Here is a 115343-nt window from a genome sequence, read left to right as displayed (position 1 = left end):
ACATTTTGTGTAAAAGCGAGATCATCTAGAATATCTGCTAAAGATCTTCTGATATAACCACTTTCGTCAATACTTCCAACAAGAAACTCTGCAATTTCTCGCTCTTCTTCGTCAAATCGATAGGTGTTCAATTGATTTACCAAATGTTGGTGGAATGATGTTCCAGATGCATAAGGAACATTTTTTTCTTCATCATCAGCACTATAATTATTAGAGCTTAAACGATAACTAGGTATTTCGTCATCACTAAGATATTCATCAACATTGATGTCTGTTTCTATTTTTTCTGTTCCGTAATCATCTTCACTGGAATTTTCATCACCAAAAGCATCCTCAAACTCATCAGCTTTTTCCTTGCCGCTATCTAATGCGGGGTTTTCCTCCATTTCTTGCTTTAAACGCTGTTCAAATGCTTGTGTAGGAAGCTGAATTAGCTTCATCAACTGAATTTGCTGAGGAGAAAGTTTTTGAGAAAGTTTAAAATTTAATTGTTGCTTTAGCATAAAAATGTCAATGTTCTTATACTCACAAAAATAAACAAAATACAGCGTACTTCTGTAGGTAATCGATGGTTAGTTTAGTGAAACTTTTTTATAAAATTCGCTAAAAGCAAAAGATTAAAAAAAAGATAGTTGAACTAATCCCGCATTGAGTGAGGGATCTTATTCATATTAGTTTTGAAAGTTTATCCAAAAAATATGTTTCAAAACTGTTTTATGCAACTTATCAATAAACGCGCCAAAATCGATTTATTACTTTATGAAGGAATTATTTTTTAAAGTAGTTATATAATCACTATGCTATGTTAAGGAATAAAAATTTTATTCTTTATGGCGTAAATTACAAGTCCAGTTCTATTTTTTAGATGTAATTTTTCAAATATAGAATCTCTATACCCTTCTATGGTTTTGGGGCTAAGACACATATCACTTGCTATTTCTTTATATGTTTTTTCCGTGCAAGCATGTTTAATGAATTCCATTTCACGCTCTTTTAATTGTACTTTGTTTTCTTTTTTAGGGTTGAGTGAACCTAATAATAAATTAGTAACATCTTTAGTGTGATAGAAACCGGTTTCTTGTACTTCTACCAGTGCATTTTCTAGAATACTCTTTTCGGTGTCTTTCAGTAAATATCCTTTGGCACCCGCTCGAAGCATTTTAAGAATGGTTTTTTCATCTTCTTCTACAGAAAGGGCTAGAACATTTACTTGCGGATATTCTTCTTTGAGAGCGATCGTAGTCTCAATACCGTTCATAATAGGCATATTGATGTCCATAAGAACAATATCCGGAATGTTCTTAGGATCTTTTAATCGAGTAAGTAGTTCTCTTCCATTTTTACACAGGTACAATATTTTGAATTTAGAAAATCCATTTACCAATCCTGCAAGTGCCTGTGATAATAGGATATGATCTTCTACAATTACTACTGAGTACTTCATGAGTGTATTTTTTGTGTGAATAGCCTTTTGGTGACTTTATATTATGTTAATCGACTTCCTCTTCTGTAACCATTTTTTTATAATGATATGTTAAGGTTATGGCGGTACCTTTTCCTTTAGCAGAATCCAAACTAACTTCTGCATTTATTAATTTTCCTCTATTCTGCATATTGCATAATCCAATACCAATATTTTGTCTGGATTTAAGATCTTTTTTATCAAAACCTACTCCGTCATCTTTTGCATTGATGATTAATTTATCCTTACTGTAACGAACATTTACATTTAGTTTAGAAGCTTTAGAATGTTTAATAGTATTGCTAAAAAACTCTTGTAATATTCTGAAAATGATAATTTCTGCTTTGTCATCTAAGGTTCTTACTTCTGTATTACTGCTTAGCGTAGCTTCAATAAATTGTAATCTATTAAATCGTTCTACTTCTAAGGCAATAGCTTCTGTAAGGCTCAGGCTTTTGATCGCATCTGGATTAATCAGTTTAGATAGCGCTCTTAGTTCCGTAAGACTCTTAGTAATCGTTTCTGTAACTTCCGGAAGCTTTTTCGGGTCTTCTTTAGCTACATCAACTTGTATTTTTGCTAGTGTGAGTAACTGACCAATATTATCATGCAGCTCCCAACTAATATTTCTAAGTGTCTCTTCTCGTATTTCTATCTGAGTTTCTGCAATAGCACGTTCGAACTTCTTTTCCGCTTCTTTCTGCTGTAGCAATAAACTGTTTTTTCTTCTCTGGAAAACCCAGAAAAGCGTAATAATAAGAATAACTAATATAATGAGTACTACAGTAGCTATTAATATTGCTGTTTCTTGTCGCTCCATATAAATCCAATAATAAAACAGGTATTCATGATTACTGTTAAAGTAATATTTACTAAAAGTAAAACTGTAGCATCAGTCAATTCGATGTAATAATTTCTTAGAATTCTGAAAGGCAGATTACCAACAAAATATATTAGTAATCCAAAGCTAATCCATATGAGCAGATTCTTTTTTGCGTTCAGAACCTGCTCAGAATTTAATATTTCAAAAAAGTAAAGCAAAATACTAATGACTAAAAATAACGCTCCCAGTATATATGGTAATCTTTGATATTCTTCAATATAATTCTCGAAAAAACCATTGATTATAAAAGAACTTAAATATATAATACTAAAATAAAGTGCTAACTTCTTGTTTTTATTATTTTTAAAATAGTACCGATATAATAACAAGAAAAATGTGAAGTTAACGGCATTATAGATATTGTGGATTATTGCGTTTACTCCTCCATCTAGTTTAATGTAAAGTCCTACCAATTCATTAAAAGCAACGTACCAAATGAAAAATATAAAATACCTTAGAAATTTCACGTTTTTATATTTGTAAAAGAAAATTGTTCCTACAATCGCCGTAAAAACTTCAAAACCAATACAAATTTTTATTAAGGTATTTATAAATTCGTTGCTTAGATTCATTGCTTTTTTTACTGTTCTTCTCCCATAGGAGGGGTTCCACTTACCTCATTTGCTATTAAACTATTTTCTTCTTCTAATAAGTTACTAAGATTTACATTAAAGAAACCAGCTTTTTGATACATTTTACCATCCTTTTTTCTAATACTATCAAATCCAATAATATCTTTTAATAGTTCGACATTGAATTTGTTGTCTAAGGTATATCCTAAATCAACAGCTCTTCCATCTATTTTTTTTCTTAGTGTCGGAGCAATGAAAAAGGTCTGTCGTTGTGCGTATTTTTTATTCTCTCTATCACGTACGTACTCTTTAGGGTATAGCGCAAAATAAAATCTAAATCCTGATGGTTTTACTCTAGCTTTACGTGATTTTATTTTAACATATCTAATATATTGTTGTAAATCATCAATGTCATAAAAGAGCGATCGTGTTGCTTTAAATGGTTTGTCCTCTCCATCTTGTCCTATTACTTGATTGATTAATTCTTCTCTTTCATCGTATAAATGGTAAATTTCTTTAGCAAATTCAGATTGTACGATATTGTTTGGTATTCTGCGCTTATCATCAGCTAATTCTCCAAGTTGCTCTTTTAAGTTACTGATAATACTATCTTTCTCCTTAATGCTTCTTTCTAAATTTGCTAATTCAGGAGCATTTGTTTGTCCTTCTTTACAAGAAATTACAAGAATTAATGCAAAGGCAATAATTACATACTGTTTAATGTGGTTGATTTGTTGTTTCATTTTTGATATAGGTTTATTAAGTATTTGTGTGATTTTGGTTTTAACCAAAATATGTATTAGCTAAAAACTTGGTTTAGCAAAGTTTTAAGAATTAAAAATACCATTTTAAATAGTTTAAAAAAATTTACGTACGATGCAATTGTATTTTAAATGGCGTAAAATGTTTAATTGCAGTTAGTTTCGATAGGTTTTCATGAAGTCATGATGTCAGCGGACTTTTTGAAAAAGGGGGAAACACCCCTTCGATAAAAAGGGGAATAACGGTTGTGTTTACACAAAAACTAGCCTTGAGACCTTTCACTTCGATTTCGCCCAGTGGTTGGAGAAAAAAAAGGTTTTTGTTGCCCAATGTCATTGATCTTGTCGAAAGGGTGGATGGATTTAGAGGACAGATACTTTTTGATGATGTTTCATTTTTTTATCTCACTACAAAATTGGTTTTGTTTTCGTATTGACCAAATTTTCAAAATATTGTACTAAACATTTTCGAAATATGTGACGAAATATTTTCGCCGTATAGAAGAGTTTTCTTATTAAAAAACATCAAAATTACTAAACTTTATAATACCAAAAATCATTGCTTAATAAAATGTTAAAATTTTGATTTTCCGAAAACGTTTTTCGTTAAAAAAAATGTTAAAAACACTTTCAGAAATTGTAAGGGAATTTTTCTTCTATTACTTATAAATAGCTATAAAGCAATCAGCTAAACTTTTCGAAAAGTAATTTTTTTACAACTAACATCTTAAACTAAAACCGCAATCATGAGAAAAATTTGTTTAGTACTTAGTGTGATCTTAGGTCTATTTTCTTGTACATCAGATGTAGACAATTTGGATTCAGAAATGAAATCAATCGAACTATCAGCAAAAACTAGTTCTGAAAACGTAAAGTTATTAACTGCCTGGACCGCTAACAGAAGCAGTCCGGTTCAGATCAATTACCAGCGAAAATTTAAGGTAAAGGTTAAAAATCTAGCATATCAAAAAGAAGTTGCAATCCATCATGCAACTTATAATGGGAATTGGGTAGATATACCGCTAACATTCGAACAAGCTATTGATAATGATGAAGAGATATGGGTGGGAGAGGTTACCCCTGATTATGAAATTTATAGTGATGAGTTCGTAGTGAAGTATACGGTGAATGGAGAAACGTATTGGGATAACAATAACGGTAAGAACTATAGTATGTTAGTAAATGTTGGAGGGTATCTGTCCCCAGAAATAAATGTAGAACTTAATAAAGATTTTACAAGATCTACTGGAGCATCATTTGCTATAAATGTTAATGCGAGACGTAATTATGGTGCTCCGGCAGCCGTGGAGGTGGTTTATACAACTGATAATTGGGTAACAAAAAATACTGTTCCCTTAACGTATCAAAGATATTTTAGAGTTGGGTATGCGCATTATATTATGAGCCCCAATCAATTTGATGTAGATGTTTATGACACATCTATTCGAGTGGCTGATAACGTTCAATCCATAGATTTTGCTATTATTTACAAAGTAGATGGACAGGAATACTGGGATAATAATTATGGGGATAATTACACTTTGAATAAGATTATATACTAACAATCAAATAATTAAGTAACCACAAATCACTAACAACAATGAAAAAATATTTTTATTTATTTATGAGTTTATTAGTGCTGTCCTGTAGCACAGAAGATGATTTTATCGAAAATCCCGAATCAGAAGTCACTAAGAATGAAATAGTTGCTAAAAACTCAAATCCAGTAAAATTGGTAAAAGCCTGGAAATCATTTGGTTCTTATCGGGGCTATACATCTTATTATCATAAATTCGCTGTAGAAGTAGCTAATTTGGCATATGATAAGAGTGTGTCTATTTACCACGAAAAGAAAGATGGGAGCTGGGATGAAATAGTTTTATCTTATAACACTACTATTGATAATCAAACGGAATTATGGACTGGTGAATATAGTCAAGGTGGTTATGGTATAACGGAGGAATATGATGATGAATTCGTAATAAAATATGTAGTAAACGGAAGTACCTACTGGGATAATAATTTTGGTGCTAATTATAGAATGGATAACCAAGAAGGTTATTTGTTTGCTAAATCCGATCTTAATGTAAGCGTAGACACCGATTTTGTATCACTATCCTATGCTCCTTATGATAATAAAAACACATTTAATATTACTGTGGACGTAAGAAATCTATCACCTGATAAGGAAGTCGGAGTAGTATATTCTTCAGATGGTTGGCAAACACAAAAATATGCACCATTAGCGTTTAGATCTACTTGGACTAATGGACCGTTCTATAGTATCCAAAGCCCGAATAATTATAATGTAGAGAGATGGCAAGGTTATGCTACACTAGACGCTTCAGAAGATCAGGTAGAATATGCAGTAGTCTATAGCGTAAATGGAGACGAATACTGGGATAATAATTATGGTAATAATTATACGGTAACTATAAATTCTTACAATTAAATAAAGACGTTTATTTAATGAATGAGTCCGCCTCGCATGTGTGTTTGTGCGGTGGACTTTTGTTTTTATAGTATTAACTCCATTTTGATGTTGCTTCGCAGATATGGTGAATCTTTTTCGAGATTAATTTCTGTAAAGCCATATTTTCTGTAAATATGTATGGCATTTTCTAAGATTCTGTTAGAGTATAAAATTAACTTAGTCCAGTGTTGGTCTCTAGCAAAATCTATACAGTATAACATTAATTGTTGCCCGATTCTTTGTCCTTGAAATTTTGGGGACACGGCCATTTTTCCTAATTCATAGATTCCTTCTTCGATTTTAATAAGCGAGAATGTACCTGCAATATCATCTTCTGACTTGGCAAAGAAAATATGACCACCTTTGTTGATAATTGTTTCCTCGCATCGTTCTAATAAGTCTACATCGTGTGGCTCTATCACAAAGTATTTTTCTAACCATTCCACGTTAAGGTCAGCAAAATTCTTAGCGTATTTAGAATCAAAAGGTATGATGGTGATGTTCTTTGTTGTTTCCATAAATTATTGATTATAGGTTTCTAATATTCTCTGATGTAATGATTTTTCTTTTAATTGATATTCTAAGTGATTGATGTGCTTTATAAGGCTAGTTGTACTACCTTCTGTAAGCCATTTTACCTGTTGATCCATGATTTCCCATAGAGGAATCATTTCTTTGTGCAAAGAGGATCCTTTTTTAGATAGTTTAAATATTTTTTTTCGTTTGTCGATAGGATCTGTTTTGTATGTAACAAGTTTTTTGTCAATCAATTTTTTCAATGCCTGTGTAATAGCAGGTTGTGTATAGTGTATTGCTTCTTGTATGTCTGTTGTGGTTGCAAATTTTTTATCAATAATTGTTTTAAAGATTGGGAAAAGATATGGGTCAAAATCAATATGGGCTGCATCATATACCAGTTGAATTTCTTTCATCATAAAATCGCTTAATCGTTTCAATCGCGACCCTAATCCTAATTCTCCAAACTCTCGTAGTTTATCTTTCATAAGTATTTATATAAGTACTTATATAAAAGTACATATTTTTTTTCAATTTTAGAACTACAAGCTGACTTTTTAGATCATATAGAGCGAAATTGTAATTGGGTTTTTTGTGAAGCTTGATATGTTCGTGGGGTTTAATCGAATACTAATCAAATATTTGCGAATACAGCTCTTTTGTTTACGAATACTATTTAGATGTATCTAAAGATACTATGCTGCTTTGAGTTCCGTTGTTAATAAATTACACTTTTTTTGAATATAACCGAACTCATTACTAAAAACTATAGCTTTTTTGTCTATAATTTTTTTAGAATTAATTAAACTCAAATCAATATTAAATTAACCACACATGATCTTTTTAACTCGATTAAAACTTTTAGCAGTATTGCTAATGTCTGCTTCTTTTGCAGCAGCGCAAGCCCCGGAAGGAGAATTAAAACGTTGGCACAAAATTACTTTATCTTTTGAAGGGCCTAACACTTCAGAGACGGCAAATCCAAATCCTTTTTCGGATTATAGATTAGATGTTACTTTTACTAATGGAAATCTTTCTTATGTAGTTCCTGGATTTTATGCAGGGTGTAATGATGCTGCAGATTCCAGTTGTGATTCAGGTACTATATGGCAAGTACATTTTACTCCAGGAAAAACAGGAAACTGGAATTGGTCGGCGGCTTTTACTTCTGGTAGCGATGTTGCTGTTAATGGCGGCGGTTCCAGCGCTGGATTTATGGATGGAGATGTGGGATCCTTTACCATAGAAGAATCTGATAAATCTGGAAGAGACTTTAGATCAAAAAATAAAGGAAAACTGCAATATGTAGGAGAGCATTATTTACAGCACTCAGGTACTGACCCTAAGAGCCCAAACGGTCCTTGGTTTGTGAAAGCTGGAGCAGATGCTCCGGAAAACACATTAGCGTATAACGATTTTGATAATACACCTAATCGTGGAGGTAGAAGAAAAGATTGGAATCCACATCAACAAGATTATGTTGCTGGTGATGCAAGTGGATATACTTGGAAGAATGGTCAAGGAACCGAGCTTCTAGGAGTAGTTAATTATCTTTCTACTAAAGGATTAAATGCTTTCTCTTTCCTCACACTAAGTCTTCACGGAGATGACGAAAATGTTTTTCCTCACTTGATAAAGGTTTCTGAAAATGTTTATAACGGATACAACGATGGTCAACAATGGAATCAAGGAGTACATAAAGATCGTTTTGATATCTCTAAAATGGCACAATGGGAGAAGGTATTTGAATACGCCGATAAAAAAGGAGTATTTCTACATTTTAAAACATTGGAAACTGAAAATGATAATATCATGGATGATAATACGAACGGGAGACAACGTAAACTCTATTATCGGGAGTTAATTGCCCGTTTTGGACATCATCTTGCATTGAATTGGAATATTACTGAAGAAACTACCTTACCAGATAGTGTGACAAAATCGATTGCTTCCTATATTAAAGATGTAGATCCATATGATAATCATATTGTATTACATACGTATCCTGGTCAGCAAGATCAACGATATGATCCACTATTAGGTGCTAATTCTGAACTTACAGGAGCATCTGTTCAGACTGATAAAAATAAAGTTCATGATGATGTAAGAAGATGGCTTGAGAAATCAAGAAATGCAGGAAAAAAATGGGTAGTTGCTAATGATGAGCAAGGAAGTGCAAATATCGGGGTTGATCAAGATGGTAAAGAAGATAAATTAGTACGTGACAAAGTATTATGGGGAGCTCTTATGGCCGGTGGTATGGGAGTTGAATATTATTATGGATATCAAACAGGAGAAACCGATTTAACCGCTCAAAATCATAGATCTAGAGATGTAAAATATTCTCATGCGAGTTACGCATTAAATTTCTTTGAATCTTATTTACAGGAATATTTGGTAGACATGGTATCCTCTGATGGTATTACATCTGCTAATGATTATGTATTGGCAAAACCTGGAGAAGTATATGCAATATATCTTCCAGATGGTGGATCTACAAACATTGATTTACCTTCTGGAACTTGGCAGGTACAATGGTATAACCCAAGATCTGGAGGGAGTTTAAGTGCCGCAACTGCTGTATCTAATACTATATCTGCGCCAGACACTAATGATTGGGTGGCTTTAGTTAAAGGAGAATCTGATGGGACAGATTGTACTAATACACAAAATGTAGTTGTTGCTCAAGATGCATATCTACAAGGAACTACTTTATTTAACTCGTCTGAATTAAGAGTAGAAAGCGGAAATAGAGTTTCTTATTTGCAGTTTGTAGTTCCAACACCTACAGAAACGATAACCGGAGTAAAGCTACAAATGTCTGTTAGCACTGATGGCGGTAATGGACTTATCGAAGTGTATAAAGGAACTACAAACAATTGGACAGAAAGTAATCTTTCTGATGGCAATAAACCAGGTGAAGGTGCTCTAATTGGCTCTTTAAATACAACATATAGTGAAGGTCAATCATACGAATGGAACTTATCTGGAATTAATGCGGGAGAAACTGTTTCGTTAGTGATTAGACAAACAGGAGGTAACGATGTTTCTTTTTCTTCAAAAGAAGGATCAAATGCACCAAAGCTTGTTTTAGAATTAGACTGCGCTGATGGTGACGGAGGCGGTGGAGATGGAAACAATACGTGTGCTGCTCTAGAAGAAAATGGAATCGTAGCAGTAGAGGCAGAGCATTTTGAAGGTCAGTCAAAAACTGACAAGAGGAAATGGTATTTCCAGGATGGAACTGTTGCTACTCCAACACCAGATCCTGATCCAAGTCATCACGCTTCGGCTAGTGGAGATGGATATATAGAAATTTTACCTGATACTAGAGTTACGCACGATGATCCTTTAGTAAATGGAGAAAGCTTTTCAAATACTCCAGGTGTCGTAGGTATTTTGGATTATAAAGTAAAATTCACCACTCCAGGAAGATATTTTGTATGGGTACGACTGTACTCCACAGGATCAGAAGATAATGGTATTCATGTCGGAATCGATGGAACTTGGCCTGCATCAGGACAAAGAATGCAGTGGTGCGCTGGTAAAAATGAATGGACATGGGAAAGTAAACAAAGAACTAATGCAAATCACTGTGGAGAAGCACAATTAATATATATTGATGTTCCTTCTGCTGGAGTACATACCATTTCTTTTTCTATGAGAGAAGATGGTGTGGAAATGGATAAGTTTGTGCTGTCTCAGACGTATACTAAACCAAATGGAGTAGGACCGGATGAGATCCTTGTTGATTGTGCACTTTCTGTGAATGAGTTTGATGTTAAGGAATTCAGTTTATATCCAAATCCTGCTCAAAATTTTATTAATGTAAAAGGATTAACCAAAGGAATGGCTTCAGTTTATGATATGACAGGAAGAGAAGTAATGTCTTCCATTACTATTTCGGAATCAGAAAATAATGCTATTGATATATCTGGAATCCCTTCTGGCGTTTATTTTATGGTGATTCGTAATAAAGGAAATCAAAATACATTGAAATTTATAAAAGAGTAAATTGATAAAACACATTTTTTAAATAATATTTAAAAGAGCCGAAAATAATCTAGGATTATTTTCGGCTCTTTTTCTAATAAGGATTGTATCTGATTTGTATATTTATTTCTAAAAACAAGAGTTACGAAATTTTAGCCATAGGGAATGTCTGTTTTATAACTCCTCTAGTATTATTTTTAAATTGAAAATCAATTTCTATTTGAGCGTAAAAGCGAACATTTATCCTTGAGAAATCTATAGGAATGTTCCGAGAAGGATATGGTAACTGAGTACTTGAGACTATAGCTATAGGAGCATTGATTGTTTTAGTTTCTGAATTATAAACATTTTCCTTATAAGTAGTAGATGTGGTACCTCGGTCATCTATAACTTCTTCTATTATCACGTATCGAATTTTTGCAGAAGATATCTTCTTTTCATTTTTAAGTATAATGATCTCTAAATTGAATTTTTCTTTATCGATATGAGTTCCTTTAAATCTAACTTCTTTAAGCAACCCAATACTATTTATTTTATATTGGCCATATCCAGCAATACCGATTCCAGCAAGCGCGGGTATCCAAAAATACTTTTTAAGAATATCACCAAAATATAATATCATAGTAATGATTATTATAAAAACTCCAATTATAAAATATAGATAGGGATCTATTTTATAAACCTTATCAAAATCATTAATAGTATATTCATAATTAGGATTAGTAAGAGAGACTATATTTTTATTTTGATGTTTTCCATCGAACGATTTGATGAGACTAACAATAAAAATATCTTTTAGGAGTAGGTTTTGGATTCTGGATTTTGATTCTTGATCAAATTCTACATCTAAATATAACCACCATATTATTTGCAGATTTCTTCCGTCATATGATGCAGGTAAATCTCCTAATTCAAATCTTCCTTTATAGTTGTAATTATTCTTTTTTTTCCAAGAACTATTTTGATCAACAATTAAAGATGATATCCTAGTTTTATTGCTGATTGCTTTACCTATGATTTGATATTGTAAACTGCATATAACACGATTAAACGTCATGTCTAATTGTGGATTAATGCGAATATCAAAACTGTTTACGGTGTTTGTTGAAAAACCATTATTGTTTTCAAATGAATAAAAAACATTTATATAATCTTTAATAGCCATAAAATTCTACTTTAAAACAATCGTATAAAAAATTTAATACTCCTCTAATATTATCTCCAAATTGCTTTAAAAGAATCTGCAAGACCTTTTTGTCTATTATAACTTCATTCTGTTCTAACGATGAGTATTGTGATATCCTTTTCTTTAAGATTTTTTCTAGTTTTTCTAGGGTTACTCCTTTGAAATGAAAAGTTTTGTATGTACGATTACAGAGATAAAGTTCGAGGTTTCGAAACCAATGCGTAGTAATCACATAAGAAGTATTAGCTTGTCTCCATAGTTGCAATCTCTTTCTCAAAGGGATATGATGTACACTATCAATGAATATGTTTAGGTTTCCTGGATTTGTAATGTTTCTATAACCATTACGATCTAAAAAGTATATTTTGGAATTAGATATTAATTGGTGTAGAGCTCTTAAATGAGTAGTTTTTCCTCGTCCCTTTTTTCCAACAAATTGTATGATAATTGGTTTGTTTTGGTTTAATGTGTTGGTCAATTCTTCAAAAGAATATTTAGGATCCATAACCTCTATTAATTCTTCATCATCAATACCTCCAAAAGGATTATGAAAATATTGAATGTTCTTATTTAGCACCAAATCATTGTAATTTATCTTCATTTATGATTTGCTTTTAGCCAATTACTTCTTAAATTCTTTATATAAAGCTATCGCTTTTAAGTAATTTTGAGCACCGGTTTTGGTCTGATCATATATAAAACCATCCAGCTCAGGATGATTTTTTTTGATCCAAGTTACCATCTCATTTTTCGTAAGATTCCAAAGCTTAAAATCAGAGTCCATTTCTATGTTTTTTATTTTAGAAATTTTTTGATTCTTTATTTCAATTACTTCTTTGGAAATTATGGGTTTCTCATTTAGAAATTTAATTCTAGTACATATTTTAGAAACTTTAATTGCTACTTTTTCATCAATCTCTTTAATTTCTAATAATTCATATTTTGGAGAGAAAACTGAATCCCACTGAAAGTGTTTGTAATAATCATCTTTAGAATAATTCATATGATAATCTCCTTCGCTAATGGTTATACTATCCCCAATAATTTTTGATAATTCAAAATAATTACTTTGATTTAATTGATCGTAATAATTTTGGACTATTTGCGTATTGCGATCTTTTGTTGAGCAACTGCCTAAAGAAAAAAAGCAAGCACATAAAATCACAAAGTTTAGTAATGTTTTCAGTTTTATCATATTGCAATTATTTCTCTAACCCTTTCTTCAATACATCTTGAATTCCTGATAAATGTTCACTAAACTGCATCATCTGAGCCAATACTTGTGCCATTTCATTTTTATCACCAAAGCCTTTTAACTTATTATTTTTGATAAAAGTTTCTTTGATAGTTTCCCAACGCGCAGCCTCTTCCTCTATAATGGTATTAGTTAGTTCTTTGTATTTAAGAAGGTTTGCTTCTGCAGCACTGGTTAACGTTTGTGATTCATTTTCATAATGTGATAGGAGTAAGGTTTGTAATTCTTTTTCATTCATAATCGGAACTACTTTGGCTACCAGTTTACTCATATCACGATAAGATCCTTGTAATTTAAAAGAAGGTTCTGTGCGATAAGAATCTTCCATTGCTGCAGATTGTATATATGCGGCATTTACTTGCATTACCGTATTACGTATAGTCACTACTTTTTCTAATACTGCCAGATAATCTTGTATTTCTTGCTTAGTGTGATTGCCTTTTAGCTCTATGCCTTCTTGAGTGCCAGATTCTACCATTTCAATTAGTCCATAAATATCTTCAAAATATTTACTGCTTAACTGGTGTAATACCGGGTTAGAAGTCAAAGCATTTTCTATCAAACTGAGTTTGAATAAATCTGCTGTATCCCCAATAATATCTCCTAAATTGTATATATCAGCTCTATTGGCTAACATATCCGGAATCTGAAACTTATCTCCACTTTCGGTATATGGATTTCCTGCCATAATTACACAGAATTTCTTACTACGCAGGTCATATGTTTTAGGATGTCCATTATAAATTCCTTCAATCTTACGAGTACCATCTGCTAGCGAAATAAATTTCTGTAAAAACTCTGGATTACAATGTTGAATATCATCTAGATAAAGCATTACATTATTCCCCATTTCAAAAGCTAAATTTAATTTTTTTAGTTCTTCGCGAGCAGCAGAATTAGTAGCAGCCATTGGATCGACTGAAGTAACTTCATGACCAATCGCTGGGCCATTGATTTTCATAAATACCAACCCTAAACGGTTAGCCATATATTCCATCAAAGTTGTTTTACCATATCCAGGTGGAGAGATCAGCAATAGCATCCCCATTCTGTCGGTACGTTTATTGTCTCCGACGCTTCCTAATTGTTTAGAAAGATTATCTCCAAATAAAGGCAGATAGACTTGATCAATTAGCTTATTACGTACAAAAGAAGATAAGACTCTTGGTTTAAATTCTTCGAGTTTAAGATCCTCTTTTAAGGATTCAGTTACGGCATGTTTTGCTTCTCGATATGCTGAGTATGCAGGAACTTCTATATCTGAAAATTCTAATAATCGAGTAATAAAATGATGATAATTAAATTCAAAATTAGTTTCATTGATAGTAGGATGACTCCCTTTCAATCCTTCAATGATTTGTGAAGGATTTACGTGAATTACTTCTGAAACTGATTCCTTTTTATATAATAAAACACATACAATTTCCTGCGCATATTCTATCTCTTTTGGATGATGTGCTTTCAGAAAAGCGGTTACCCATTGCAATGTTAAACGTATTAGATCTTTTTGACTCTTTCCAGCAGTAGGCTCTATAGATTTCTTAAACTTGCTAATTACTTTTTTCTTTTCCAATTCGGCAAGAAATAAATCGTGTAATTCATTTGCAGTTTGACTGATACAAAACACATCATCTGTTTGCAGTTCGGTAAAAAGGTAATTGCTAATGGTGTTACTATATTTTTTGCCAAAAAGCTTTTGCGTTTCCGCGAAAGTAGAAATCTCTTTTGCTAAATCAGAAAGTATTGTTTGATACTCCGTACTATCCGAGAAAATTTCTAAAACTTCTCCTGATGCTTTTATGGTATTATTCCAATATGTTTTCTTTTCTGTATCTAAACTACTCCAAAAGTATTGTGCATAGGATCTAGAGAGTGAGTCATAACGTAATAACCCAAGATCGTGATCTTTACTCACTAAAACCTTTAGAATTGTAGCAGCATCTACATCGTGAACTCCTTTTACATATCCTTCAGCATAGTTTTTACTACTTTCCGATTTTATGAGTTCTAGTAATTCTTCTTCTCCTAGATTTAATAATTCATCCTTTTTAGTATTGAATATTTTATACGCTAAATAGGCTGCACGATATATTTCTTGGTTTTCAGAAATTAGCTCTTGATCCCAGTATTTTTTAGATTTTAGTAATATTTCGTTTTCAATTTCCTGATAGAAATCGGTACCAGTAAGATGATATTGTAATGTATTGTCTTTGTATACAATAGTAAGATCTAATGGTTGTTTGTTTACACCAAACTTATGTTTTCCTAGTTTAATGATATTCTCACCATCTTCATAGAGATCTTGTTTGTCTTTTAACTTACGCGTAGCATCTTCTTTGGCTACTTTTAATGCAGTTTCAATAGTCTCAGCTTTACCAGCGTCGTCCAGTTCCATTAAATTCGCAATGATGTCTCTAAGCTTATTGATCATTAGATCAGATGCAAAATATCCATTGATATCAGCGACAGAATCAAAACTTAATGCCTTTTTAGTAACTCCTTTTAGTATTCTACTTGCAGCATTTTCTAAAGCAACGGCTTTTTTATTCCTTGCCTCGATCAAACTGTTTTTTCTGGCTTCAAAAGCATTGTATACTTCTTCACGCTTTTCTATAATTAGCGTAATAAACTCTTCGAAATCAGCAAATCTACCTTCCAGATCTTCTAACTGAACTGATACCTTGTTTAGTAATTCATCTGTTTTTTCTGGAGTATTGGCAATATCAAGGTAATTGATAATACTCTGGTCCACTAATTTCAGTTGTGCGGCAAATTCTGCATTCGCTTCTTTGCTACCCAGGGATTTTATTTTATTCTTAATTCCAGCTTTTAGCTGATTAATCGTTGCAAAAATCAAGGATATGTTATCAATAATCTTAGTAGAATGCGAAGTGTCTTCGATCTGTAGATTAGAAACTATGTCAATAAGCATTTCCAAATCTTTAGCAATTTGATTGACCTCTTCTTCTAATTTTTTGGCCTCAATTACTTTTTTGATTGCTTCTAGCTCTTGTTGTTTTTCTTCTACTCGAGCGTGATAGGGTAGTAGTGCCTTATCATCTAATAAGAATTGTACACAGCGTTGCGAAATTTTATCAGTTTGTTCAGCGATTTCGGTTTCTAGGTCGGTGATAAATTGTTTATCAATGTATCTGATGTCATTTAAACCAATAACTTCACCACGTAACGTTCTTAGTTGTGATAATACTTGTACAAAATCGTCAATAGATCTAAATGAACTACTTTTTATCTTGTTAAATATTTCTTTGGCAGTTTCTTTAGTTTCTTTGGTGACATTGGCAGCGGTTCTCCTTAGTTGTACTACCTTCTCAAACTCATCAATAGCTGCATTAGCAGCATTACTTATTTCCCCTAAGGGGACATCTAAGCGACATGTGTCTTCTTCTCTAATCCAATAATAGCTGTCAACAATGTCATTAGAAGATTTAGCCAGATCGTCATATAAACCATCATAATTATCTTCTTTATTAAGGAGTGTGATGAGCGCATGGCATTCTGCCATTGCCTTTACGATATCTTTGTTACCAATTTTATATAATAATGTATCTGTATGTTCTGAAGGAATCTCGTTTCCTTTTAAGAAAGGAGTTTGCCATATCTGAATGACATGATGTTTTGTTTGTTCATCTTCCGTCTTGAAATAACACAGTTCTCCACCTTCTAAAATGGTAAAACCATTACAAATAATTGGAGTTTTTACTTCTTGTTCAATAACATTATAGGACATTAATGTATATAGTCCTTTTTTACTTTCATAAAACACATATAAGAAGTCTTCGCCATTAGGAGAACTAATTTTTTCCTGAAATTTCACATCAGAAATCTCGTTGGTAAATAGTTTGACTTCACCAGATTGCAGATAGTATCCATTAGGATATATGATTCCTTGATCATCTGGTAAGAGAACACAGGCGTCTTTGATACACTCAATTTTTTTAACCTCTTGTACCTTATGATTATACACGAAATATCTTGGAGCTTCCTGAAACGGTTTTATTTCTAAAGCGATGAGGTTTCCTAAATTCGCATATCGATATTGACCATCATCAAGTGTTTGATCTACTTGTTCTACAGCTTCATTATAAATTCCTTTTCCGTCATCGGTATTATCTTCGATTTTTATGGTAAGATCACCACCTACAGTTTCTACAAAAACTTTATCTAATATAGAAATATGTGGATGTATTCCATAACGATGCATGTCACGCGTAACCTCCACCCATTCGAATTCATATTGTTTTGGAAATTTAAATTCGTGCTCACTTCGGTTATCTACATAGGTAAGTGTACCTTCGTTTATAAGCCATTTAAAGGTTTTGATGTCAGTGACACTTTCGCTGAGCTGAAACACCATGTGTAGGTAATTACCAACAATAGCAAACTTAGAAAAGATCGTATTTCTATAATATTTATATAGATTTGTGAAGTCATCAATGAAAACAGAATCGTTGATGAGGTCTAATTTTTTATTTATAAAATGATCATCGGCGTACGTATATATACTGAATACATCATCCAGTTTTATTTCCGTTCGTAATCCGAAATGAACATTATACCCAAAAAGACAAAAATCACCTATAGTTACAATATCTCGTGCAATACAATTATTCTCTGTATTGATACGATTATTGGCAATGAGTTTGGTTTCTACACTACCAAAAACTTCTTTTCTCGCATCATTAAGTTGTGTAAGACGGTTCTGGAGTTCACCCTTTTGTTTTTGCAAACGCTTTTGGATGATTTCATACGTTCCACCATCTAGTTGTATGTCGTTAGTGTTGGTTTCTTCCATAGTTGTTACTCTAGTTTTTAATCAGAGTTAAGATTAGTTTCTCTCCTTTTTTAAGAAAATTAATAACAGGCTATAATTAGACTTTAATATTTAACTTTCTTAATTTCAAATCCACCTAAACTGTTTCTAAGCATTATGGTACGCTCTCTTCTCTTTAAATAGATTAGTTCTTTGTACATTTTCGTTTCAGAATTTTGAAGTGCTTTTATTCTTTTTTTACAATAAAAATAGGCTTTGTTATCAGAATCATATAATTCTTTATACATTATTATTGCATTTGGTTTGCTTTCAATTACTTCATAATAATTTCCAATCAACCATTTAAAATCTTTATTTATGTTCGATGCATCAGTAAGTAATTCTAAAGCTTTTTTGTATTCTCCTTTTTTTATATAGCATCCTGCAATATTTGCGTCGTTTTTAAGATGTTTACGTTCTTGCTTTTTAACCAAAAGAAATCTTTCTAAAGCCAGATCTATTTGATTATTGTCATAAAGAATTTCCCCTATGATAGCTTGTATGTTAGTTATTTTATTCTGTTTAGATAAGAACTCATCATTTTGAATTAGTGAATCAGCATATTCAATACCCTTGGAGAGATCTTTATCTGATTGCTGATAGATTTTTTTGATTTTTGAATGTAACAGCAAAGCATTTTTATTTAAAGGATTAGTTATTTTTTTTTCTTGTTGAATCTTGAGATAATTTTCATTATTAGGGTGTTTTTCCAGCTCATGCGGAATTGTATTCCACAAAATGTTTGTCAACAATCCTTTGTATTGGATATAAGTTATAGAATCACCTAACGAAGCTTTGTTATACATTTCTCTTTTAGGAACTACGTGAACCTTTTGATTTGAATTTCCTGTTATTGTAAAAGAAAATCCTTTGGGATCATTTTTCTGTTCTGGTATAGGAGCGAAAGGGGTTTCTCCAGTACTACTTCCACCAGAACGCCCTGTGTTGTTTAAGTGTTTTTTGTTAATAATCATTCCTTTATGAAGCTCTTTTTTCGACATCACTCCGTCAATAACAAATAAAATTATTGATACAAAAATTAAATAAATAAACCCTTTCTTTATAGACATTTATAGATAGATTAATTTTATCTGATATACTGTTTTTTTAGTTACTTAATCTTCTCCATCCTAGAATTCGTAGGTTTTTATGAGTCATATGTAATGGTGACAGAATCTCCTACTTTACCCGTCTTAGAGAAATATAAGTCATGTTCACGTTTTGAAATCTCTTGTGTTTTTATATAATCCTTATTATTAACTATGTATTTATATTTGATATGAATATTCTCTACAGTAGGAGAGAATTCGTTATCAATCTTGTTTCTTGAAATTTTTTCTATTACCGCAGTTGTAGTTGTACCATTTTTTATCAATCTCTCTTTTTTATAATAAGTATTGAATGCTAAAATGCCTACTGCGATAAATAATACTACTATTAATCCTAAAAATTTTTTATTCATAATTTTTTCTTTTTTTTATTATCTAAAAGGTCCAAAACTAACTCCTGGATCATTCTGGAAATGCAGTATTATTCCCCAGAAAATGATAGCTACTAGGAACAAGCTAATAATTCCAATAATGATATTTCTTTTTTTTGTAGCCTTTTGTTGTTGATTTATTTTTAACCTAATTTCTTTTAGAATTTCTTCTGAAACTGGTTCCACTTTAATTCCTTTGCTATCTGCATCAGATTCTCCTGTGATATGACTAAAAGCTTCTCTCTTAACTCTTCGATTATTATTTTTCATCGAAATGTTCATTCCTGAAATTGCACTCATACGTTTTTCAAGTTTATAATTTATATTTCGATGATTTTTAGAATAACAACCAAGCTGTTGTTATGATGCCAATTGTAATAACTGCTATAATTTTGATAGTAGTTATTCGATTTTGCTTCTGAATCTTATTTCTAATTTCTGTTAGAATTTCTTCAGAAACAGGTTCTATTTTTATTCCATTACTTTCTTTATCAGAACTAGTCCATCCATCAAAAGCTTCTCGTTTATTTCTTCTACTATTATTTTTCAAGGAAGTTATCATTCCCTGAGCTCCTCCAAATCCCATATTAAACCGTATTTAAAAGTTAAACAAATCCCATCTAGTCAATCACTCGCTACCCCAAAGAGAGTTCAAGACTTTCAGGGATTGACTTTTATGGGTCTAAAAATGTACTTATGATTGTATTCATAAAGTTTTGTGGATTTCTAACCTCCTCTTTATCCGTCTTAGACGGATTCATCCTCCTCCTTGAAAAAGGAGGAGTGTTTTTCTGAATGTTATTTCAATTTCTTATCAGATAATCCTAATCCTTTTGCCAGATTAAACAGATTGCTAAAGAGATCATTTTCATCTTGACTCGTTGATTTCTGTTTTAGATCCATTAAGATATTGGCTATTGTAAGATTTTTTATATCCTCTGAAGAGACTCCGTATTTAGTAGCAAATTCTTTTACTTTCTCTAAAAGATTTCCTTTTACATCATCGCTTCCTAAAATTGCATCTTTTACGTCTTTTACAGTATCCGAATGTTTAACAAGTCTGTCAAATCCTTTTGCTTTGGTTACTTGTCCAATAATTTGATCAAAGAACATGGTTTCTCCACCAACGATATCAATGTTAGCAGCTTTTAATGCTTCTCCAATCACATCTGCCTGAGCATATGCAATTTCTTTTTGGATATTGATTTCGGCTAAGTCTACTTGTAATTCTTTATCTAATCGTAACTTGAATTCTTCGTGTTCTTTTCCTACACCATCCAGTTTTTTCATCGCTTCCGCTTTCTCTTCGATTCCAACAGCTTCTGCTAATGCAATTTCTTTATCTCCAATTGCTTTGGCAAGTGCTTTTTCTTTAATTACTTCAGCTTCTGCAACACCTTCTTCTTTTAAGGCTTCTGCTTTTGCAGAAATACCAGCAGCTTCTGCTTTCGCTTTTTTCTCAATAATTGATGCTTCTACAATTCCTTGACGTTCGTGTGCCTCTGCTTTTGCGTGCATTACCTGAGCCTCAGACATACCAATAGTAGCTTCTTCTTTTGCTTGTGCTTCTGCTAATGTTTTTCTTGCAGCTGCTTCTTTTTCGCTAGCTTCTTTATGTGCTAATGCTTCGATATTAATTTCTTCCGCTTTTTGTTTAGCAGCCTCTTTTTGAGCTTCGGCAGCTTTTATGGTAGAAATTAATGCTTCTTCTGCATTTGCTTCGGCAATTGTAATTTTTACTTGTTTCTCACGATCCGCAGTTTTAAAAGCTTCAATATCTTTCATATTTTCTTGCTCTTCTACCACACCTTTTTCTAGCGTAACACGATCACGAATTACATCCTGGATGTTTTTCTTCTCAACCTCTACTACTTTTTCTTTTTCTATCTGAGCAAGGGTTACGATACGTTCACGTTCTGTAGCTTCTAACATTCTGTCTTTTTCTACTCTTTCTGTTTCTACAGCATCGGTACGTTGCTTATTTTTCTCAGCAACAATGATCTGACGTTGCATATTTTCTTCAGCAACTTTTACTTTTTCTTCTGTAGAGATACGAGCTGTTTCAGATTTTAGTCTTTCTTCTTCAGATACTTTTAGTATTTCTGCTTCTTCCCGGGCTTTGATATTCGAAATCTCACGTCTTTGTTGCTCTTCTTTTTCTGCTAATTGCTTATCTAATTCTAAAATGGCTTCACGTGCTTCTACATCCTGCTTGCGAATTACCTTTTCCTCATCACGTTTAATAAGGTTAGCTTTCATATTTTGAGCAGCGGTTAATTCAGTAATCTTTTTGATACCTTCTGCATCTAATATATTATCCATTTTCAAAAATGAAACGGGTGTTTGTTCTAAGTAGTCAATAGCACAATCTTCCAGCGTGTATCCATTAAGATCTGTACCTATGATATTCACTATTTCATCTCTGAATTCACGTCTTGCCTCATATAACTCAGTAAACTGAAATTTCTTTCCAACAGTTTTTAAAGCTTCAGAAAATTTAGCTTCAAATAATTCTTCTAATGTTGATACTTCTGAAGCTCTTTCACAACCAATAGTCTGCGCTACTTTTTTGATAGAATCTACATCACTGTTTACTCTAACGAAGAAGGCAACCTTAATGTCTGCTCTCATATTGTCTTTACATACTAATCCATCACCTCCTAAACGTTCGATTTGAATTTTCTTAACAGATATGTCCATGATTTCTACTTTGTGAAATACAGGAACAACATATAATCCTTTGTCTGTTGCTACTTGTGTACCCTTGAATCCTGTTCTTACAAGTGCTTGTCCTTGGGGTATTTTTTTGTAGAACATTGCGATGATCGCAAAGTATACAATGATTAAGAATAGAATCAAGCCTATCCCGATGCCAATAAATGGTAAAATGCCTGTCATAATAGTTTAGTGTTTATTAGTTGTTATTAGTTTTACTTAAATAAGATTCTAAGGATTTAATCGTCATAGGATTGTACATAATAGAAATTTTTATCTTCTGACTGTTTAATAATTAAAATCTCTTGATGATAATCTATTTGTTCTCCATTTAGTGATTTTACATAGATTGACATTGGATTTCCGTCAGCTAATACTTCTGCCGAGCCCATTTTATCTTTGGAAACGGTGGATTGTATAATTCCTTTTCTACCTAGTAAATCAATTGGTGCATCTCCATCTTTATTTAAATTCTTAAAAAAACTTTTAAATGGAGTAGTAAAAACTTTGGTTATTAATAGAGATGGAATAATTCCTGCAAGGAAGAAAATGAATCCAAAGTTGCTATCATAACTATTAGTTAGCGTGGTGGTTATTGTCGTACAGAGCCACCAGATAAATATCCAACACGTAAATGTGAACATAAATGGTAACCCAACAAAGTTGAAGTAGATTAATAGGATTTGCCACCATTTTAATGGTTTTCTTCTTTTGCCAATAACATCTTCTTTATTAACTTCGGTGTTAGCTATGTCTTCAAAATCCAGATTTCCTCCTTCGATATTACTATCGGCATCCATATCCAGATCAACGTCTGCATCAACATCGACATCAATATCTACGTCTACATCTAGATCAAAATCAATCCCCGAAATCATGGTAAATAACCAATACAAGATTAATAAGAGCATAAGTATGGTTAGTACCATATTTACTTGCGAAAAAGCTATGTCCAATAATTCCTTCAATGTTTTAGTTGTTTAGTTAGTTACTAGTTATTTAGTTATCTCTTTTTTCAAAATTTTCCGTTTTGTAAATCTTAATTCTTCTAATAATCAAATAGATCAGAGAGGTAATAATAAATGTCCAAAAAAATCCTACAAATAAAATTTCCATATCTTATTATTTAAGTTTTACAGCCGTGCCATATGCCAGGATTTCTGATGCTCCTTGCATCACCATAGAGGTAGTAAGTCGCACATTAATAACTGCATCTGCTCCTAATCGTTGCGCATCCTGATTCATTCTTTGCATAGCCTGTTCTCTAGATTGTGCCTGTAATTTAGTATATTCTTCAATCTCTCCGCCAACTATATTTTTTAGCCCTGCAAAAACATCTCTACCAATATTTCTTGCTCTCACTGTACTTCCTCTTGCTATTCCTAAAATTTGAATTACTTCTTTATTAGGTATCGTTTCTGTCGTAGATGTTACCATGATTTATTAGTTTTTTTGTTAATAATTTGCTTAAGAGACTGAAAGTGTCTGATTATTAAACGGTTCTACTTCTTTTTTTCATTCAGTCCTAACTGCTCTTTTAGCTTTGCTAAATCATCTTCTGCATTCATTTCAGTCGTATTTGCAGCTTTATCAAGTTCATCATCAATAGATTTAGATGCATTTGCGATATCCCCATAGGCTTCTGCTAATGCTTCTTCTTGATTTACTTTGTCCTTCATACGCTCTAGCATAGAAACCGTACTGGAACTATCTATTTCTGCCATTTGTTTATTTACATTTTTAGTGGCCGCAGAAACTTTTACTCTTGCTTTGAGGGTTTTTAATTCATTTTCCCATTTGCTAATATTCTGTTTGATCTCCTCCACATTTTTTTCTAATTGAGATACAGAACCATCAAATTTTTCTGTTTCGACATTCCCACGAGTTACATGCTGAAGTGATTCTTCTTTTTTGATCAATGCTTCTTTAGCTAATCGATCCGCTTCTGCAGTGTCAAGATCACCGCTTTGTGCTTTTTTAAGAATTAGCATTGCTTTTTGTTGATAATCTTCCGCTTTTGCAGCAAATTCTTCAGTATCATTTTTAGACCTGATAGCTAGTGCTTTTACTTGCGCTAATGCTTCTAGGCTTTTTTCGAGATCAACTTTCATATCACGGATCCCCTGTTCTGTCATTTTAATAGGATCTTCCATTTTATCGATAGCAGAATTTGCCTCAGCTTCACCTATTTTAAATAGTCTTTTGAAAAAGTTCATAGTATTAATATTTTGAAAAATTTATAATTTGTTGCGAGTATTCACTCAATAATAGACCTAAAGAATTTAAGGTTCCTTCTAGTTCATTTAGGTCCAGGTTTTCTAATTGTAAGGTATCTCTAAAGATTACTTTTTCCCCGGTTTCATCAAGAACAAATGCTCCGTGAACTATATCTCGGTTTTTCTGAAGTAAACTGCGATATACTAGTTCATTTTTGTTTTTGATATTAAAAATATGTTGTTCTATAATTAAAATTGGTAATGCTACACCAAGAATTAGGTTTTTAATCCCTTCATTTTCTTTACTGATCATTATAATTCCATCTTTTCTGTTTTCGTGGGTTATGTAGAAATTAAGCTTCAGTAAATAATCTTTCACCTGTTGGAAATGATCTTGCATGTGATGGTTATTTTTTGATTGATTATTAGTAATTTATTTCTTGTTTCTGACCTTATATCAATATTACAAAAAGTGAGATAACTTTTCTACTATATCGACAGCTAAATTGGCAATATATTCTGCTACTGCTATCATGGGTATGTTGTTTTAGATTAATGAATTAGTTGTTTGCTAAAATTTTTAGTATTCTAAATGATTTCGCCCAAAATCAATATACTTTAGAAAAGTATTTCTACTAAAATTAGCATTTATTAAATATATTAGCTAATATTGTTAGTGTAAAAGTACAATAAATTTTTATAATTGCAAATAAAATTAGCAAAAATGTCATTTTTTGGAAAAAATATTAAAAAAATTAGAAGTGTTAAAAGTTTAAGTCAACAAGCTTTTGCGGAGCTTTTTGATCTTAAACGCGGTACATTAGGGGCTTACGAAGAGGGAAGGAGTGAGCCCAAAATAGATACCATTATAAAAATAGCTAATTATTTTAGCATAGAAATAGATAAATTACTAACCGGTGAACTAACCGTAAATGAACTATTAAAGTTTAAAGGAGATCTTACTACCTATGCACAAGATTTAAAACGTGAGCAATTTGCTTCGATTCCTTGTATTACCGAAAGTACATCTAGTGAGTATATATCTTTATATGATAAGACGAATTTCATAAAAGAATTGCCTACTATTCAGTTACCAGTAAATCCATCCAAAGAGTTTAGGGGGTATACTGTTCTGAACTTAGAAATGACCAATCATGATCAAGGGTTTTATCCTAAAGACATTGTTATCGGAGAGAAAGTGCCTTCTGATGTTATTAAAAAACTAAATAATGGAACATTGGTAGTTGCATTAACTGATGCAAAGTTAATTTTTAGAAGATTATATATCACTAAGAATAGCGTGGTGTTACGTGCAGATCATAAAAATATTGATGATGATGAATATCCTATTTCTGAAATTAAAGAAATGTGGAGGGTGCGATATGTATTTTGTAAACGTATTCCTGAATTTGCAGATGGAATGGAGGGGAAATTACAAATGATCGAGCAAGAATTACTTAGAATGAAAGAGAAGTTAGGTTAGTCTAATTCATACATTAAACAAATAATAAAGGAGCGAATAGCTCCTTTTTTTGTTTTACATTTTAAAAGTGAATTAAACCCAATTAGTCCTTTTTTTAACCTTTTTGGACAGAATGGACTATATCTTAAGGTCCTGTGAATATACATTTGTTTCATCATCAATCAAGAAACGAAAAGTTATGGGATTCAAAAAAATACTATTATTTATTTTGTTCATCGTAGTGAAAACTATGAGCGCACAGAACGGCATTACAGGGAATGTTACCGATCAAAACAATGAACCTTTGGTTTTTGCCAATGTGATTTTATACAAAGACAAAACTGAAACAGCAATTTTAGCGATGGCTACCAGTGAAAAAGGAACTTATTTTTTCGAAAATATTAAAGCAGGGACTTACCGAATCGAAGTATCAATGTTGGGATATGAAACAAAGGTTTCAGAAACGTTTAGCTTTAGCAATGATGCACAAGAACTATCTATGGATTTTGTATTACAATCCGAGCAGTTGGACGAAGTTTTAATTACGTATAAGAAACCAATTATTAAGCAAACTGCCGAGAAATTAATTGTAGATATCGAAAAATCCGAAATGATCAATACCAATCTACAAGATGTAATGAAGAAGGTACCTGGAGTAATTGTGACTAATGGTAATTTAAGTTATGGAGGGCAAGGAAACATACGAATACTCATTAATGGTAAAACAACGGATTATATGGATGTTTCGTCTCTGTTACGAGAAATGCCCGCAGATAATATAGCAAGAGTAGAACTTATACAGCAACCAGGAGCTGAATACGATGCGGAAGGTTCAGGTCCTATAGTTAATATCATTTTAAAGAAAAACGTGAAATTGGGAACTCACGGAAGTATAAAAAGTACAATTGGGTATGTTAATGACTTTACTTATGGAACCAGTGCGTCTGTTGCTAGCTACAAAAACAAACTGAATTGGCAAGCTAGTGCTGGATATAATAGATCTTCTTGGAGAGAAGATTTAATAATTTCCAGACAAGTATTGGATGAGACTTATAATCAAACATCAATTTCTCCATATGATCCAGAGACGTTTAGAATAAGTGGTGGTTTTGATTATTATGTCAATGATAAAAATACTATTGGTTTAAATGCAAATAGAATTCAGTCGCTTTCAGATCGAGTCACGAAAAATAATACAACCATTACTAATGGAGTTTCGTCAGTAGAATTGCTGACAGACAATAGTTATGATAGAGATAGAGTGACGTATACCTTTAATCCCTATTATGAGTACGATGATAAGAAGAATAAAGTAACACTAGATTTTAGCTACATCGATTATACCTTTGAAAATGAGAATAATTTATTCAAGACTGAAGTAAGTCCGGTTGAATACGATAATCAACGATATTTTCAAAATGCTGATTATGAAATTTTTACGTATCAAGGAGATTATAAAAGAACACAGAGTGATAATTTTAGTTGGGCGGCAGGAGCAAAATATTCAGAAGTAAATTCTGATAGTGATTTACAAGCGTTAACAGAGAATGATCAGGGTGAGTTTGTAAATAATGTAAATCAAAGTAATCAATTTTTGATAGATGAGAATATTCTAGCAATTTACTCAAAGTTTAATGCGAAATATAATAAATGGTCGTTCTCCGGAGGGCTACGTTGGGAAGAAAGTGATACAGAAGGTACTTCGGTTACACAGAATGAAACAAGATCAAGAAAGATTTCTAAATTGTTTCCCAGTCTAAGTTTAGGAAGGGAAATAATGGAAGAGTTAGGGGTCAATGTAGCTTATAGTTATCGAATTCAAAGACCTTCATATAGTTCTCTAAATTCCTTTGTATACTATTATGATCCTTTTACTTTTGAAGAAGGAAATCCAAACCTAAAACCTGCTTTCACTAATAGTTTTCGTTTTAACCTAACCTATGATGATCAGCCTTTTTTTAGTGTAAGTTATAGGCAAACGAAAGATGCATTATTCGAAATTATAACTCAGAATGATACTTCTGCAGAAACCTCTCGTTCTGTAATCAATCTTGCCGAAAATAATAATTTTACTGCTAGTCTATTTGGTCCATTAGATTTTATTAAAGGATTGGATGGATATACAGGAGTAATCGTGAATTATAATGAATATAAATCAGAACGATTAACTCCAGCTTTGGATGTATCGCAATGGAGTTTGACCTGGTATACAAGTGCAGAATATAAATTACCTTGGGGTATAAACTCAGAAATCTCAGGGTATTATTCTACTGGTGGATTAGAAGGACAAATAGAATATAAATGGATAGCGGGAATTGATGTTGCTGTAAGTAAGAAATTTATGAATGATCGCTTAAAGGTGAGTCTTGAATTTGAAGAAATTCTGAATAGAAAATTCTTAGGAACTATAAATTATGATAATGTAAATGCAACAATCGTAAATGATTGGCCACGACAAAATATTTTTCTTCAGTTGAATTATAATTTTGGATCTAAGTTTAGTAAAAAGAAAAAGAGGAATAATGTTTCTGAAGAGGAGCAGGATAGAATAGATGATAAAAACTAAAATAAAAGTATGAGAAATTTTGTAAAAAAGTTTAGTGTTATTGTGCTGATTGGTTACTTAATTACCAGTTGTACTTCTGTAGATAATGATTCAGTTGATAGTTATTTAGGTTTTGACATTCCAAAGGATTCTTTAGATGCTTTTATTACATCCAAAATGGCTGAATATAAAATTCCGGGGATTTCTATTGCTATCATTAATGAAGGAGAAGTTGTTTATTATAAAACACAAGGATACGCTAATGCAGAAGAAAAGTTACCAATAACAGAGCAAACTATTTTCGAAGGCGCTTCTATATCAAAACCCGTATTTGGTTTTTTTGTAATGACATTTGTAGAAGAGGGTGTTCTCGATTTGGATAAGCCATTATATCAGTACATGGAGTATCCGGATATTGCTTACGATGAACGTTATAAAAAAATAACGACACGTATGGCATTAAGTCATCAAACGGGTTTTCAGAATTGGCGAGAAGATGATAAGGATAATACGCTGAAAATTCAATTCGAACCAGGAACCGATTATTTCTATTCAGGAGAAGGGTATCAATATGTAACGCAAGTTTTAAAACATATTCTAAATGTAGATGATGCAGGTTTAGAGGCAGAATTTCAGAAAAGAATAGGAAAACCAATGGGCTTGGATCATACAGTTTACATTCAGAATGAGTATACCAGAAAACACAAGGCAGAACCTTATGATGAAGATAACAATCGGGTGGATTGGGAGAATAACTATTGGGTTAAGAAAGAAGATGGTATATTTTCAGCGCCAGCTTCTATACATTCCGAATCCATGGATTTTTCTAAATGGATGATTGCTGTAATGAATGAAGAAATTTTATCTGAGGATAGTTATGAAGAATTATTAAAACCACATTCTAAAGTGCCTTTTGATGATTTTGACGTGAGATATACATTGGGGTTTGCAAATTTAAAAGTGCCGTTTACGAATATATATAGTCATGGAGGTAATAACATCGGATTTACTAGTTGGTTTCTTTTAGACACGAAAAAAGATTGGGGATATGTGCTATTTACTAATTCTGAGTATGGTGAACAAATAGGGCAGGATATGTTTTTCTATTTATTAGCTGATCCGGGTAGTACAAAATTATATATGACTATAGGTGTCTTGTCGATTTTACTTATTCTTGTGATAGTATTTTTTGTAAAATGGGTTATAAGACGTGTAAGAAAACGTAAAAATTAACGGATTTAAAATATGGACACTAGATTAAATAAATCGGATTATATCTTAATTGCTATTATCTATGCGGTTTCTGCCATTTTTAATTGTATCGACTATTACCGTTCAGAAAATGTTCTTATAGAGTATCTTATAGATATACCATTGTCAGTTGTTCTTTCTTTTGTAATCATATTAATTTTCATGTACTGGCTAATTCCAAACTATATAGTAAAGGAGAAAAAATATGTTCAATTTGTTGTTTTTGGTCTTATTACTTTATGTTTTTTTGGAGCTATAGATTATTTGGTAGGATATTGGACAGGAAATGGGGATTGGAATAAATTTCCAAAGTGGTACGATTTTTTATTACAGAGTTTCTTTCGACTTTCCGAGGACGCTGGTTTTGTATTTGGTATTTTATTAGCCAAAAAGTTTTATGAAGGTCAAGCTCAGTTTTTTAATGTACAAAAACAGCAAAAGGAGAATGAGTTGAAGTTATTAAGGTCTCAGATAGACCCTCATTTTTTATTTAATAATCTCAATACATTAGATGCACTCATTGATGGCGATACTATAAAAGCCAAAGAATACATTAATCGTTTGTCGTTAATTTATCGTTATTTGATTCGAACTAAAGATGCTGAGGTGATGGAGCTTTCTGAGGAAATTGCCTTTGCGGAGAATTATATTTTTTTAATAGAAACCAGATTTGGTAATGATTATGATTTTCAGATTAAGAGAGAGATGTCGTTTACAGATAAGTTCATTCCTACCGGATCAATTCAGGCACTGCTAGAAAATGTTGTGAAACACAATAAAACTGAGCAAATGAATACTATTAGGGTAGTAGTTAGTATAGAGGAGGATTGGTTAACAGTAATGAATACTAAAACCAAAATTCAATCTAGAGAAGAATCTTTTGGAACGGGTTTAAAGAATTTGAGAGCACGTTACAAATTATTATCTGATCAAGAAGTACAGGTTATAAATACGGAATCAAAATTTAAAGTTTCTATTCCGATTTTGAAATTAAGCAATGAATCTTAAGGTTATGAATATTTTAATTTTAGAGGACGAAATTCCTGCATATCAAAAATTGACATCAAGTTTGAGTACTTTTTTTAAAGAGCAAATTACTCATGACTGGTCCCGTACTGTTGCAGATGGAACCACATTTCTGAATAATAACAAATATGATTTTATATTATCCGATATCCAATTATTAGATGGTACTTCGTTTGATTTGTTCGATACAGTAGAAGTGGAGTGTCCTATAGTTTTTTGTTCAGCACATGATGAATATTTGTTTCAGGCTTTTAACACCAATGGTGTGGCATATATTTTAAAACCATATTCACAGCATGATTTTAAGAAAGCTTTAGAAAAGTATCAATCCTTATTCAAACAAGGTGCTTATAATCCATTAGACCGTACTACAATTAATGTGCTAAAATCTGCAATACAGGAGGAGCAGGTGAAATACAAAAAACGTTTTGTAATTAAACGAGCAAAAGGAATACAGTTATTAAATGTTACTGATATAAGTCTGATCGCAGCATCCGGAGATTTTTGCATTGCTACAGATCTAAATGGAAAAACACATCCGGTTTTAGAAAAAATAGGAGTTATAACGGAACAGCTAAACCCTAAAAAATTCTTTAGAATTAATAGAAGTCAGATTCTTCATATTGAATATATCGAAACGATTGAAAATCATTTTAAAAATAGATTGCTTATAAAATTGAAAGGTGTAAAGGAAAAGGTAATGACAAGTTCTGCTACTACATCAGAGTTCCGGAAATGGATAGAAGAGTAGTTTTGTTATTGAAATTATAAATTTCTGCTAATTAGAGTATTCCTGATATATTTTTTTGATATCTTCAGAAATAATATGAGCGGTATCGCTTAATCATTATGAATATTACAACTTTATTTCAATGAATACAATTTTTGATGCAATCAGATCTGAAAACTTAGAAGCCGTAGAAGGCTTTCTTGATAAGGACAAAGATTTGATACATATAAAGGATCAAAGAGGCTCTACACCACTTTTACTTTCTACGTATTATGGGTTTATGGAGATTACGAAACTGATTCTTAGTTACAAACCTGATGTTAATGCAAAGGATGCTTCTGGAAATACCGCATTGATGGGTGTTTGTTTCAAAGGATATTATGAAATAGCAGAATTATTGATCGCATCAGGTGCTGATGTCAATATCAAGAGTTATAACGAAGCTACTGCATTGATTTTTGCAGCTAATTTTGGTCAGAAAGAGATTATGCAGTTACTTATAAAGAACGGTGCGGATGTTACTGCGCAAGACAATAATGGACAGACAGTAGCAATGCACGCGAAAAACCAAGGGATCGATTTTTCTGAACTATTGAATGTTAGCAAGTGAGTATAAATGACTCCATAGAAAATATAAAATCCGTAAATATACGTTCTACCGATATCAAAAGACGTTTATTAATGTCTTCGTTTACAGCAGATACTTTTCAATCTTTTCTTAAGGATAGTATTGGAGATGAAGTACTTATTATAAACACTAATATTGGTATGGAGGTTTATTACTATTCTAATACGGATTACAGTAATTTTATAAAAGAAAGTGCTCTTTTATATGTGCTAAAACAGATTGATACTACAAAACTGAAATTTAGAAATTCTGTTGACAAAGAAGAGGTGCAGAAAAATTTTACTGAGGCGATCATAACTTTTGCTCAGTATCCACAGTTATTTTTGGCGTATGCAAAGAAATTTATTCGTCTTAGAGATAAAAATACTCAGAGTCAATATGTAATGCCTATTTTGAACGCCTTTTTCGAAAATACAATGAAGTTATTGGCTGAAACAGGAAAGGTACCTCATTCGGAAAAAATTAAAAAAGCAAAAAATAAATCTCAGAAATTAGATGCTTATCAAAGTGTAATTGATGATCTAATTTCTGAGATTTTATTAAAGAAACATAGAAATTAAACTATGTTTTAGAATTCAGCATTTAATGGAGTTCTTGGATAAGGAATTACATCACGAATATTACCCATACCAGTAACGAATAATACCAATCTTTCAAAACCTAATCCGAAACCACTATGTTTACAAGTACCGAAACGTCGTGTATCCAGATACCACCATAATTCTTCTTCTGGTATGTTTAACGCGGCCATTTTTTCTTTAAGAACATCAAGTCGCTCTTCACGCTGAGAACCTCCTACAATCTCTCCAATACCTGGAAAAAGAATATCCATCGCTCTCACTGTTTTTCCATCTTCGTTAAGTCTCATGTAAAAAGACTTAATATCCGCGGGATAATCAAATAATATTACTGGACACTTAAAATGCTTTTCAACTAAAAAGCGTTCATGTTCACTTTGTAAATCAGCCCCCCATTCGTTAATCGGGAATTTAAATTTCTTTTTCTTATTTGGTTTAGAGTTTTTAAGTATTTCTATAGCTTCTGTATAGCTTACTCGTTTAAAGTTATTCTCTAAAACGAACTTTAGTTTATCTCTAAGTAGCATTTCTGCTCTTTCTGCCTGAGGTTTTTGTTTATCTTCCTGAACGAGTCTGTTTTCTAAAAACTCTAGATCATCCTGACAATTATCTAGAACAAACTGGATCACATACTTTATAAAATCTTCTGCAAGATCCATATTGCCATCTAGATCACAAAAAGCAACTTCTGGCTCTACCATCCAGAATTCGGCTAAGTGACGCGAAGTATTAGAGTTTTCTGCTCTAAATGTTGGGCCAAAAGTGTATACTTGACCTAATCCCATTGCATAGGTTTCTGCTTCCAATTGTCCAGAAACTGTTAAGTTGGTTTCACCACCAAAAAAATCTTTCTTATAATCTACCTCACCATGCTCATCTTTAGGAACGTTGTTAAGATCTAAATTTGTTACTTTAAAAGCTTCTCCAGCTCCTTCTGCATCACTTTTAGTAATTACAGGAGTATGTACATAATAAAAGTCATTTTTCTGGAAGTACTCGTGTATGGCGAATGACAATTTTGATCTCATGCGCATAATAGCTCCAAAAGTATTTGTGCGAACTCTTAAATGTGCTTGCTCTCTTAGTTTTTCTAAGCTATGACGTTTAGGAGAAAGGATTGTTAATTTTAATTCTTCTGGATCAGCTTCACCTTCTATTTCAACACTAGTAACTTTAATCTCTACTCTTTGTCCTTTTCCTTCACTTTCTGTAAGCGTACCAGTAATAGAAAGAGCTGCGCCAACACTTATTTTATTAGCAATAGCGGTATCAATAGTATTATCTTCAATGACACATTGAATATTTTTGATGGTAGACCCATCATTTATAGCTATGAAGCGGTCGTTACGAAAAGAACGAACCCATCCTTTTACTGTGATAGGCTGTAAAAGTTTATCACTCTGTAATGCCTCTATTACTTTGGTATGTTTCATCAGTTTAATTTTATTTGTTTTACATCGGTTCGATGATGTGGGCAAATTAGTATTATCTTTCTTATTATACTACCACTACTTTTAATTTAATCAATTCATTAGATTATACTCCTAACTTTCATTTTTTAATAGATGTAGGATATAAAATTTCAAGGTAGCAAAGATAATTTTTTAATCGAATTGATACATAATCTTGCTATTCAAAAAAACGAATTCTAGTGATAAATGTTTTATAAGTTTTTGTTTTAATAAAAACTGATGTTTCTAAAATAAACTAAAATTTGACGGTTTTTTCTAGAGTAATTCTATGTTAAAACCATAAAAAGAGGGTTTTTGAGGGAAAAAATCACTTTTTTTTAAGATAGTTTGTAAAATTCAAATAAAAATTCTTACAAAATTTTATATCATAAATATATGTTTATCAGTAATATGTATTTTTTTGTGTAATTTTTAGACTACAAAAAAAATGTTAAAACAATATTTATTTTAACAAAAGGGGGAAATCCCCCCCATGAAGGGGTTTCAAAATACAAAAAGGGAATGTATCTTGCATATGCAATTATGACGATTGTGTTTACGTTAAGTTTAGTTCGATAGGTTTTGGGGTAATCTATCTTACACGGAGTCTCGCTAGTTTACTGGCGAGACTTCTTTTTTTAAGTAAGTAAATAGCTTAAATTTTTATTGCTTTTCTTCTTCCTCGGTAAGTTCATCATCATCGTCACTTGCAATAATTTTTAATGCAGGCTCCTTCAATGTCTTTTTGTTCGCGATACTTCTTTCTAAAGAAAGTAATAATGATGGCAATAATAATAAATTAGCTAACATTGCAAATAATAACGTTGCAGAAACTAATCCACCTAAAGCTTTGGTTCCTCCAAAACTCGAAATCATAAATACTGAGAAACCAAAGAATAAAACAGTAGAAGTGTAAAACATGCTAACTCCGGTTTCTTTTAATGCGGCAAAAACCGATTTACGAATTCTCCAGTGATTAGATTTTAGTTCTTGTCGATATTTTGCTAAGAAATGTATAGTGTCATCTACAGAGATACCAAAAGCGATACTAAAAACTAATATCGTTGATGGTTTTATAGGAACTCCTAAGAATCCCATTAAGCCAGCAGTCATTAATAAAGGAAGTAGGTTAGGTATTAATGATATAACAATCATTTTAACTGATCTAAACATCCAAGCCATAAATAGTGCTATTAGTATAATAGCTAATCCTAAAGAGAATATAAGATTCCATACTAAATATGTTGTTCCTTTCTGGAAGATTAGTGCTTTGCCCGTAAAAGTTACTTCATAACGATCTTTAGGAAATAATTTCTCTAATTTTGGAGCGAGATTGGCTTCTATTCGTTCCATTTCTTCAGTGCCTACATCTTTCATAAATGTAGTTATTCTAGCGTACTGACCGGTAGAGTCCACATAACTATTCATAGCCCCAGCTTCGGATTCGAAACTTTTAGCATATGGCAGAATAAAATTTCGTTCCTGGCTTGTAGGTAGTTGGTAATATTTTGGATTTCCATTATAGTACGTTTGCTTAGCATATTTTACTAAGTTAACAATGGAAATAGGTTTAGATAGCTCTGGTGTTTCTTCAAGTAGTTCTTCTAATTGTTCCATTCTCCGCAACGTAGGTAGTTTCAGAACTCCTTGTTTACGCTTTGTGTCTATTAATATTTCTAATGGCATGATACCATCAAACTCATCTTCAAAAAACTGAATGTCTTTAAAAAAACCTGCTGATTTGGGCATGTCTTCTAATAAACTTCCAGAAACTTTTATTGTATAAATTCCAATAATACTTGCAATCAGTATAACAATAGAGGAGATGTAAATGGTTATTCTTTGGTTTTTAACAACGTGTTCCATCCAGTTAACCAAGGTTTCAACCCATCTTTTCCCTAAATGTTTTAGATGCCTTTCTTTGGGTTGAGGCATATAACTGTAGATAATTGTAATAACCAGTAAACAAAGAATAAATAGTGCTATAATATTTAATGCGGCTACAATACCAAACTCTTTTAGTAACTTACTTTCGGTTAAAGCAAATGTAGCAAAACCTGCAGCAGTGGTGACATTAGTCATTAATGTTGCATTTCCTACCTTAGTAATAACACGCTGAAGAGATTTTGCTTTATTACCGTGTTTTTTTATTTCCTGCTGATATTTGTTGATTAAAAAAATACAGTTCGGAATTCCAATGACGATTACTAGTGGCGGTATTATTGCTGTAAGAACCGTAATTTCATATTCTAAAAGTCCTAGTAATCCAAACGCCCACATTACCCCTATAATTACTGCAGTCATCGATATAAAAGTAGCTCTGAATGATCTAAAAAAGAAAAAGAAGATCAATGATGTAACCAGTAATGCTGCTAAAATGAATATCTGAATCTCGTCCATGATATTCTGAGAATTCATTGTTCTGATATATGGCATACCAGAGACTTTAACGTCCATACCGAATTTCTCTTCGAATTCTATAACTTTAGGGTTTAAAACATCTTCAATAAACTTTTTTCTTACAATTGTATTTACAATATCTTTATTAAGATAAATTGCACTTTGTATGGTGTTGGATTTATTGCTATAGATGAGTCCTTCGTAAAAGGGTAATTTGTTAAACAATTCATCCTGGTATTCAGCAACGTTCTTCTCGGTATAGATACTGTCTTTTATGAAGGATACAAGTTCGAATCTAGCGGGATTATTTTCTTTTTTCAGTGTTTTTAAATCACTAACAGAAATTACCAGATCGATCTCACTAAATTGTTTGAATGAATCGTTAAAATCATTCCAGGCTTTTAACTTTGTTGGAGTAAAAAGAGAGCTATCATTTACTGCCATTACAATAAGATTACCCTCATCTCCAAATTTATCTAGAAACTCTTGGTATTTTATATTTACTTCGTGATCATCAGGAAGAAGATTAGCTTCAGAAAAAGAAAAACGCATATTTTTCCACTGAAAGCCAAAAAAAACGGTTATACCGATAATAATTATGAATATTATTGCTCTATTACGGAGTATAATTCCAGCTAATGTATTCCAAAACCCGAAAGTTAATAACTTTGCCATTCTCTATTTTCCTGGTGCAAATGTAAGAATTTGAGTTTTTAATACTTAAAAAAAAATCAAAAGAAAATTAATAAATAAAAATGTGTTAAAGCTTTAGGTAAAAAGTGAATTTGAAGGCGATATTATCCTCAATCTTTGGTAGGTGATATGCTCCATAACGGTAAGCGAAACTTAGTCCAAAACCAGCAAAAAGTTTATTTATTTCGAATCCGGATTCCTGATAACCTTGTTGAAGAGAATTGAAATTAACGCCGAGGTGTTTATCGCTATTGCTTACATCTCCGATTGCATATCTAGTGATTAATACCATCTCTGGTTTAAGCCAACTAGCTATTTTAAAGGGTCTTAATCTATGTCTTATTTGTAAAGTAGCAAGTCGGTCACTAAAAAACTCACTAAAATACATAGTTTCGAAACTTCTGCGGCCTGCTACAGAAAACCTCTGAAAAACAGTTTCTTTGGTCGGAGCATTTGGATATGCGTGATACAAGTGTGTAAGTGGTACATCACCACTTGCGATATCCGCTTCTAATAATAAACTTGTGCTCGATTGGTTAAGACGGTTGATTATATATTCTGCTTTAATTCCTATTTTACTATAATTAAAATCACTATCAAATATCCCCTTGTACCCTTGAGTGTATTGGGCTGTGATTTTTGGATATCCATCTTGTATTTCTTTATAACCATTAGGTGTTTTTAGAAACTTACTGAATGGGCTCCATCTAAGGGCTATAGTAGATTCTGCAGTTTTATATTGTGAGAATAAATTACCATCATTAAAATACCGGTAACCACCAGTTTGATCAATGTTACTCACGGAAATCTGAGTTTCTGATAATAATTTAGGTAAAATCCTATGCTGTAAACTTGTGCTCCAGGTTCTGTGTTTGTAGTAGAAATCTATATTTACCAATCGTGGTTCGAATAAGGAGTATACGCGCCTATCTGTTAAATAAAAGAAACTACCAACTTCTTTAAGGTCATCCGTATAATTTACATTTAACCAAGATCCTGAATCCTTATTTAGTAAGACTCCACCACCTAGTCCGAATTTAAACTTACCATCTCTAAAGCCATAAACGAGATAACCTTCTGCGCGAAACCGTTTAGAAAACTTCTCATTTGTTAGTCCACCAAGTCCTAGACGTAATCCTTCAAAATTATTGTATTTTATAGGGTAAGTTAGGTCAAAATCGAAAAATCCAACAGGGTAGTATCCAATATTAAAACTCTGGATAACATCTATTCTTCGCTCTATGTTCTGTGCTTGAACAATACTGTCCACGATAGGAAAGGATTTTAAATCTTTTTCTGTAATGGCAGTTGTTCTGTACGTATTCCAGTATTCTTCACTTCGAGTAGTGGCTTCAGGAGCTATTTCAATCGCGGATTGTTGGAGTTTAATCTTAGAATCTGGTTTGATTGTATAATCAAAGAAATCCGTTTTAGAAATTAAGAAGTCGTTGTTGCCTGTAAAACTTTTCTGATCATTTCCTAATCTACCAACTGATATTTGGCCTCCAAATAAAGTAACTTTTTGTTTTCCGATACCAGGTCTGATAGTCACTTCCTGATTTCGCGGAAGCCATAACTTTTCTTCGGTATTGTATTCAAAATCATGGGTTACCATAACGTTAAGTTCTCCTCTTAATTCTGCAACTGCTTTCTGGATGGCTAATGTTTTCATATCTAGATATAAAACTCCTTCAAGACTTGCTATTTTTTTGGATCGCCTTGGTTGAAAGAGTATTACATACGCAGGTCTTTTGCCTTGCGTAGTGTCTAGTACTTTATAATAATAATTTTTAAGAGCTCTGTTAGATAAAGGACTGGCATATCGGTTATTAAAGATTACATAATTTTCCTGATATAACGAGTTAGATTGAATTTTGATTCCCAGTACATTATATACTGGTTTATTAAATCCGGTCATTCTAGAGGCAAGAACAGTTTCCTTTTCATCACGTCCTTTGTTAAACTGATGTTGGCTTACTTTTTCAGAAAGAAAAGAATGAGCATCGTTAAAGATACGTTCCATATCTGCTCTTGTAGTATCTGGAGTTTCGAATCTTGCCTGATTATCTTCAGTAATTTTAAACTTGTTATAACTTTTGTAGCTATAATTTTGTAAAGTTTTATTTGGGTTATTATCGTTTTTGTTGATAATAGCTTGTTTAATAATGTTAGAGGCAATACTTCCGGGAACATCTAGTCGTACCGTTTCTAAATTTTCTTGCTTAGGAGAAAGTTGAATCTCTACTTTTACGATATCTTCGGATTTAATAGAAAAGTTTTTCTTTTTATACCCGATATAACTTATCGTTAAATTAACAGGGTAACTATCACATCTTATTACAAACTCACCTTTTGAAGAAGTTAGTGCATAAGAGTTGTGATCTGTTTTTACCGTAGCAAAAGGTAGTGGTTGGTTGGTGCTTTGGTCAATTACCTTTCCGGTAATGCTAATTTGGGATAGTAAAACAAAATGGGTAAAAAATAGTAAACAGAAGAGTTTGTTTTGCATTATCCGAATTGATTCATAAAAATTGAAGGTAAACAGAAGTGTTTTTTTGTGTAAGAAAACACTTCTGTTTTAGGTGTTTAATATAAATTAGACTGTCATAATCTCTTTTTCTTTGACAGCCAGCATGTCGTCAATTTTCTTGATATACGTATCAGTTAATTTTTGGATATCTGCCTCGGTGTTTTTAGCCATATCTTCAGATAGTCCATCTTTTTCTAATTTTTTAATATCGTTATTGGCGTTTTTACGATCATTACGTACGCCAACTTTTGAGTCTTCAGCTTCAGCTTTCGCTTGTTTTACAAGGTCTCTACGGCGTTCTTCAGTCAATGGAGGCACACTTATGATTACACTTTCTCCATTATTCATAGGGTTAAAGCCAAGGTTAGCTGCTAAAATTGCTTTCTCGATTTCCTGAATTAAAGATTTCTCAAAAGGCTGTATCGTAATTGTTCTAGCGTCAGGTGTATTTACGTTTCCTACTTGATTTAATGGAGTAGGATTTCCGTAATATTCCACCATAACACCGCTAAGCATGGCAGGAGATGCTTTTCCTGCTCTAATTACAATTAATTGTTTTTCTAAATGAGCTATTGCGCCCTGCATAGATTCTTTAGTTGAATCCAGAATGAAATTTACTTCTTCGTTCATCTTAATATAGTTCTTTTGTTTATTAGTCGATCAAAAAACGAGCCACTATTCTTATAGGTTTACTTTTGTTCCAATAGATTCTCCCGAAATAACTTTTAATAAGTTCCCGGTTTTATTCATATCAAAAACTATAATTGGTAATTCATTTTCTTGACTTAAAGTAAATGCTGTTGTATCCATCACTTTAAGTCCTTTTCTTAAAACATCATCAAATGTAATGAAATCAAATTTAGTAGCTTGAGAATCTTTTTCTGGGTCTGCAGTATAGATTCCATCTACTCTTGTCCCTTTAAGGATTACATCTGCATTGATTTCTATGGCTCTTAATACAGCTGCAGAATCTGTTGTGAAATAAGGATTACCTGTTCCTCCTCCAAAAATCACTACTCTTCCTTTTTCTAAGTGTCTAATAGCTCTTCTTTTGATAAATGGTTCTGCTACTTCATTAATTTTTATGGCAGATTGAAGCCTTGTAGGTATATCGGCATCTTCTAATGCGCTTTGCAGTGCTAAGCCATTGATAACAGTTGCTAGCATTCCCATATGATCTGCTTGAACTCTATCCATACCTTTACTAGCGCCAGCAACACCTCTAAAAATATTACCACCACCTATAACTATAGCTACTTCTACGCCTTCATTAGTTATTTGTTTGATTTCATTAGCATATTCCGCTAATCTTTTTGGGTCAATACCATATTGACGCTCTCCCATCAGGGCTTCACCTGATAATTTTAGTAATATTCTATTGTATTTCATCATTTGCTTGAACTGTGGTGCAAATATAATGATATTCTTAATTTAGAAAATACTTTAATAACTAAAGGTAAATCTTTCTGAAATTAGATGAAAATGTTAAAAGTGTAGTGTTGGTATTGAAAAAGGGTTCTTTTCCCCTAATGCCCCTATTGATTGGCTTTGTATAATGTTATACGTTTGTAAAAGGAAAACAAAAATGGGGGAGATGAGGAATATTTTTGAATTAGTATTGAAATGTTTTTTATGAATTTACATGCTCACGAAAGTGTAATGTGTATTCTAGACTGATTGGGGAGTTAGTCTTTTTTGGGGTAGCATTTTGGAGGGGTCCAGAATGTTTAGAAAAGCGTTTTAAATACTAATAAAAGATATTTCGAAAAATGATGAAAAAAGCCGCTTCAATTGAAGCGGCTTTTTGTTTTTACTGAATAAATTGTGTCTTATCTAAAGATGTTAACCTAGGGTTACTCTTTCAAATCCAGTTACTTCAACATCTCCATATGATTTAACATACTTAGCAACATTGATTTTTTCATCTTTGATAAAATTTTGATCAAGAAGACATTGCTCCTGATCCAGTGTAGTGTTGTCAGAAATAAATCTTTCCATTTTTCCAGGAAGAATTCTATCCCATATTTGTTCTGGTTTACCTTCTGCTTTTAGTTCTGCTTTTGCATCTTCTTCTGCTTTTGCTAAAACTTCAGGAGTTAGTTGAGACATTGATATGTATTGAGGTACATTTTTCAATGTTTTACCTAAACGACCTAATTCTTCGTTATCTTTTTCGATTACAGCAATTCTAGCTTCAGTTTCTGAAGCTACATAAGCTGGATCAAAATCTTTATAAGAAAGCGTTGTAGCACCCATAGAAGCAATCTGCATAGCTAAATCTTTAGCTAATACATCAGACTTGTCTACTTTAGAAGAAAGTCCAACTAGAGCAGCGATTTTGTTTATATGAACGTATGAACCAACATAAGGAGCTTCTAATCTAGAAAATGCATTAATTTCTAATTTCTCACCAATAACACCAGTTTGTTCAACTAATTTTTCTGCAACAGTCATTCCTCCAAAATCTGAAGCCAAAAATTCTTCTTTAGAAGAATGATTTAATGCTGATTCTGCTAATTCATTTGCTAGCGCTACAAAACTTTCGTTTTTACCAACGAAATCTGTTTCACAACCTAGAACTATAGATACACCAACAGTGTTATCCGCATTGATTTTGGCAATAGCAGCTCCTTCAGATGAATCACGATCTGCTCTTTTAGCTGCAACTTTCTGTCCTTTCTTACGTAATACATCTATAGCCTTGTCGAAATCTCCTTCAGCTTCAACTAATGCTTTTTTGCAGTCCATCATTCCTGCACCTGTAGCTTTTCTTAATTTATTAACTTCTGCGGCGGTTATCTTAACCATATCTTTAAATATTTAATGTGTTTGTGTAAAAAAATAAGTCGTTTAGTTATGATTACTACGAAAGTAAAGAACTAAACGACTCATTAATTTTATATTAAAGTTAAGTTTTAAGAACTTATACTTTAACTTGTAATTTTAATGATTGAAAGCAATCAATGAATGTTTATTCTTCTTCTTGCTTAGCAGCTTCAGTTACTGCTGGTGCTTCTTCGGTTTTAGCAGGAGCCTCTACAACTGGTGCTGCAGGAGCTTCGGTTTTAGCGGGTGCCTTTTCAGCTTTAGCAGGTGCTTCTGCTTTTGGCGCCTCTTTAGAAGCTTTTCTTTCACTTAATCCTTCGATAATAGCATCACTAACGTATGTCATTACTTTGTCGATAGATTTAGAAGCATCATCATTTGCAGGGATAACATACTGTACCTGACGTGGGTCAGAGTTTGTATCTACCATTGCGAAAATAGGAATGTTTAATTTTTGAGCTTCTTTTACCGCGATGTGCTCACGAGTAATATCTACAACAAATAATGCACCAGGTAGACGAGTCATATCAGAGATAGAACCTAAGTTCTTTTCTAATTTAGCTCTTAAACGATCTACTTGTAAACGCTCTTTCTTAGATAAAGTGTTGAAAGTACCATCTTTTTTCATTCTATCAATAGCAGCCATTTTCTTTACAGCTTTACGGATAGTAACGAAATTAGTAAGCATTCCACCAGGCCATCTTTCTGTGATGTATGGTTGGTTAGCTTTTGCTGCTTTTTCAGCAACGATTTCTTTTGCTTGTTTCTTGGTAGCAACAAAAAGGATTTTTCTACCAGAAGCTGCTATTTTCTTTAAAGCTTCACTAGCTTCATCAATTTTTGCAGCTGTTTTATATAGGTTAATGATGTGAATGCCATTACGCTCCATATAAATATACGGTGCCATATTAGGATCCCATCTTCTTGTCAGGTGACCAAAATGTACACCTGCATCAAGTAAGTCTTTTACTTCGATATTGTTTGCCATTTTTGTAATAGTTTACGTTCTGTTGAATTAGCAATACCCAAGTGGCTATCGTTTTGATATGGCCTTGAATATTTAGATGCTAAACTAACTCCCTATAATAGGGGATAACAACAAATACTGTTTTAATAAATTAACGTTTAGAGAACTGGAATTTCTTACGAGCTTTCTTCTGTCCGAATTTCTTACGCTCTACCATTCTAGGATCTCTGGTCAATAAACCTTCTGGTTTAAGGACTGTTCTGTTCTCTTGATCTAACTCGCACATTGCTCTGGATATCGCAAGACGAATTGCTTCAGCTTGTCCTGTAATACCACCACCATATACATTTACATTTACATCGAACTTTTCCTCATTGTCGGTTAAGGCAAAAGGTTGGTTCACTTTGTATTGTAATGTAGCAGTAGGAAAGTAATCATTAAGATCTTTTTTGTTGATCGTAACTTTTCCAGAACCTTCTTTAAGGTAAACTCGAGCTACAGCCGTTTTTCTACGGCCAATTTTGTGAATAACTTCCATTACTTAAATTCTTTTAAGTTAATAGTTTTCGGTTGCTGAGCTTCTTGATTGTGAGTTGCTCCAGCATGTACCTTTAAATTACGGAATAAAGCTGCTCCTAATTTGTTTTTAGGTAACATTCCTTTTACCGCTTTTTCGATTAAACGCTCTGGGTTTTTGTCAAATAACTCCTGAGCAGTAAGACTCCTTTGCCCTCCAGGATAACCAGTATGACGGATATACGATTTATCTGTCCACTTTTTTCCTGTTAAGTTGATTTTTTCGGCGTTTGTAATAATTACATTATCACCGCAATCAACGTGTGGGGTAAAGTTAGGCTTATGCTTTCCTCTTAATAGTATTGCTACTACAGAAGATAGACGTCCTAAAGTCTGTCCTTCAGCATCTATATGTAACCATTCTTTAGAAACGGTTGCCTTATTGGCAGATACTGTCTTGTAACTTAATGTGTCCACACTAACTAATTTTACTAATTAAACATTCCTTTCCTATATAAAATAGGGGTGCAAATGTACAATTATATATTTATATAGCAAATAGGTAATTGATATTATTTCAAGAAGATGATTCATTGGTTTTCAGGTAGATCGATTATAGGATGTTTTTTTATTGTTCTAACTCTTAAAACTTCTCTTTGGTGTTAATTTTTTATTAAATAAGTGTGCGAACTGTGACAAAGATTCATAATTTGAGTCATTCATTTAAACATCAATCAACAAAACTAATCATCATGAAGTACACTCTACAAGTGTTAGGAGCCTTCTTTTTCACATTATTTATCAATGCACAAGATTCTACAGTTGTAAAAAAAAGAGTCTATACTACCAAACCTCTTAATGGGTCAGAAGTACCAACAATTAATGGCATAATAGAAGAGCCGAGTTGGGATTTGGTTGAATGGTCTGGTGATTTTATCGAGAATCAACCGGACGAGAATACTCCACCAAGTCAGCAGACTAAATTTAAAATACTATATGACCAGAAATATCTTTACATCGCATATCGCTGTTATGATACGGAACCAGATAAAATTGAAAAAAGATTATCTAGGAGAGATGGTTTTGCTGGGGATTGGGTAGAGATTAATTTGGACAGTTATCACGATAAGCGAACTGGATTCTCGTTTACAATAACCGCGGCAGGTGTAAAAGGAGACGAATTTATATCAGAGAATGGAAACAATTGGGATGGCAGTTGGAATCCCATTTGGTATACTGCTACTAATATTGATGATGAAGGATGGACTGCCGAGGTAAAAATTCCATTAAGTCAATTAAAGTTTGGTAAAAGTAAAGAACAAATTTGGGGTCTTCAGTTAACTCGAAGATTTTTTAGAAAAGAAGAAAGATCCGTATGGCAACGTGTTCCACAAGATGCGCCAGGATGGGTTAGTGAATTTGGAGAATTACATGGTTTGATCAATATCGAACCACAGAGACAACTAGAGATTCAGCCTTTTGGAGTTGTACAATATGATACTTTTCCTGAAGAAGATGGCAATCCTTTTAGAGATGGAGATAATTTTAAATTAAATGGAGGATTGGATGCCAAAATAGGTATCACTAATGATCTTACAATGGATTTAACAGTGAATCCTGATTTTGGACAGGTGGAAGCGGATCCCGCGGCTATCGCTTTGGATGGTTTTCAGATTTTTTTTAGAGAACAACGACCATTTTTTGTGGAGAATAAAAATATTTTTGACTATAGGTTTGCTAATGGGCAAGATAATGTGTTTTATTCCAGAAGAATAGGAAGAAGTCCTCAAGGTTCTATAGGATCAAGCCCAATCGTCACTGAATATATGGATAGACCTAATAACACTACTATTTTAGGAGCTGCTAAGTTTAGCGGTAAAACGAAAAATGGGTGGTCTATTGGTATTTTGGAAAGTGTTACAGAGAGAGAAATAGCTAAAATTGAAGACGCTGATGGAAATAGAAGAGAAACAATTGTAGAGCCACTAACAAACTATTTTGTAGGTAGAGTACAAAAAGATTTTAATGATCGCAACACATATATTGGAGGCATCTTTACAGCTGTTAATAGAAATTTGGGCGATATATTAAATATAGATTATGATAATCCGGATACTGATGAAACATCAGAATTGGTAGGGGTAAGAGAAAATAATTTAAACTTTTTGAGAAAATCTGCCTACACTGGAGGGCTAGATTTTAGACACAACTGGAAAGATAGAAAATACTTTATTGAGGGGAATATTGTAACGAGTCACGTAGAAGGATCTAAAGAAGCTATTGAGGCAACACAAAATGAGTTAACACACCTTTTTCAGAGAGTGGATGCGGATCATGTAGAAGTTGATCCTAACCGTACTTCGTTAACCGGTACAGGAGGTAAATTGATCGGAGGGAAAACCGGAGGTGGAAATTGGAGATATGAAGGTGGATTGTTTTGGCGTTCTCCTGAATTAGAATTAAACGACGTTGGTTTTCTGAGACAGGCAGATGAAATTAGACAGTTTGCCAATGTTCGTTATTTGTTCTTAAAGCCTACAAAATGGTATAGAAGAGGGAATATTAATTTTAATCAATTTTCTACATTTGATTTTGAAGGAAATTATAATAGGATACAGTATGGTCTTAGCGGATACATGAATTATAGTAATAATTGGTGGACAGAGGTAGAGTATATTCATAAACCTAGGATTTTTACGAATACGATTTTGCGTGGAGGACCACGTTTCCGGTTTTCAGAAGAAAACATAGGAGTATTATTTTTTGGTTCTGATCAAAGGAAGAAGTTCAGTTTCACAATGGGGCATGTAAATTCTCAGGCACAACAGAATAATTTTTCTTTTCAGCGATATGTGCTTAGGCTTAGGTATCAGCCTTTTAATGCATTTAGTATGTCTATAAACCCGGAATTCGAGAGAAACCCTAATAAAACTCAATATGTGACCGAAGTCGATTTCGCAGGAACACCAAGGTATATTACTGCCAGAATTGATCAGCAAACATTGAGCGCTAGTATTCGACTCAATTATAATATTAATCCTAATCTTACTATTCAATATTACGGCCAACCTTTTATTTCCAGAGGTACATATAAAGATTTTAATTATGTTAATAATTCTATAGCTTCGGATTTGGATGAAAGGGTGACTTTATTTGATGATGATCAAATTTCCTTTGCGGATGATGTGTATTCGGTAGATGAAGATGGTGGTGGAGTGGATTATACCTTTGATAATCCTGATTTTGCATTTGTACAGTTTAGATCCAATCTTGTATTAAGATGGGAGTATATTCCTGGGTCAGAAATTTTTCTAGTATGGTCACAAGGAGTTACTAGTTTTGGAGATCCAGGAGATCATTTGTTTAGAAGTTTAGATAATCAAATTTTGGATCAACAACCAGAGAATACGTTTTTAATCAAAGCAACATACAGATTTGTCTTGTAAAAATCCAAAAAAGGTGCTAAGAAAGTTTTTACAAAAGGTTTTTTTAAATGTATTTTGCAGCAATTAAGATTGTTGCTGTATGAAAAAAATTATAGGCTTTTTTATTTCTTTATGCATTATTGGGTGCACAACTTCTAAGATGGAGGAAAAAGAGGTGGTTTTAGATCAAAAACAAAAACCAGAAACGGAAAAGATAGACTCTTTGTCGTTTTTTCTTGATCATTATGAGAAATTTTTTGCAACTAATTTTAATATCTCAGAATGTCCTGGTGCAGCCATAGTGATTGTTAAGGATTCTACAGTAATTTACAAAAGAGGTTTTGGTGTAAAAGAAATTCATACAACGGATTCTGTGGATGTCAATACGGTTTTTAGGATTGCAAGTTTATCCAAAGGAGTAACTTCTGTTTTAGCCGGAAATCTGGTAGATAATAATGAATTGCAATGGGGGCAAAGTGTAAATAAATCTGTAAAATCTTTTGACCTTAAAGATAAAGCGCAGGCTAAAAGATTGAAAGTAAATCACCTTTTGTCTCATACGGCTGGATTATATAAATATACGAACTCTAAACTTATACATAAAGGTCTACCGTTAACGAGTATTATTTCTAACTTTAAGAGAAATGGAGTTGTTGCCAAAGAAGGAACGGATTATGAATATCAGAATGCTGTTTTTTCGGTAGTAGAGAAGGTGATGGAAAATGCAACAGAAAAATCCTTTGAAGCTTTGCTTAAAGAACGATTGTTCATACCAGCGGGAATGGAAAATGCTTCCAGTACCTTTGCAGATATTAAGCAAAATACTAATGTAGCTTTACCTCATAAATGGAATCATTATTCTAAAAAATATTCGTTAACAAATCTTCATAGAAACTATTATAATGTAGCTGCTGCAGGTGGTATAAATGCCTCTATTTCTGATATGGCAGAATACTTAAAAGTACTCCTAGGATACCGTCCTGATATAATTTCTAAAGAAAGCCTGACAGAAGTTTTTAACCCAATGATTTGTACGAGTCAAAAAGACACCTATGTTAATTTGTGGGATGGTGTTACAGATTCTTACTATGCGAAAGGTTGGAGAGTATTGGATTATAGAGATAGAACTATCATTTATCACGGTGGAAATGTGAATCAGTATAAAACACAATTAATGATAGATCCAGAAAATAAGATAGGAGTTTGTGTTTTATTTAATGGTCCTAACCCTTTTAATGGTCCTGTGATCCCCACTTTTTTAAATTACTATGACTTTTTTGCTGATGTTTCTAAAAGATGAATTAATATTTCCATAATGTAATATTGAAAATTATTTCAAGTTGTAACCTATAAATAAAATAAGCCCTGAAAACTCAGAGCTTATTTTTTTGTTATCTAATTTTAAAACTTTATTGCTTTAAAATTCTAGACACATAGGTCTTTGTATTTGTTTGTAGCTTTAAAATATAAGTTCCGCTTTGTAAATAAGAAAAATCTAATGTTTGGTTATCTGTTAGATTCTTTTGTTCGAAAACTTTATTTCCTAACATTCCGTAAAGTGAAGCGGTAATGTGCTCTCCGTTAATCGCTCCTAAGGATAAAACAAGTTGATCTTTTGTAGGAACTGGATACGCTTTAATTCCTGCAGTATCGAAATCCTCAATTCCTAGAGTAACATTAACATTAAGTATTATTTTGTTTCTAATTAATGCTAAATCAGGAACATTATTATTTGTAACTATACAGTCATAGGCTCCAACATCAAGAGAACTTGAATTTGAAATTGTAAAAGAGCGTTCAGTTGCACTTTCAATCTCTACGTTATTTTTACGCCATTGATATAGATTGTTAGGGTTTTGTGTAGTTTCTACAGATAGAGTGGTTTCCTCCCCTTCATTTAGTACAATGACTTCTTCTGTATCAATTTTTGACTGAGGGGAGTAATTAAAATAATCAATATTTGTATTATAGTTTTCTAATATGCCTTCTATATCAGAAAAAACTAAGTTGTTATTAGTTATAAAAAAACTTGAAATATTGGTAGAATTAATGGTAGGTAATGATCCTGATATTTTGTTACTGGAGAGATTAATTCTTCTTAGATTAGTTAATGAAGAAAGTGAAGAAGGGACGTTCCCAGATATTTCATTGCCTTGCAATAGCAAATCTTCTAAAGAAGGTAAAAGATTAAGAACATCAGGAATTATTCCAGTGATATTGGTGTATGAAGCGTCAAATACCTTTAGATTAGTTAGATTGTTTATAGTTTCTGGTATTTGCCAAAGGTTTAAGTTTGTCAAACCATTTAGTTGTAAATGCGTAAGGTTTGTTAAAGACCAAATTTCATTCGGTAAAGTTCCTGATATATCATTTTGCCCAATACTTAAACGGTATAAATTAGTTAAGTTACCTATGTCACTTGATATTGATCCTGTAAAATTGTTTGTATCAAGTAAAATACTATTAAGCATCTTTAACGACCATATTGAGTTCGGGATGTTACCTTCTAGTTCATTAATCGAAAGGTTTAGATTATTTAAATTAGCTAGGTTTCCGAAGGTGTCCGGAATACTTCCTGTTAATTTATTTCTAAATAAAGATAGAACATTGAGTTTAGTTAGGTTTCCTAAATCATCTGGTATTTCATTGTTTAAGTTATTAGAGTTCAACCAAAGCGATTCAAGGTTGATTAAATTTCCAATCTCAGGAGGTATACTTCCACTTAGTTCATTATTACTTAGGCTAAGTGCAGTTAATGAAGATAAACTTCCAATTTCAGCAGGTATATTTCCGTTTAATTCATTGTTGGTTATATCAAGTGTTGTTAATAAAAACAAATTTCCAATCTCCGGAGGTATATTTCCGTTTAGCTCATTTTCTCTTAAATTTAGTCTTATTAAATTAGGTAAATTTCCTATTGAAGATGGTATAGCTCCTGTTAAATTATTTTTTTGAAAATCTATAACTTTTAGATTTGATAAATTTCCTATTGAAGATGGTATTTCTCCAGATAAATTATTTCCAAAAAAATTTAAACTTTCCAATTTCGTTAAATTACCAATTTCAGAAGGAATAGGACCTGTTAAATTTTCTTCTGCTGCAATAAATAGATTTTTAAGTTCAGTTAAATCTTCTATTTCAGGAGGAATGGAACCATTCATTCCTTGACCAAATAATGAAATTTCGGATACCTTTCCGTTTTCGTCAAAAGTTAATCCGTTCCATGTTCTATAGTCTGTAGAAAGATCCCACGGATCAGACCAGTTGGCTCCATCTGTGGCGTTATATAGTGCTACAAGAGCATCTCTTTCAGGAATAGGTTCATTAACATCAAAAATTTGAATATTATCAATATAGACTTCAAAATCATCATTGATAAATGAAGCTATACTTATTTCAAAGTACCACTCTTCTGTAGTTGTTGGAGTTATTTCTTTATTAACCGTGTTCCATTCAAAATTTTGAGGGATAGAACTTGATGAATTATATGGGTCAAAATCAGCGGCGCCATATTTATAACTAATAACTTGTTGTCCAAACGATGAGCTCCCGGATTTTACTTTGTAATCGAAACTTAGTCTGTACATTTTTCCACTCTCCAAGATGTAACTAGAAGCTACAATTTTTGGTTTAGTGGCGCTTTCGATAAATAATGCACTACTATTTCCACTAGTAACTTCGACTTGGTTTTGAGTAATATTTCCTTCTTGTAGTGTCCAATTATTTAACTGTCCTGAAGTCCAGTTTTCAAGGTTTCCATTTTGGATTAAATTAGTTTGCGAATAGGAAAAAGTTGTGTGCGCCAAAAAGGCAAGGAGTAATAGTTTTTTCATTTTAGGGCTTTTTTTAATAGTCGGCAAAATTAATAAATTAGTTTTAGGTGTTTGTAATAATCTCAATTTTAATTGTTTGATACTATATTAGTTTAATTGCATAAAGAGCCAATTTGTTACTGTGATTATTCGTTTTTTTTTAGATTATGACAATTTTTCGCTGCAACTACCCGAAAATAAGCGCAAACAGAGATGTCCTTAGATCTTTGTATCGTTTTTTTTTGTGATACTAAAAATTCACAATAAACGGTTGTTAACTAAAACTCTAAAAATTATGAAAACCAATTTTTTTCTTCCCGCAATTTGTTTTGCACTATTTTTTACTTCTTGTAGCTCTGATGATGATGGGGGAGATCCTACAATAGTTTCTCTTGTTGGGACCTGGGAGCTTACTTCTGCTTCTGAAGCATTACCAGTTGATCTAGATATGGATGGAAATGCTTTTACTAATTTATTAGAAAAACTAGCTTGTTTTGAAGATACTATTACGGTAAGTAATGATAATATGTATAGTTAAGAAGTGACAGGGATTGATGTCAATGTGGAATTGGGTGTGCCGCTTGTAGTTACTGTTGATTGTACAGGTGTCATTCTGGATGAAACAGGAACATGGAGTCTTGATGGTAATGAATTAACATTTGCTGGCACAGGATTGGATTCAAAAACAGTAACTATAACACTAACGGATACAACACTTTCTTTTACAGATGAAGTAGAAGATTTAGGAGCGGTTGCATTGGTGTTTACAAGATAATAATTTAGAGTGTACTTAAATCAAAAAGCGCTTCTTTTTCGAAAAAGAAGCGCTTTTTGATTTATAAGATTTTAGAATAAATAGAGTTCTTAGGGCCTATTTGTCCTCTGTTTTTTGTGCCATAGATTCTTGTTGGCTCTTTTTGAGCAACAGATTTTTTTGATAACGTCCTTGTACAATGTCAACAATCACTAATACAATGATCACAAAATAAAATGTAGTTTTACTCATTGGGGTGATTGCATTCTCAAAAAGATGTAGATGTGCTAGATGACCACCTTCTGATAATAACATAATACCTACTATAAATAAAATAAAGAGACCTAATACTTCGTACATTCTGTTTTTCTGAAGGAAATCAGATACTTTATCTGCTAAAACGATCATTAAAACACCTCCAAATACGATAGCTATAGACATCAAAATTAATTGTGGTATATATTCCATGTGACTGGTAAGAGCCATAGCACTTAGGATAGAATCAAAAGAAAAAACTAAATTCATTATTACGATCCAAAAAATGATTTTATTGGTAGAACTTTTCTTGTTTTCTTTTTCAGCCGCTTCATGTTCATGAAGTAACATCATATGCCAGATCTCTTTTACAGCAGTATAAATGATAAATACACCTCCGGCAAGAACGATAATACTATGTACATTAAACTCAAATTCAATAATGCTATTATCGTGCAGACTAATAAAAGGATCCTGAAAAAACTGTATTAATGACATTAATACAAAAAGTAATACGATACGTAAGATAATAGCTAGTCCAACTCCCATCTTACGAACAAAGCTTTGCTTTTCGGCAGGTGCTTTTTTGGATTCTAAAGAAATATAAAGGAGATTATCAAAACCTAAAACAGCTTGTAATAATACCAACATTAATAGTGTAAATAGGCTGTCTAGTGTAAAAAGTTGTTCCATAAAATAAATATTGTTTAGTTAGTTATGTTTATATGTATAAAATTATTAGAAGTAGTTACACTTGTTTAATGTGCCTCCAGCCAATTATCTCCTAATCCCATGTCCACATCCAAAGGAACAGCTAAGGAGTAAGCGTTTTCCATTTCTGATTTTATAAGGGATTGTATCGATTCTAATTCGGTTTTGTATACATCAAAAACCAATTCATCATGGACCTGCAGTAGCATTTTGGTTTTGTAATTTCCTTCTTTTAGTTTCTTATGAATATTGATCATGGCAATTTTGATAATATCCGCAGCACTTCCTTGAATTGGTGCATTAACAGCATTTCGTTCTGCTGCTCCTCGAACTATTGCATTAGCAGAGTTGATATCTTTAAGGTATCTGCGTCTTCCTAAAACAGTTTGTACATATCCATTTTCTCTTGCAAAATCTACCTGTTCACTCATATAGTTTCTAAGCTTAGGGTAGGTTTTATAATAGGTGTCTATTAATTCTTTGGCTTCGCTACGAGAAAGATCTGTTTGGTTGCTTAATCCAAAGGCAGAAACACCATAGATGATTCCAAAGTTTACCGTTTTCGCATTGCTACGCTGTTCTCTTGTTACTTCTTCAAGCGGAACATTGAATACTTTTGCAGCAGTTGACGCGTGAATATCTTCTCCGCTTTTAAAAGCATTGATCATGGTTTCTTCTTCACTAAGTGCAGCAATGATTCTTAATTCTATCTGTGAATAATCGGCAGCTAGTAAGGTATATTCTTCATTTCTAGGTACAAATGCTTTTCTGACTTGTCTTCCACGTTCTGTTCTGATCGGAATATTCTGTAAATTGGGATTATTGGAACTTAAGCGACCCGTAGCGGCAACGGTTTGCATATAGTCTGTATGGACACGACCTGTGGATTGGTTTACCTGATTAGGTAACGCATCGACATAAGTACTCTTTAATTTTGATAACCCTCGAAAATCCAGTATATCTTGAATAATCTCGTGATCTTTTGCAAGATATGATAGTACATCTTCTGCTGTAGAATATTGCCCGGTTTTGGTTTTCTTTGGTTTATCTACTAATTTCATTTTTTCAAAAAGGATGACTCCTAATTGTTTTGGCGAAGCAATATTAAATTCTTCTCCAGCTTCAGTATATATTTTGGATTCTAAAGTTTTAATGTCATTATCTAATGTTGAAGAAAGCGATTGCAAAAATTCTTTATCTAGATTAATACCTTCTACTTCCATATCAGCAAGAACTCGTAACAAAGGAACTTCTATGTCTTCAAACAATGACAGAATATTAGCATCATTAAGTTCTGGAGCAAAATGTTCTTTTAGCTGGTACGTGATGTCAGCATCCTCGACAGCATATTCTGTTTGCTTTTCTGCCGGAACTTGTCTAAAGGATAGTTGATTTTTACCTTTTTTTCCAATTAACTCAGTAATAGAAACAGGTGTATAATTAAGGTAAGTTTCAGAAAGAACATCCATATTATGTCTCATATCAGGATTGATAAGATAATGAGCCAGCATCGTATCGAAAAGTTTCCCCTTTACTTCCATGTTATATTTGGCTAATACTTTGATATCATATTTTAAGTTCTGGCCAATTTTAATAATATTCTCAGCTTTAAAAAAGGGTCGTATTTGTTCAATTAGCTCTTGTGCTTCTTTTTGGTCTTCTGGAAATGGGATATAAAATCCTTTTCCAGCCTCCCAAGAAAATGCAATACCTACTAATTCTGCTGTTAATGGATCAAGACCGGTAGTCTCTGTGTCAAAACATACACTCTCTTGTTTTAGTAAATTTTGCAAGAATAATTTCATCGCCATTCCAGGAGCAACACTTTGATAAAAATGTTCTGTATTTGCAATTGTTTTTCTACTAGAAAAGGAGGTGGATGACGAACTGGATTCTTGATTATCTCCAAACAATGAGAACTGACCTGCTCCAGCTTGTCCTGCCTGTTTCTTAGAGGACGAGCTAGTAGTTGTGGGAGTTGAGGCAGCTTCTGAAGGAAAGAAGATTTTGGTAAATTGATCGGTTAGTCTTCTGAACTCTAATTCTTCAAAAATTCCTTGAACCTTTTTTGCATCAGGTTTTGAAATTTCATAATCTTCTGCATTAAAAGTTACATCACAATCAAGAATAATCGTGGCTAATTTTTTAGATAGAATCCCTAATTCTTGGTTAGCGGCTACTTTTTCTTTCATTTTGCCCTTCAGTTGATCGATGTTTTCAAAAAGACCTTCCATAGATCCATATGCAGCAATAAACTTTTTAGCAGTTTTATCTCCTACACCAGGTAGACCGGGAATATTATCTACTGCATCTCCCATCATTCCTAAATAGTCGATTACCTGTTCCGGACGCTCTACTTCAAATCTTTTTTGTACTTCGGGAATGCCCCAGATCTCAATACCATTACCCATTCGTGCGGGGCGATACATAAAAATATTTTCAGATACTAACTGCGCATAATCTTTATCAGGAGTAACCATGTATGTTTTATAGCCTTCTTTTTCAGCTTGTTTAGCAATAGTTCCTATTAAATCATCAGCCTCTACACCAGCTCTTTCTATAATAGGGATATGCATGGCTTTTAGGATTTCCTGTATTATTGGGACTGCAATTTTTATCGCCTCAGGAGTCTCATCTCTATTGGCTTTATACTCTGGAAATATTTCTAAACGGTCTTTACTCCCTTGTTTATCAAATGCAACTGCCAAATGATCTGGATTTTCTCTTTTGATAACGTCAAAAAGCGAGTTTACAAATCCCAAGACAGCCGAAGTGTCTTGTCCTTTAGAATTGATTCTAGGGTTTTTTATCAAAGCATAATATCCGCGAAAAATAAGCGCGAAAGCATCAAGAAGGAAAAGACGTTTTTGTGACATAGTGTGTATTCAGTTTTTAGAAATGCAATATAAAAAGAAGATTGATGAATATGGTTTCAAAATTATACTAAATAAGAAATGCCGTCAATGAATGACGGCATTTCGCCCCAAAATAAAATTGATAACAATGTTATCAATTGCTATAAATACGATAGTAATATTTTCTGAATAAAGTAGATTTTTTTTGTAAATCCCCATGATTAAATGGTCAAACGAAGGTACGAATAAAAAATTTACATACGAAAGAAAATTCTAAGATTTATAGTGTTGAGGGTCTCTAAGTGCGAGTAAATGCTGTATTTTCTTATAGATTGTTTGTAAACCGTTAATTTTTACTTAAATATGACTATGGTTGTAAAAAGGTGAGATAGTTTTGTTTCATCAAAAAATTGTTAGTTGTATGCGCTGGATCATCCCATTAATCCTTTATGTTTTAATAGAATTATATGCTTATCAGGTGATTAGAACCATTTCTAAAAATCAATGGGTTCAAATTGTGTACTTAATTTTCTCTTTGCTTATTATAGGCTATGTGATATACGTTTTTGCGAATTATGATAGGAGTGTGGGGCCTACCAAATATTCTCTTAGAGCTAGTGGTTTGTTATTGGTGACTTTGGTTCCTAAGTTGATTTTAGTATTGTTTATGTTTGGTGAAGATATTATAAGACTTTGTGTGGCAGGTTATACCTATATGACAAACACTTTTTTTGATGGAAATGCCACCCAATATTTACCGGATCGAAGAAAATTTATTAGCCAATTGGCTTTAGGTGTGGCGGCAATTCCTTTTGCTGGATTGGTTCATGGTATTTTTAGAGGGAAGTATAATTTTAAGGTGATTAATCATGTACTTTATTTTGAAGATCTTCCTAAAGCATTTGATGGATTTCGTTTGACACAGATTTCGGATATTCATTCAGGGAGTTTTGATGAAGTAGCTAAAATTGAATATGCTGTAGATTTAATAAATGAACAGCAAAGCGATTTATTAGTGTTTACTGGAGATATAGTGAATACAATGGCAAGTGAGATGGATGATTGGATTGATATTTTTAAAGGACTTAAAACACCTTTTTATGGTAAATACTCTATTCTAGGGAATCATGATTACGGCGAATATGTGACCTGGGATACCGAGGAAGAAAAGGATGCTAATTTTGAAGCGATTAAAGAAGTACATTCTAAAATTGATTTTAGGTTATTGCTTAACGAAAATGCCTTTGTGGAAAAAGATGGAGAGCGTATTGCTATTGTTGGTGTAGAGAACTGGGGTCATAATTTCAAAAAAGCAGGAGATTTGACGAAGGCATCAGAAGGTATCTCTAAGGAAGATTTTAAGATTTTACTAAGTCATGACCCTTCTCACTGGGAGTATGAAGTAAAAAAACACGAAGATCATTATCATCTTACGCTTAGTGGACATACACATGGATTTCAGTTTGGTATTGAAATTCCTGGATTTTTAAAATGGAGTCCAGTTCAATATGTATATAAGCAATGGGCTGGAATGTATAATGAAATGGGGCGTTATTTGAATGTCAACAGAGGTTTTGGTTTTCACGCATTTCCAGGAAGAGTAGGAATTTGGCCTGAAATTACAGTGATTGAATTGAGGAAAGGCGTCAAACCAGCTTAATTCATAGAAAATGTTATATTTACAATTATATATAGGCTTTGTTCGTTACTATGGCAGAGTAAGAAGATAAAATTTTTAAAACATGTCAAAGTTTGGAGAGTTAATAGGTATTGAAGTTCCGGTTCTTCTGGATTTTTATACTGAATGGAATGAACCATCTGTATCCATGCATCCCGTGTTGCGCGATGTAGCTGCTGCTCTTGGCGATAAAGCCAAAGTGATAAAGATAGATGTGGACAAAAATGAAGAATTAGCAACAGCACTTCGTATTAAAGGTCTTCCTACCTTAATGATTTACAAAGAAGGTGAGATGGTATGGAGGCAAAGTGGAGAGCAGGATGCTAATACCCTGATAGGTCTTATGAAAGAATATGTTTAATTAGAATGTAATGAAAAAATTGGTTATATCTTGTCGAAAACGTACCCTTTCTCTGTAAAGTATTTGAGTACCTTGGGTAATGCAAATTCTAGATTTTTTGAAGCTTTAATGCTGTCGTGAAAAACAATAATACTTCCGCTTTTTGAATTATTTATTACATTTTCGAAACATTGTTCTGGGGATGTGTTTTTATCCCAATCTTTTGATAAAACATCCCATAATATAATTTGATATCCACGCTTTCTTAATGCTGTTAATTTTGATTTGCTTAATTGTCCGTATGGAGGTCTAAAAAGTTTACCTTTTATTTCTGTGTGTTCACTTATTTTTTCTTCACATTCTTGAACGTTCTCTATATATTTAGAAAATGCACTTTTTCTGGCTTTTAGATGATTCATAGTGTGATTTCCGATGCGATGTCCTTCTGCAATGATTCTGCTAAAAACCTCAGGATGTTTTTTAATGTTTTCTCCGATCGAAAAGAAAGTAGCTTTTGCTTTAAATAAGTTTAATTGATCTAACACAAATTCTGTAACTTCAGGAATAGGTCCATCATCAAAGGTGAGATATATCTTTTTCTCTTTTCTAGCATAGAAATCCCAAATATAATTTGGGAATAATAGTTTAATACTGTCTGGTGTTTTGGCTGGTATTATTTTCAAACTAGCAATAAAAAATTGAGCCTCTTTTTTTAAAGAGGCTCACTGAATTTTATGAATTTGGTATACTGTCTAAAGAATCAATAGTTTGGGCACCTTCTAAAAGTTCTTTTCCAATTGAATTATTCTCATCTAATTCCTCTATTGTCATTGGTTGGTCTCTATCATACTCTTCATCTTCAGAATAGAGTCTTGTAAATAGTCTAAGATATCTATTAAACTCTTCTGCTTTTTCTTCGATCATATCTCTATCCTGATTAATAAGTAATAAATCTACAACACTTCTATAACGTTCTACATTACTTACAATTTCACTAGCATATTGATATTGATTTTCTAAAGTAAGACTTCCAAAATAAGTGAGTTGCTCCTGATATTTTTTAGCAATTTTATTCCATAATTCACGTGCCTTTTCTTTTTCTCCTACTTCATAGTATCCACTAACGTATGGTTCTAATAATGTGTAGTATTCATAATACTCGATAGGCATTTTTTCCATTCCCAGATCAAGAATTTCTTTAGCCTTTTCCTTTTTCCCTTCTGTAATAAGTGCTTCCACTAATCTAGCGAGATTACTTCTGTAGGTTATGGCATTTTTACGAGTTTCCGGATCGTGATAAATATTAGGATCTTCACTATTTCCCCAATTCCAACTTGTTACATTTTTATACATAACATCTGTATCAATACGTCCCATATCATATGGATTACTTTTGTCTATTGGGGTTCTGATTGGAACCAATTTATACGTTACACCATCTAATTGTAGGTAATCCTTCATCCATAAATAATCATCATCTCCAAAACTACCTCCAGTAAAATATATAGGCCTCTCCCAATTATTGTTAGCAATGATGTCCAACATTAGTAAGCGATTTTTGAAAAGTAAGTCTCCTTTTAAATGTATGTCTATATAGGGTACGATTAGATCTGCATCCTTTTGTGGCACAATCCCGCTTCTAAGAACAGCTTCTTTATCTACAGGGATTCTGATATGCTTAGTAGGGAATGTATTAACTTTTTTCCCGTTTTGTAGATCACCTTTGGTTCTCGGGTCGTCTGTTTCGATCCATCGCATCCAGTTTTTAATAAGCATAGTATCATTGGTAACTGGCTTGTAATAAATAGCGTCATTACTCCCAAATCGATAGAAATTATGAGTTAACTGAGATGGGATAGGTTTTCCATCATAAGCTGCACGTTTCATCTGATCAATATACCAGTCTGTTGCAAAAAGGCTAGTATTCACAGTTCTTACATCTGTTCTATATTCTTCTATATCCTGTGCATACCACAAGGCAAATGTGTCATTATCACCAATAGTAAAAAGAATAGCGTCTTTCTGACAAGATTGTAGATACATTTTTGCCATTGCTTGAGCAGTATATCTATTAGAACGATCATGGTCATCCCAATTCTGTGCAGCTAATAATACAGGTACTGCAAGCAGGCATATTGTAGTTATTATAGGCGCCAGTAGCTTTGGTTTCAGGGAGTTTTTGAGGATATCAAATAAGGCATAGACTCCAAAACCAATCCAGATGGCGAAAACATAAAATGATCCAACCAGTGCATAATCTCGTTCTCTAGGCTCAAAAGGTCTTTCATTGAGATATATTTTTAATGCTAGACCAGTAAATAAGAAAAAGACTAATAGAATCCAGAAATTCTTTTTATCGCGTTGCATTTGGAATACAAAACCAATAAGTCCTAATAATAGTGGTAAAAAGTAGTATGTATTACGAGCTTTATTCTTTGTTACATCAGTTGGTAAATTATCCTGAGATCCTAAATGCATCTCGTCTATGAATTTGATACCACTTAACCAGTTACCTTCTAGATCAGTATATTTTCCTTGATTGTCATCCTGCCTCCCAACAAAATTCCACATAAAATATCTCCAGTACATATATCCCATTTGATACTCTACCAGATACTGTATATTTGATTTAAATGAAGGTTTCTCTACATTAAGATAATCTCCAAAGGAGCGTAAGAATTTATTATAATCATCATTATCAAGCTTTCCTACAGCATATTCTCTTCTAAACTGTGTTACCGCTTCCAATAACTCTGATTCATCTTGATATTCTGGCTTAATGGTAAACTTTATAGGACCAGTAAAATCCATATAGTTTGATATATGTTCTGTACTCCACATTCTAGGTAAAAATGCTTTTTGAGCATCATCGATATTCTGTCTGGCATTTTTCCAGTCGTTTACAATGTCGTATTTTCCTGTTTTTAGATTCTTCTCATATTTAGGTTTGTCATCTTCATATGGATTTTCCTCGTCTAGTCCAGCATATATTTCGGTAAATTGTGGTCCATAAAACAAATGGGTTTCTGGATATTGTTCCAGATTATAGTATGCTAATAATTCACGCGCATTATTAGGGTTATTTTCATTAATAACAGTTCCTGCATTTGCTCTAATAGGTAGCATTATCCAACATGAGAATCCAATGAAAATAAATAATACGCAAAGTACTGCAGAGTTAATTAAAGGATATTCTCTTTTTCGTGTTTGCTTTAAAATAAAATAGAATGCAGTTGCAATTATAAGGCCTAAAAAGATGGTTCCTGAATTGAAGGGCATCCCTAAAGCGTTAACAAATTTTACTTCAAACCATCCGAATAGCTTTAAAGTAGATGGTAATAGTAATTTAAAAATGAATAGTAATATGGCAACAACTACAATGTTAGCAACAATGAAGTTTTTTAGGGTGACCTTATAATTTTTAAAATAATAAAGTAATCCAATAGCAGGAATAGAAAGTAATCCCATGAAGTGAATTCCAAAAGAAAGTCCAGCGATAAAAGCAATTAAGATTAGCCAACGATTTCCTCTGGGTTTGTGCATGTCTCTTTCCCATAGTAATCCAAGATAGAAAAGTATCGATAATATACAAGTTGCCATCGCATACACTTCGGCCTCTACTGCATTAAACCAAAAACTATCGGTAAAAGCAAATGCAAGTGACCCTACCAGTCCACTTCCTAGTGTTGCTAACGCTTTGCCATGCGTGAATTCTTCATCTTTTATAATTAGCTTCTTTACCAGAATTGTTATAGACCAAAACATAAAAAGAATAGCAAATGCACTCGCAAAAGCTGAAGTCATATTTACTACAAACGCTATGTTAGTTGGATCTGATGCGAATATCGAAGCAAAAGCACCAATCATCTGAAATAAAGGAGCTCCAGGAGGATGTCCTACTTGTAATTTAGAAGAGGTTGCAATATACTCGCCGGCATCCCAAAAACTGGCAGTCGGTTCAACGGTTAGGTAATAGACTAATAAGGCTATCGTAAAAACTACCCATCCTAATATTTGATTCCACTTTTTAAAGTTGAATGTATTCATAAGATAACTGTTATATAAAGTGTGGCGAATTTAGTAATAAAAATACTTCTCTATTAGTTTTTTTAGCAAACGCTTAACAGAAGTTTATATTTTGATAAAGCTTGCATTTAAATTTATCCTTTGAAAACTGTTAAAAAACAACTGCAAGGTAAATTTTTAAAAAAAATGTTTGCAGACCAAAAAGAATATATTAAATTTGCACCCGCAAAGATACATTGGTCTATGGTGTAACTGGCAACACGTCTGGTTTTGGTCCAGAAGAGTCTAGGTTCGAGCCCTAGTAGACCAACATAAAAAGGAACAACTAATTTACTGTTGTTCCTTTTTTTTATATATAGATATTCTGTTCAGAAATTACACAAACTTATTAAAACATACAAAGAGCAATAGTTTAACTATTGCTCTTTGTGTTTAGCGACTTTTATAGAAGTTATATTTTAAAAGTTAGTACCGGTCTTTTAGCATGATTCACAACATCTTCACCAAGACTTCCGTTTATAAAGTGAGATAATCCTTTTCTTCCATGCGTACTAATTCCAATTAAACCAGCATCCACGGAATTGGCAAAATTTAGAATTCCTTTTTCTACATTAATGTCATTATAAATATTCAAAGTATAATTGTCAATAGGAAGATCAGCGATCATTAAATTCATTTTCTCTTCAGTTTCGTTAGTGGTTTTGAAACTATTGGCGGTGTTTATCCATAATAAATGAAGTTTTGCGTTCAATTGTTTAGCAAATCCGTGAGCTGCAATTAAAGAAGGTTTATCTTCATCATCAAAATTTGTAGCATAAACAATATCATTAACGCTAAAGATGTCGCAATCTTCTTTGATAACTAATACTGGTTTTTCGGAGGTTCGAACTACTTTCTCGGCATTCGATCCGATAAATAACTCTTCAAACCCTGTGGATCCATGCGATCCCATGATAATCATATCAATATCATTTTTTTTGCAAGAATCCATAATACCTTGAAGTACATCTTCAAAACTTACAGTTTCGATTATTTCTAGACCTTGTAAATAATCACTGGCCATAACTTCTTCGAACTTTTTATGAGTTTGCTTCATGAAAAAAATAGCCTCTGGTGCTGGAGCAGAAGCTCCGGTAGACATTAGGTCAACTAAATGAACTGGCATTTCTAAAATATGTAAAAGATAAATTTGACAGTCATTTTTTTTGGCTATTTGTGCCGCTACTTTGAGGGCGCTTTCGGCTTGAGAAGAAAAATCTGTAGGTACTAGAATTTTTTTGATCATGATTAATTGTGTTTAGGAAAAATTGCCAGTAAAAAGACAATTTTATTTCGTTTTTTGGTTAAAGGAAGCGTTATGCTATAATATGTCTTATAAGTATTACTTTAGATAAATTATAGAGGTAATCCCCTAATAGTCATTTAAAATTACTAATAAATTCATTCTTAAGTAGGTTTTGAATCTAAGATATTATTACTATCTTTGCACCGTTGAAATTAAAAAACCAGATTGAGGGGACGAAAAGTCCCCTCTTTTTATCTACTTATGTCATTAAAAGATAAAGTTCAGAGTTTATTAGAAGAAGCCCTTGAAGAAAGGTCCACGCTTTTTTTGATTGATCAAAAAATACAACCAGGTAATAGTATTGAGATCATCATTGATGGTGATGAAGGTGTGACTGTAGAAGATTGCATAGCAGTAAGCAGGGCAATTGAACATAATCTGGATCGCGAAGAAGAAGATTTTTCATTACAGGTAATGTCGGCGGGAGTTTCTGAAGGACTAACGCATCAGCGACAGTATAAGAAGAATATAGGAAGAAAATTAAAAGTTAAAACAGAGGATAGTACTACTATAGAAGGAGAATTAACTTCTGTGACAGGTGATAATATAACGTTGGTTTGGAAAACCAGAGAGCCGAAACCAGTGGGTAAAGGAAAAATAACTGTAACAAAAGAAGCTTGTGTTTCTTACAAAGAAATACAAGAAGCAAAAGTTATGATAACATTTTAATTATAAATTGATATGGAAAACATCGCATTAATAGATTCATTTTCAGAATTTAAGGATGATAAGTTAATCGATCGTGTTACGCTAATGGCGATCTTAGAAGATGTGTTTAGAAATGCATTAAAAAAGAAATTTGGTAGTGATGATAATTTCGATATCATTATAAACCCTGATAAGGGAGATTTAGAAATTTGGAGAAACCGTATTGTAGTTGCTGATGGAGAAGTAGAAGATGGGAATCAGGAAATATCTCTTTCTGAGGCTCAAAAGATAGAACCTGACTTTGAAATAGGAGAAGATGTTTCTCAGGAAGTTAAGTTAATAGATTTAGGTAGACGTTCGATTTTGGCTTTACGTCAAAATTTAATTTCTAAAATACATGAACACGATAATACTAATATTTATAAGCAATTTAAAGAATTAGAAGGAGAGATATATACTGCAGAAGTACATCATATTCGTCATAGAGCGATCATTTTGTTGGATGATGAGGGTAATGAGATAATTTTGCCAAAAGACAGACAGATACCATCTGATTTTTTCAGAAAAGGAGAAAATGTAAGAGGGGTAATTGAATCTGTGGAGTTAAAAGGTAATAAACCTGCAATTGTAATGTCCAGAACTTCTCCTTTGTTTTTAGAGAAATTATTTGAATCTGAGATTCCTGAAGTGTTTGATGGTTTAATTACTGTTAAGAAAGTAGTAAGAATACCTGGTGAAAAAGCGAAGGTTGCTGTAGATTCATATGATGATAGAATAGACCCGGTTGGAGCATGTGTTGGTATGAAAGGGTCTCGTATTCACGGGATTGTTAGGGAGCTAGGAAATGAAAATATAGATGTAATTAATTATACGAATAATTTACAATTATATATTACTAGAGCGTTAAGTCCGGCAAGAGTAACTTCTATTAAGTTAAATGAAGAAGGTGGGCGAGCGGAAGTTATGCTAAAACCCGAAGAAGTTTCTAAAGCAATTGGACGTGGTGGTCATAATATAAGATTAGCAGGTCAATTGACAGGATATGAAATTGATGTATTCAGAGAAGGTGTAGAAGAGGATGTTGAATTATCAGAGTTTTCTGATGAAATTGATTCTTGGATTATAGAAGAATTTGCTAAAATAGGATTAGATACAGCTAAGAGTATTTTAGAACAAGATATTAAAGATTTAGTGAAAAGAACAGATCTTGAGGAAGAGACTGTAGGTGAAGTTATTAGAATATTAAAATCAGAATTTGAAGATTAATAACTTCAATTAATTTATATTTGAGCATAAAATAAAAGGCATTTATGGCTGAAGCAAAAACAATGAGATTAAATAAGGTATTACGCGAATTCAATATCTCGCTAGATCGGGCTGTTGACTTTTTGAATTCAAAAGGTCATGAGATAGACTCGCGTCCTACCACAAAAATTTCTGCAGAGATCTATCAGCTGTTGTTTGATGAGTTCCAGACAGACAAGAGTAAGAAAGTGGCTTCAAAAGAGGTTGGTGAGGAAAAAAGAAAAGAAAAGGAAGCGCTTCGAGTGCAGATTGAGACCGAGCAGGAGGAAAGACGCAAGCGTGCCGAAGCCCGTGAAGTTGTAAAAGCTAAAGCCCAATTAACAGGACCTAAACAAGTAGGTAAGATTGAATTGGATAAGAAGAAGGAAGAAGTTGCTGAACAGTCCGAAGAAAAAGAAGCAATAGAAGCAACTGAAACGCCTAAGAAGGAAGAGGTAAAGGAAAAAGAAATAGAAAAGGAGCAAGTAAAAGAACCTGAAGTGATTTCTAATAGACCTGCGAAAAAAGGTATAAAAATTGCAAAAGTGGCTCCTATTGATTTAGAGCAAAAGAAGGCTTCAAAACCTGTGGAGCAAGCTTCTGCAAAAAAAGAACCTCAAGCTCCTCAAGAACCGGATGTTCAGGCAGAGCCGGTTAAAGTCGAAACACAGTATAAAAAATTAGATGGGCCTAACTTTACAGGCCAGAAAATTGATTTAACTAAATTTCAGAAACCGCCGAAAAAGAAGGAAGAAAAATCCGATAAATCTTCTGATGGAGATGCGAAAAAGCGTCGTAGAAGAATAAGTAAAGAGGGTGCTGGTAAATCTGGAGGACCTGGTAATAGAGGTGGAAACCGTGGTCCAGGTAATAGAGGTCCTGGAAATCGTGGTCCCGGAAATCGTGGTCCAGGAAAAGGAAAAAGACCGGCTGTTGTTAAAGAAGAGCCGAGCGAAGAAGAAGTACAAAAGCAGGTTAGAGAAACTCTTGAAAAACTTCAAGGGAAATCAAATAAATCTAAAGCGGCTAAATATCGTAGAGATAAGCGTGATCAGCACCGTCAAAAAGCGGAAGATGATGTAGCTCAGCAAGAACAGGAAAGTAAAGTGCTTAAGGTAACAGAGTTTGTTACTGTTTCAGAGGTAGCGACTATGATGGACGTTCCGACAACTCAGGTAATTTCGGCTTGTATGTCTCTTGGTATTATGGTTACGATGAATCAGCGTTTAGATGCTGAGACATTGTCTATTGTTGCAGATGAATTTGGTTATGAGGTAGACTTTGTTACTTCTGATATAGAAGAATCAATTGAAGAAATTGTTGATGCACCAGAGGATCTTGTGTTAAGAGCGCCTATCGTTACTGTAATGGGACACGTAGATCATGGTAAAACATCCTTACTGGATTATATTCGTGAAGAGAATGTAATCGCAGGTGAAAGTGGTGGAATTACGCAGCATATTGGTGCGTATGGTGTGCAGTTGGCAAATGGACAGAAAATAGCATTTTTAGATACACCTGGTCACGAAGCCTTTACGGCGATGCGTGCTCGTGGTGCTCAAGTAACGGATATGGCTATTATTGTGATTGCAGCGGATGATGATGTAATGCCGCAGACCAAAGAAGCAATTAGTCATGCACAAGCTGCAGGAGTTCCGATTATTTTTGCAATAAATAAAGTGGATAGACCGGAAGCTAATCCAGAAAAGATAAAAGAGAAGTTGGCTTCTATGAATTTATTGGTAGAAGATTGGGGTGGAAAAATTCAATCTCACGATATCTCTGCTAAAACTGGACAAGGAGTTAAAGAGCTTTTAGAGAAAGTATTGTTAGAAGCTGAAATCTTGGAATTGAAAGCTAATCCAGATCGATTTGCTTCAGGAACAGTAGTGGAAGCTTTCCTTGATAAAGGTAGAGGGTATGTATCTACAATTTTAGTACAAACAGGAACTTTACGTGTTGGAGATTATGTATTAGCTGGTAAGAATAGTGGTAAGGTGAAGGCGATGCAAGATGAACGAGGTAATAATGTTAAAGAAGCAGGGCCATCTACTCCAGTTTCAATTTTAGGTCTCGATGGTGCGCCGCAAGCAGGTGATAAATTTAGTGTGCTTGAAGATGAAAGAGAAGCTAAGGATATAGCATCTAAAAGAGCTCAATTACATAGAGAGCAGTCTGTAAGAACGCAACGACATATTACACTTGATGAGATTGGACGTCGTATTGCTCTCGGAGACTTTAAAGAATTAAATATTATCCTTAAAGGTGATGTGGATGGATCTGTAGAGGCTTTAACGGATTCTTTCCAAAAATTATCTACTGAAGAAATTCATGTAAATATTATACATAAAGCTGTTGGAGCTATTACGGAGAGTGATGTGTTGTTAGCTTCGGCTTCTGATGCAATCATTATTGGGTTTAATGTAAGGCCAGCTGGTAATGCTCGTCAGGTTGCAGATAAAGAAGAAATTGATATCAGAACATATTCGATTATTTATGACGCAATTAATGATCTGAAAGATGCGATGGAAGGTATGTTATCTCCAGTTATGAAAGAGGAGATTACTGGTACCGCAGAAATCAGAGAAACATTTAAGATTTCTAAAGTTGGTACGATCGCTGGTTGTATGGTACAAACTGGAAAGATAATCCGAAATGCTGGTATACGACTAATCCGCGAAGGTGTGGTTGTATATACTGGAGAGTTGTCTTCTTTAAAGAGATTTAAAGACGATGCTAAAGAAGTATCTAAAGGATATGATTGTGGATTACAAGTCAAGAATTATAATGATATTAAAATAGGGGATGTAATTGAATCTTTCCAGGAAGTAGCTGTGAAGAAAAAATTATAGAATCTTAAGTAATAGATAATAAAAATAAAGCCCGATCATATTGATCGGGCTTTATTTTTTTAAGTGTGGTGGAATAGTAGTTTATTTTTTTTCCGGCTTAAAAGGGAATGCACCTGCAAATTCTTTTTTGATGTCCTTTAAAGCTCGGTCTGTTTCTAGTTTACTTCTGTAGTTACCGATCCAAACTTTAAAATCTGGAGTTTCCCACTTGATATCAGTCTTCCATTGGGGAAAAGTTGCTTCTGCTTTTTTTAGAACCTTTTGAGCTTCATTCATATTTCCATTATATAATTGGATTTTATAATTTTCACTAAGTACTCCGTCTTTATCCATTTTCGTTTTGATGTCCAGTAGTTGTTTAATTCTAGGATCTTGATTAATGGTTACGACTGGTTCGGCAGGAGGAGTCATCTCCACTGTAGTAAAAACCGACGGATTATCAGAATTAGTAGAGTCTTGTGCGCTCAGATAAGTGATTCCTGTAAAACAAAAACCTAGTAGTAAAAGGTTGTTTTTTTTATTTAAAATTCTCATTACAAATAGATTTGATACAAAGGTAAAGTTTAATAACTCAAATTCCTTTAAAAATATTATTTAGAATTGTTATAAATTAGCACTTAACAGTTCGCTAACATTTCTAAAATCGACTTATTATAGTACTTTTGCTGTCGAATTAAATGGGAGTGGTTTTTACACGTTTTTTTACGAATAATGAAAAAACCATACCAAAATTTAGACGATAATTCTACTTAATAATATGAAACAGGTGAAATACCGAAATTCAGCCTCAAAACTCCTACTTCTAGGAACTGTCTTTTTGTTCTCTTTATTGACTCCAGTTTTTGCACAGGGAGATCCGGCATCGACTGAAGCTGTTGTTGCAGAATCTACCGCAGGTGGAGATGTAGCTAAAGGAGAAGCGTTATTTAAATCGCTATGTGCTGCTTGTCATAAGCGTTACAAAAAGATGACAGGTCCTGCGCTGTTTGGAGTTACAGAAAAACACGATAGAGAATGGTTATATTCTTGGATTAAGAATAGTGCAGCGATGATTGCTTCTGGTGATGCAGCTGCTGTTGCTATCTATGAGGAGTATAACAAAACTGCTATGAATGCATTTCCGCAGTTAACAAACGCGGATATTGATAATATTTTAGCATATGTGTCGGTTCCTTATACACCGCCAACACCACCACCTGGTTTAGAGCCAGTTGCTCAGACTGGAGGAGGGGTTTCTTCTAACCTTGCCTTAGCTGCATTGGCATTAGTGTTCTTAATGTTGGTAGTTGTATTGTTTTTGGTAAATAAGACACTTAGGAGTTTTGCAGAGGCGAATGGTGTTGAATTGCCTGAGACAGAAACTAGAACTCCAATATGGAAAGCATTTGTTCAAAACCAATTCTTAGTATTAGTGTCTGCAATATTTTTATTGTTGGCTAGTGGGTACTTTGTTTATGGTTATTTTATGCAAGTGGGTGTTGATCAAGGGTATATGCCAATTCAGCCTATCCATTATTCGCATAAGATTCACGCTGGTGATAATAAAATAGAGTGTAAGTACTGTCACTCTTCTGCTAGAGTTTCTAAGCACTCAGGGATTCCTTCTCTAAATGTGTGTATGAACTGTCATAAATCGATTAGTGAGGTTGCGGATGCTACCGCAACTGCCGATTACTCTAAAGAGTTTTATGATGGAGAGATTAAGAAACTATATAAGGCAGTAGGTTGGGATGAAAACACACAGTCTTATACAGGAGATACTGAGCCGGTTAAGTGGGTTCGTATTCATAATCTTCCTGATTTCGCATACTTTAATCACTCTCAGCACGTAAGTGTTGCAGGAATAGAGTGTCAGAAATGTCACGGACCTGTGGAAGAGATGGAGATTATGTATCAACATGCTCCTTTAACTATGGGATGGTGTATTAACTGTCATAGAGAAACTAATGTGAAGGTAGAAGGCAATGAGTATTATGAAAAGATTCATTCAGAATTGTCTAAGAAGTATGGAGTAGATAAACTCACAGCTGCTCAAATGGGTGGTTTGGAATGTGGTAAATGCCACTATTAATAAATGATTTATTCGTTTAAGCGAGAAAATAAGTAAGAAGCTAATATCAATTATATATGTCATCAAACAAGAAATACTGGAAAAGTGTTGAAGAGCTAAAGGAAAATAGCTCTATTGTTGAGACGCTACAACAAAATGAGTTCGTTCAGGATATTCCAACGGATGAGTTTTTAGGAGATAAATCATCTCTGGAAAATTCTTCGACTTCACGTCGTGATTTTCTTAAATATGTAGGTTTTAGTACAGCGGCTGCATCTTTAGCAGCTTGTGAAGGACCAGTAATTAAATCAATACCATATGTAGTACAACCAGAGAGAATTGTTCCTGGCGTTGCTAACTATTATGCAACTACAATTGCCGACGGTTTTGATTTTGCAAGTGTTTTAATTAAAACAAGAGAAGGTCGTCCGATAAAAGTAGAGAATAATAATCTAGCTACTTCTAACGGAGAAGCAAATGCTAGGGTTCATGCGTCTGTTCTGTCATTGTATGATAGTTCTCGTTTACAAGGTCCTAAAAAAGCAGGTGAAGATATTAGTTGGGAAGATCTTGATAAAGAAGTAGGTGCTAAATTAAATAGTCTTGGAGGTAAGCAAATTGTTTTGTTAACCCAGACTTTTGCTAGTCCTTCAACTTCTAAACTAATAGCAGAATTTAAAGCGAAGTATAATAACGTTTCTCACGTTGTATATGATGCTGTTTCTTCTAGTGAAGCTTTGGATGCTTATGAGATGATGTATGGTGAAAGAGCATTAGCAGATTATGATTTTTCTAAAGTAAATACTATTGTTAGTGTTGCTGCCGATTTCTTAGGGGATTGGCAAGGAGGAGGATATGATTCTGGTTATGCAGAAGGACGTGTTCCGAAAAATGGAAAAATGTCAAAGCATATTCAGTTTGAAGCAAATATGTCTCTTTCTGGAGCAAATGCAGATAAAAGAATTAAAGCTACACCTACGCAACAAAAACAGGTGTTAGCTGCATTGTATAAATATGTAACAGGTGCTGGGTCTAAAGGATCGTTAGATGCTGAATTGGATGCAGCGGTTGTGCAAGCTGCTAAACAAATTCAGAAAGCAGGCAGCAACGCTATTGTTGTATCAGGAATTCAGGATGTGGATGCACAATTATTAGTTTTAGCTATTAATAAGCATATTAATACTAAAGCTTTTAGTGAAGATACACCTCGAAAAATACGTCAAGGTAATGCTAAAGCAGTTGCTCAGTTAGTAAAAGATATGAACGCAGGACGTGTTGGAGGTCTTTTAGTAGCTGGTGTTAATCCATTGTACTCTCTTTCTAATGCGGCCGAGTTTAAAGCTGGTTTAGAAAAAGTAGATATATCGGTAGCATTTAGTATGCATAATGATGAAACTGCTTCTGAGTGTAATTATATTGCTACAACTCCACATTATTTAGAATCTTGGGGAGATGTTGAGTTAAAGAAGGGTAGCTACAGTTTAATGCAGCCTACTATTCGACCTTTATTTGAAACAAGACAGTTTCAGGAAACATTGTTAAAGTGGACTGGAAATACTGCTACATATAACGATTATATTAAAAGTGCTTGGACAGGTGTTCTTGGTGGAACTTCTTGGAATCAGGCATTACATGATGGAGTATTGGTTAAACCAGTCCTTGCTAAAGAGTCATTAGAAACTGCTATTGCTGCTCCGGAAGAAGATGCTGTAGAAGTTGAAGTACCTGTTGGTCCTAATATTGGAGCTGCGGCAAGAAGATTGGCTACAGCAAAATCAAATGGACTAGAACTTACTTTATATACGAAGACTGCATTAGGTGATGGACAACAGGCGAACAATCCTTGGTTACAAGAGATGCCTGACCCAATTACTAGAGCATCTTGGGACAACTACTTAACTGTATCAAGAGCAGATGCAGAATCTCAAGGATTAATAAATGAGAATGTTGCTAATGGTGCTTTAAACGGAAGCTATGCCACTGTTACGGTTAATGGTGTTAGTGTAACTGCACCGGTAATTATTCAGCCTGGACAAGCTCAAGGATCTGTAGGTTTAGCTTTAGGGTATGGTAAGAAAGCTGGTCTTAAAGAAGAAATGCAAGTTGGTGTAAATGCATATACATTATATCAAAACCAAAATGCTGTCCAATCCGTTACGTTAGCAAAAGCTGAAGGTACGCACGAATTTGCTTGCGTGCAATTACATAATACACTAATGGGTCGTGGTGATATCATCAAAGAAACGACTTTAGAGATATTTAATACAAAAGATAAGCACGAATGGAACGCAGTTCCAGAAGTGAGCAAGAATCATATAGAATATGAAGTGACTTCTCCAGAAGTTGATCTTTGGGATGAATTTGATCGTTCAATCGGGCATCATTTTAATCTTTCTATTGATTTAAATGCTTGTACTGGATGCGGAGCTTGTGTGATTGCTTGTCACGCGGAAAATAACGTTCCTGTTGTAGGTAAATCAGAAATTCGTAGATCACGTGATATGCACTGGTTGCGTATTGACCGTTATTATTCTTCAGAAGATAGCTTTGATGGCGATAATCAAAAGAAGAATGACATGAAAGGGCTAAGTAGTTCTTTGTCTGAGTTTGGAGAAATGGAAGTGCCTTCTGATAATCCAGAAGTTGCATTCCAACCAGTAATGTGTCAGCATTGTAATCACGCACCTTGTGAAACTGTTTGTCCTGTTGCGGCAACATCTCACGGAAGACAAGGTCAGAATCATATGGCTTATAACCGTTGTGTAGGTACTAGATATTGTGCAAATAACTGTCCTTACAAAGTACGTAGGTTTAACTGGTTCTTGTATAACGAAAATGACGAGTTTGATTACCATATGAATAACGATTTAGGTCGTATGGTATTAAATCCTGATGTTACTGTTCGTTCTAGAGGAGTTATGGAAAAATGTTCTATGTGTATTCAAATGACACAAAAGACAATTTTGGATGCTAAGAGAGATGGAAGAGCTATTAAGGATGGGGAATTCCAAACGGCTTGTTCGGCGGCTTGTTCTTCTGGAGCTATGACATTCGGTGATATAAATGATAAGGATAGTGAAGTAGCTAAATTAACAGAGGATAAACGTATGTATCACTTACTGGAGCACGTAGGTACTAAACCGAATGTGATGTATCAGACGAAAGTAAGAAATACTACAGAAGCCTAATTAACTAAATAAAGAATCAATTCAATTATAAAGGATTATGTCTCATTACGAAGCACCTATAAGAAAACCTTTAGTAACTGGCGATAAAACGTACCACGATGTAACTGTGGATGTTGCAGCACCAGTTGAAGGTAAAGCAAATAAATCTTGGTGGATTGTGTTTTCTATCGCTCTTTTTGCTTTCCTATGGGGAATAGGTTGTATAATTTACACAGTATCTACAGGTATTGGAACCTGGGGATTAAATAAAACAGTAGGATGGGCCTGGGATATTACCAACTTCGTTTGGTGGGTAGGTATAGGTCACGCTGGAACTTTAATTTCGGCGGTATTATTGTTATTCCGTCAAAAATGGAGAATGGCGATTAATAGATCTGCGGAAGCAATGACTATATTTTCAGTTATTCAGGCAGGTTTATTCCCAATAATACATATGGGACGTCCTTGGTTAGCATATTGGGTATTACCTATTCCGAATCAGTTTGGTTCTTTGTGGGTAAACTTTAACTCACCATTACTTTGGGATGTATTTGCAATTTCCACATATCTTTCAGTATCATTAGTATTTTGGTGGACTGGTTTGTTGCCTGATTTTGCAATGATCCGAGACCGTGCTATTACGCCTTTCAATAAAAAGATATACGGCATCCTTTCATTTGGATGGAGTGGTAGGGCTAAAGATTGGCAACGTTTCGAAGAGGTATCTTTGGTACTTGCAGGTTTAGCGACTCCATTAGTGCTTTCTGTACATACGATTGTATCCTTTGACTTTGCTACCTCGGTAATTCCTGGATGGCATACTACTATCTTTCCTCCGTATTTTGTGGCAGGTGCGATTTTCTCTGGATTTGCAATGGTAAATACACTTCTTATTATAATGAGAAAGGTATCTAATCTTGAAAATTACATTACGATTCAACATATAGAATTAATGAATATTGTAATTATGATTACAGGTTCTATAGTTGGTGTCGCATATATAACCGAGCTGTTTGTTGCTTGGTACTCTGGAGTAGAGTACGAACAATATGCATTCTTAAACAGAGCTACTGGACCTTACTGGTGGGCATATTGGGCGATGATGTCTTGTAATGTATTTTCGCCACAGTTTATGTGGTTTCCTAAACTAAGAAGAAGTATAATGTTCTCATTTATTATCTCTATTGTGGTAAACATAGGGATGTGGTTTGAACGATTTGTAATTATTGTGACTTCGCTTCACAGAGATTATTTACCATCTTCTTGGACAATGTTTTCACCTACATTTGTAGATATTGGGATATTTATAGGAACGATAGGATTCTTCTTTGTATTATTTTTATTGTATGCTCGTACATTCCCAGTGATAGCTCAAGCAGAGGTGAAAACAATTTTGAAATCATCAGGAGAAAAATATAAAAAACTTAGAGAAGCAGGTATAGATCATAGAGATGAGTTACCTAAGGTAAAGGCTCAAGTTATTATAGATGAAAAATCGGTAGATACTGACGCTCCATCAAAAGGTAGTGAAGCAAGTCAGGACGATATAAATAATCTATTAGGAAACTTAGGAACTTTTGATGCTGCTACTCAAACGGCTGATGATCTTAAAAAGGTTAATGGTATTGGTCCGGTAATGGAGAAAAAACTTAATGAGATAGGTATTTATACTTTTGATCAGGTAAGTAAGATGACCGAAACAGAATATAATTTATTAGATAGTATCACAGGATCTTTCCCAGGAAGAGCACAACGCGATGATTGGGCTGGACAGGCTGAAAAATTAAAAAACAACTAGAAGTATGGCATCAAAAGTTATACATGCATTATATACAGATGATGATGTCCTTATGGACGCTGTAAAGCAAGTACGTGCGGAGCATTATCATATCGAAGAGGTTTATACACCTTTTCCTGTTCACGGTCTTGATAAAGTAATGGGATTAGCTCCAACAAGGTTAGCTATCACAGCATTTATGTATGGATGTGTTGGACTTACGGTAGCAATTACTATGATGAATTACATCATGATTGAAGATTGGCCTCAAAATATAGGTGGAAAACCAAGTTTTAGCTATATCGAAAATATGCCGGCTTTTGTTCCAATTATGTTCGAACTTACAGTGTTCTTTGCAGCGCATTTAATGGTAATTACTTTTTATATGAGAAGTAAATTATGGCCATTCAAAGAAGCTGAAAATCCTGACGTAAGAACTACCGATGACCATTTCTTAATGGAAGTAGATGCTAGCCATCATGATCTAGATACCATGACAAGCTTCTTAAGTAATACAGGTGCGGTTGAGATTAAAGTAATAGATAAGCAAGAAGATAACCATTAGTAATAATGAAGAATAGTATAAATATAATAGTAGTAGCAATAATGATGATAAGTATTGTTTCTTGTAAAAAAGATACAAAGCCTAATTATCAGTATATGCCTAATATGTATGCGCCAGTAGGTTATGAAACTTATGGTCAATACGGAGTTTTTCCAGGGGGTCAGGAAGCTATGCTACCTGCAGAAGGTTCTATTCCCAGAGGTTGGATGCCTTATGACTTCGAGAATGCTCCTGAAGGTTATCAATTAGCTAAGGACTCTTTAAAGAATCAAATACGCTATACGAAAGCAAATGAGGAAGCTGGGAAAGCTTTATACGATATTTACTGCGCTATTTGTCACGGAACAAAAGGAGATGGTAAAGGTACTTTGGTTCAAAGAGAAAAGATTCTTGGTGTTCCTAGCTATGATGATATAGGTAGAGCCATTACAGAAGGTAGTATTTATCACGTAATGTATTACGGTATTAATTCAATGGGTTCTTATGCTTCTCAAACAAGTGAACACGAGCGTTGGCAGATTGTACAATATGTACAAAAACTAAAGGCGGATTTAGAAGGCAAAACGGCTCGTATTGATTCTGATATAGTAGCAGCAAAAGTAGAGGAAACTCTGCACGAAGCAACAGAAGAAAATCATGATAACGCACACTAGTGCATTAGTAAAAGTTAAGAATAACGATATTATATAAATATGTATACGCTATCAAGTAAATTAAGATTATTTTCTATCATCCTTGTGGTTATAGGTGCTTTAGGGCTTACTTATGGTTTTCTGTCAGCTCCTAAGACTATCGAAGATGTAAAAGAGATGGCAGCACACGATGCTCACGGAGGAGGACATGGAGATGTAAAAGCAACAAGTGGAGATCACGCAAATGAAAGTCATGGTACAGAAACTCACGGTAAAGAAGATGCCCATGGCGGAGATGCTCATTATGAGCATACTTTGCATCAATTACAAAATAAGCCTTGGGCAGCATTATATGTAGCAGCATTTTTCTTTTTTATGATTGCACTAGGGGTATTGGCATTTTATGCAATTCAGTTTGCTTCACAAGCAGGATGGTCTCCAGTTTTATTTAGGGTAATGGAAGCTATTACAGCATATTTAGTTCCTGGAGGAATTATACTTTTTGTGATACTTGCCTTATCAGGCTTCCATATAAATCACTTATTTGTGTGGGCGGATCCGGAAGTAGTTGCACATGATAAATTACTACAAGGAAAAGCTAGTTGGTTAAATGGTGGTTGGTTTATTTTTAGAGCGGCATTTTTCTTAAGTGGATGGATGTTATATAGGCATTTCGCTGTAAAGTATTCCAGAAAGCAGGATGAAGATACAGCGGGTAACAAGTGGTACAAAAAGAGTTTTAAAATAGCAGCTGGATTCTTAGTGTTTTTTATATACACGGAGTCTATGGCATCTTGGGATTGGATCATGAGTTTCGACCCGCACTGGTTTAGTACCTTATTTGGTTGGTATGTTTTTGCAAGTTTATTTGTTTCAGGTATTACTACAATTGCACTAATTACGATATATCTAAAATCAAAAGGATATATGGACTTCGTAAATAATAGCCATATTCATGATTTAGCTAAGTTTATGTTTGGTGTAAGTATATTTTGGACGTACTTGTGGTTCTCTCAGTTTATGTTAATCTGGTATTCTAATATTCCTGAAGAAGTAACTTATTTCATTACACGTATAGAAGATTATAAGCTGCCTTTCTTTGGGATGGTAGTAATGAATTTTGTTTTTCCATTATTGGTATTAATGAATAGTGATTATAAACGTATCAACTGGTTCGTGGTGATGGCTGGAGTCATTATCTTATGTGGACATTATGTGGATATATTTAATATGATAATGCCTGCAACGGTAGGAGAATCTTGGTTTATTGGTGTTACGGAAATTAGTGCTGTATTACTGTTTTTAGGGTTGTTCTTATTTATAGTGTTTAAAGCACTTACTAAAGCACCATTATTGGCAAAGGGTAATCCTTATATAGAAGAAAGTAAACACTTTCATTATTAAAAATTAGATCGTAAAAAAGAAGATAGATAAAAAATGACTGTATTCTTAACCATAGTAGTTATAGCGCTTATTGGAATCTCCTTATGGCAGATGTCAAAAATATTGAAGTTGTCTCAAGTTAAAAGTGTTGATAATTCTCAAGTAGCTAACGACAAGGATAATAACTTACAAGGTAAGTTAATGCTTGCTTTTGTAATATTCATGTACCTTTTAACTATATATTGCTTTGTGCAATATCATACATTTTTCCTTCCTGAATCTGCTTCAGAACACGGTGTTGAGTACGATAGATTAATGATTATATCGATGATCTTAATATTTATTGTACAATTTATTACACAAGGATTATTACATTTCTTTTCTTATAAATATAGAGGTAATAAAAATAATAAAGCATTATTTTTTGCTGACAATGATAAGTTAGAGTTTATCTGGACAATTATTCCGGTTATTGTTTTAGCTGGATTAATCATATACGGATTATTTACTTGGACTGATATTATGAATATTGATGAGGAAGAGGGAAATCCGTTGATTATTGAGTTGTATGCATATCAGTTTGATTGGAGAGCAAGATATGCAGGAGAAGATAATGAATTAGGGAAAGCAAATGTCCGTTTTATAGAAGGTGTAAATACACTTGGATTGGATGCGTCTGATTCTTACGGAATGGATGATAAGATCGTAAATGAATTGCACTTACCAGTAAATAGAAAGGTAATCTTTAAGATGCGTTCACAGGATGTATTGCATTCTGCATATATGCCATTTTTTAGAGCACAAATGAATGTAGTACCGGGAATGATCACAGAGTTTTCATATACGCCTACTTTGACTTCTGAAGAGATGAAAAATAGTGAGTTTATGGTGGAAAAAGTTGCTACAATCAATAAGATCAGAAAGGAAAAAAGTAAAAAATTAGTTGCAGCTGGTGATGAAGCTTTAGAAACTTATGAATTTGAGTACTATTTGTTATGTAATAAAATTTGTGGTGCTTCTCACTATAATATGCAAATGAAAATTGTAGTCGAATCAGAAGAAGATTATAATGCTTGGTTGAAAACGCAACAAACTTTTAAAGAGCAATTATCTGCACAAGCAAGTAACTAAGAAGAAAAAGAAAAATTAATATATTTTATTAAAATAATAACTGTATGTCAGCAATAGCACACGTAGATGGTCACGAGGAAGATCACGATCACGGACATCATCATAAAGAGACATTTATAACTAAATATATTTTTAGTCAGGATCATAAAATGATCTCCAAACAGTATTTAATTACTGGTTTGATTATGGGGATTATTGGTATTGCAATGTCTTTATTGTTTAGAATGCAATTAGCATGGCCTGACCATAAATTTACGATTTTTGAAGTATTATTAGGTAAGTTCGGACAAGACGGTGTGATGGATCCAAGTATGTACCTAGCTCTGGTAACAATACATGGTACTATTATGGTATTTTTTGTATTGACAGCTGGTTTAAGTGGTACATTTAGTAACCTCTTAATTCCATTACAGATTGGAGCTAGAGATATGGCTTCAGGTTTTTTAAATATGATTTCATATTGGTTGTTCTTCTTAAGTAGTGTAATTATGGTATTGTCTCTTTTTGCAGAGGCAGGACCTGCATCTGCTGGTTGGACAATTTATCCTCCGTTGAGTGCTTTACCGCAGGCTATTGGTGGATCCGGTACAGGAATGACATTATGGTTAGTGTCGATGGCAATTTTTATTGCATCTTCTTTATTAGGTTCATTAAATTATGTAGTGACGGTAATTAATTTACGTACCAAAGGTATGTCAATGACGCGCATGCCATTAACTATTTGGGCATTCTTTGTAACAGCTATTATCGGTATTGTATCATTCCCGGTATTGTTATCTGCAGCACTATTACTTATTATGGATAGAGGTTTCGGAACTTCATTCTATTTAAGTGATATTTATATTGCAGGAGAGGTGTTACATAATCAGGGAGGGTCACCAGTACTTTTTGAACACTTATTTTGGTTCTTAGGACACCCTGAAGTATATATTGTTTTATTACCAGCATTAGGTATAACTTCTGAAATTATTGCAACAAACGCTCGTAAACCCATATTTGGATATAGAGCGATGGTCGCTTCGATTTTAGCAATTGCGTTTTTATCTACAATTGTTTGGGGACACCATATGTTTATTTCTGGGATGAATCCATTTTTAGGTTCTGTATTTACCTTTACAACACTATTGATAGCGATACCATCGGCAGTAAAAGCATTTAATTATATAACTACACTTTGGAAAGGTAATCTCCAGCTCAATCCTGCGATGTTATTTTCTATAGGATTGGTATCTACATTTATTACAGGAGGTCTTACTGGAATTATACTTGGAGATAGTACGCTGGATATCAACGTTCACGATACATATTTCGTAGTAGCGCATTTCCACTTAGTAATGGGTATCTCTGCGTTATATGGTTTATTTGCAGGAGTATATCATTGGTTTCCTAAGATGTATGGTAAAATGATGAATAAGAATCTTGGGTATGTACATTTCTGGGTGACAGCGATAGGAGCTTACGGTGTGTTCTTTCCAATGCATTTTATTGGTATGGCCGGTTTACCAAGACGTTATTATACAAACAGTAATTTTCCATACTTTGATGATTTAGCGGATACTAATGTGTTGATTACTGTTTTCGCATTGATTACAGCTGCTGCTCAGTTAGTATTCTTATATAATTTTATACATTCTATCTTCTACGGAAAGAAAGCTGTACAAAATCCATGGAAATCAAATACGATGGAATGGACTACTCCTGTAGAGCATTTGCATGGTAATTGGCCTGGAGCGATTCCTCACGTATACAGATGGCCTTATGATTATAGTAAGACTAATGAAGATGGTGAATATGTGATTGCCGGACAGGATTATGTTTCTCAGATCACTCCGCTACAAGATGGAGAAGAAGAAATGCATCATTAGAAGCAGTTTACACTTAATAAAAATATATAAAGCCTTTTCATTTTCTTGAAAAGGCTTTTCTTTTTATGAAAAACCTTCAAATGATCTGGTTTATAATTTAAAAGATGCTACTTGGTAATTTGTTAAGTTGAATTTTAGTTTTATTTTAGGCTATAAATACAATTATAAAAATTGAACTCCTTCTCCCTAGCACATGTCTTTTGTTATATAACTGTAGTAATAGTTTTTTTTTGTGGGTTGTTTTTTGGAAACGAGGAACTGATTTTTATAAAACCTATTTCATCTCTGACATTAATTTGGATCTATTTCGAAAACAGAAGAAAAGTTAATGTTTTATATCCTTTAATTATCTTAGTAATTATTATAAATGACTTCTTTGTCTTAGGTGATTTTGATCGATTTTTTAATTATATAGGGATATTACTATCATCTTATTATTTGTTAAGTTCTTACCTTTTGATGCCTTTTATATCTTTTAGGGATATTAGATATAAAGAGATGTTTTCTCCTTCTGTATTAATTGGCTTGTTGTTGGTTATTTACCTTGCCTTTTCTATATTTAATCTCACAATAATGCCTAGCTTAGAGAGTTCTATAGCCTATGCAGTAATGATTATGGTTTCCTTGTTTTATTTCCTGGGATGTAGTTTTATAATTTACATAAGAAATCGTTATACATATTCTTATTATTTATTAATTGCGGCAAGTAGTTGTATTTTGGTAAATGCTTTAGTGCCTATCCAAGAGTTATACTACCGTAATTCCATTTTTGAAGCCATTATATATTCGGCGGATATTGTGGCTATGCTTTTCTATTTAAAATTTTTAATAAGTGCTAAGCCATTAGAAGAAAATAGTGATTCTAACTTTATTTAGTATAATAGGTTATTCTTTGTAGCAGGAGTTATTTGATTGAGGTGATAAATTAATTTCAAAATTAATGAAAACTCCTTTGGAAAATTTGATGTTAAATCAAAATAATTTTTCACAGTTACTATGTTATCTTTGTTAAGGAATATTGAAAATTGACTTTTATGAACGAAAACCTGAATCCATCAAGCGAAAACTATTCTAATGAAGATCTGGATATAGAAAAAGCTTTAAGACCTCTTGCATTTGAGGATTTTGCTGGACAGGATCAGGTGCTTGAGAATCTAAAGATTTTTGTTCAAGCTGCTAATTTAAGAGATGAGGCACTAGATCATACGCTATTTCATGGGCCTCCAGGATTAGGAAAAACTACATTAGCACATATTCTTGCTAATGAATTAGGAGTGGGAATTAAAGTTACTTCAGGACCAGTTTTGGACAAACCAGGTGATTTAGCGGGATTATTGACCAATCTTGATGATAGAGACGTTTTATTCATAGATGAAATTCATCGATTGAGTCCAATCGTAGAGGAATACTTGTATTCGGCTATGGAAGACTACAAGATTGATATTATGATCGAAAGTGGTCCAAATGCTCGAACTGTTCAGATTAACTTGAATCCGTTTACGTTAGTTGGAGCAACAACCAGGTCAGGTTTGTTAACGGCACCTATGCGGGCTCGTTTTGGCATTCAATCAAGATTACAATACTATACTACAGAATTATTAGCTACCATCGTAGAAAGAAGCGCACATATATTAAATGTTCCTATCTCTATGGAAGCAGCGATCGAAATAGCAGGAAGAAGCAGAGGGACTCCAAGAATAGCTAACGCTTTACTGCGTAGAGTGCGTGATTTTGCACAGATTAAAGGTAACGGTAAGATTGATATAGAGATCTCTAGATTCGCTCTTAAAGCGCTTAATGTGGACGCCCATGGGCTTGATGAGATGGATAATAAGATTCTAACTACTATGATTGATAAATTCAAAGGAGGTCCGGTAGGATTGACTACTATCGCAACCGCTGTAAGTGAGAGTGCCGAAACTATTGAAGAAGTATATGAACCTTTTTTAATTCAGCAAGGATTTATCATGCGCACGCCCAGAGGTAGAGAGGTGACGGAAGCAGCTTATAAACACCTAGGTCGCATAAAAGGAGGAATCCAAGGAGGATTGTTTTAATTCAGTTCGGTAAAAATAAAAATATGGTAATCCCTAAAGTCTCCTTTTTTCAAGTTCTCAAAAATGCTAAAAACATTTTGAGTAACCCTTTACCCTTTCATAATAAGAATTTCGAAAAGCATGGAGATGTATTCGAAGTAAACTTGGGATTTGGAAATTCTGTTATTTTCACTAGAGATGCTGGTTTTGCAAAACATATGTTGCAAAATCAACATCGTAAGTATCATAAATCACCATTGCAGAGTAAAGAATTGGCAAGATATATAGGTAATGGTCTGTTAACCTCTAATGGAGATCATTGGTTAAGACAAAGAAGATTAATACAGCCAGCATTTTACAAAAAGAAGATAGATGTAATTGCAAATACAATTAGAGAAACAATTTGTGAAGAACTTTCTAGAATAGAACCCAATGTCTCAGCGGATATTTATCCATTAATGAATGATTTGGCTTTTAAGGTGGTTGCAAAATCATTGTTCAGTTACACTGATACAGGTAATACTATGGCTAGGTTACAGCATATAACCGAAACTGCACAAAAATCTTTAATTAGAGAAATTAGACAGCCATATAAAAGATGGTGGTTTCATCTTAGTGGTCAAATTAAAAGTACACTGAAGTTAACCCAAGAAGCTCGCGATATACTGGACAATATCATTGAAGAAAGACGAAAATCGAAAGATACATATGATGATCTATTAGATATGTTGTTGAATTCTAAATATGAAGATGGTAGTTCTATGGATAATGAAAGATTGATCGATGAAATATTGATTTTATTTGTTGCAGGACACGAAACCACTTCTAATGCATTGTCTTTTTGTTTAAGCTTATTGGCATTGCATCCCGAGATTCAAAATAAAGTATTTAAGGAAGCTAGCGAGTTTGATTCAGAAGAGCTGTCACTAATGGAACAATTTCAGAAGAGTAAATATACTACCCAGTGTGTGGAAGAGGCAATGCGTCTATATCCACCAGCGTATTTCTCCGATCGTGTGAATATAGAAAATGACGAATATCAGGATATCAAATTACGAAAAGGGACTACAGTTCTTATTTCATTTTTTGAAATACATAGACATGAGAGCTTTTGGGAAAACCCTACAAAGTTTGACCCTGATAGATTTCATTCTGATAATAAGAAAGAATATTCTAATTGGTATTTTCCTTTTGGAGCCGGTCCAAGAATGTGTGTAGGTAGTAATTTTGCTATGTATGAAATGATTTATACAGTGAGTGAGTTAATCAAGAAATATAAAATTTCGACATCCATATCAGAAATTGAGATTAAGCCATTAATAACATTAAAGCCGGTGAATGCAATATTAAAGTTTGAAAAAAGATAAGAACTTTGGACACTAAATCTATACATACACAATTAATAAAAACCGAAGCTCAACGCCTCGGTTTTCTGTCTTGTGGTGTTAGTAAAGCAGAGTTTTTAGAGCAAGAAGCACCTAGATTAGAAACATGGCTGAATAAAAATATGCATGGACAAATGTCTTACATGGAAAACCATTTTGACAAGCGTCTTGACCCAACCAAGTTAGTTGAAGGTTCTAAAAGTGTGATATCATTATTACTTAATTATTTCCCTTCTGATATACAAAAAGATCCCGATGCTCCCAAAATTTCTAAATATGCATATGGTCAGGATTATCATCACGTTATAAAGCAAAAGCTAAAACAACTACAAGAATTTATTACCGAAACGATAGGAGAAGTAAATGGAAGAGCTTTTGTGGACTCGGCGCCAGTGCTGGATAAAGCCTGGGCAGCAAAAAGCGGATTAGGATGGATTGGTAAGAATAGTAATCTACTAACTCAAAAAGTCGGATCTTATTATTTTATTGCAGAATTGATTGTGGATTTGGAGCTGGAATATGATACTCCAGTGACTGACCATTGTGGAACTTGCACGGCTTGCATAGATGCCTGTCCCACACAAGCAATCGTAGACCCATATGTTGTAGATGGTAGCAAGTGCATTTCTTATTTTACCATTGAATTAAAAGAAGAAATACCTTCTGATTATAGAGGAAAATTTGATAATTGGATGTTTGGTTGTGATGTATGTCAGGATGTGTGTCCTTGGAATCGTTTTTCTAAATCTCATAATGAACCTCTTTTTAATCCAAAGCCAGAATTACTAGAAATGACTAAGAAAGATTGGGAAGAAATTACCCAAGAAGTATTTTCTAAAGTATTTCAAAAATCAGCCGTGAAACGAACCAAGTTTTCAGGGTTAAGCCGAAATATTAAGTTTTTGAAATAAAAACTTTTATTATTTTGAAGATTACATAATACAAACGGTTGTATAGATGTTTTTAACTGCTTTTGGTATAAAACCGTTAATAATTTTAGGATAAACTTGTATATTCATCAGATTTTTAGCTTAATAATTAACTAAATTTAACTCATATCGTTTTTTTACTGACATTCTAAGAAGTAAAAAAATTATATAAAGCATTTAAATCTTTCACACATGAATGAATTATCTTATATCGACATTGCAGTAATTGTCGTGTATCTCATCGGGATCATTATCTATGGAATTTCTAAATCAAAACGAGGAAGTTCGGAAGATTATTTTTTAGGAGGAAGAACAATGACATGGCCAATCGTTGGTATCGCTTTATTTTCTGCTAATATATCCAGTTCTACTTTAGTAGGACTAGCTTCAGATGCGTATCAAACCAATATTAATGTATATAATTACGAATGGTTTGCGGTTGTCGTATTGATTTTCTTTGCTATTTTCTTTCTTCCGTTCTATTTGCGCTCAGGTGTGTATACAATGCCAGAATTTCTAGAAAGAAGATACGATAAAAGATCACGTTATTATTTTTCATTTATAACGGTAGTTGGTAATATTTTAGTAGATACTGCATCAGGTCTTTATGTTGGTAAGATTGTTTTAACCTTGTTGTTTCCTTCAATGGATTCTACTTTGATTTTAGTAATACTAGCAGTTGCAGCAGCAGCTTATACAATTCCAGGAGGATTAAATTCTGTAATTCAGACCGAAGTTATACAAGCCGTTTTACTGATAATTGGATCTTGTTTGTTAACATATTTCGCTTTTGATCAGCTTGGTGGAGGATGGTCAGCAATGACGGCTAAACTTGATGGAATGTTATCTGCCGGAGAAGTGAATTTTGGAGATCGTTTAGCTGAAGGAAAGTATATACCTACTAACTCAGATGAAGTCTTTAGTCTTGTTAGGCCAGATAATGATGAATTCATGCCTTGGTGGGGATTATTAACTGGAGTGCCATTGCTTGGGTTTTACTTTTGGGCAAATAATCAATTTATGGTACAAAGAGTTTTGGGAGCTAAGGATCTTAACCACGGACGTTGGGGTGCGCTGTTTGCAGGCTTATTAAAGTTGCCTGTAATTTTTATTATGGTAGTTCCAGGTGTATTAGCCTTGTTGCTGTTTAGTACTTTGGATATTACAGGTCTTAATTATGCATTAACTGACGGTACTATTTGTAACAATCTTGCAGATTGTCCTAATCTTACATATCCTGTATTATTATTTCAATTATTACCTGTAGGAGTATTAGGTCTTGTAGTAGCTGGATTAATGGCAGCAATGATGTCATCGGTTTCTGCGACATTTAATTCTGCATCTACACTAGTAACAATGGATTTTGTAAAACAACTAAAACCGGAGCTTACTAGCAAGCAATTGGTTAAGGTGGGGCAAATAACAACGGTCATATTAGTGGTTCTTGCAATTGCTTGGGTGCCTTTTATAGAAAGAGTTAGCGATTCATTATGGACATATCTACAGTTAGTTATCGCGTATACCTGTCCTCCGGCTGTTTCTACCTTTGTTTTAGGATTGTTCTGGAAACGTGCCAATGGTAATGGGTCTATCGTGAGTTTATTGACAGGTTTTTCATTAGCATTTTTAATGATTATGTCACAAACATTTGATTGGATTCCTGCAGTAAATGAATTACACTTTTTAGCAAAAGCTACTTGGTTATTTGTTATTTGTATTCTTGTTCATATAATAGTAAGTTTAGCTACTAAACCGCAATCAGAACAACAAGTAAAAGAGTATACGTATAAACGAGCGATGTTTGCAGAAGAAACGAAAGAGCTTAAAGGGTTGGCATGGTATAAAAATTATAGAATTCTTTCGGTGATACTATTAGTTATTACATCTATAGTGGTAGGTTTTTTCTGGTAATATAAATAATTAGATATGCAAAATCTTAAGTTTGAATATTTCATAGTTCTTTTCTTTTCTTTCTTAGTCATCAATTGTAAAAATGAAGAGAAGATAACATATTTAGGTCATGCTAAAACCTTAGAACAGTTAATCCAGCAGGAAGATACGGATGGAGATAAAAAGATAACGGTTGAGGATAAGGGTCCAAAGCAATTTGAGTTTATTGACGCTACCGGAAAAGTAAATCAAATAAAAGGAACATATCAGTTATCTAATTTACTTCAGGAATTGGCAATTGCCGAAAAAGAGGATACGATTTCTCTAGATAGAATCGCTGAATCTCCGAGTAACCGAATTTCAAGATTAATAAAAACTAGATATTGGGATAATCTCACAAGGTCAGTTGATAAAGCGGGATTAGCAAAAGTGTTAGAGGATACTAAATCCGAGACAGATATTTTTAGATTATATGTTCCTTATAAAGATCAAGAAGCTATTACGTATTTTGAATCAATAAAATCAGAAGTTCCTAAGCTAAAGGTGATAACACTACCGGAAGAAATTACACCAGAATATGTAAAGACATTGAATGACATTCCAGGAATTTTAAATTTAGCTCACTCTAAAGATGATAAGGGAAAGTATAAAGCGAAACCATTTGTAGTTCCTGGAGGAAGGTTTAATGAGATGTATGGTTGGGATAGTTATTTCGAATCGGTAGGATTGTTGATTGATGGGCGAGCGGATCTTGCTATGTCTATGGCGGATAATTTTGGATATCAAATAGAACATTATGGAAAGATTCTGAACGCTAATAGAAGCTATTATCTTACCAGAACACAACCGCCTTTTTTTAGTTCTTTAGTGAAAGAAATATATCAACAAAATCCTCAAGTTTCAAGAGATTGGTTAACAGCTAATCTAAGAATGGTGATTAAAGAATATGAAACAGTTTGGATGGAAAAAGGAATACGCCTAACAAATACTGGACTAAGTCGTTTTTATGGAGAAGGGATTGGGGTTCCACCTGAAACCGAACAAGGTCATTTTGACTTTATATTGAATAAGTATGCAGAAAAACATAAAGTTGGTCTACAAGAGTTTACAGAAAAGTATAATTCGGGTGAAATAAAGGATCAAGAACTTGATTTGTATTTTACCCATGATCGATCTATGAGAGAAAGTGGTCATGATACCTCTAATAGATTGGATGATATTTGTGTTCATTTAAATACTGTTGGAATAAATAGTCTGTTATTCAAATATGAACAGGATATTGCCTATTTGATTAAAGAGGTTTTTGAAGATAAATTCAAAGTAGATTCTAAAGAGTATACGTCTTCATTTTGGTTAGCGAAAGCAGAGGAAAGGAAAAAACGAATGAATGATCTAATGTGGGATACCGAAAAAGAGGTTTTCTATGATTATAATTTTGTGACCAAGAAAAAACAAAAAATAGAATCTGCTACCAATTACTATCCACTTTGGGCAGGATTAAGTACTAAAGAACAGGCTGCCTCTTTGGTAAAGAATTTATTCAATAATTTAGTTCAGAAAGGCGGTGTTGCTGCAACTACTGATATTGCTAATAAAGAAGATCCTAATGCTCCACAACGCCAATGGGATTATCCAAACGGTTGGGCGCCACACCAGATGATGATTTGGAGAGGTCTTATGGATTATGGATATGAAGAAGAAGCAAAAGAGCTTATATACCGTTGGTTATGGATGATCACAAAAAATGCAGTTAATTATAATGGGACCATCCCTGAAAAATATGATGTTGTAAAATGTACACATAAGGTGTATGCTGAATATGGTAACGTAGGTACAGAGTTTGATTATATTACACCAAGCGGATTTGGGTGGATGAATGCATCATATCAGTTAGGATTAAGTTTTTTAGATGAAAAATTAAAATCTCAATTAGATAAACTTGTAGATCCTGATGATATCTTCAGTAAAAAGAGTAATTAGGTAGTGAATTCATAATATAATTCATAAAAAGACATATAGTTTTCTGAAGTTTCAATTTTTTTGAAGATTACTGTGTTTTGCCTTTTGCATCTCGCATAGACTTGTACCTTTGTATAGCACACAATTTTTATTGATTTAGTATGAGTATCGAAAGTAAACGAAGAGAAGCACTAATTTATCACGCAAAACCTACTCCTGGTAAAATCAAAGTAGTACCCACAAAAAAATATGCAACGCAAAGAGATTTATCATTGGCATATTCTCCTGGGGTAGCTGAACCCTGTTTAGAAATAGAAAAAGATACAGCAAATGTTTATAAGTATACCGCAAAAGGAAACTTAGTAGCTGTAATATCTAATGGTACGGCAGTTTTGGGTTTAGGGGATATTGGGCCCGAAGCATCAAAGCCTGTGATGGAAGGGAAAGGATTATTGTTTAAAATTTTTGCGGACATTGATGTATTTGATATTGAGGTGGATACAAAAGATGTGGATGCATTTATAGAAACAGTAAAGAATATTGCTCCAACTTTTGGAGGAATTAATCTAGAAGATATAAAAGCTCCTGAAGCATTTGAAATAGAAAGGCGCCTTAAGGAAGAGCTAGATATTCCTGTTATGCATGATGATCAGCACGGAACAGCCATTATCTCTGCAGCAGCACTTTTGAATGCTTTAGAAATTGCAGAAAAAGATATTAACAAAGTAAAAATAGTAGTGAGTGGAGCTGGAGCAGCAGCTGTTTCTTGCACACGACTGTATAAAGCCTTTGGAGCAAAAGCAGAAAACATAGTAATGACTGATAGTAAAGGTGTTATCCGTAAAGACAGAGATAACCTTACGCCAGAAAAAGCAGAATTTGCAAGTGATAGGGATCTTGATACTCTAGAAGATGCAATGAAAGATGCAGATGTTTTTATTGGATTATCTATGGCTAATCTAGTAGAGCCGGAAATGCTATTGACAATGGCAGATAATCCTATTGTATTCGCTATGGCAAATCCAGATCCCGAAATTAGATACGATCTAGCGGTACAAACGCGCAAGGATATTATTATGGCAACAGGTCGAAGTGACCATCCTAATCAGGTTAATAATGTGCTTGGGTTTCCATTTATTTTTAGAGGCGCATTGGATGTAAGAGCTACCGGTATTAATGAAGAGATGAAAATGGCAGCGGTTAAAGCTTTAGCAGATTTGGCTAAAGAGCCAGTTCCAGAGCAAGTAAATATAGCTTATGGTGAGACTCGACTTAATTTTGGGAAAGATTATATTATACCAAAACCTTTTGATCCAAGATTAATTGCCAAAGTGCCTCCAGCTGTTGCTAAAGCGGCTATAGAAAGTGGAGTTGCTACAGAACCAATAGAAGATTGGGATAAATATGAGAGTGAACTTCTGGAGCGGATGGGGAATGATAATAAATTAGTAAGATTGTTAATTGATCGAGCTAAACTAAGCCCTAAAAGAGTTGTGTTTGCAGAAGGAGATCATCTGGATGTTTTAAAGGCAGCGCAAACTGTAAAAGAAGAAGGAATTGCTTTTCCTATATTATTAGGGCGAAAAGATATTATCGCGGAGTTAATGAAGGAGATTGATTTTGATCCTACTGGAATTACTATTATTGATCCTAAAGCGGATGAGGAAATTGATAGGAAAAACAGATATGCTCAGAAGTATTGGCAAGATAATAGTCGAAAAGGAATAACACTTTATGGAGCACAACGATTGATGCGAGAGCGTAATTATTTTGCCGCTATGATGGTCAATGAAGGGGATGCAGATGCACTATTGTCAGGATATTCTCGAAGCTATCCTACAGTGCTCAAACCTATGCTAGAGCTTATAGGATTGGCAAAAGGAGCGACAAGAATCGCCACAATGAATGTAATGATGACCAATAAAGGTCCTTTATTTATTAGTGATACTTCTATTAATATTGATCCTACCTCTAAAGAGTTAGCCAAGATTGCCCAAATGACAGCAAGAACTGTGGAAATGTTTGGGGTTGATCCTGTAATAGCAATGATATCTTATGCTAATTTTGGATCATCAAAGCATCCAAATGCTTCTAAGGTAAAAGATGCAGTTTCGTATTTACATCGTTACTATCCAGATCTTATCGTGGATGGAGAACTGCAGATGGATTTTGCTTTGAATAGAGATATGCGGAAAGATAAATTCCCGTTTTCAAAACTTAATGGACGTAAGGTGAACACATTAGTTTTTCCTAATTTGGATTCCGCCAATAGTACATATAAAATGCTAAAAGAATTGAATAATTCAGAATCTATAGGTCCGATAATGATGGGGATGAAAAAACCAGTTCATATTCTCCAATTAGGAGCAAGTGTTGAAGAAATGGTTAATGTTGCTGCCGTAGCAGTAATAGATGCTCAGGAGAAAGAAAAAAGAGAAAAAGAGATGTTTTCTTTAGTTTCTGGAGAGGTACAGTGATTAAATTACAGACCAAATTTTAATAGTTTAATAAGCTTCAAAAATGATAAGTTTTTGAAGCTTATTTTTTTAAACCATATTGTAGTATAATTTTATTACTTTTGGATGCTTAACATTCATTTAACTAATGATTACACAAATCAAGGGGCGACTTGTAGAAAAAAATCCAACTGATGTAATAATAGATTGTAATGGAGTGGGATATATACTGCATATTTCATTACATACTTTTTCTTTATTATCAGACCAGGAAGTAATAAAGCTATATACACATCTGCAAGTAAAAGAAGATTCGCATACGTTATTTGGTTTTGCAGAGAAATCAGAAAGAGAGATCTTTAGACTTTTGATTTCGGTTTCGGGAATTGGTGCAAGTACAGCCAGAACAATGTTATCTTCTTTGCATCCTGATCAGATTAAAGATGCAATTGCATCAAATGATGTAGCAACGATACAATCGATCAAAGGTATTGGGGCAAAAACTGCACAGCGTTTGATAATTGATTTAAAAGATAAAATTCTTAAAGTTTATAATATTGATGAACTTTCTGTATCCCAAAACAATACTAACAAAGATGAAGCGTTATCTGCTTTAGAAACCCTTGGATTTAATAGAAAGCAAGTAGAAAAAGTTGTTGACAAAATTCTAAAGGTTAGCCCTGTCGAAACAGTTGAAAATATTATTAAACAAGCACTAAAAAATTTATAAAAACATTGAGTTCATTACATTCCTTATATTTTAAATTTTTAAAAAGACTAGTTTGTTTAATCGTACTCTATGGGGGAGTGCTTTTTGGTCAGGAAAATGAAACTGTACGAGATTCTACGAGTACAACATATTCTCTGGGTGAGATTTCCCTTCCAGATCCTAATAGCATAGTTGCTAAATACGAATATGACCCAATTACTAATCGTTATATTTATCGTGAAATGTTGGGGTCTTTTAATGTTAAATATCCCCTTTTTCTAACTCCTGAAGAGTTTGAGAGCTTAGTAGAAGAGGAGCAGAGAAGAGATTATTTTAAGGAAAAAATAAGCGCTTTTAGTGGTAAAACAGAAGGAAGTGAAGAAAGGCGTAAAAATCTTCTTCCTATTTTCTATGTGAATTCGAGCTTTTTCGAAACTATTTTTGGCGGAAACGAAATCGAAATAATCCCGCAAGGATCTGTAGAAATGGATTTAGGGATTTTATATACGAAGCAAGATAACCCCGCTTTTTCTCCTAGAAACCGAAGTAATTTTACATTTGATTTTGATCAAAGAATAAGTTTGAGTTTATTGGGTAAAGTTGGTAAAAGACTTCAGATAACGGCCAATTATGATACAGAGTCTACATTTGATTTCCAGAATCAGATAAAATTAGAGTACACACCAACTGAAGATGATATTATAAGAAGTATAGAAATTGGTAATGTAACCATGCCTATAAATAATTCTTTAATTCAGGGGTCGCAAAGTCTTTTTGGCGCAAAATTAGGATTACAGTTTGGTCGAACTAGTGTTACTGCAGTGTATTCTGAACAACGATCAGAAACTAGATCCGTAAATGTAGAAGGAGGAGGAACAGTTGAAGACTTTGAAATTGATGCTTGGCAGTACGATGATAATAGGCACTATTTCTTATCTCATTTTTTTAGAGATACGTATGATAATGCTCTTGCAAATTACCCTTTTATAAACAACAACATACAGATCACACGTATTGAGGTTTGGGTTACGAATAGAGCGACCAGCGCACAGACGTTAACGGACGCTAGAAATATTGTAGCGCTGCAGGATCTTGGTGAATCTCCAATTGGAGGGAATTTTACAATACCAACTTCGTTATTTAATCGACCGGCAGGTTCTTTTCCTGATAATGGGAATAATGATTTAGATCCTTCTGCTATCGGAGGTACCGGTTCAATTTCTAATGCAGTGCGTCAGATATCAACTGTTCAGCAAAGTTTTACAGGTGCTATTTCTGGTTTTAGAGAAGGAGAGGATTATGCAGTTTTAGAAAATGCCAGACAATTAAATCAAAATGAATATACATTAAATACACAATTAGGGTATATATCCTTAAACCAAAAGCTTAATAACGATGAGGTCTTAGCAGTAGCTTTTCAGTATACCGAAGGTGGTGATGTGTATCAAGTTGGAGAATTTGCAAATGATGGTGTAGATGCTACGATAGGAGATAATTCAGATGGAGGTGTTCAATCAGGATCTAGTAATAGTTTAGTAGTTAAAATGCTTAAAAGTCCAATATTTAGAGTTGATCTACCAATATGGGATTTGATGATGAAAAACATCTATAATACAGGAGCTTTTAGATTGGATTCTCAGGATTTTAGATTGAATATAGTATATGCTAATCCTTCTCCTGTTAATTATATTACTCAAGCACCTGGCGCTAGTGCTACTGATCCTGCATTGCCGGATGATGTAGAACAGACAAGATTGTTAACAGTTTTTAATATGGATCGATTAAACCCGAATAATGATCCAGTACAAGGAGCTGATGGAGCTGGAGACGGTTTCTTTGATTATGTTCCCGGATTGACAATCGATCCAGAAAACGGAAGGATTATTTTTACTACAGTAGAACCTTTTGGACAGCATCTTTTTAATAAACTGGATAATGATGGTGCGCCAAACCCCAATGACTATAATAATCCTGATATTTATAATATAAACCAAAGTAGATATGTTTTTAGAGAACTGTATACAGAAACAAAGGTAATAGCAGAACAGCAAGGAGCTGATAATAAATATTTTCAGTTAAGAGGACGGTATAAATCTTCTGGACAGGATGGGATTCCACTAGGTGCTTTTAATGTTCCACAAGGATCAGTTACAGTTACTGCTGGGGGTAGAACTTTACAAGAAGGAGTAGATTATACAGTAAATTATCAATTGGGACGAGTTAATATTTTAGATGAAGCATTGCTATCTTCAAACACTCCTATTCAGGTTTCGACGGAGAATAATGCAGTATTTGGTCAACAGACTAAGCGTTTTACTGGAATAAATGTTGAGCATAAATTTAGTGATGATTTTATTATAGGAGGTACGTACTTGAATCTTAATGAAAGACCAATTACCCAAAAATCCAGCTATAATTTTGAGCCTATCAATAATACACTTTTAGGTTTTAATGTTAATTATGCTACCGAAGTACCATTCCTTACTAGAATGGTAAATAAATTACCTAATATTGATACAGATGTCCCTTCTAATGTTTCTATTAGAGCAGAAGGTGCATATTTAATTGCTGGAGCACCAAAAGGGGCTGATTTTGGGGGAGAAGTAACGACCTATATTGATGATTTTGAAGGCGCACAAACACAAATTGATGTAAGTTCAGCCTTATCTTGGGAGCTCTCCAGTGTGCCTATCGGTTTTGATCCTCGTAGTAATGATGAGGTTCGTGTTGGTATTGAATCCGGTTTCAAAAGAGCAGATCTTTCTTGGTATACTGTTGATCCAATATTTTATAGCAATTCTAGGCCTAGTGGAGTTACTGATGAGGATGTAGAATTTAATGCTTCAAGAAGAGTTTTTATTGATGAAATATTTCCTGTAACGGATAGACCACCTGGTCAGACATTGTCACTATTTCCATTAGATCTTCATTACAGGCCTTCTGAGCGTGGTCCTTATAACTATAATAATACCGCTACAGGTAGTGAATTGAATACATTGCCAGATCCCGAAAGTAATTTTGGAGGAATAATGAGACAATTAACCTCTACTAATTTCGAACAATCTAATGTAGAGTTTATTGAGTTTTGGTTGATGGATCCGTTTTTCGATCCAGGAGGGGGAGAAAGTTCACTGACTGAAGCAACAAATGGAACTATAACTTTTCACTTAGGAAATATTAGTGAGGATGTATTAAAAGATGGTAGAAAGCAATATGAAAATGGACTTCCTGCTGACGGTTCTGATCAGGATGTATTCGAAACTGAGTATGGTGACGCAAGAGTTCCTGTGAATCAGTCCTTAATTTATGCCTTTGATACAGAAGGGCAGGCAAGACTAAATCAGGATGTAGGATATGATGGTCTGGGTGATAGTCAGGAAAAACTCAATCCTATTTTAGATAGATTCAGTGACCTTGAGGATCCTGCTAACGATAATTACACCTATTATCTTCAAGCTGAAGGGAATATTGTAGAACGTTACAAGGATTATAACGGTATAGAAGGAAATTCTCCGACCAGTGTAGCCAATGATGATCGTGGTAATACCACTTTCCCTACGGCAGAGGATGTGAATCGTGATAATACTATGAATACAATTGATAGTTATTATGAATATGAAATACCTATTTTTCAGGGAATGCGTATAGGTGATGATGGAGGAACGGGTTATATTACCGATGTACAGGAGGGTGTTAGAACTGTACTTAATGGGCAAACTCATGGATACAGATGGCTTCGATTTAAGGTTCCTATCTATGAACCAACAGGTTTGCAAAATATAGGAGAAAATGATTTCAGATCTATCCGTTTTATGAGAATGGTAGTGACTAACTTTGATCGACCGGTAACTTTGAGGTTTGCTACGTTGGATTTGGTAAGAGGGGATTATAGAAGGTATGTGCAAGCAGGTAATACAACAAATGATCCAACCAGCGGATTGAACATTAATGGTGATGAAGTAATTGTTACATCTGTTAGTAGTGAAGAAACGCCGAATTATGTAACTCCTCCGGGAGTACAAAGAGAAGAGCTGATTAATAATAATACAACAATCAGAGAAGATGAAAGATCGCTGGCATTAACGGTGAATAATCTTGAAAATGATGATTCACGAGGTGTCTATAAGAGTTTTAATGTTGATATGCGTCAATATGAAAATCTTGAAATGTTTATACATGCAGAGAATCTACCGGAACAGACAACATTAACAGATGGAGAATTGGTTGCCTTTATAAGAATGGGTAACGATTTCACGAATAACTTTTATCAGATAGAGTTGCCTTTAGATGTAACGGAGGATAGGAATAGTAGGGTTCCTGATGAGGTGTGGCCAATACCAAATAGGTTAAATTTAAAATTGAGTTTATTACAAAAAATAAAATCTTTTTCGAATAGAGCTTCGACTACATTTGATAATACAAAATTAAATTATTTTGATAGTAATGGTGATCTCATAGGGCCAGATTCAGAAAATCCAGACCCTAATACTACTCTAGGAAACTTACGATTAGGTATTAAGGGTAATCCTAATATTGGAGATGTGCAGATTATGATGGTAGGGATTAAGAATACCAGTGGAGAAAATCAATCTGGGACGGTATGGTTTAATGAAATGCGATTGAGCGACCTTAAAAATCAAGGAGGCTGGGCGGCTGTTGGTAGTCTGGATGCTAATGTTGCGGACTTTGCTACAGTAAGTGCTTCTGGTAGAATAAGTACGATAGGTTTTGGAGGAATAGAACAAGGGCCAAATGAGCGTAGTATCGAGGATGTTAAACAATACGATCTTACTACGAATGTGAATTTGGGACAACTCCTACCTAAAAAATGGGGGTTACAAGTTCCGTTTAATTATACCAGAGGAGAAGAATTGATTACCCCGCAGTATGATCCAGAGTTTTTAGATATTGAATTGCAAGATAGATTAGATGCTGCAGGCAGTTCTGATGAAAAAGATAGAATTCTAAAGCAGTCAACTGATTATACAAAACGACAAAGTTTTAATGTAATAGGGCTCCGAAAAGATAGAACAGGAGATAGTAAACCAATGCCATATGATGTAGAGAACTTTGCTTTTTCTGGGACTTATAATCAAACAGATCATAGAGATTTTGAGATAGAGAAATCTTTAGATCAAAGTGTCCGTTTAGGAGGTACCTATGATTTTAGTTTTCAACCTAAAGAAGTTGAGCCTTTCAAAAAGATAAAGCTTTTAGGAAAAAGTAAATACTTTGATTTAATAAAGGACTTTAATTTTAATCTGTTGCCAACAAGTGTTTCTGTAAATTCTAATATTACGAGACAATTTAACGAACAAGTGTTTAGAGATATCACATTAGGGCCAGAGGATATTGGATTACCGCCGCTCACACAGCGTAATTTCCTCTTTGATTGGCAATACGGAATTAATTATAATTTAACGAAATCTCTTAACTTTAGTTTTAATTCTGCTAATAATCGAATTGTTAAGAATTTTATTGATGACGATGGTTCTATAAATAATTCTATAGGAGTATGGAGTGGTTTGTTTGATGTAGGAGATCCCAACTTTCATAGCCAACAATTACAAGTAAACTATGAAATTCCTTTTAACAAGATTCCTTTGTTTAAGTTTATGAGAGCAACATATTCGTACTCGGCAGATTTTCAGTGGACTAAAGGGAGTGAGGCTTTGAAAAATCTGGAAGGAATACCTGATTTAGGAAATACTATTCAGAATGCGAATGTGCATACCGTTAATGGTTCATTGGACATGAGTACTTTGTATAAGTATGTCGGTTTGACTAAGAAAAAACCAGGAAGGAATAAAGCTAAGAAAAAGAAAACAGCAAAAGCAGGAGAAGAAAAAGATGGATCTAAACCAGCTTTGGCCGGTGCTAAAAAGAAAAGAACTAAAAAGAAGTCCAGCAAGCTTACTGTTGGTGATAAAGTATTAAATACGGCAATAGGTTTGGTTACCGCTGTAAAAAAAGTAAATATTAATTATCAACAAGATAATGGTATTTTCTTACCTGGTTATTTGCGTGAACCAGGATTTGTTGGAACATTAAAGCCAACGGTCGGTTTTACTTTTGGTAGTCAATCAGAAATAAGAGATTTAGCGGCAAGAAATGGATGGCTTACTTTATATCAAGAGTTTAATCAACAATATAGAGAAGTAGAAGGAAGACAACTTAATATACAGGCTTCTGTAGATTTATTGCGAGATCTTAAAATTGATATTAGTGCTAATAGAAATTATTCTGAAACCTACACAGAAAATTATAGAGTAGATGTAAATAATGATTTAGAATACCAATCATTAACACCTAATTTGTTTGGTAACTATACGATTTCTACGTTATTGATCGGAACAGCATTTAAGAAGAGTGATGAGTTTAATTCTGAAACTTTTGATAAGTTTAGAGAAAATAGATTGGTGATTGCAAGGCGTCTTGCGCAAGAAAGAGGTGTTACAGAGGATTCAGATGGTGATGGCTTCCCTAATGGATATGGAAGAACAAATCAAGCAGTGCTCTTACCAGCTTTTCTTGCTGCATATACAGGTGCGAATGCGGAAAGTGTTCAGAAAGGAGCTTTTAGAGATGTTCCACTCCCCAATTGGGATATTAAATACACCGGTTTGATGAACTTGAAATGGTTTAAGAAGCGATTCAAAAGGTTTTCTATGGCACATGGATATCGTGCGAATTACACCATCAATCAATTCAGAGCAAATCTCGAGTTTAATGCAAATAATCCAGATGAATTAGATCAGGGAGATAATTTCAAAAATCCTGAATTGTATGCTAATATAAATCTTACGGAGCAGTTTAGTCCACTGATTCGATTTGATATGGAAATGAAGAATTCTATTAAAATTCTGGCGGAATGGAAAAAGGATAGAGCATTATCTTTAAGTTTTGATAATAATCTACTTACGGAAATCCAAGGGAATGAATATATTATTGGACTCGGATATAGAGTTCAGGATTTGACATTTGTAACTAGAATTGGCGGTAAAAAGACCACTTTGAAGAGTGATCTTAATTTTAGAGCGGATTTATCACTTCGTCAAAATGAAACCATTATAAGATATCTAGATATTGATAATACTCAGGTTACTGCTGGACAAGATATTTATGGTATTAAGTTTACTACAGATTATGCATTAAGTAAAAATTTAACCGCATTACTGTTTTATGATCATACCTTTTCTGAATATTCGATCTCCACAGCTTTCCCGCAGACTACAATTCGCGGCGGTTTCACACTAAGATATAACTTCGGAAATTAATAGTCTTTTAGTAGAGTGGTACAAGTGGTAATTTTGATGAGGTTTTATAGGTGAAAACTAGTTAATAATTAATTTTTAATAATTTTTGATATAGTTTTTCTAAAATCTGATAAAATAGATTTATTTTCGTCTTCTAAATAATAACAATTTATAAATACTTTTTCGGATGAATATTCCTTCAGATTTAAAATACACAAAGGATCACGAGTGGATCAAAATTGACGAAGACATAGCAACAGTGGGAATCACTGATTTTGCTCAAAGTGAATTAGGTGATATCGTTTATGTAGAAGTTGAAACCGTTGGCGAAGAACTAGAACAAGAAGAAGTTTTTGGTACTGTAGAGGCTGTAAAAACAGTTTCAGATTTGTTTTTACCTTTAACTGGAGAGATCGCAGAATTTAATGAAACTTTGGAGAGTGATCCAGAGTTAGTTAATAGTGACCCGTATGGAGATGGATGGATGGTGAAAATTAAGATATCTGATGCCTCTCAAATTGATGATCTTTTATCTGCAGATGGTTATAAAGAGCTTATTGGTGCATAAATATTTGCTCCTGCTGGTATGCGTTTACACTAGCTTGATCGGATGGTTGTCCTTGGCTAAAGTTTTTATTCCTGTAAATATTAGTATAAAGGGAAGTGATAAGATAGGACATTTGTTAGCATATTTTGTTTTTGCAATTGTTTTGTTTTTGTTTTTCTTTTATTCGGAAAAATTGCACAAAAGATTTTCTCAAAGTTTAATTTGGGCAGCCGTTTTAAGCTTTTTATTTGGGATTTTGATGGAGTTTCTTCAAGCGGTGCTCACAAGTTATCGAAGTCCAGAATGGAATGACGTATTAGCAAATACTAGTGGCATTGTTTTTGCTCTAATTATTTTGAAAACACTTAAAAATAAGCTGATTAACTTAAGAATGAGATAAAGTTAATTAGTAGAAGTATTAGATTAGCTGTTGCTAATCACAGTATAATTCTAATCTGATAAAAGTTAAAAATTGTATTTTTTGTTTTACATTTTTACTATTAGTTGGAAAATACAAAAGAAATTAGCTATTTTAGCAATCATATAATAACATTTGTAATATGGAACCAAAGAAAAATCCGAAAGCAGATTTAACCAAAAAAAGTGCCTTGTTTCTACAATTAGGGCTGATTTTAGTGTTATTTGTTACTTGGCAAGGTATAGAGTGGAAAACCTATGATAGAAGTAATATCGATATAGGTCAGGTTAATCTTGATGAATTAGAGGAAGAAGAAGTTCCTATTACTCAGAATTTAAATACACCACCTCCACCTCCACCTCCACCACCAGCACCAGAAATTATTGATGTTGTAGAGGATGAAGAAGAAGTAGAGGAAACAATTATAGAATCTACTGAAACCAATCAGGAAGAAGAAATTGTAGAGGTAGAAGAAGTAGAAGACGTAGAAGAAGAAGAAGAAATTGCTGATGTACCTTTTGCAGTGATCGAAAATGTTCCTGTTTTTCCAGGATGTGAAAAAGAATCAGGGAATGCAGCTAAAAAGAAATGTATGAGTGATAAGGTTAAGAAATTTGTTAACCGTAAATTTAATACAGAACTTGGAAGTGAGTTAGGTCTTTCCGGAGTTAATAGAATATACGTGCGTTTTAAGATTGATAGAGGTGGAAATATTGTAGGAGTTCAGGCAAGAGGTCCACACCCAAGATTAGAGAAGGAAGCTCAGAGAGTGGTAAAAATGCTTCCTAGAATGACTCCAGGTAAGCAAAGAGGAAAAGCAGTAGGAGTACTGTATTCTTTACCTATTGTTTTCCAGGTTCAAGATTAAACAAATTTTTTTTAGATATTATAGTCCCTTTTGTTGTAAAAGCAAAAGGGACTCTTTTTTTGGTATGCTTGTTGTGTTTAGAATTAACTGTAACGTTAAAACTAAATGATATGAGTAACAAGCATGATGCTAATGTGCGAAAAGGCACATTAGTAAACTTTCAGATTGGGCTTATAGCAAGTCTATTATTTACCTATGTGATGTTCGAAGTGTATACTTCAGAACCAATTGACAAGATAATTTCGGATCCGATAGTCTTGGAAAATGAATCTTTTGTTTGGAATGAACAATTTGTAGTTTATCAGGAACCTGAACAGAAAGTGGTTGCGCAAAAAAGACCGGAGCCAATCCCAGATCCTACAGAGTTTGAAGTAGTTGAAGATGATAAGGTTATTGAGGATCTAACAGATGAGTTTAAAAGTGAAGATCCACCGGTAGAGTCAACTCCATTTAATCCAGATGCTATTGTAGACAAAGAAGAGGAGGAAATCCCTACAAATGTTCCATTTTCTGCAGTAGAAGATGTACCAATCTTTCCTGGTTGTGAACGTTTAAAAACCAATAAGGAAAGAGCAGCTTGCTTTTCTGAAAAGATCAGTAAGATCATTTCTAGGAAATTCAATACGGATTTAGGAAAAGATTATGGTTTAGAGGGTGTGCAGAGGATATACGCTTTATTTGATGTCGCTGCGGATGGAACTATTCAGAATATACAGGTTAGAGCACCGCATCCCAAGCTTAAAAAAGAAGCAGAAAGAGTGATTGGCTTGTTCCCTACGATGACTCCTGGGAAACAACGTAAAACACCCGTAACGGTAAAATACCAGTTGCCAATTGTGTTTAAAGTTCAGGATTAAATAAAGGTCGTTTTGAAATATAAGAATCCCGTTACGATAATCGTATACGGGATTCCTTTTTGGTATGCTTGTTGATTCAGATTTTAATTGTAACGTTAAAACTAAATAGTATGAGTAACAAGCATGATGCTAATGTACGAAAAAGTACATTGGTAAACTTTCAGATTGGGCTTATTGCAAGCCTTTTATTCGCCTTTGTAATGTTCGAAATGTATACTGCTGTTTCAGTGGTTAAACCTCCGGATATTGGTTCTACAACAATTGATAAGACTATTTTCACCGTGGATGTTTTTAAGATTGAAAAAGAACCTAAAAAAGAAGTAGTTGTTAAAACAAACAAGATTAAAGAGCCTGATTGGACAAAGCCTAAAGTCGTTGATAACAATGCAGCTTTGAAAAACCTTAAAAAAGAATTGGCTGCAATTGGTGATAAAACAATATCTAAAGCGCCACCGGTTGATTCTATAATTGATGTAGGTGTTGATGAAAAAATTGTATATTCTATTGATAAAGTAGCTATAGCTCCTATTTATCCAGGTTGTGAAAAGTATAGCAGTAATGATGAGAGAATCGCTTGCTTTTCGAGTAAAATCCGAAGATTGGTTTCTAATAAATTCAATGCTGGTCTAGGAGAAGAATATGGTCTTAAAGGGTTGCAACGAATTGATGTTCAATTTCAGGTAGATACCGATGGACTTATAAAAGAGGTTAAGGTAAGAGCCCCACATCCAGCTTTAGAAAAAGAAGCTAGAAGGGTTGTTAAAAAATTCTCTAGTATGGAACCTGGAAAAATTGGAAATAAACCGGTAAAAGTAAATTACATTCTACCAATTACTTTTAAGGTTCTTGATTAATTGATAAGGCCCAGCTAATTTTAGCTGGGTTTTTACTTTGATAAATATTATGTTTTTAACCAGCTAAAATTGAGGTGAAACTATGCTCAAACCTGTTTATTTAGCTAAAACAGTTGTTAAAAGTTGAATTATAAATAGTTATAAGTTGTCTAAAATCCTTTTAACACATATCTTTGCACAACTTTTTAAAAAAGCTATTTAGTTAACGTGCAAAATTTGAGTATAACCCAAGTCGATACTGCCAAAGTTTCTGTGATTCAGGATTTTAAAGAGATCACTAAAATGCGATTGGCATTAAGTGTAGTTTTTTCGTCCGTGGCCGGCTATTTGTTAGGAGTTGATACCATTTCTTGGAGTACACTGGTGCTTTTGTCCATTGGAGGATATTTTATGGTTGGAGCATCTAATGCTTTTAATCAGATTATAGAACGTGATCTGGATGTTTTGATGGATCGTACCAAAGATAGGCCTATTCCATCAGGTAGAATGTCTGTGAATACAGCTTTTGCAATTGCTGCTATTTTTACTGTTTTAGGAATTTCTGTTTTGTATTTCATAAATCCAAAGACAGCAATGTTTGGGGCGATTTCAATTTTTATATATGTTAGTTTATATACTCCATTAAAGACTAAAACTCCTTTGTCAGTTTTCGTTGGAGCTATTCCCGGAGCAATACCGTTTATGTTGGGATGGGTAGCGGCAACAAATGATTTTGGAATAGAACCTGGGACTTTGTTTATGATTCAATTTTTCTGGCAGTTCCCACATTTTTGGGCAATAGGTTGGTTTTTGTTTGATGATTATAAAAAAGGAGGTTTCTTTATGTTGCCTACCGGTAAGAGAGATAAGGGGACAGCAACTCAAGTAGTTATTTATACTTTGTGGACAGTCATCACCTCATTAATACCAGTATTTGGTGTTACTGGTAAATTATATATTACTCCGGTTTCCGGAATTTTAATTTTAATACTTGGCGGATTTTTGTTTAGATATGCAATTCGCTTGTATAAAGTAAGAGATGCTAAGACTGCAAAACAATTAATGCTGGCGAGTGTGTCTTATATTACATTGCTACAGATTATTTATGTAGCAGATAAATTTATTCGTGCATGGATTTAACGCAAGGAACAACAGTAGAAAAACAGAAAAGAGCAAAAAAAACCATGATGTGGTTTGCGATGGTGAGTATGACTATGACATTTGCAGGTCTAACCAGTGCTTATGTGGTAAGTAAAACCAGAGAAGATTGGTTGACTGATCTTGTTTTTCCAGATGCTTTCATAACTAGTGTATTAATTATTATAGTAAGTAGTGTTGCTTTTTATTTTGTTAAAATTGCAATCGAAAAAGGAAACCGAAGCTTGGCGACTATTTTATTATTAACTACTTTGAGTCTTGGAATCCTATTTGTGTTTATGCAATTTCAGGGATTTGAAGATATCATGGGGCAAGGATATTATTTTACAGGACCATCCGCTAATATCGTCCCTACTTTTTTATATATCATAGTAGTATTGCATATAGTTCACGTAATTGTTGGGCTGATAGTACTTTTAGTCGTAATTTATAATCATTTTAAACAAAAGTATAAAAGAGGGCAAACCCTTGGTTTAGAACTGGGTGCTATGTATTGGCATTTCGTAGATGTTTTGTGGGTTTATCTCTTTTTATTTTTATATTTCGTTAGATAATAAAATTGATTACTTTTGTGGAAAATTTAACAATACCAAATTCTATATATGGAAACAACTGTTGCTAACACAGGTACAGAAGGTAAAACTTGGGGTGGAGGTAATCAACCGCTCAAGGTGAGTTATGGTAAAATGATGATGTGGTTTTTTATCCTGTCTGATGCACTTACATTCTCTGGGTTTCTTGCCGCTTACGGTTTTTCGAGATTTAAGTTTATCGATTCATGGCCAATAGCGGATGAAGTCTTTAATCACTTTCCGTTTCTTCACGGGGTTGATGCACCAATGTATTACGTGGCATTGATGACGTTTATATTAATATTTTCTTCTGTAACCATGGTATTAGCTGTAGATGCAGGTCATCATATGAAACAAAAGAAAGTAATTCTTTATATGTTTCTTACCATTATTGGAGGAGCGATATTCGTAGGTTCACAGGCTTGGGAGTGGAAAAACTTCATCAAAGGAGAGTATGGTGCAATAGAAACTAAAGGAGGTCAAATATTACAGTTTGTAGATGCCGAAGGACATAGAGTGGCATTACACGATATTGCTATTGTAGATAGTAATAAGAAAAGACTGCAGCACGAAAGTAAAAAGGGAATTTGGTATGACTCAGAAGGTACACTTCCTACATATACTGTGGATGAGATCAAAGCTGGCTTCTCTAAAAGAAGTGATCTTTTGATAAGAACACAGGTGCTTACTGATAAAGGAGAAAAAACAATATTATCTAGAGAAGAATCTCTAAAAAGATTAAATACAGATGCTATTGGTGTAGTAGAAGGAGCTAATTTAGTTCATAACGAATACGGAACGCCATTATTTGCTAATTTCTTTTTCTTTATTACTGGGTTTCATGGATTTCACGTATTATCAGGTGTTGTAATAAATATTATCATATTTTTTAATGTAATATTAGGAACTTACGAGAGAAGAAAGAATTATGAAATGGTAGAAAAGGTCGGTTTATACTGGCACTTTGTCGATCTGGTTTGGGTATTTGTATTTACATTCTTCTACCTGGTATAATAATAAACAGAATTTATAGTAACATGGCACACGATACAATACATCACGAATCGAATACGTCTAGAATCTGGAAAGTATTCTTTATATTATCTCTTGTAACCATTATAGAAGTAATATTCGGAATCTGGAAACCTGATTTTATGATGTCTACCTTTATAAGTATGAAATTGCTTAACTGGTTTTTTATCATATTAACATTATATAAAGCTTATCTAATTACCTGGGCATTTATGCATATGGAAGGCGAAACAAAAGGTTTAAGAAGAGCAGTAGTATGGACAGCAATATTTCTAATCTGCTACTTAATGTTTATACTGCTAACAGAAGGTGATTATATATATGAAGTATTTAAAGCTGGACATAAAAGCTGGGACTTCTAATACTACTTTTTTGGATACGTTAAAAGCATAATAAAAGATAATAAAAGACGGTTGTTTTCAACCGTCTTTTTTATTTTTGCAAATGAAATAAACCACTTCGTGGGAAGCCCACAAGGCATTGGTTGGAGAGTAATTTTGATTTCGAGGAAAGCCTCACATTATTCAAATCTCTATTATCGAGTAAAGTCTACGATTTAATGAAAAAATTTTTAGTTCTCGGAGTACTGTTTATACTGCCGATAGTGATGTACTTATTTTTCGCTTCAGCAGTAGATAATTTTTCTAAACTTCCTGTATTAGAAGAGTCTATAGGTAATCTCGACAACTTCGAAAGCTTAACAGGAGAACAGATTACTTTAAAAGATAAAATCACAATATTAGGTTTTTTTGGAGAAGGTATTTACAATAAAAAAGGGAATGCTTTTAATCTGAATCAAAAGATTTATAAAAAAAACCATGAGTTCCGAGATTTTCAATTCGTAATGATTTTACCATATGGAAGTGAAAATGCCGCTAAAGAACTCTTAGAGGAATTGGATGATATAGCAGATGTGTCAGGATGGAAATTCCTTTTTGGAACTCCAGAGGGAATTCAGAGTTTTTTTAAAGGCCTAAGAACTCCTTATTCATTAGATCAAAGAAAAGCTACTAATTATGCGTTTATAATTGATAAAGATGCGAATCTAAGGGGCAGGGATGGTAATCTGAAAAAAAATGAAGAAAAGGTATATGGCTATGATACTAGTTCGGTAGCAGATCTTAATAACGTTATGGTAGATGATGTAAAGGTTATTTTGGCTGAATATCGTTTAGCACTGAAAAAATACAAAGCAGATCGTAAAGAAAAATAGAACATGAAGAAGTATTCATATGTAGGTATATCATTTGTTATATTGATTTTTGGAATCATTTTTATTCCTAAAATTGTAAATAGAGTTAAGGATACTTCTATTGTGAAAAACGATAGGATGAGTGCTGACAATCCCGTAGCTAATGAAAAACTATCCTATATAAAAATTAATGGAAAACCTAGAAAAGTTCCTGAATTTGCGTTTCTGAATCAAGATAGCTTATTAATCACGAATCATGATTATAAAGGCAAGGTGTATGTTGTTGACTTTTTCTTTACAAGTTGTCCTACTATTTGTCCTAGAATGACTCGTAATATGGTGTATTTGCAAAATGAGCTTAAGGATTATGAGAATTTTGGAATTGCTTCTTTTACAATTAATCCAAAACGTGACTCGCCACGAATACTTAAAAAATATACAGAAAATTATAAGATTACGGATCCTGATTGGAATTTATTAACTGGAGATCGAGAAGACTTATATGATCTGGCTAATGCCGGGTTTAATATTTATGCAGCAGAGAATCCTGAAGTTCCTGGTGGTTTTGAGCACAATGGATTTTTCGCTTTAATAGATCAGGAAGGGTATATTAGATCTCGCTATGATGCTTCTGGAAACCCAATTATATATTATAGAGGTACAATAGGAGTTGAAGAAAAAAAGGATGAAAACGGAGAAGAAGAGCAAGTCACAATCTTATTGGAGGATATCAAAAAATTGTTGAAAAAAGATGAGTAATAGTATATCAGAGGTCGAGAAGAAATATAATAAATGGATAATCATTTTATCAATAGTTATACCGGTAGCGGTAGCTGCTTTATTTGGTGTAAACCTTCGTAGATTAGGATTTGATGTAGAACCTTTAACATTTTTGCCTCCAATTTATGCAAGTATTAACGGATTGACTGCCGTTATTCTAATGATAGCATTTTGGGCAATTAAGAATAAGAAGGTCAAGTTGCATGAAAGGCTAATGAAGACGGCAATAGTGTGCTCCGTATTATTCTTGGTAATGTATGTCGCTTATCATATGACCAGTGATTCAACAAAGTTTGGAGGAGAAGGTGTTATTCGATATATATATTATTTTATATTATTTACACATATAGTATTATCGATTGTTGTGATTCCATTTGTTTTGATAACTTATGTAAGAGCATTAGCAAAAAATTTCGACAGACATCGAAAAATTGCCAGAATCACATTTCCTCTATGGTTATATGTAGCAATAACTGGTGTTGTTGTGTATTTAATGATAGCTCCATACTATAGTTAATGTTGCGTTTAATTTATTATTCTTGCCCTTCGGTTTCGGTCATAATAAAATAAAAGCTGAATCTAAAATGAAAACAAAAACCCTTTACATATCAATTTTATTTTTGCTCTTCGCAATTTCAGTAGATGCCCAATGTGCTATGTGTCGTGCTGTTTTAGAAAGTGAAGAAGGCCAGCAAACTGCAAAAGGGATTAATAATGGAATTGTATATTTAATGATTGTTCCATACGTTCTTATTGGTGTTATAGGGTATGTGATGTACAGAAATAAAAAGAAAGCTAAATAAGGTTAGGGTTGAGAAAAGACAGTTAATAGTGGTATGTTTTTTGTTTCTTACCTATTGCGATTTTAAAAATGGGTTTGCATATGATAAAAAAAATACTTTTAGTTATTGGGTTGTTAGTGTTTACGTTTGGCTTTGGTCAGATTCCTACTCTTGCTGTTCATAAAGACGATAAAAAAACCAATTTACCAATACATAAATTATTAATTCAGATAGATGTAGTAGGTAATATTTCTAGAACCACATTCGATATTACATTTTATAATCCTTATGAAAAAATTTTGGAAGGAGATTTTTCATTTCCTCTTAATGAAGGACAAGATGTTTGTAGGTATGCTTTAGATGTTAATGGGAATCTTCGGGAAGGCGTAGTTATTGAAAAGATAAAAGCCAGACAAGTGTATGAAGCAGTGGTTCGTAAGAGTATAGACCCTGGGATTTTGTCTAAAACTAAAGGTAATTTTTATAAAACCAGAATATATCCGATTCCAGAAAAGGGATATAAAAGAGTACTCTTTGCTGTAGAGCATATACTTCCAATAACTGGTAATGAGTTACATTATTTATTGCCTATGAGTATGACAGAGGAAGTGGGAACATTTTCTTTGGAAGTAAATGTGGTAAAGAGTGAGAAAAAACCAATATTGAGATCAGAAGACTATCCAGAATTTACTTTTGACATTGTTTCTGAAATTTATCAATTGAACTTCAATCGCGAAGAGTATCAGCCTACAAAAGAATTGGATTTTGGAGTTCCGTTTTTTAACAAGTCTGATCAGTTTGCTTACACAGAAATGTATAAAGGTCAAAATTATTTTTATACTAGTTTTAAGATTCCTGAATTTGAGACTAAACCTAAATTATCTCCCAAAAATATCGCAATCTATTGGGATTGCTCTTTTTCTGGAGAAAAACGAAACATTGAACTAGAATTTAGAGTTTTAAAGAAGTATCTAGAAAAGCTTAAAGGAGAGAAAGAAGTTCGTGTTCATACTTTTAATTATAGAGAAACTAGCGATAAGAGATTTAAAATTACAGATAATGCCTCTGTGTTAATTTCATATTTGCAAAATATTCCCTCTGATGGTGCTACGAGATTAGAGAACTTAAATTTTGCTAAAGATTATGACGAAATTTTACTCTTTTCGGATGGGATTTCTACTATAGGAAACGAGAATATGATATTACCAAAAACACCTATTTATGCGTTTAGCTCTTCTCCTGGATCAAATTATAGCACTTTAAAGTATATAGCTTCAAAAACTAATGGGAAATACTTGAAGCTCGACGAAAAATCTATAGATCAGATGTTAGGTAAATTGAACACTTCTAGTATCCAGCATATGTCTTTCGATTTTGACCCAGAAGAATTTACGGAGATCGTAGTTTCTCCAGATTCTTATGAAAGAAGTAGTTTTACAATGGCTGGGATCTCTTTACGACAGGATGCAGAGTTTACAGTTAATTTTGGAAACGAAAAAGGAACCATATGGAGTAAAAAGGTCAAGGTAAGTAGTAATAATACAGATCGAGCAATTATCCCAAGAGTTTGGGCTCGATTTAAGATTGCAGAGCTTTATATGCAATATCAAAAAAATAAGGAAGCAATAACTAATTTAGGAAAAGAGTATGGGATTGTCACTCGCAATACTGCTTTTATCGTGTTGGATCGCATAGAAGATTATGTAACGCACGAAATAGTTCCTCCCAAAGAATTACAAAAAGAGTATTATAGCTTACTGGAACAAAAAGAGAAAAAGAAAACAAAAGATGATCGTGACATACAAAAAAGGAATGTGAAGCAATTATCAATATTAAAAGATTGGTATGAAACGATTATAACACCTAAAAGAGATTTTGATAAAGCGATAAGAGCTGGAGCAGCTGCGAATAGTAATATGTCAGCAGCAGAACGAAGAAGGATGGCGGAATTGTCAGAAACACAAAGAACATTAGAAGGAGCAAATCAAAGAATGGCACCACCTACTCCTCCCGTGCTTGCTGATATAGTAGAAGATGATTTAGAAGTAGAAGAGGTGATAGTTGAAGATGTAGCAACTGAAGAGTCTATTAACGTAAATAAAAGGAGGAGATCTGGTAAAACTTCAGGACCAAAAATTAAACTACTCGCGTGGCAACCAGAAGCTCCGTACCTGGATAGTTTAAGAAACGTTTCTCCTGGTAAAACGATTTCATTATACCATCAGTTAAAAGAAGGATATAAGCATACTCCTTCTTTTTATATCGAAGTAGCAGATTTCTTCTTTAAGAATAAAAATAAAAAACAAGCAGTTGTAGTATTGTCTAATCTATTAGAGCTTGATCTGGAAAACGCAGAACTTCTTAAGGTAGTTGCCAGAAGGTTGCTGGATGAGAATGAAAATGAGTTAGCCATTGAAGTGTATAAGGAGATACTGGAACTTCGTCCGGAGGAACCTCAATCACATAGGGATTTAGCTCTTGCGTATGTTCAAAATAAAGAATATCAGAAAGCTCTAGATCTGTTCAATCATATCTTAAAAACAAAATGGGAACGATTTGAGTCCATCAAAGAAATTGTATTGAATGAGATAAATATGTTGATTTCTCAGCATAAGGTGAGTTTAGATATTTCTATGGTGAATAAAGAGCTTATCTATGAAATGCCTATAGACGTGCGCATTGTAGTAGATTGGAGTAGTAATGATAATGATATAGATCTATGGGTGATGGATCCTAAAGGTGAAAAGTGTTACTATCAGAATAAACGAACTGAAATAGGAGGTAAGATAAGCACTGACATTACTGCAGGATACGGCCCAGAAGAGTTTACACTAAAGAAAGCACCAAGAGGATTTTATACTATATATGTAAATTATTTTAGTGAATCTCGTCAAAGTATCATAGGTCCTGTTACTGTATATGCAACGATGTATACCAATTATGGTAGAAAGAATCAGATAGCCAAACGAATTGCTATCCAGTTAGAAGATGGAAAAAAGACATTGCAAATCGGACAACTAGAGTTTTAGCGCAGCTTAATCTTTAACATTTTCATAACATAATAAAGTGTAACGAAATTAGAGTATGAGAAGTCTTATGATATAAGACGACACTAACCAATCTATATTCTTTCTAGAAAGGGAAACTAGAAAATTGATCTACTTAATTTATTGTTATTTATAGTCAGTGAGTCTTAGTTAAAGGAAAACAGGTGTAATGTTATACCTGATAAATCTTAATCTTGTATTATGATTGAAATTAAAGACTTACATAAATCTTACCAAATGGGGAGCAATTCCCTTCATGTTCTTAAAGGAATTAATTTTAGTGTTAAAGAAGGAGAGCTAGTTGCTATTATGGGATCTTCGGGTTCTGGTAAATCTACATTACTGAATATTTTAGGAATGTTAGATGAGGCAGATACCGGAAGTTATTTTCTTGATCAAGTTCCTATTAAAGGACTAAATGAAACAAAAGCGGCACAGTATCGCAATAAGTTCTTAGGCTTCGTTTTTCAATCTTTTAACCTAATTAATTACAAATCTGCCTTAGAAAATGTAGCATTACCCTTGTATTATCAAAGGAAGAAAAGAAAAGAAAGAACTGAAAAAGCCCTGGAATATTTAGGTAAAGTTGGCTTAGCAGAATGGGCAACCCATTTACCTAGTGAACTTTCTGGAGGACAAAAGCAAAGAGTAGCAATCGCACGTGCATTAGCAGCTGATCCAAAGGTGTTATTAGCAGATGAACCAACAGGAGCTTTGGATAGCAAAACTTCTTACGAAGTAATGGATATAATTCAAGGTATTAATGATGATGGAAAAACAATATTAGTCGTAACTCATGAAGAAGATATTGCTAATATGTGTAAACGTATCGTACATCTAAAAGATGGTGTTATTGTAGAAGATAAGGCAGTAGAACAAGTAAGAGCATCGCAATATGTTTGATAGAGATAGGTGGCAGGAAATTTTTGAGGCAATAGGTAAAAATAAGTTACGAACTTTTCTATCTGGGTTTACTGTTGCATTAGGGATATTAATTTTCACCATTTTATTAGGGTTAGGTAATGGTCTACTCAATAGTTTTCTTAGCAGTTTTGTAGATGATGCTCAGAATGTAATTTTTATTAGAGGAGGAAGAACTTCTAAAGCCTTTAAAGGTTTCCAGGAAAATAGAAAAATTCAGTTTGAAAATGAAGATTTCGAATTTGTAAACTCTAATTATATTGGTAAAGTGGAATATGCTACGCCAAGAATTTATCGTAACGGATTAGCTAAATATAAAAAAGAATCGGGGAGTTATAGCATAAGAGCGGTTCATCCTGATCATCAGTATCTCGAAAAAACGATCATGATGAAAGGGCGATATCTTAATGAAGCAGATATCGTAGAAAGGACTAAAAATATCGTTATTGGAAGACTTATAGAAAAAGATCTTTTTAAAAATGAAAATGCCCTTGGAAAAACTCTTGAAGTAGATGGTATAGCTTATAAAATTGTTGGAGTATTTCAGGATAGTGGTGGCGATAATGAAGAACGAATACTTTATATGCCGTATAAAACAGTTCAGTTACTTTTCGGGAATAATGAAGATTTAGATCAGATCAATATCTCCTATAATATGGCGATGGATACGGAGCAAGCTATTGCTTTTTCTAAGCAAATTGAAGAAGACTTTAAGAAAAAATTCAATGTATCACCCGATGATCAAAGTGCTATAAGAGTTCGAAGTTTTGCAGAAGATATTAAAGAAACTATGGTGATTTTAGGCGGTATCTATGCGCTTATATTTGTTGTGGGAATAGGAACATTAATTTCAGGAGTGATTGGTATTGGAAATATTATGACCTTCAGTATAAAGGAAAGAACGAAAGAATTGGGTATTAGAAAAGCTTTAGGTGCTTCTCCTAGATCTATAATAGCAATGGTGCTTCAAGAGTCAGTTTTAATTACGGCTGTAGCTGGATATTTAGGTTTGATTTTAGGGATGCTAATTTTGAAACTAATAGGTAATAATTTAGAAGATTTTTTTATTCTTAACCCAAAAGTGGATACAGGTGTTATCGTGGTAGCAACAATTACGTTAATACTTTCAGGACTGTTAGCTGGATATATTCCCGCGAGAAGAGCTGCAAAAATCAAACCGATCATTGCGCTTAGAGACGAATAAATAAAATAATTTTGACATGAAATTTATATTCGAAAGAGATACCTGGCAAGAAATTTATGGAGCAATCCGGAAGAATAAAATCAGAACGATCATCACTGTTATAGGTGTAACGTGGGGAGTGTTTTTGTTTGTAGTTCTTTTAGGAATGGCAAAAGGTCTGGATAATAGTTTCAGAAGTCAGTTTAATGATTTTGCGACGAACACTATGTTTCTTTGGGGGCAACAAACCAGTATGCCTAATAATGGCTTTAAAAGAGGGAGAGGCATGCAGCTTACTTTAGATGACGTAGAAGCTTTAGAGTCACAAGTAAACGACATAGAATATATTGCACCACGTAATGTTACAGGGCAATGGGGGACACCTCCTGGTCAATTTGTTAGAGGGTCAAAGTCTGGAGCATTTAAGGTATTCGGAGATTACCCAACTATAGATAAGGTGTCAAAGAAAAAAATATTTGATGGCGGTAGGTTTATCAATGAAGAAGATATTAAATATGAACGTAAAGTTTGTGTGATTGGAGAGGATATCTATAAGCAGTTTTATGATAAAGAAGAAGAAGCTATTGGTGATTTTGTGAAAATTAACGGTATATATTTTAAGGTAATTGGTGTTTATAAACCTACCCAACAAGGATTTGAAGGGGATGACTCTATTTTTCTTCCTTTCACTACATTCCAAAGTATTTTTAATCAAGGAAGAAATATTTCTTGGATGGTAATAACCGCTAAACCTGATAAGAATATAGTGAATACAGAAGCCAAAATAAAAACTGCACTTAAGCGAATGCATGACGTGCACCCGGATGATGATCAGGCATTTGGGAGTTTTAATTTAGGAGAAGAAGTAGCAAAAGTAAATGGATTTTTGTCTGGAATGCGATTGATAACCTACATTGTTGGTATAGCTACACTTATAGCAGGTGTGATTGCTATTGGTAACGTTTTATTAATAACTGTTAAAGAGCGCACACGAGAGATTGGAGTAAGAAGAGCATTGGGAGCAACTCCAGCAGAAATACGAGGGCAAATAATGTTAGAGTCCATTATGTTAACTTTTATAGCAGGTCTTATAGGTTTTGTTTTTGGAACTATTGTCCTTTGGGGAGTAAATAGTGCTATTGGTAATAGTGATGATGTCCCCATATTAAATCCTACGGTAGATTTCTTTGCTGTGGTCGGGGCATTACTGTCTATAGTTCTTTTAGGAACAATAATCGGTCTAATTCCTGCGCAAAAAGCAGTAAGTATAAAACCAATTGAAGCATTAAGAGAAGAATAAAATAACAATCAAAATAACCTAATCGATCAAAATGAAGAAGTTTTTTAAAATTTTATTAGTTGTAGTTTTTATAGCCTTACTAGGTTTTTCTGGTAAGTATCTTATAGATTCCAATAGTAAATCGCCTATAGTATTTACTACAGAAAAAGCTTTTAAAACCTCAATAGAAGAGAAAACTGTGGCTACAGGAAAAGTGATTCCGGAAGATGAGGTAGAAATCAAACCTCAAATATCAGGAATCATCGAAAAAATATTTGTGGAAGAAGGAGAGCCTATAAAAACAGGTGATTTAATTGCTAAAGTAAAAGTTGTGCCTAATGAACAATCATTAAATAGCGCTAGAGGACGAGTTAAAAATGCACAGATTGTATTGAATAATTCTAAAACGGAATATGATAGAAATAAAGCCCTTTTCGAAAAAGGAGTAATTTCTAGTCAGGATTTTAATGCAATCGAGCTTAATTACAATAGAGCTAAGCAGGATGTTTCTAATGCGCAAAGTGATCTTCAGATTATAAGGTTAGGATCCGCAGGAGGATCTTCTTCGGCAAATACAAATATTAGAGCTACGGTGTCAGGAACGATTCTAGAAATACCCGTAAAAGAAGGTGATCAGGTAATAGAAAGTAATAATTTTAATGCAGGAACTTCTATCGCTACTATTGCAGATCTAAACAAAATGATTTTTGAAGGTAAAGTGGATGAAGCAGAAGTAAGCAAGTTAAAAATTGA

At 33.5% G+C, this 115343-nt stretch carries 90 protein-coding genes and 1 tRNA gene (2 of these 91 cut by a window edge); 55 read left to right on the top strand and 36 right to left on the bottom strand.

What is annotated here, in order from left to right; genetic code table 11:
* The 5 genes from rpoN to D1818_RS11810 form a co-directional block, all read right to left on the bottom strand.
* Positions 1-503, bottom strand: partial view of an RNA polymerase factor sigma-54 gene (rpoN, locus tag D1818_RS11830; protein ID WP_118459213.1) — the start only. It extends 958 nt beyond the left edge of the window; only the first 503 of its 1461 coding nucleotides appear in the window; it begins with the start codon at positions 501-503; its stop codon lies beyond the left edge, outside the window.
* 302 nt (positions 504-805) lie between these two features.
* Entirely contained in the window at positions 806-1444 is a 639-nt protein-coding gene (locus D1818_RS11825) for a response regulator transcription factor (RefSeq protein WP_118459212.1), read from the bottom strand.
* 46 nt (positions 1445-1490) lie between these two features.
* Positions 1491-2282: a sensor histidine kinase gene (locus D1818_RS11820; RefSeq protein ID WP_118459211.1), complete on the bottom strand. Its 792-nt coding sequence runs from the start codon at positions 2280-2282 to the stop codon at positions 1491-1493.
* The gene (locus D1818_RS11815) at positions 2255-2917 is read right to left on the bottom strand and encodes a hypothetical protein (protein WP_118459210.1); all 663 of its coding nucleotides are present in this window, start codon (positions 2915-2917) and stop codon (positions 2255-2257) included. The genes D1818_RS11820 and D1818_RS11815 overlap by 28 nt, the downstream gene beginning before the upstream one ends.
* An 8-nt stretch (positions 2918-2925) precedes the next feature.
* A complete protein-coding gene (locus tag D1818_RS11810) occupies positions 2926-3660 on the bottom strand; it encodes a hypothetical protein (RefSeq protein WP_118459209.1) in 735 nt (244 codons plus the stop codon).
* Positions 3661-4424: 764 nt separating this feature from the next.
* Here D1818_RS11810 and D1818_RS11805 point away from each other — a divergent pair.
* Positions 4425-5240: a carbohydrate-binding protein gene (locus tag D1818_RS11805; RefSeq protein ID WP_118459208.1), complete on the top strand. Its 816-nt coding sequence runs from the start codon at positions 4425-4427 to the stop codon at positions 5238-5240.
* Between the two features lie 38 nt (positions 5241-5278).
* Positions 5279-6130: a carbohydrate-binding protein gene (locus tag D1818_RS11800; RefSeq protein WP_118459207.1), complete on the top strand. Its 852-nt coding sequence runs from the start codon at positions 5279-5281 to the stop codon at positions 6128-6130.
* Between the two features lie 65 nt (positions 6131-6195).
* Here the strand turns inward: D1818_RS11800 and D1818_RS11795 are convergent, their stop codons facing one another.
* The gene (locus D1818_RS11795; protein WP_118459206.1) at positions 6196-6669 is read right to left on the bottom strand and encodes a GNAT family N-acetyltransferase; all 474 of its coding nucleotides are present in this window, start codon (positions 6667-6669) and stop codon (positions 6196-6198) included.
* A gap of 3 nt (positions 6670-6672) precedes the next feature.
* Positions 6673-7155, bottom strand: a complete 483-nt coding sequence (locus D1818_RS11790) for a MarR family winged helix-turn-helix transcriptional regulator (RefSeq protein WP_118459205.1) — start codon at positions 7153-7155, stop codon at positions 6673-6675.
* A 346-nt stretch (positions 7156-7501) separates the two neighbouring features.
* Between D1818_RS11790 and D1818_RS11785 the strand changes: the two genes are divergently transcribed.
* On the top strand, positions 7502-10681 hold the full coding sequence (locus D1818_RS11785; protein ID WP_118459204.1) for a DUF5060 domain-containing protein: 3180 nt from the start codon (positions 7502-7504) through the stop codon (positions 10679-10681).
* Positions 10682-10802: 121 nt separating this feature from the next.
* On the opposite strand, the gene D1818_RS11780 is transcribed toward D1818_RS11785, so the two are convergent.
* The 13 genes from D1818_RS11780 to D1818_RS11720 all read right to left on the bottom strand — a co-directional run bounded on the left by D1818_RS11780 (position 10803) and on the right by D1818_RS11720 (position 24743).
* Positions 10803-11825 carry a hypothetical protein gene (locus D1818_RS11780; RefSeq protein WP_118459203.1) on the bottom strand — a complete coding sequence of 341 codons (1023 nt, stop codon included), beginning with the start codon at positions 11823-11825 and terminating at the stop codon, positions 10803-10805.
* Positions 11815-12447, bottom strand: a complete 633-nt coding sequence (locus D1818_RS11775; RefSeq protein ID WP_118459202.1) for a hypothetical protein — start codon at positions 12445-12447, stop codon at positions 11815-11817. The genes D1818_RS11780 and D1818_RS11775 overlap by 11 nt, the downstream gene beginning before the upstream one ends.
* 21 nt (positions 12448-12468) lie before the next feature.
* The gene (locus D1818_RS11770) at positions 12469-13041 is read right to left on the bottom strand and encodes a hypothetical protein (RefSeq protein WP_118459201.1); all 573 of its coding nucleotides are present in this window, start codon (positions 13039-13041) and stop codon (positions 12469-12471) included.
* 7 nt (positions 13042-13048) lie between these two features.
* Entirely contained in the window at positions 13049-17914 is a 4866-nt protein-coding gene (locus tag D1818_RS11765; RefSeq protein ID WP_118459200.1) for a DNA repair ATPase, read from the bottom strand.
* 83 nt (positions 17915-17997) lie between these two features.
* Positions 17998-19002, bottom strand: a complete 1005-nt coding sequence (locus tag D1818_RS11760) for a lipopolysaccharide assembly protein LapB (protein WP_118459199.1) — start codon at positions 19000-19002, stop codon at positions 17998-18000.
* Positions 19003-19079: 77 nt separating this feature from the next.
* A complete protein-coding gene (locus tag D1818_RS11755) occupies positions 19080-19394 on the bottom strand; it encodes a hypothetical protein (RefSeq protein ID WP_118459198.1) in 315 nt (104 codons plus the stop codon).
* Positions 19395-19412: 18 nt separating this feature from the next.
* Positions 19413-19712, bottom strand: a complete 300-nt coding sequence (locus D1818_RS11750) for a hypothetical protein (RefSeq protein WP_118459197.1) — start codon at positions 19710-19712, stop codon at positions 19413-19415.
* Positions 19713-19749: 37 nt separating this feature from the next.
* Complete coding sequence (locus D1818_RS11745) at positions 19750-19998, bottom strand: hypothetical protein (protein ID WP_118459196.1); 249 nt, start codon at positions 19996-19998, stop codon at positions 19750-19752.
* Between the two features lie 212 nt (positions 19999-20210).
* Entirely contained in the window at positions 20211-22310 is a 2100-nt protein-coding gene (locus D1818_RS11740; protein WP_118459194.1) for a flotillin family protein, read from the bottom strand.
* A gap of 56 nt (positions 22311-22366) precedes the next feature.
* Positions 22367-23038 carry a hypothetical protein gene (locus D1818_RS11735; protein ID WP_199726288.1) on the bottom strand — a complete coding sequence of 224 codons (672 nt, stop codon included), beginning with the start codon at positions 23036-23038 and terminating at the stop codon, positions 22367-22369.
* Between the two features lie 211 nt (positions 23039-23249).
* Complete coding sequence (locus tag D1818_RS11730; protein WP_118459190.1) at positions 23250-23564, bottom strand: YbjQ family protein; 315 nt, start codon at positions 23562-23564, stop codon at positions 23250-23252.
* A gap of 65 nt (positions 23565-23629) precedes the next feature.
* Positions 23630-24343 carry a PspA/IM30 family protein gene (locus D1818_RS11725; RefSeq protein ID WP_118459188.1) on the bottom strand — a complete coding sequence of 238 codons (714 nt, stop codon included), beginning with the start codon at positions 24341-24343 and terminating at the stop codon, positions 23630-23632.
* Positions 24344-24347: 4 nt separating this feature from the next.
* Positions 24348-24743, bottom strand: coding sequence for a molecular chaperone Tir (locus tag D1818_RS11720; RefSeq protein WP_118459186.1), 396 nt, complete (start codon positions 24741-24743; stop codon positions 24348-24350).
* 324 nt (positions 24744-25067) lie between these two features.
* Here D1818_RS11720 and D1818_RS11715 point away from each other — a divergent pair, with 324 nt between their 5' ends.
* The 7 genes from D1818_RS11715 (at position 25068) to D1818_RS11685 (ending at position 32545) form a co-directional block, all read left to right on the top strand.
* Positions 25068-25826: a helix-turn-helix domain-containing protein gene (locus tag D1818_RS11715; protein WP_118459184.1), complete on the top strand. Its 759-nt coding sequence runs from the start codon at positions 25068-25070 to the stop codon at positions 25824-25826.
* A 229-nt stretch (positions 25827-26055) separates the two neighbouring features.
* A complete protein-coding gene (locus D1818_RS11710; RefSeq protein WP_233558648.1) occupies positions 26056-28371 on the top strand; it encodes an outer membrane beta-barrel protein in 2316 nt (771 codons plus the stop codon).
* A gap of 9 nt (positions 28372-28380) precedes the next feature.
* On the top strand, positions 28381-29583 hold the full coding sequence (locus tag D1818_RS11705; RefSeq protein WP_118459179.1) for a serine hydrolase: 1203 nt from the start codon (positions 28381-28383) through the stop codon (positions 29581-29583).
* A gap of 12 nt (positions 29584-29595) precedes the next feature.
* A complete protein-coding gene (locus tag D1818_RS11700; protein WP_118459177.1) occupies positions 29596-30609 on the top strand; it encodes a sensor histidine kinase in 1014 nt (337 codons plus the stop codon).
* A 4-nt stretch (positions 30610-30613) separates the two neighbouring features.
* Complete coding sequence (locus tag D1818_RS11695) at positions 30614-31378, top strand: LytTR family DNA-binding domain-containing protein (protein WP_158597042.1); 765 nt, start codon at positions 30614-30616, stop codon at positions 31376-31378.
* Positions 31379-31499: 121 nt separating this feature from the next.
* The gene (locus D1818_RS11690) at positions 31500-31967 is read left to right on the top strand and encodes an ankyrin repeat domain-containing protein (RefSeq protein ID WP_118459173.1); all 468 of its coding nucleotides are present in this window, start codon (positions 31500-31502) and stop codon (positions 31965-31967) included.
* The gene (locus D1818_RS11685; RefSeq protein WP_120752585.1) at positions 31964-32545 is read left to right on the top strand and encodes a hypothetical protein; all 582 of its coding nucleotides are present in this window, start codon (positions 31964-31966) and stop codon (positions 32543-32545) included. The genes D1818_RS11690 and D1818_RS11685 overlap by 4 nt, the downstream gene beginning before the upstream one ends.
* Positions 32546-32553: 8 nt before the next feature.
* Here D1818_RS11685 and asnS read toward each other — a convergent pair whose 3' ends face one another.
* The 9 genes from asnS to rplM form a co-directional block, all read right to left on the bottom strand.
* Positions 32554-33996: an asparagine--tRNA ligase gene (asnS, locus tag D1818_RS11680; protein WP_118459169.1), complete on the bottom strand. Its 1443-nt coding sequence runs from the start codon at positions 33994-33996 to the stop codon at positions 32554-32556.
* 681 nt (positions 33997-34677) lie between these two features.
* Positions 34678-37089 carry an RND family transporter gene (locus D1818_RS11675; protein ID WP_118459167.1) on the bottom strand — a complete coding sequence of 804 codons (2412 nt, stop codon included), beginning with the start codon at positions 37087-37089 and terminating at the stop codon, positions 34678-34680.
* A gap of 85 nt (positions 37090-37174) precedes the next feature.
* Complete coding sequence (locus D1818_RS11670) at positions 37175-39616, bottom strand: DUF5686 family protein (protein ID WP_118459165.1); 2442 nt, start codon at positions 39614-39616, stop codon at positions 37175-37177.
* An 87-nt stretch (positions 39617-39703) separates the two neighbouring features.
* Positions 39704-40267 (bottom strand): ribosome recycling factor, encoded by a 564-nt coding sequence (gene frr / locus D1818_RS11665; protein ID WP_118459163.1) that lies wholly within the window; start codon positions 40265-40267, stop codon positions 39704-39706.
* Positions 40268-40318: 51 nt separating this feature from the next.
* A complete protein-coding gene (gene pyrH / locus D1818_RS11660) occupies positions 40319-41026 on the bottom strand; it encodes a UMP kinase (protein ID WP_118459161.1) in 708 nt (235 codons plus the stop codon).
* 453 nt (positions 41027-41479) lie between these two features.
* Complete coding sequence (gene tsf, locus D1818_RS11655; RefSeq protein WP_118459159.1) at positions 41480-42445, bottom strand: translation elongation factor Ts; 966 nt, start codon at positions 42443-42445, stop codon at positions 41480-41482.
* Between the two features lie 163 nt (positions 42446-42608).
* Positions 42609-43451, bottom strand: a complete 843-nt coding sequence (gene rpsB / locus D1818_RS11650; RefSeq protein ID WP_118459157.1) for a 30S ribosomal protein S2 — start codon at positions 43449-43451, stop codon at positions 42609-42611.
* 130 nt (positions 43452-43581) lie between these two features.
* Positions 43582-43968: a 30S ribosomal protein S9 gene (gene rpsI / locus D1818_RS11645; protein WP_108802255.1), complete on the bottom strand. Its 387-nt coding sequence runs from the start codon at positions 43966-43968 to the stop codon at positions 43582-43584.
* Positions 43968-44423: a 50S ribosomal protein L13 gene (rplM, locus tag D1818_RS11640; protein WP_108802254.1), complete on the bottom strand. Its 456-nt coding sequence runs from the start codon at positions 44421-44423 to the stop codon at positions 43968-43970. Before rplM ends, rpsI begins: the two co-directional genes overlap by 1 nt.
* 275 nt (positions 44424-44698) lie before the next feature.
* Between rplM and D1818_RS11635 the strand changes: the two genes are divergently transcribed.
* Both D1818_RS11635 and D1818_RS11630 read left to right on the top strand, forming a co-directional pair.
* Positions 44699-47392, top strand: a complete 2694-nt coding sequence (locus D1818_RS11635; RefSeq protein ID WP_118459155.1) for a DUF5916 domain-containing protein — start codon at positions 44699-44701, stop codon at positions 47390-47392.
* 79 nt (positions 47393-47471) lie between these two features.
* Positions 47472-48671 carry a serine hydrolase gene (locus D1818_RS11630; RefSeq protein WP_118459153.1) on the top strand — a complete coding sequence of 400 codons (1200 nt, stop codon included), beginning with the start codon at positions 47472-47474 and terminating at the stop codon, positions 48669-48671.
* A 109-nt stretch (positions 48672-48780) separates the two neighbouring features.
* Here D1818_RS11630 and D1818_RS11625 read toward each other — a convergent pair whose 3' ends face one another.
* On the bottom strand, positions 48781-51204 hold the full coding sequence (locus D1818_RS11625) for a T9SS type A sorting domain-containing protein (protein ID WP_118459151.1): 2424 nt from the start codon (positions 51202-51204) through the stop codon (positions 48781-48783).
* A gap of 274 nt (positions 51205-51478) precedes the next feature.
* Here D1818_RS11625 and D1818_RS11620 point away from each other — a divergent pair, with 274 nt between their 5' ends.
* Positions 51479-51721, top strand: coding sequence for a hypothetical protein (locus D1818_RS11620; RefSeq protein ID WP_118459149.1), 243 nt, complete (start codon positions 51479-51481; stop codon positions 51719-51721).
* Positions 51722-51724: 3 nt separating this feature from the next.
* On the top strand, positions 51725-51958 hold the full coding sequence (locus tag D1818_RS11615) for a lipocalin family protein (RefSeq protein ID WP_118459147.1): 234 nt from the start codon (positions 51725-51727) through the stop codon (positions 51956-51958).
* 96 nt (positions 51959-52054) lie between these two features.
* Here the strand turns inward: D1818_RS11615 and D1818_RS11610 are convergent, their stop codons facing one another.
* Together D1818_RS11610 and polA are read right to left on the bottom strand one after the other, a co-directional pair.
* The gene (locus tag D1818_RS11610) at positions 52055-52885 is read right to left on the bottom strand and encodes a TerC family protein (RefSeq protein ID WP_118459145.1); all 831 of its coding nucleotides are present in this window, start codon (positions 52883-52885) and stop codon (positions 52055-52057) included.
* Between the two features lie 65 nt (positions 52886-52950).
* The gene (gene polA, locus D1818_RS11605; RefSeq protein WP_118459143.1) at positions 52951-55779 is read right to left on the bottom strand and encodes a DNA polymerase I; all 2829 of its coding nucleotides are present in this window, start codon (positions 55777-55779) and stop codon (positions 52951-52953) included.
* A gap of 400 nt (positions 55780-56179) precedes the next feature.
* Here polA and D1818_RS11600 point away from each other — a divergent pair, with 400 nt between their 5' ends.
* Together D1818_RS11600 and D1818_RS11595 are read left to right on the top strand one after the other, a co-directional pair.
* Entirely contained in the window at positions 56180-57418 is a 1239-nt protein-coding gene (locus D1818_RS11600; protein WP_118459141.1) for a metallophosphoesterase, read from the top strand.
* Between the two features lie 82 nt (positions 57419-57500).
* The gene (locus D1818_RS11595; protein ID WP_091407947.1) at positions 57501-57797 is read left to right on the top strand and encodes a co-chaperone YbbN; all 297 of its coding nucleotides are present in this window, start codon (positions 57501-57503) and stop codon (positions 57795-57797) included.
* A 23-nt stretch (positions 57798-57820) separates the two neighbouring features.
* Here the strand turns inward: D1818_RS11595 and D1818_RS11590 are convergent, their stop codons facing one another.
* Together D1818_RS11590 and D1818_RS11585 are read right to left on the bottom strand one after the other, a co-directional pair.
* On the bottom strand, positions 57821-58459 hold the full coding sequence (locus D1818_RS11590) for a polysaccharide deacetylase family protein (RefSeq protein WP_118459139.1): 639 nt from the start codon (positions 58457-58459) through the stop codon (positions 57821-57823).
* A 49-nt stretch (positions 58460-58508) separates the two neighbouring features.
* Complete coding sequence (locus D1818_RS11585) at positions 58509-61823, bottom strand: DUF2723 domain-containing protein (protein WP_118459137.1); 3315 nt, start codon at positions 61821-61823, stop codon at positions 58509-58511.
* 216 nt (positions 61824-62039) lie between these two features.
* On the opposite strand from D1818_RS11585, the gene D1818_RS11580 reads away from it, so the two are divergent.
* Positions 62040-62112: transfer RNA gene (locus tag D1818_RS11580), tRNA-Gln, on the top strand.
* Positions 62113-62253: 141 nt separating this feature from the next.
* Here D1818_RS11580 and D1818_RS11575 read toward each other — a convergent pair.
* Positions 62254-63087, bottom strand: a complete 834-nt coding sequence (locus D1818_RS11575) for a universal stress protein (protein ID WP_370449365.1) — start codon at positions 63085-63087, stop codon at positions 62254-62256.
* A 261-nt stretch (positions 63088-63348) separates the two neighbouring features.
* Here D1818_RS11575 and rimP point away from each other — a divergent pair, with 261 nt between their 5' ends.
* The 3 genes from rimP to infB are packed head-to-tail and all read left to right on the top strand — an operon-like array spanning position 63349 to position 67931.
* Positions 63349-63816, top strand: a complete 468-nt coding sequence (rimP, locus tag D1818_RS11570) for a ribosome assembly cofactor RimP (protein WP_118459135.1) — start codon at positions 63349-63351, stop codon at positions 63814-63816.
* Between the two features lie 12 nt (positions 63817-63828).
* Positions 63829-65061, top strand: a complete 1233-nt coding sequence (gene nusA, locus D1818_RS11565) for a transcription termination factor NusA (protein WP_118459133.1) — start codon at positions 63829-63831, stop codon at positions 65059-65061.
* 44 nt (positions 65062-65105) lie between these two features.
* On the top strand, positions 65106-67931 hold the full coding sequence (infB, locus tag D1818_RS11560) for a translation initiation factor IF-2 (protein ID WP_118459131.1): 2826 nt from the start codon (positions 65106-65108) through the stop codon (positions 67929-67931).
* Between the two features lie 81 nt (positions 67932-68012).
* On the opposite strand, the gene D1818_RS11555 is transcribed toward infB, so the two are convergent.
* Positions 68013-68465, bottom strand: a complete 453-nt coding sequence (locus tag D1818_RS11555; protein ID WP_118459129.1) for an SPOR domain-containing protein — start codon at positions 68463-68465, stop codon at positions 68013-68015.
* A gap of 223 nt (positions 68466-68688) precedes the next feature.
* Here D1818_RS11555 and D1818_RS11550 point away from each other — a divergent pair, with 223 nt between their 5' ends.
* From D1818_RS11550 to D1818_RS11380, 35 genes are all read left to right on the top strand, one after another.
* Positions 68689-70002 carry a c-type cytochrome gene (locus D1818_RS11550; RefSeq protein WP_118459127.1) on the top strand — a complete coding sequence of 438 codons (1314 nt, stop codon included), beginning with the start codon at positions 68689-68691 and terminating at the stop codon, positions 70000-70002.
* 56 nt (positions 70003-70058) lie between these two features.
* Positions 70059-73169 (top strand): TAT-variant-translocated molybdopterin oxidoreductase, encoded by a 3111-nt coding sequence (locus D1818_RS11545; RefSeq protein WP_118459125.1) that lies wholly within the window; start codon positions 70059-70061, stop codon positions 73167-73169.
* Positions 73170-73203: 34 nt separating this feature from the next.
* Complete coding sequence (gene nrfD, locus D1818_RS11540; RefSeq protein WP_118459123.1) at positions 73204-74946, top strand: NrfD/PsrC family molybdoenzyme membrane anchor subunit; 1743 nt, start codon at positions 73204-73206, stop codon at positions 74944-74946.
* A 4-nt stretch (positions 74947-74950) separates the two neighbouring features.
* Positions 74951-75490, top strand: a complete 540-nt coding sequence (locus tag D1818_RS11535) for a DUF3341 domain-containing protein (protein WP_118459121.1) — start codon at positions 74951-74953, stop codon at positions 75488-75490.
* A gap of 5 nt (positions 75491-75495) precedes the next feature.
* The gene (locus tag D1818_RS11530; protein WP_118459119.1) at positions 75496-76143 is read left to right on the top strand and encodes a cytochrome c; all 648 of its coding nucleotides are present in this window, start codon (positions 75496-75498) and stop codon (positions 76141-76143) included.
* Between the two features lie 39 nt (positions 76144-76182).
* Positions 76183-77526, top strand: coding sequence for a quinol:cytochrome C oxidoreductase (locus tag D1818_RS11525; RefSeq protein ID WP_118459117.1), 1344 nt, complete (start codon positions 76183-76185; stop codon positions 77524-77526).
* 33 nt (positions 77527-77559) lie between these two features.
* Positions 77560-78636, top strand: coding sequence for a cytochrome c oxidase subunit II (locus D1818_RS11520; RefSeq protein WP_118459115.1), 1077 nt, complete (start codon positions 77560-77562; stop codon positions 78634-78636).
* Positions 78637-78680: 44 nt separating this feature from the next.
* Positions 78681-80501: a cbb3-type cytochrome c oxidase subunit I gene (locus D1818_RS11515; protein WP_118459113.1), complete on the top strand. Its 1821-nt coding sequence runs from the start codon at positions 78681-78683 to the stop codon at positions 80499-80501.
* Between the two features lie 573 nt (positions 80502-81074).
* Positions 81075-81377, top strand: a complete 303-nt coding sequence (locus tag D1818_RS25305; RefSeq protein WP_147406096.1) for a hypothetical protein — start codon at positions 81075-81077, stop codon at positions 81375-81377.
* A 158-nt stretch (positions 81378-81535) separates the two neighbouring features.
* Positions 81536-82558, top strand: a complete 1023-nt coding sequence (gene ruvB, locus D1818_RS11505) for a Holliday junction branch migration DNA helicase RuvB (RefSeq protein WP_118459110.1) — start codon at positions 81536-81538, stop codon at positions 82556-82558.
* A gap of 23 nt (positions 82559-82581) precedes the next feature.
* Positions 82582-83904, top strand: coding sequence for a cytochrome P450 (locus D1818_RS11500; RefSeq protein WP_118459109.1), 1323 nt, complete (start codon positions 82582-82584; stop codon positions 83902-83904).
* 5 nt (positions 83905-83909) lie between these two features.
* On the top strand, positions 83910-84833 hold the full coding sequence (gene queG / locus D1818_RS11495) for a tRNA epoxyqueuosine(34) reductase QueG (protein ID WP_118459108.1): 924 nt from the start codon (positions 83910-83912) through the stop codon (positions 84831-84833).
* Between the two features lie 210 nt (positions 84834-85043).
* Positions 85044-86762, top strand: coding sequence for a sodium:solute symporter (locus D1818_RS11490; RefSeq protein ID WP_118459107.1), 1719 nt, complete (start codon positions 85044-85046; stop codon positions 86760-86762).
* 15 nt (positions 86763-86777) lie between these two features.
* Positions 86778-88721, top strand: coding sequence for a trehalase family glycosidase (locus D1818_RS11485; protein WP_118459106.1), 1944 nt, complete (start codon positions 86778-86780; stop codon positions 88719-88721).
* 140 nt (positions 88722-88861) lie between these two features.
* Complete coding sequence (locus D1818_RS11480) at positions 88862-91177, top strand: NADP-dependent malic enzyme (RefSeq protein WP_118459105.1); 2316 nt, start codon at positions 88862-88864, stop codon at positions 91175-91177.
* 127 nt (positions 91178-91304) lie between these two features.
* Complete coding sequence (gene ruvA / locus D1818_RS11475; RefSeq protein WP_118459102.1) at positions 91305-91886, top strand: Holliday junction branch migration protein RuvA; 582 nt, start codon at positions 91305-91307, stop codon at positions 91884-91886.
* Between the two features lie 5 nt (positions 91887-91891).
* Positions 91892-99142: a cell surface protein SprA gene (sprA, locus tag D1818_RS11470; RefSeq protein WP_233558496.1), complete on the top strand. Its 7251-nt coding sequence runs from the start codon at positions 91892-91894 to the stop codon at positions 99140-99142.
* Between the two features lie 166 nt (positions 99143-99308).
* Positions 99309-99689, top strand: coding sequence for a glycine cleavage system protein GcvH (gene gcvH, locus D1818_RS11465; protein ID WP_118459098.1), 381 nt, complete (start codon positions 99309-99311; stop codon positions 99687-99689).
* A gap of 52 nt (positions 99690-99741) precedes the next feature.
* The gene (locus D1818_RS11460) at positions 99742-100068 is read left to right on the top strand and encodes a VanZ family protein (protein ID WP_162897274.1); all 327 of its coding nucleotides are present in this window, start codon (positions 99742-99744) and stop codon (positions 100066-100068) included.
* Between the two features lie 160 nt (positions 100069-100228).
* A complete protein-coding gene (locus D1818_RS11455; protein WP_118459094.1) occupies positions 100229-100954 on the top strand; it encodes an energy transducer TonB in 726 nt (241 codons plus the stop codon).
* A gap of 110 nt (positions 100955-101064) precedes the next feature.
* On the top strand, positions 101065-101811 hold the full coding sequence (locus D1818_RS11450; RefSeq protein WP_118459092.1) for an energy transducer TonB: 747 nt from the start codon (positions 101065-101067) through the stop codon (positions 101809-101811).
* A 110-nt stretch (positions 101812-101921) separates the two neighbouring features.
* Positions 101922-102665, top strand: a complete 744-nt coding sequence (locus D1818_RS11445) for an energy transducer TonB (RefSeq protein WP_118459090.1) — start codon at positions 101922-101924, stop codon at positions 102663-102665.
* Between the two features lie 216 nt (positions 102666-102881).
* Positions 102882-103784, top strand: a complete 903-nt coding sequence (gene cyoE / locus D1818_RS11440; RefSeq protein WP_118463679.1) for a heme o synthase — start codon at positions 102882-102884, stop codon at positions 103782-103784.
* Positions 103775-104356 (top strand): cytochrome c oxidase subunit 3, encoded by a 582-nt coding sequence (locus D1818_RS11435; RefSeq protein ID WP_118459088.1) that lies wholly within the window; start codon positions 103775-103777, stop codon positions 104354-104356. Before cyoE ends, D1818_RS11435 begins: the two co-directional genes overlap by 10 nt.
* 48 nt (positions 104357-104404) lie before the next feature.
* A complete protein-coding gene (locus tag D1818_RS11430; RefSeq protein ID WP_118459086.1) occupies positions 104405-105388 on the top strand; it encodes a cytochrome c oxidase subunit 3 in 984 nt (327 codons plus the stop codon).
* Between the two features lie 23 nt (positions 105389-105411).
* Positions 105412-105768, top strand: coding sequence for a cytochrome C oxidase subunit IV family protein (locus D1818_RS11425; RefSeq protein WP_118459084.1), 357 nt, complete (start codon positions 105412-105414; stop codon positions 105766-105768).
* A 197-nt stretch (positions 105769-105965) separates the two neighbouring features.
* Complete coding sequence (locus D1818_RS11420; protein WP_118459082.1) at positions 105966-106619, top strand: hypothetical protein; 654 nt, start codon at positions 105966-105968, stop codon at positions 106617-106619.
* 3 nt (positions 106620-106622) lie between these two features.
* Positions 106623-107357, top strand: coding sequence for an SCO family protein (locus D1818_RS11415; protein ID WP_118459079.1), 735 nt, complete (start codon positions 106623-106625; stop codon positions 107355-107357).
* Positions 107350-107895: a DUF420 domain-containing protein gene (locus tag D1818_RS11410; protein ID WP_118459077.1), complete on the top strand. Its 546-nt coding sequence runs from the start codon at positions 107350-107352 to the stop codon at positions 107893-107895. The genes D1818_RS11415 and D1818_RS11410 overlap by 8 nt, the downstream gene beginning before the upstream one ends.
* Positions 107896-107998: 103 nt before the next feature.
* Positions 107999-108181 (top strand): hypothetical protein, encoded by a 183-nt coding sequence (locus D1818_RS11405; RefSeq protein WP_370449363.1) that lies wholly within the window; start codon positions 107999-108001, stop codon positions 108179-108181.
* Between the two features lie 80 nt (positions 108182-108261).
* Positions 108262-111189, top strand: coding sequence for a VIT domain-containing protein (locus D1818_RS11400; protein ID WP_158596875.1), 2928 nt, complete (start codon positions 108262-108264; stop codon positions 111187-111189).
* A 219-nt stretch (positions 111190-111408) separates the two neighbouring features.
* Positions 111409-112110, top strand: a complete 702-nt coding sequence (locus D1818_RS11395) for an ABC transporter ATP-binding protein (RefSeq protein ID WP_118459073.1) — start codon at positions 111409-111411, stop codon at positions 112108-112110.
* Positions 112103-113332: an ABC transporter permease gene (locus tag D1818_RS11390; protein WP_118459071.1), complete on the top strand. Its 1230-nt coding sequence runs from the start codon at positions 112103-112105 to the stop codon at positions 113330-113332. Before D1818_RS11395 ends, D1818_RS11390 begins: the two co-directional genes overlap by 8 nt.
* 16 nt (positions 113333-113348) lie before the next feature.
* A complete protein-coding gene (locus D1818_RS11385) occupies positions 113349-114611 on the top strand; it encodes an ABC transporter permease (RefSeq protein ID WP_118459069.1) in 1263 nt (420 codons plus the stop codon).
* 31 nt (positions 114612-114642) lie between these two features.
* A protein-coding gene (locus tag D1818_RS11380) for an efflux RND transporter periplasmic adaptor subunit (RefSeq protein ID WP_118459067.1) crosses the window boundary here: on the top strand, positions 114643-115343 show its 5' portion. It continues 424 nt past the right edge of the window; only the first 701 of its 1125 coding nucleotides appear in the window; its start codon is at positions 114643-114645; its stop codon lies off the right edge, out of view.

It is taken from the genome of Aquimarina sp. BL5 (assembly GCF_003443675.1).
Lineage (GTDB): Bacteria > Bacteroidota > Bacteroidia > Flavobacteriales > Flavobacteriaceae > Aquimarina.
The sequence above is the reverse complement of the archived record's forward strand: the minus strand, read 5'-3'. Positions and strand labels throughout refer to the sequence as shown.

Bases quoted from the DNA above. Each gene is read 5' to 3' on its own strand.
- D1818_RS11790 (WP_118459205.1), bottom strand. From the start codon at position 7,155: ATGAAAGATAAACTACGAGAGTTTGGAGAATTAGGATTAGGGTCGCGA.
- D1818_RS11725 (WP_118459188.1), bottom strand. From the start codon at position 24,343: ATGAACTTTTTCAAAAGACTATTTAAAATAGGTGAAGCTGAGGCAAAT.
- D1818_RS11670 (WP_118459165.1), bottom strand. From the start codon at position 39,616: ATGCAAAACAAACTCTTCTGTTTACTATTTTTTACCCATTTTGTTTTA.
- D1818_RS11445 (WP_118459090.1), top strand. From the start codon at position 101,922: ATGAGTAACAAGCATGATGCTAATGTACGAAAAAGTACATTGGTAAAC.
- D1818_RS11735 (WP_199726288.1), bottom strand. From the start codon at position 23,038: ATGCTCTTATTAATCTTGTATTGGTTATTTACCATGATTTCGGGGATT.
- D1818_RS11765 (WP_118459200.1), bottom strand. From the start codon at position 17,914: ATGGAAGAAACCAACACTAACGACATACAACTAGATGGTGGAACGTAT.
- D1818_RS11550 (WP_118459127.1), top strand. From the start codon at position 68,689: ATGAAACAGGTGAAATACCGAAATTCAGCCTCAAAACTCCTACTTCTA.
- D1818_RS11435 (WP_118459088.1), top strand. From the start codon at position 103,775: ATGGATTTAACGCAAGGAACAACAGTAGAAAAACAGAAAAGAGCAAAA.
- D1818_RS11430 (WP_118459086.1), top strand. From the start codon at position 104,405: ATGGAAACAACTGTTGCTAACACAGGTACAGAAGGTAAAACTTGGGGT.
- D1818_RS11425 (WP_118459084.1), top strand. From the start codon at position 105,412: ATGGCACACGATACAATACATCACGAATCGAATACGTCTAGAATCTGG.
- D1818_RS11750 (WP_118459197.1), bottom strand. From the start codon at position 19,712: ATGAGTGCAATTTCAGGAATGAACATTTCGATGAAAAATAATAATCGA.
- D1818_RS11700 (WP_118459177.1), top strand. From the start codon at position 29,596: ATGGACACTAGATTAAATAAATCGGATTATATCTTAATTGCTATTATC.
- ruvA (WP_118459102.1), top strand. From the start codon at position 91,305: ATGATTACACAAATCAAGGGGCGACTTGTAGAAAAAAATCCAACTGAT.
- D1818_RS11530 (WP_118459119.1), top strand. From the start codon at position 75,496: ATGAAGAATAGTATAAATATAATAGTAGTAGCAATAATGATGATAAGT.
- D1818_RS11400 (WP_158596875.1), top strand. From the start codon at position 108,262: ATGATAAAAAAAATACTTTTAGTTATTGGGTTGTTAGTGTTTACGTTT.
- D1818_RS11480 (WP_118459105.1), top strand. From the start codon at position 88,862: ATGAGTATCGAAAGTAAACGAAGAGAAGCACTAATTTATCACGCAAAA.
- D1818_RS11610 (WP_118459145.1), bottom strand. From the start codon at position 52,885: ATGGAACAACTTTTTACACTAGACAGCCTATTTACACTATTAATGTTG.
- D1818_RS11450 (WP_118459092.1), top strand. From the start codon at position 101,065: ATGAGTAACAAGCATGATGCTAATGTGCGAAAAGGCACATTAGTAAAC.
- D1818_RS11780 (WP_118459203.1), bottom strand. From the start codon at position 11,825: ATGGCTATTAAAGATTATATAAATGTTTTTTATTCATTTGAAAACAAT.
- D1818_RS11805 (WP_118459208.1), top strand. From the start codon at position 4,425: ATGAGAAAAATTTGTTTAGTACTTAGTGTGATCTTAGGTCTATTTTCT.
- polA (WP_118459143.1), bottom strand. From the start codon at position 55,779: ATGTCACAAAAACGTCTTTTCCTTCTTGATGCTTTCGCGCTTATTTTT.
- D1818_RS11535 (WP_118459121.1), top strand. From the start codon at position 74,951: ATGGCATCAAAAGTTATACATGCATTATATACAGATGATGATGTCCTT.
- D1818_RS11545 (WP_118459125.1), top strand. From the start codon at position 70,059: ATGTCATCAAACAAGAAATACTGGAAAAGTGTTGAAGAGCTAAAGGAA.
- D1818_RS11635 (WP_118459155.1), top strand. From the start codon at position 44,699: ATGAAGTACACTCTACAAGTGTTAGGAGCCTTCTTTTTCACATTATTT.
- D1818_RS11625 (WP_118459151.1), bottom strand. From the start codon at position 51,204: ATGAAAAAACTATTACTCCTTGCCTTTTTGGCGCACACAACTTTTTCC.
- D1818_RS11825 (WP_118459212.1), bottom strand. From the start codon at position 1,444: ATGAAGTACTCAGTAGTAATTGTAGAAGATCATATCCTATTATCACAG.
- D1818_RS11595 (WP_091407947.1), top strand. From the start codon at position 57,501: ATGTCAAAGTTTGGAGAGTTAATAGGTATTGAAGTTCCGGTTCTTCTG.
- rimP (WP_118459135.1), top strand. From the start codon at position 63,349: ATGTCATTAAAAGATAAAGTTCAGAGTTTATTAGAAGAAGCCCTTGAA.
- D1818_RS11515 (WP_118459113.1), top strand. From the start codon at position 78,681: ATGTCAGCAATAGCACACGTAGATGGTCACGAGGAAGATCACGATCAC.
- D1818_RS11705 (WP_118459179.1), top strand. From the start codon at position 28,381: ATGAGAAATTTTGTAAAAAAGTTTAGTGTTATTGTGCTGATTGGTTAC.
- asnS (WP_118459169.1), bottom strand. From the start codon at position 33,996: ATGAAACATACCAAAGTAATAGAGGCATTACAGAGTGATAAACTTTTA.
- D1818_RS11385 (WP_118459069.1), top strand. From the start codon at position 113,349: ATGAAATTTATATTCGAAAGAGATACCTGGCAAGAAATTTATGGAGCA.
- frr (WP_118459163.1), bottom strand. From the start codon at position 40,267: ATGAACGAAGAAGTAAATTTCATTCTGGATTCAACTAAAGAATCTATG.
- D1818_RS11710 (WP_233558648.1), top strand. From the start codon at position 26,056: ATGAGCGCACAGAACGGCATTACAGGGAATGTTACCGATCAAAACAAT.
- rpsB (WP_118459157.1), bottom strand. From the start codon at position 43,451: ATGGCAAACAATATCGAAGTAAAAGACTTACTTGATGCAGGTGTACAT.
- ruvB (WP_118459110.1), top strand. From the start codon at position 81,536: ATGAACGAAAACCTGAATCCATCAAGCGAAAACTATTCTAATGAAGAT.
- D1818_RS11760 (WP_118459199.1), bottom strand. From the start codon at position 19,002: ATGTCTATAAAGAAAGGGTTTATTTATTTAATTTTTGTATCAATAATT.
- D1818_RS11820 (WP_118459211.1), bottom strand. From the start codon at position 2,282: ATGGAGCGACAAGAAACAGCAATATTAATAGCTACTGTAGTACTCATT.
- D1818_RS11740 (WP_118459194.1), bottom strand. From the start codon at position 22,310: ATGACAGGCATTTTACCATTTATTGGCATCGGGATAGGCTTGATTCTA.
- D1818_RS11695 (WP_158597042.1), top strand. From the start codon at position 30,614: ATGAATATTTTAATTTTAGAGGACGAAATTCCTGCATATCAAAAATTG.
- D1818_RS11500 (WP_118459109.1), top strand. From the start codon at position 82,582: ATGGTAATCCCTAAAGTCTCCTTTTTTCAAGTTCTCAAAAATGCTAAA.
- D1818_RS11810 (WP_118459209.1), bottom strand. From the start codon at position 3,660: ATGAAACAACAAATCAACCACATTAAACAGTATGTAATTATTGCCTTT.
- D1818_RS11410 (WP_118459077.1), top strand. From the start codon at position 107,350: ATGAGTAATAGTATATCAGAGGTCGAGAAGAAATATAATAAATGGATA.
- D1818_RS11720 (WP_118459186.1), bottom strand. From the start codon at position 24,743: ATGCAAGATCATTTCCAACAGGTGAAAGATTATTTACTGAAGCTTAAT.
- infB (WP_118459131.1), top strand. From the start codon at position 65,106: ATGGCTGAAGCAAAAACAATGAGATTAAATAAGGTATTACGCGAATTC.
- D1818_RS11420 (WP_118459082.1), top strand. From the start codon at position 105,966: ATGAAAAAATTTTTAGTTCTCGGAGTACTGTTTATACTGCCGATAGTG.
- D1818_RS11775 (WP_118459202.1), bottom strand. From the start codon at position 12,447: ATGAAGATAAATTACAATGATTTGGTGCTAAATAAGAACATTCAATAT.
- gcvH (WP_118459098.1), top strand. From the start codon at position 99,309: ATGAATATTCCTTCAGATTTAAAATACACAAAGGATCACGAGTGGATC.
- D1818_RS11755 (WP_118459198.1), bottom strand. From the start codon at position 19,394: ATGAATAAAAAATTTTTAGGATTAATAGTAGTATTATTTATCGCAGTA.
- D1818_RS11730 (WP_118459190.1), bottom strand. From the start codon at position 23,564: ATGGTAACATCTACGACAGAAACGATACCTAATAAAGAAGTAATTCAA.
- D1818_RS11395 (WP_118459073.1), top strand. From the start codon at position 111,409: ATGATTGAAATTAAAGACTTACATAAATCTTACCAAATGGGGAGCAAT.
- rpsI (WP_108802255.1), bottom strand. From the start codon at position 43,968: ATGGAAGTTATTCACAAAATTGGCCGTAGAAAAACGGCTGTAGCTCGA.
- D1818_RS25305 (WP_147406096.1), top strand. From the start codon at position 81,075: ATGCCTAGCTTAGAGAGTTCTATAGCCTATGCAGTAATGATTATGGTT.
- D1818_RS11390 (WP_118459071.1), top strand. From the start codon at position 112,103: ATGTTTGATAGAGATAGGTGGCAGGAAATTTTTGAGGCAATAGGTAAA.
- D1818_RS11525 (WP_118459117.1), top strand. From the start codon at position 76,183: ATGTATACGCTATCAAGTAAATTAAGATTATTTTCTATCATCCTTGTG.
- D1818_RS11770 (WP_118459201.1), bottom strand. From the start codon at position 13,041: ATGATAAAACTGAAAACATTACTAAACTTTGTGATTTTATGTGCTTGC.
- D1818_RS11745 (WP_118459196.1), bottom strand. From the start codon at position 19,998: ATGGGATTTGGAGGAGCTCAGGGAATGATAACTTCCTTGAAAAATAAT.
- D1818_RS11490 (WP_118459107.1), top strand. From the start codon at position 85,044: ATGAATGAATTATCTTATATCGACATTGCAGTAATTGTCGTGTATCTC.
- D1818_RS11600 (WP_118459141.1), top strand. From the start codon at position 56,180: ATGCGCTGGATCATCCCATTAATCCTTTATGTTTTAATAGAATTATAT.
- D1818_RS11575 (WP_370449365.1), bottom strand. From the start codon at position 63,087: ATGATCAAAAAAATTCTAGTACCTACAGATTTTTCTTCTCAAGCCGAA.
- D1818_RS11455 (WP_118459094.1), top strand. From the start codon at position 100,229: ATGGAACCAAAGAAAAATCCGAAAGCAGATTTAACCAAAAAAAGTGCC.
- D1818_RS11630 (WP_118459153.1), top strand. From the start codon at position 47,472: ATGAAAAAAATTATAGGCTTTTTTATTTCTTTATGCATTATTGGGTGC.
- D1818_RS11675 (WP_118459167.1), bottom strand. From the start codon at position 37,089: ATGGCAAAGTTATTAACTTTCGGGTTTTGGAATACATTAGCTGGAATT.
- D1818_RS11785 (WP_118459204.1), top strand. From the start codon at position 7,502: ATGATCTTTTTAACTCGATTAAAACTTTTAGCAGTATTGCTAATGTCT.
- D1818_RS11520 (WP_118459115.1), top strand. From the start codon at position 77,560: ATGACTGTATTCTTAACCATAGTAGTTATAGCGCTTATTGGAATCTCC.
- D1818_RS11415 (WP_118459079.1), top strand. From the start codon at position 106,623: ATGAAGAAGTATTCATATGTAGGTATATCATTTGTTATATTGATTTTT.
- D1818_RS11795 (WP_118459206.1), bottom strand. From the start codon at position 6,669: ATGGAAACAACAAAGAACATCACCATCATACCTTTTGATTCTAAATAC.
- D1818_RS11555 (WP_118459129.1), bottom strand. From the start codon at position 68,465: ATGAGAATTTTAAATAAAAAAAACAACCTTTTACTACTAGGTTTTTGT.
- D1818_RS11485 (WP_118459106.1), top strand. From the start codon at position 86,778: ATGCAAAATCTTAAGTTTGAATATTTCATAGTTCTTTTCTTTTCTTTC.
- D1818_RS11690 (WP_118459173.1), top strand. From the start codon at position 31,500: ATGAATACAATTTTTGATGCAATCAGATCTGAAAACTTAGAAGCCGTA.
- tsf (WP_118459159.1), bottom strand. From the start codon at position 42,445: ATGGTTAAGATAACCGCCGCAGAAGTTAATAAATTAAGAAAAGCTACA.
- D1818_RS11620 (WP_118459149.1), top strand. From the start codon at position 51,479: ATGAAAACCAATTTTTTTCTTCCCGCAATTTGTTTTGCACTATTTTTT.
- D1818_RS11815 (WP_118459210.1), bottom strand. From the start codon at position 2,917: ATGAATCTAAGCAACGAATTTATAAATACCTTAATAAAAATTTGTATT.
- nusA (WP_118459133.1), top strand. From the start codon at position 63,829: ATGGAAAACATCGCATTAATAGATTCATTTTCAGAATTTAAGGATGAT.
- D1818_RS11585 (WP_118459137.1), bottom strand. From the start codon at position 61,823: ATGAATACATTCAACTTTAAAAAGTGGAATCAAATATTAGGATGGGTA.
- D1818_RS11715 (WP_118459184.1), top strand. From the start codon at position 25,068: ATGTCATTTTTTGGAAAAAATATTAAAAAAATTAGAAGTGTTAAAAGT.
- D1818_RS11800 (WP_118459207.1), top strand. From the start codon at position 5,279: ATGAAAAAATATTTTTATTTATTTATGAGTTTATTAGTGCTGTCCTGT.
- pyrH (WP_118459161.1), bottom strand. From the start codon at position 41,026: ATGAAATACAATAGAATATTACTAAAATTATCAGGTGAAGCCCTGATG.